This is a genomic window from Saccharothrix espanaensis DSM 44229 (genome assembly GCF_000328705.1).
Classification (GTDB): Bacteria; Actinomycetota; Actinomycetes; order Mycobacteriales; family Pseudonocardiaceae; genus Actinosynnema; species Actinosynnema espanaense.
On the sequence record NC_019673.1, the window covers coordinates 844,647 to 958,868 of the forward strand.

Consider the following 114,222-nt stretch of genomic DNA (forward strand, 5'->3'; position numbering starts at 1 on the left):
GCAACGCCAGCCGTTCGGTCTCCAGGAACACGGGTACACGATGCCCTACGCACCCCGAAATCGCCGGGGATTTTCGGCGCGCGGACGCGGCGCGGGGTGGTGCGGTGGCGGCGCGGTGCGGTGCGCGGGATGGTGCGGCGCGGTGGGTGAGTGCGGGGCGGGATGCGGGGTGGCGTGTGGGGGCGGGGGCACCGAGGGTGGTGGCGCGGTGGGGCCTGGTCGGGTGTCGACTGGGTCCTGCCGCGCCACCGGGCGGGCTGGTGGGGTGGTGGTCAGTTGTCCTTGGTGGCGATGCGCATCGCGGCCAGGGAGAGGCCGATCAGGATGTAGCAGCCGGCCAGGGCGGTGCTGTTCCACAGCTCGCCGGTGGGCAGCGGGTCGCGCATGATGTCGGTCAGGCCCTCCCACCCCGAGGTGATCAGGTAGGGGTGCAGCCAGTCCAGCGCGCTGAACAGGCCCAGGACGCCGGAGACGATCACGCCCGCCAGGGTCGCGGCCATCACGACCAGGGGGTGCTCGGTGCACGCGGATATCGCCAGCGCGATCGCCGCCACGCCCCACACCTGCACGGTCACCAGCAGGACGGTCAGCGCGATCCGGGCCAGCGCCGCACCCAGCGGCAGGGTGTTGCCGGACAGCGTCAGCAGCCCGCCGCCGCCGAACAGCACGACGCCGGTGAGGGTGCCGACCACCGCGAGCAGCGCCACCGCGAGCAACGTCATCGTGGCCACGCCGAACGTCTTGATCGCCAGCAGCCGCAGCCTGCCCACGGGGGACAGCAGCAGCCCGCGCAACGTGCCGTGCTGCGCCTCGCCGGCCAGGCCGTCCGCCGCCCAGATCGCACCGACCAGCGGCAGCAGCAGCGGCAGTGCCAGGAACAGGGTGAAGATCGGGAGCACCAGGCCGTTGCCGGCGATGATCGCGGCCAGGCCGGGCCCCGCGCGGCCGTCGCCGTCGAGGGCGAACCACAGGCCCACGCCCGCCAGGATCGGCACCAGGCACAGCGCGGACAGGCCGATCACCGTCCGCGGCCGGCGCACGATCCAGCGCAGCTCCGACCGCAGTTGACGGCTCAGCGGAGCCCGAGTCGCGACCAGGGTGGTCATCACGCCCCCTCCTCGATGGTGTCCACCGCGGACAACCCCTCTTCGGCTTCCTCGGCCTCGGTGAGCCGGGCGAACAGCTCCTCCAGACCGGTGCGCTGCCGACGCGCCTCCCACACGTTGATGCCGCCCTTGACCAGCGCCTCCAGCACGGCCGGCGGTGTGGTCCCGATCAGCTCGACGCGCAGCCCCTCGGTCGAGGCGCGGGCCGAGATCCGGGCGGAGCGCAGCACGTTGAGCGCCTGCAACCAGTCCGGGGTGGTGATCATCAGGGCGCTGGTCTCGGCCTGCAGCAGCTCGGCCAGGCTGCCCTGCGCGACCACGGTGCCCCGGTGCAGCACGGCCACGTGGGTGCACGTCGCCTCGATCTCGCTCAACAGGTGCGACGACACCACCACGGACGTGCTGTTGTTCTTCAGCTCCGCGATGACGTTGCGGACCTCGCGGGTGCCCGCCGGGTCGAGGCCGTTGGTCGGCTCGTCCAGCACGATCAGCCGGCGTTCGACCAGCAGCGCCGACGCCAGGCCCAGCCGCTGCTTCATGCCCAGCGAGTACCCCCGGTACCGCCGGTGGGCGGCGGAGGCCAGGCCGACGCGCTCCAGCGCGTCCTCCACGGCCTGCTTGAGCGAGCCGGTGGCCAGCAGCGGCTCGAACGCCGCGACCCGGCGCAGGTTCTCCCGCCCGGACAGGAACGGGTGGAACCCCGGCCCCTCGACCAGCGCGCCGACGTGCGGCAGCGCGGCGGCCGCGCCGTCGGGCAGCGGCTGCCCCAGCAGCTCGACCTCCCCCTCGGTCGGCCGCACGAGCCCGAGCATCATCCGGATGGTGGTGGTCTTGCCCGACCCGTTCGGGCCGAGCATCCCGAGCACCGCGCCCTTGGGCACGTCGAGGTCGACCCGGTCCACCGCCACGGTGCTGCCGTACACCTTGCGCAGCCCCCGGGTCCGGGCGACGAGGACCGGGGCGGGTCCGGTGTCGGCCGGCTCCGCCCGCACGCTGGTCGAGGTGGTCATGCGGTTCGTCTCCCCTGAACTAGGTCCCGCGGTGGGTGGGGCCGACGCCCGGCCGGGCGGCCGGGCGTCGACCCCGGTTCTCACTTGACCTGGGCGATGGCCTCGGTCAGCACCTGCTCGGGCACCGGGCCGAGCGCCACCCGGCCGTCGTCGGCCAGCAGCACGCCGCCGACCCGGGTGGTGATCAGCGTCCCGCTCCCCCACGGACCGCTGACCTGCTTGCCCAGCTGCTTGAGCAGGCTCTGGACGTCGACGCCCTCCGGCCGCTCGCCGTGACCAGGCCGGTCACCGGACGGCTGCCCGTTGGCCAGCGCGCTCAGCGCCGCCGCCGGGACCTTCGCGGTCAGCACCACGTCCCAGCCCTCGCCGTGGACCTGCGGAGCGGCCTCCGCGAGCAGGCCCTCGGCCAGCTTCTTCTCCTCGTCGTTCGGCCCCTTGACCTCCGGCTGCTCGACCTTCGCGCCCGCGGGCGGGGTGAAGGAGAACAGCGCGGCGTCCTGCGGGCCCACGGTCAGGTCCGCGAAGCCGACCTGCACCGCCGGGTTGTTCGTGCCGTTGGTCAGCACGGCCACCCGCAGCGGGATCCGCAGCTCGGAGTCGATCGCGACCCGGACCTCGCGCAGCACGGTGCGCTCGGTCGGCTTCGGGGTCAGCACCAGCTCGTAGGTCGGCCGGCCGGCCACGCGGGCGGTGCCGTCCACCGTGACGTCGCTGAACTCCTTGACCTTCGCGACGACCTCGCGCGAGAGCGACACCGGGTCCGGCGGGAGCTGCTGCCCCTCGCCCGGGTCGAGGTCGATCTTCGGTTCCTGCACCGAGCCGTGCGGGAGCTTCGTCACGGTCTGGTCGGCCGAGTTCCACAGCCAACCGGTCTGCCCGTCGTCCACGAACGTGCGCTCGGAGTCGCCGGCGGGCAGCTGCACCCGCACGCGGCCCTCGCCGTCGGTCCACATGCGCAGCTTCGACTCGCCGTCGGACAGCTGCGGCAGCCCGGCCAGCGCGGGAATGCCGAGGTCGTTGTTCACCTCGACCGCGCCGCCGAACGCCGCCGGTTTCGCGGTCAGGACGGACTCGACCAGGGACTCCGCGCTCACGTCCGGCAGGACGGGAGCGGGACCCGCACCGGCGGGCAGCGCGAGCACCCCCAGGCCCGCGGCTCCGGCGACGACGCCGAACGCCGCGGCGACCACCGTCACCCTCTTCCGGTTCATGTCCCCTCCTCCTCGGGCGTCGGCCGACCGGGTGCCGGTCCGACACCACAGACGTTCCTCCGGCTGGGCTGAGATCACGCTGAGAGTCGCCCCGACGCTGAGAACGGACTGAGGATCCCGCGCCGATTGTCCTCCTTTGCGGGCATCCTGTGCTGCGTGAGGCCACGGGTGCTGGTAGTTGACGACGAGGTGGGCGTGCGGCGCGCGCTCGAACGCGGCCTGTCCGCCGAGGGCATGGAGGTGGTCACCGCCGCGGACGGGCCGAACGCCCTGCGCGTGGCGCTGACCGGGGCGTTCGACGTGGTGCTGCTGGACATCATGCTGCCGGGGCTCAGCGGCTACCGGGTGCTCCAGCGGATGCGCGCGGAGGGCGTGCGCACCCCGGTGCTGATGGTCTCGGCCAAGGACGGCGAGGTCGACCAGGCCGACGGGCTGGACCTGGGGGCGGACGGCTACCTGGTCAAGCCGTTCAGCTTCGTGGTGCTGGTCGCGCAGGTCCGGGCGCTGCTGCGGCGCAACCAGGCGGACCTGGCCCGGCGCAAGCTCAAGCTCGGCGAGCTGGTGGTGGACCGCGCGGTGCGCGAGGTGAGCTGGGCGGGCGCGCCGGTCAGCCTGTCGCCCCGGGAGTACGCCGTGCTGGACGTGCTGGCCAGTCGCGCGGGCTCGGTGGTCACCAAGGACGAGCTGCTGCGCACGGTCTGGGGCGACGAGCAGGCGGCGACCCGCAACGCGGTCGAGGTGTACGTCGGCTACCTGCGGCGCAAGCTGGACGCGATGGGCGCGGGGGAGGTGGTGCGCACCGTGCGCGGTCACGGCTACCTGGCCTCGACACCCGACCTGGACGCGGCGCTGGACTCGACGGCCGCCCGCCGCAAGTGAGCCCCCGCCGCTGGTGGCTGCGGCGCACGCTGCGGTTCCGGATCACCGTCGTCGCGACCGGCGTGGCCCTGCTGTGCCTGCTGGCGCTGACCCTGCTCGCCCCGAGCCTGATCGGGATGGTGCAGGTCCACGCGGTGGACGCGGAACTGGACCGGGCCTCGGCCGTGCGGGTGCTCGACATCGCGGGCACCCCGCTGGACGGCGGCCCGCGCCCGGAGCTCACCGCGCAGGACATCCGGCAGCTCAAGGCGGGCCAGAAGGTGCTCCGGCTGGACGGCGCGAGCGCCCACCGCTGGATCGGCCGGGTGGTGTTCGCCCCCGACGGCACGCCGCGGCTGCACGTCGCCGGGGACACCCTGGTCGGCTACGGGCGGGCCAACGACCTGGGCACCAAGTGGCTCGCGGTGGCCGCGGTGCTGGTCGCGGGCCTGGTCGGGATCGCCACCTGGCTGTCGGTCCGGTCCTCGCTGCGCCCGGTCGAGCGGATGCGGATCGCCGCCGGCGAGCTGCCCGCCGGCGAACGCCTGCCGGTGCCGCCCACCCGGGACGAGCTGCAGGCGCTCGCCGAAGCCCTCAACGCCCTGCTGGCCCGGCGGGACGAGGCCAGCGAGCGGCTGCGCCGGTTCACCGGCGACGCCGCGCACGAGCTGCGCTCCCCGGTCACGTCGGTGCGCGCGCAGGCCGAGGTCGCCGTGGCGCACCCGGACCCGGACTTCTCCATCGAGGTGCTGGAGTCCGTGGTCGAGGAGTCCGAGCGGCTGTCGAACCTGGTCGACGCGCTGCTCATGCTGGCCCGCGCGGACACCGGCGACCTGCCGCGCGCCGAGCCGGTGGACGTGGTCCTGCAGGCCCAGGCCGCGGTCATGCGGGTGCCCAAGAGCGAGCTGCTGGTCACCGTGCACGCGCCGATGACCGCGTGCCTGATCCAGGTCGCGCGGTCCGAGGTCGAGCTGGTGCTGGACAACCTGATCCGCAACGCCGGCCGGTACGCCGAGACGTTCATCCGGATCTCGGTGCTGCCCGCGCCCGGCGAGATCCGGCTGGTGGTCGACGACGACGGCCACGGCATCCCGCCCGAGCACCGGGAGAAGGTGTTCGACCGGTTCTACCGGGTCGAGTCCGACCGGGGCCGGGCGACCGGCGGGTTCGGCCTGGGCCTGGCCCTGGTGGCGCACCTGGTGACCCGGCGCAAGGGCACGGTCCGGGCGATGGAGTCGCCGGAGGGTGGCGCGCGCCTGGAGGTGCGCTGGCCCGCCTACCGGTGATGGCAGGATCTTGTCCCGTGCCCGAGCTCCGAGCGACCACGCTGGTAGACGCCCCGCTGCGCACGGTCGCCGCGGCCCTGCTGGACGCCCGGCTGCTGGCCCGGTCGATCCGCGGCCTCGGCGTGCGGATCACCGCCGGCCCGGTGCTGTACGTGGGCGCCGAGCTGGCCGGCTCGGTCGGCCCGGTGGCCGGGACGCTGCTGGTCACCAGGGCGGACACCACCGGGGTGTCGGCGGAGCTGGTCGGCGGGCCGCTGCCGAGGTTCGTGCTGATCACCGACCTGCTGCACACCGGCGGCGGCACGATGGTGGTGGACTCGGTGGAGTGGACCAGCCCCGGCGGGCCGTTCGGCCGGCTGGCGGACGTGATCGTGGGCCGGGGGTTGGCGCTGAAGGTGCTCCAGGCGCGGGCCGAGGCGGTGTCGGCGCGCAGCCGTGAGCTGGTGGGCGCCAAGGTCGTGGTCGCGGCGGCGATCGTGCGCGACGGGCTGCTGCTCGCGCAGCGGCGCGGCCACCCGGAACGGCTGGCCGGCGGCTGGGAGCTGCCCGGCGGGCGGGTCGAGCCGGGGGAGGACGACCGGGCCGCCGTGGCGCGCGAGTGCGTCGAGGAGCTCGGGGCCGAGGTCGTGGCGGGGGAGCAGATCGGGCCGGACATCCCGTTGCGGGCCGACCACCTGCTGCGGGTCTACCGCGCCGAGCTGGTCGCCGGCGAGCCCCGGGCGCTGGACCACCCCGAGGTGCGCTGGATCGGGTCGGACGAGCTGGACAACCTGAACTGGCTGGCCGCGGACCGGGTCGTGCTGCCGGCGCTGCACGACCTGCTGGACCCGCCCGCCTGACCTTGGGTCGGCCAGGCTCCGGGACAGTTCCGACTTCGGAATGGCCTGACTGCGGGACGGCCCGACTCCGGAATGGCCTGACTGCGGGACGGCCCGACTCCGGGACGGCCTGGCCCCCGGGGCGCCCGCGCGGACGCCCCGGGACCGGTGGTCACCCCAGGCCGGACATCCGCAGCGCGGCGTCCAGGCGGTGCCGGCAGCGCTCCAGCGACCGCTCCGCGCCGTGCGCGCGCACCCGGTCGAGCTCGGCCGGGTCGTCGAGCAGGGCCTGCGTCCGCTCCCGCACGTCGCGCAGCTCCTCGACCACGGCCTCGGCCGCCGTCTCCTTCAGCTCGGCGTAGCCGGACAGCGAGGCCGCGATCTCGTCCGGGTCCTTCGCGGTGCACGCGGCGAGGATCTCCAGCAGGTTCGCCACGCCCGGCTGGGTCTCCGGCGCGTACTGGACGATCCCGATGTCGTCGGTCACCGCCCGCTTGATCTTCCGCCGGACGAGATCGGGCGAGTCGAGCACGAATACCGTGCCGGCCGCGTCTTTTGCGGTTTTCGCCATTTTGCGGGACGGGTCCGCCAAATCGCGGACGCGGGCGGCGGTCGGCGGGATCACCGACTTCGGCATCACGAACACCTCGCCGTAAGTCCCGTTGAACCGGCGGGCCAGCACGCGGGCGAGTTCGACGTGCTGGGCCTGGTCGTCGCCCACCGGGACCTCGTGCGCGCCCTGGAGCAGGATGTCGGCCGCCATCAGCACCGGGTAGGTGAGCAGGCTCAGCCGGACCGACGAGCGGCCCGCGGACTTCTCCTTGAACTGGATCATCCGCGCGGCCTCGCCGTACGTGCAGGTGCACTCCAGCACCCAGGTCAGCGCGCCCAGCTCGCGGACCAGGTCGGACTGCACCGACACCGAGCGCGGGTCGACCCCGGCGGCGATCAGCACCGCGAGCTGTTCCCTGGTCAGGGCGCGCAACCGGGTCGGGTTGTGCGACGAGGTCATGGCGTGCAGGTCGCTGATGAAGTAGACGTCCTCATCGGTGCCCTCGGCCGCCCACCGGCGGATGGCACCCAGGTAGTTGCCCAACTGCACCGGGCCGGACGGGGTGATCGCGGACAGCCGGATCATGGTGGCTTCCCTTCGAGGTCTGCCCGCCCGACCGACCCCCGAACGCACGAAGGCCGCCCTGGGCGGGCGGCCAGCGTTTCGTCAACGCACAGTTCTCACGGCCGCCGCGAGGCGGTCCACCAGAACGGGTAAAGAGTGCGCATAGCCGCGATCATAGCGTGTTTTACCTGTGTGTCACGGGTCTACATTTCTTCTATGTACATCGTGCTGCTGGAGTACATCAAGCCACTGGCCGAAGTCGACTACACCCTGCCGGATCACGTGGACTGGCTGAACAAGCAGTATGAAGCCGGTTACTTCCTCGCGTCCGGCCGGCAGACCCCCCGCGTCGGCGGGGTGATCATCACCCGGCCCATGCCGCGCGGCAAGCTCGACGCCCTGCTCGCCACCGATCCCTTCGCGGTGCAGAAGCTGGCCCGCCACCGGGTGGTGGAGTTCCGCGCCACCAAGACCGCCCCGGAGCTGGCCAAGGTCAACGAAGCCGCGCTGACCTGACGTGCGCCACCGACCCGCCACCCGGCCCGCCGGGTGGCGTGGCGATCAGCCGGCCTCCCGCTCCGCCTTCCGAGCAGCTTTCCGGGCCGCTTTCCGGTCGGCCTTGCTCCCCGTCCGACCTGCGGCTTCGCCCTCCGCCTCGGCCGCTTTCCGGGCCGTTTTCCGGGCCGCCTTCGCGCGGGCGTCGAGCAGGGCGGTCACCGGGCACCGCTTGCAGCGGGGCTTGGACCGGCAGCACTTCTTCTTCACCTTGGTCTTGCCCAAGTGACGTCTCCCCCTCATCCGGGTGACTTGACACTAGGTGAGGCTGACCTCACCCCGCTCTCGTGTGTGGTATTGGCTACCGGACCGGTAGGCTGTCCGGAGGCTCGCGCGTTCTCTGTCCGGCGCCTGCCAATCCTCGACAGACAGCTCTAGGAGTTCCGCGTGCCCACGGCCACCGCGTCGATCAAGGAAACGCTGGTCCGCAACGACCTGCGCAACGTCGCGATCGTCGCGCACGTTGACCACGGCAAGACCACCCTGGTGGACGCCATGCTCCGCCAGTCCGGTGCCTTCTCGGAACGGGCCGAGCTCGTCGACCGGGTCATGGACTCGGGCGAGCTGGAGCGCGAGAAGGGGATCACGATCCTCGCCAAGAACACCGCCGTGCGCCGTCGGACGGCGGACGGTGCGGTGACCATCAACGTGGTGGACACCCCCGGCCACGCCGACTTCGGCGGCGAGGTCGAGCGCGGCCTGTCCATGGTCGACGGCGTCGTGCTGCTGGTCGACGCCTCCGAGGGCCCCCTGCCGCAGACCCGGTTCGTGCTGCGCAAGACGCTGGCCGCCGGCCTGCCGGTGATCCTGGTGGTGAACAAGGTCGACCGCCCCGACGCCCGGATCTCCGAGGTCGTCGACGAGGCCCACGACCTGCTGCTGGACCTGGCCACCGAGGTCGGCGCGGACGACTCCGTGCTGGACCTGCCGGTGGTCTACGCCTCCGCGCGGGCCGGCCGGGCGAGCCTCACCCAGCCCGCCGACGGCGGCCTGCCGGACGAGGAGAACCTCGACGTCCTGTTCGAGGTCCTGTTCAAGCACATCCCCGCGCCGACCGGTGACGCCGACGCGCCGCTGCGCGCGCTGGTCACCAACCTCGACGCGTCCTCGTTCCTGGGCCGGATCGCGCTGTGCCGGATCGAGGCCGGGCGCATCCGCAAGGGCGAGACGGTCTCGTGGTGCCGCGAGGACGGCTCGGTGCAGAAGGTGCGCATCACCGAGCTGCTGATCACCGAGGCGCTGGAGCGCGTCGCGGCCGAGGAAGCGCGGGCGGGCGACCTGGTCGCCATCGCCGGCATCCCGGAGATCACCATCGGCGACACGCTGGCCGACGTGGACAACCCGGAGCCGCTGCCCCGGATCACCGTCGACGAGCCCGCCATCTCGATGACCATCGGCGTGAACACCTCGCCGCTGGCCGGTCGGGGCGGCGGCAACAAGCTGACCGCGCGCGTGCTCAAGGCCCGGCTGGACTCCGAGCTGGTCGGCAACGTGTCGGTGCGGGTGCTGCCGACCGAGCGCCCGGACACCTGGGAGGTGCAGGGCCGCGGCGAGCTGGCGCTGGCCATCCTGGTCGAGCAGATGCGCCGCGAGGGCTTCGAGCTGACCGTCGGCAAGCCGCAGGTGGTCACCAAGACCGTCGACGGCAAGCTGCACGAGCCGTTCGAGCGGCTGACCATCGACGCGCCCGAGGAGCACCTGGGCGCGATCACCCAGCTGCTGGCCAACCGCAAGGGCCGGATGGAGAACATGTCCGGCCACGGCAGCGGCCGGATCAAGCTGGACTACGTCGTGCCGTCGCGCGGCCTGATCGGCTTCCGCACCGAGTTCCTCACCGAGACGCGCGGCACCGGCATCGCCAACGCCGTGTCCGAGGGCTACGGCCCGTGGGCCGGCGAGATCCGGACCAGGCACAACGGCTCGCTGGTGGCCGACCGGTCGGGCTCGATCACCGCCTACGCGATGATCCAGCTCGCCGACCGCGGCACGTTCTTCGTGGAGCCGGGCGCGGACGCGTACGAGGGCATGGTCGTGGGCGAGAACCCGCGCGCCGAGGACCTCGACGTGAACGTCTGCCGCGAGAAGAAGCTGACGAACATGCGCACGTCCACCGCCGACGTCATGGAGACGCTGGCCCGCCCGCGCAAGCTGTCGCTGGAGGAGGCGCTGGAGTTCTGCGCCGCCGACGAGTGCGTCGAGGTCGCGCCGGAGGTCGTCCGGGTGCGCAAGGTCACCCTGGACGCCAACCTGCGCGGTCGCGAGCGCAACCGCAACAAGCTGCGCGGCTGACCGACCTTCCGCGAACGCCCCCGCACCTCGGTGCCGGGGGCGTTTTCGCTGTTCAGGGCAGGTGCGCCGGGCGAGGCCCGCAGCACACCCCATTAATAAGGTATGCGTGCGTCAGCGCACAGCGGTCAACCGGAGCGGACGCGGGTGCGTCCTGGTGGTGTGAAGCCCGGGGTCCTCGGTCAACTGTCGACACGTTCTGGCACTCTCGTGGCCATGACTCGGTCTGGGGGGACGCGCGGGCGCGCGGCCGTCGCGGTGGTGGTGCTCTTCGTGCTGTCCGCGTGCTCGGTGACGCCGCCTCCGCCGCTGGTGCCGTCCACGCCGGGGATGACGGTCGTGCCGAAGGAGAGGCTGAACGAGGTCGTCGTCGGGGTCGACGAGATCAAGGGCAGCTACAACCCGCACACGTTCGCCGGCCAGTCCACGATCACCACGGCGCTGTCGTCGCTGCTGCTCCCCAGCGCCTTCCGGGCGAACACCGACGGCAGCCCGCGGATGGACCTCGACCTGCTGGCGAGCGCCGAGGTGACCAAGGCCGAGCCGTACACGGTCACCTACACGATCCGCCGGGACGCCTCCTGGTCGGACAGCGCGCCGATCGCCGCCGAGGACTTCGTCTACCTCTGGGAGCGGATGCGCGAGGAGCCCGGCGTGCTCGACCCGGCCGGCTACCGGCTGATCACCGACATCGCCTCGCGCGAGGGCGGCAAGGTCGTCGAGGTCGTCTTCGGCTCCCCCTACCCGGGCTGGCGGAGCCTGTTCGCGAACCTGCTGCCGGCGCACCTGCTCAAGGACGCGCCCGGCGGGTGGGCCTCCGCGCTGACCGACAGCTTCCCGGCCAGCGCCGGCCCGTTCGCGGTCCGCACCCTCGACCAGCCGCGCGGCGAGATCATCCTGGAGCGCAACGACCGGTTCTGGGAGCGGCCGGCGGCGCTGGACCGGGTGGTCCTGCGCCGGGCGAGCCAGCACGACACGATCGAGGCCCTCAAGTCGGGTGACGACCAGGCCGCGCTGGTCCGCGCCGAGGCCATCGCGTTGAAAGAAATCGAGGAACTCGGCCGGACAACGCCGCTGACGACGTCGGTGGCCCCGCGCTCCGAGGTCGTGCAGGTGCTGGCCCGGCCGGCCGCGCCGCAGATGGCCGACGTCCGGGTCCGCCAGGCCGTGCTCAACGCGCTGAACCGGGACGAGCTGATCGCCATCGGCAGCCGCAACGGCCCGGGGGCCAAGCTGCGGGCGGATTCGCAGGTCGTGGCGCCCACGAAGGCCGGTTACCAGGCCACCTACCAGGCCGGCACGACCCCGGTCGGGCAGTTGCTGACCGAGGCCGGCTACACCCAGCAGAACGGGCAGTGGGTGCGGGACGGCAAAGAACTCTCGCTGACCATCGCCGCGCCCGCCGGGGTGGAGCCGTATGTGACCGTCGCGAACCAGGTGCAGCGTCAACTGTCATTGTCCGGAATCGCCGGACGCCTCCTGACAACGCCCCCCAATCAGTTGTTCGGGCGCGATCTCTCCGGACTGCCGACAAACAACGCCGAGGTGGTCGACATTGCGGTCGTGCCGCGTGTCGACACCGGTGATTCGGCTACCGCGCTCGCTTCCGCGTTCGGCTGCCGCACCTCGTCGGGGGACTCGAGTACACCCATTCCGGCGAATCCCTCCGGTTTCTGTGATCAGTCCGTCCAGACCTCGATCGACGAGGCGCTGGCCGGCCGGGCCCTGCTGTCCGACGTGCTGGCCCGGGTCGAGCCGGTGCTCTGGCAGCAGGCCGTCGCACTGCCGTTGTTCCAGGTAGCGGACCTGTTGGTGGTCCTGCAGCAGGCTCAGAACGTGACCGCCGGGGCCCCCTTCGCGGGGCCGCTGAGCGACGCCGCGACGTGGCGGCGGGAAGGCCGTTGACCGTTGACTCGGCTAATTGGGTGAGTTCACCCGGACTCCGGATGCGTTCCCCGGGCAATATTGACAGTATTCTCGTCGTCCGGTTAACGAACGCTCCCGCCCGGTAACGACGGAGTAGCTTGCTGCTACCAGCGTGTCACCCTTTGGTCACGATCGGCCGATGGGTCGTGACCCTGATCGGGACAGGTTCTTATCGTGCTGCAACGGTGTGTCGGTTCGGGGCGCGTTTGGCACATCTCGGTTATGGGTGGAGTTACCCGAACGGGTCGCTCCAACCCAGTGCTAGGAGGGCACGTGTCGATGAGGAGATCAAAGGCTGTCTCGGCGCTTGCGCTGCTGACCGGAGCCGCACTCTTGCTGAGTGCGTGCGGTGGCGGCGGTGCCGGTGAGGGCGACCAGGGTAGCCAGCATGACGCCGACCCCGGCAAGATCGGTGGTCAGGACGAGCTGTTCAAGCGTCCGAAGGTGGACGACATCGGCGAGATCTCGGTCGCCATCGAAGAAGGCTTCCACAACTACAACAACAACCTCGGCGCGACGAACAACTTCTCCAGCACCATCGCGCTGTCCAACGTGCAGCCCTCGCCGTACATCACCGACTTGGTCGACGGCAAGTTCGTCATCAAGATCGACGGCGACCTGATGGAGTCGATCAAGGTCACCTCGAACGACCCCCAGGTCATCGAGTGGAAGGTCAACAAGGCGGCGGTCTGGTCGGACGGGAAGCCGATCGACTGCGACGACTTCCACCTCAAGTGGCTGTCCGCGACGAGCAAGGCCACCACCAAGGGCGAGGACGGCTCCGAGGCCTCGATCTTCGACACCTCGCCCACGGGCTACGAGAACATCGAGAAGCTCGAGTGCTCGAACGAGGACAAGACGATCACGACCTCGTTCTTCAAGGACAAGCCGTTCGCGGACTACCGCGCGCTGTTCTCCCAGGTCGGTAGCGACAGCCTGCTCCCGGCGCACGTCCTCGAGGAGAAGTCCGGCGTGCCGGACGTCACCAAGGTGCTGCCGGCGCAGAACGACGAGACGGTCAAGAAGGTCGCCGAGTTCTACACGAAGGGCTGGCTGGGCTTCGACGCCTCGGTCGCGCTCTCCGGCGGCCCGTACCTGATCGAGTCCTCGGACCTGAAGGACCAGACGGTCCTCGTGCGCAACCCGAAGTGGTGGGGCGAGAAGCCCTCCGCCTCCAAGGTCGTGCTCAAGACCAACACCGACGCCCAGTCGTCGGCGCAGCAGCTCCAGAACAAGGAAGTCGTGGTCATCGCGCCGCAGGCCGACCCGGCCGTGGCCCAGCAGCTGCGTGGCGACAGCGCGTTCAAGGTCTACGCGGCCGGTGGCCAGACCTACGAGCACGTCGACTTCAACATGGACCGGCCGCTGTTCAAGAACAACAAGGAACTGCGCCTGGCCATCGCCCAGTGCTTCGACCGCGAGGACCTGGTCGAGAAGCTGGTCAAGGACGTGGACCAGAACGCCAAGCCGCTCGGCTCGTTCACCTTCATGCCCACCGAGGTCGGCTACGAGGACCACTACGGCGACGTCGGCAAGGGTGACGTGGCCGCGGCCAAGAAGACCCTGGACGACGCCGGCTGGAAGCAGGGCGGCGACGGCATCTACACCAAGGGCGAGTACCGGGCTTCGTTCAAGCTCGGCCACAAGATCGTCCAGCGCCGTGCGGACACCGTCCGGATCCTGCAGGACAAGTGCCGCCAGGCCGGTATCGAGGTCGTCGACGACCAGGCCGCCGACTTCAACGACAAGCGCCTCCCGGCGTCCGAGTTCGACGCCGCGCTGTTCGCGTGGGTCGGCCAGCCGCTGAAGGCCGGTGCCTACGGCAACTACGCCCAGAAGGACAAGGGCGGCACGGCCAACTACAACAACTACGACTCGGCCGTCGTGACCGAGAAGTGGAAGGCCGCCAACGGCGAGCTGGACTACCAGAAGCGCACCAAGATGATGAACGACATCGACAAGGAGATGCGCAACGACCTGCACAGCGTCCCGCTGTTCCAGCTGACCGACTTCGCCGCGCACACGGCGGACATCAGCCCGATCTCCTACATCGGTGTTGGTGGTGGCGTCACCTGGAACCTGTACGCCTGGCAGATCAAGAAGTAAGTCGAGCTGCCACCAGCTCGCGACGCAAAACTGATTGATCCGACCGGGGGGCCGGTGCCACAAGCACCGGCCCCCCGGCCGGTGTCCGCGTCGGGTAGGCTGGCCCGCTCGACGGCGGGGGCGCCTAGGGAGACTAGAGACTTGTCATGTTCCGTTACATAATCCGGCGGTTGTTGATCTCGATCCCGCTGCTGATCGTCGCTTCATTCCTTTGCTTCGGACTCGTCAACGCCATGGGTGACCCCCTGGGCGAGTGGAAGCTGCAGAAGCCCCGGACGCCGGCGGAGATCACCGCCGCCTACGAGCGGACGGGCTACAACAAGCCGTTCTTCGAGCGCTACGTCAACTGGGCGGGCGACTTCGTGACCGGCGACTGGGGCGAGTCGGTCGTCCCCGGCAACGCGGGCAAGCCGGTCAAGGAAGAGCTGATCACGGCCTTCGGCATCACCCTGCGACTGATCTTGATCGCCGAGATCGTGGCGCTGGTGCTGGGCATGGCCGTCGGCGTCATCGGCGCGGTCAGACAGTATTCGATATTCGACTACACAGCCACCGGCATAGCCTTCGCGATGTTCTCCATGCCGTTGTTCTGCGTGGCGCTCATCATCAAGGCCGGCGGTATCAAGTTCAACGACTGGCTGGAGTCGATCGGGGCCGGGCGATGGCTTACCATGGCCGGGCCGCCGGGTGACGGGTTCAAGGGCAACATCGGCGAGCAGATCTACCAGTACACCGGCGCGTTCATCCTCCCGACGATCTGCCTGGTGGCCATTCAGTTCGCGCTGTACAGCCGCTTCCAGCGGGCCTCGATGCTGGACACCCTGAACGCCGACTACGTGCGCACCGCACAGGCGAAGGGCGTCTCCGAGGGGCGCGCGATCTTCCGGCACGCCTTCCGCAACGCGCTCATCCCGATCGTCACGGTCTCCTCGTTGAACATCGGGGCCCAGTTCGGTGGCGCGGTGATCACCGAAACGGTCTTCGGCTGGTCGGGAATGGGCAAGTTCCTGATCGAGGCCATCACCAAGATCGAGCCCTACCAGGTGCTCGGATTCATGATGGTCACCGCCGTGTTCATCATCGTGTTCAACCTGATCGCGGACATCATGTACGCGGTCCTGGACCCGAGGATCCGCCTTGACTGAGATCGGTTCCCCCGTGGCGCAGGCACCCGCGCCCACCTCGGGCGAGGCGAGCCAGTTCGACAGCACCGCCGCCCGCAAGCAGTCCACGGTCATCATGCGCCGGTTCCTGCGGCACAAGGCCGCGGTGTTCGGGCTCGTGCTGTTCGTCATCCTGGCGCTGTTCGCGTTCCTCGGTGGCGCGATCTGGAAGTACTCCTACACGGACCTGAGCTTCCGCCGCTACCTGCCGCCCAGCCTGGACCACCCGTTCGGCACCGACCGGCTCGGCGGCGACATGGTCGCCCAGCTGATCCGCGGCACCCAGTTCTCGTTGCAGATCGCCCTTGTGGTCGCGGTGCTGTCCACCGTGATCGGCGTGGTGCTCGGCGCGCTGGCCGGTTACCTCAAGGGCTGGGTCGACACCGTCATCAGCCGGTTCATCGACCTGCTGCTGGTGATCCCCAGCCTGGTCATCGCGGCCGTGCTGGTCCGCAACAGCTTCGTGGTCTCGGTCGCCGGCAACGGCGGCAGCTCGAACTGGATGATCGTGGCCCTCTACCTGGGCCTCATCGGGTGGCTGTCGATCGCCCGGGTCATCCGCGGCATGGTGCTCTCGCTGCGCGAGAAGGAGTTCGTGGAGGCCGCCCGCGCACTGGGCGCGTCCACCTTCCGGATCGTGTTCCGGCACATCCTGCCCAACACCGTCGACGTGATCATCGTCAACGCGACGCTGGCCATCGCCCAGGCGGTGCTGCTGGAGGCCGCGCTGTCGTTCATCGGCCTCGGCGTGCAGTCGCCGGACACCTCGCTCGGCCTCATGATCAGCCAGAACAAGAACGAGCTCACGCTGCACCCGTGGCTGTTCCTGGCCACGTTCGTGTTCATCGTGCTGATCTCGCTGTCGGTCAACTTCATCGGCGACGGTCTGCGGGACGCCTTCGACCCGCGGCAGAAGAGGGTGAAGGCATGAGTGGGGTTGATGTCATGAACGAGCCCGAGTCCGCCACCGACGGCGGCAGCGGCAGCGGCAGCGGCGACAAGCTGATCAAGGTCGAGAACCTGTCGGTGGACTTCCCCACCGACGACGGCGTGGTGCACGCGGTGCGCGACGTGTCGTTCTCGCTCGGCGCGGGCGAGGTGCTGGGCATCGTCGGCGAGTCCGGCTCCGGCAAGTCCGTGTCCTCGATGGCGATCATGGGCCTGCTGCCCAAGACCGCGCAGGTCGGCGGCTCGATCCGGTTCAAGGGCCGCGAGCTGGTGGGCCTGAGCTACAAGCAGATGCAGCCGGTGCGCGGCAACGGCATCTCGATGATCTTCCAGGACCCGATGACGTCGCTGAACCCCGTCTACACGGTGGGGTGGCAGCTGGCCGAGGCGTACCTGGCGCACCACGACGTGTCGAAGAAGGCGGCGTTCGCGAAGGCGATCGAGTCGCTCGAACTGGTCGGCATCCCGCAGCCGGACCGCCGTGCGGCGCAGTACCCGCACGAGTTCTCCGGCGGCATGCGGCAGCGCGCGATGATCGCCATGGCGATCATCAACGACCCGGACGTGATCATCGCGGACGAGCCGACCACGGCGCTGGACGTGACCGTGCAGGCGCAGATCCTGGACACGCTGCTGCGCATCCGGGACGAGACGCGCGCGGGCATCATGATCATCACCCACGACCTCGGCGTCGTGGCGGGCATGGTGGACCGCGTGCAGGTCATGTACGGCGGCACGGTCGTCGAGCAGGGCGGCGTGGACGAGGTCTTCGAAGCCCAGCGGATGCCCTACACCGTCGGTCTGCTCGGCTCCATCCCGAACCCGCAGCTGCTCGGCAAGCGGCTCACCCCGATCAAGGGTGCGCCGCCCTCGCTGATGAACCTGCCCAAGGGGTGCTCGTTCTCGCCGCGGTGCCCGCTCGTGATCGACGAGTGCCGCGAGTCCGAGCCGCTGCTGCTGGAGACCGACCGGCACGGCCACTTCGCGCGCTGCCACCGGTCGGCGCACCTGGCCACCATCGAGCACCCGCAGCGGCTGTTCGCGACCGAGGAGATCGGCGTGGTGGAGAACCCCGCGTCGCTCACCATGGCCAACCCGGACATCCCCGTCGCCGAGGACCTCGGTGTCGTGGAGGCGCGGCTGCACGAAGGGGAGAACCCGAGCTCATGACCACCACCACACAGTCCGACCCGCGGCCCGGCGGTACTCCGGCCGGGGGCGGCGGCGCGCCGCTGCTGGAGGTCAAGGACCTGGTCAAGTCGTTCCCGGTGCGCGGCGGCGGGATCATCCCGCGCACCGTGGGCCAGGTGCAGGCGGTGTCCGGCGTGTCGTTCGACCTGCGCGAGGGCGAGACCCTGGGCCTGGTCGGCGAGTCCGGTTGCGGCAAGTCCACGACCGGCCGGGCCATCCTCCAGCTGCACAAGCCCACCTCGGGCTCGGTCAAGTTCGAGGGCAAGGAGCTGACCACGCTCGGCGGCCGGAGCCTGCGCGGCGTGCGCCGGGACATGCAGATCGTGTTCCAGGACCCGTACGCCTCGCTCAACCCGCGCTGGCAGATCAACGAGCTGATCTCGGAGCCGTTCAAGATCCACGGCACCGAGGCCGGCCAGAACGTCCAGCACCGGGTGAACGAGCTGATGGAGCTCGTGGGCCTCAACCCCGAGCACCGCAACCGCTACGCCCACGAGTTCTCCGGCGGCCAGCGGCAGCGCATCGGCATCGCCCGCGCGCTGGCGCTCAACCCGAAGCTCATCGTGCTGGACGAGCCGGTGTCGGCGCTGGACGTGTCCGTCCAGGCCGGCGTGGTCAACCTGCTCGAAGAGCTCCAGGAGCGGCTGGGCCTGGCCTACCTGTTCGTGGCGCACGACCTGTCCGTGGTGCGGCACATCTCCGACCGGGTGGCCGTGATGTACCTCGGCAAGATCATCGAGCTGGGCGAGCGCGAGGACATCTACGCCCGGCCGATGCACCCGTACACGCAGGCCCTGCTGTCCGCGGTGCCGGTGCCGGACCCCAAGCTGGAGCGCCGCCGGCAGCGGATCGTGCTCACCGGTGACGTGCCGTCCCCGGTGAACCCGCCCTCGGGCTGCCGCTTCCGCACCCGCTGCTGGAAGGCGCAGGACATCTGCGCCGTCGAGGAGCCGAAGCTGGAGGCGCGGGGCGATGGGCTGGGCACGCTGTCGGCGTGCCACTTCGCGGAGGCTCGCTCGCTGGTGGGCTGATCCGCGATGTGGGCCGGTCCGTGGTGTGGGCCGGTCCGTGGTGTGGGCCGGTCTGCGGAGTGGGTCGGTTCGCGTTGTGGGTCGAGTCGTTTTGCCAGTTGATCTGCGTTCGGCTGGGCGAGCGTCGGGGTCACCGCTTTTGGCGGTGGCCCCGACGTCGTTGTCGGACCAGGTCTCTACGCTGATCCGGTGACGCTGACTGCTCCACCACGGCTGCTGCTGGTACACGCACACCCCGACGACGAGAGCCTGTGGACCGGCGGCACCATCGCCCGGTACGCGGCGAGCGGCGTGCACGTCACCGTGGTCACCTGCACCCTCGGCGAGGAGGGCGAGATCATCCCGCCCGCACTGAGCGAACTGGCCGCCGGCGCGGCCGACCAGCTGGGTGGCTACCGGGTCGCCGAGCTCAGATCCGCGTGCGCCGCCCTGGGCGTGACCGACCACCGGTTCCTCGGCGGCATCGGCCGCTGGCGGGACTCGGGCATGGCCGGAGTGCCGGCGAACGACCACCCGCGCGCGTTCGCCCGGGGGTCGCTCGACGAGCAGGCCGCGGAACTGTCGGCGATCATCGCTTCGGTGAAACCGCAGGTGGTGGTCACGTACGACGCGTTCGGCGGCTACGGCCACCCGGACCACATCCGGGCGCACGAGATCACCACGGCGGCTGCCGGCGACGTCGACCGGGTGTTCCACGCGGTCACCTCACGGTCGGCGACGGAGACCGGCGCGGCGGCCCTGGCGACGTGGGACGACCTGCCGTGGCGGCTGCCCGAGCCCGGCGAGCTGCCGGTCACCGACGACGCGGAGATCACCACCGCGATCGACGTCTCCGAGCACCTGGTCGCGAAGTTGCGGGCGTTGCGCGCACACTCGACTCAGGTCAGCGTGTGGCAGGACGGCGCACGTGCCGCGTATGCGCTGTCGAACGGCATCGCGCAGCCGGTCGTGCAGGCCGAGTACTACGTGCTGGCCCGAGGCTCGGCCGACGGGGCCGGGGCGGACCTGTTCGGGGGTCTCGATTGAGGGAGCGGCTGGCGGTCGGGGTGCTGATGGTCGAGGCGTTCGTGCTGGCGGTGCTGGAGCTGTTCTTCCTGCCGATGCGCCTCGACGGCACGCTGCTGCCCCGGTTCTCCGACTACGAGTTCCCGGTGACGGTGCTGCTGGCGCTGGTGACGACACCGCTGCTGGTGGTGCTCGCGTCCCGGTACGCGGACCGCGCGCTGACCGCCTCGGCACCGTTGCTGGTGTGGTTCGCGACGTTGTTGTTCTTCGCCCTGTTCGGGCCGGGCGGTGACGTGGTCATGCTGAACGACTGGCGGACGTTGCTGCTGTTCGCGGCGGGTGCGCTGCCCGGAGCGGTGGCGCTCGGGGCGTTCCTGGGGAGGATGGCCCGTGCCGGCGATCACTGATCGGGACGTCGTGCGCGCCCTGCGCCCGTTCGTGCGGGCGACCGGGCCGCTGCTGGACACCCTGCGCGAGACCAACCTGCTCGGGCTGCGCGACCGGACGGCGGAGGTCGGGGCGGACCGGCAGCTCGTGGAACGGCTGTGGGACCAGCTCGCGAAGGTGAAGGTGCCGGGGACGGCGGCCTGGGCCGGGATGACCGTCGAGCAGCGCGATTCCTGGTGGCTCAACCGGGTGGGGCGGTTGTTGTCCCTGCTCGCGGCGTTGCCGGGAGTGGGCGGGGCGCTGGCCGACCGGTTGCCGATCCAGTCGACGCTGGGCGCGGCCGGGCAGGGCCTGCTGCTCTCGGCGATGGCGGGCGAGCACGGGTTCACCTCGGTCGAGGACCGGGTGCGACTGCTGGCCTGGGTGCTGTTCCAGCGGGAGGTGGACGGGCTGGCGGCGGACGGCGACGTCCGGGCGGAGGACCTGGCCACCGAGGAGCTGACGTCTGATCTGGCCGGTGCCGGTGCCGGCGGTGCTGGGGCTGGAGTTGGTGCTGGGGCTCGGGTGGGGGCCACGTTCCGGGCTATCGGGCGGACGGTGTGGAAGCTCGCGAAGGTGCTGTGGCGGCTGGAGAACGAGCTGGACAAGCGGCCTCAGGGGCGGTTCTACCACCAGGCACTGGGGATGTTGCCGCTGGTGGGAGTGGTGGGGGACTACCTGGGGGAGAGGTCGGCGCTGCGCCGGGTGCGGACGGCGGCCTACGAGTGGTTCGACGCCCAGCCCTCGCGTGCTGCTGCGACCGAGGGGGCGGGCGGGCCGGGTGAGGTGCCTGACGTGCCGGGTGTGCCCGGTGAGCCGGGTGTGCCGGGTGAGGTGCCTGACCTGCCGGGTGAGTCCTAGTCAGGCGGGGATCCAGTAGCGGTAGCGGTGGTGTTCGGTGCAGGAGAGCGTGGCGTAGAGCTTGAGGGCAGCGGTGTTGTGCTCGGCGACCTGGAGCGCGCAGCGCGTCGCCCCGTGCGCCACGCCCCACGCCGCCAGCCCGCCCATGAGGGCGCGCGCGACCCCGGCACGGCGTGCCTCGGGCCGGACCGCCAAGCGTGCGATGTGCAGCAGGTCGCCCACCACCGCCCCGCGCACCGCCGCCACGGTCCGACCGTCGCGCACCACCGTTCCGAAGCCGACTTCGGGGCCGCTACCCAGTACATGCTTCTGGGCGGGTGTGGGGTTGTCCTGGGCTGTGAGTTCCCACCATGCGGACGTCGGGGTCGGTGAGACGTCCACGCCGGCGCCCTTCGGGGTGGCGAAGGAATCCGGCCGGCCGGTCAGGACCAGCGATTCCGCACCACCTGGGTGGTCCACGTCGATCCGCCAACCGGCGGCCGCGATCGCCGCCTCCGAGCGGGAGCCGACGACCACGTGGGCGGTCGGGGCGATGGCGTTGCGGGCCGCGAAGTCACCGACCGCGGCCAGCGCCTCGGGCACCGGGCAGCCCGGGGAACCGGTGGTCAGGGCGCTGTTCGCACGTCCGGTGAAGCCGCCGGCGGCGCGCAGTCGCCACTCGCCGAGGGGCACGTCGCGCAGTGCGGGCCAGGCGTCCGCGCAGCGCTGCTCCAACTCGGTCACCCGATCCACCCCCGCATCGTCCTCCGCCCTGGTAGACGGTGTTGTGTGAGGTGGAGCACGGTGCTGATAAGGCAAGCCTGAGCGTTGGACAATCGGACTCGCCGCGTACTCTCCGGCTTGCGCGGTGTGGACCAGAACAAGAGCAGGAGAGCAGCAGTGACCTATGTGATCGCCCAGCCGTGCGTGGACGTGCTCGACAAGGCCTGCATCGAAGAGTGCCCCGTCGACTGCATCTACGAAGGCGACCGGATGCTCTACATCCACCCGGATGAGTGCGTCGACTGCGGTGCTTGTGAGCCGGTGTGTCCCGTCGAGGCCATCTACTACGAGGACGACGTCCCGGACGAGTGGAAGGACTACACGAAGGCGAACGTGGACTTCTTCGACGAGCTCGGCTCCCCCGGTGGCGCGTCCAAGGTGGGCAAGGTCAGCGCGGACCCGGCCTTCGTGAAGGCTCTCCCGCCGCAGGCGTCCCACGAGTGACCAAGCGGCTCCCGGACTTCCCCTGGGACTCCCTGGCCGACCACGCCGCCAAGGCGCGCACGCACCCCGGTGGCGTGGTCGACCTGTCCGTGGGGACCCCGGTCGACCCGGTGCCGGAGGTCATCCAGGCGGCCCTGTCGTCGGTGGCCGCCGAACCGGGCTACCCCACCACGCACGGCACGCCGGAACTCCGCGAAGCCGTCGTGGGCGCGCTCGCCCGCCGGCACGGCGTGACCGGGCTCGACCCGAAGGCCGTGCTGCCCACCATCGGCTCCAAGGAGCTCGTCGCCTGGCTGCCCAGCCTGCTCGGACTCGGTCCGGGTGACGTGGTGGCGATCCCGGCCCTGGCCTACCCGACCTACGAGGTCGGCGCGCGGCTGGCCGGGGCGACCGTGGCGCGGTTGGCCGACGGCGAGCCGCCGCCGGACGGGACGAAGCTGGTCTGGCTGAACTCGCCGTCCAACCCGACCGGGCGCGTCCAGTCGGCCGCGGCGCTGGCCCAGGCCGTGACGGACGCGCGCGCGGTCGGCGCGGTGGTCGCGTCGGACGAGTGCTACCTGGCCCTGCCGTGGGACGCGGCACCGGTGTCGGTGCTGCGGGACGAGGTGTGCGGCGGCTCGTGGGACGGGCTGCTGGCGGTCCACTCGCTGTCGAAGTCGTCCAGCCTGGCCGGTTACCGGGCCGGGTTCCTGACCGGAGACCCGCGGTTGGTGGCGACGTTGCTGGAGGTCCGCAAGCACGCGGGGATGATCGTGCCCCGGCCGGTGCAGGCGGCGATCACGACGGCGCTGGGCGATGACGAGCACGTGGCGGCACAGCGGGCCCGCTACGGGCGTCGGCGCGAAGTGCTGCTGCCGGCGTTGAAGGCGGCGGGCTTCGCGGTGGACCACTCGGAGGCAGGGCTGTACCTGTGGTCTACGCGGGACGAGGACGCGTGGGACACGGTGGGGTGGTTCGCGTCGCGCGGCATCCTGGTCGCTCCTGGGACGTTCTACGGGCCCACAGGGGATCGGCACGTGCGGATCGCGTTGACGGCGTCGGATGAGCGGGTCGCGGCTGCGGTTGAACGGCTCTCCTGAGGTCGTTGAGCTTGGGCTTGGGGCTGAGAGAGCGGAAGAGCGAAGAGCGGAAGAGCGAAAAGCGGAAGAGCTAAAAGCGACGCTCGCCGCTGGGCAGGCCTCCGGGGGAGGGGCCGCGTGGTCTCCCCGTATGGCCTGTCAAAGACCACCACCCTTGGTCAGGGAGCGCAAGCGAAGAGCGTGCTTGCGCTCCCTGACCAAGCGCGGTTGCCCTGCGGGCAGGCCATACGGGGAGACCACGCGGTGGGTGGGGTGGGAGCTGGGGGTGGCTGGTGTGTGGGGTGTGTGGTTAGTCGTTGGCGTGTAGGGCGGCGTTCAGTTCTACGCCGGTGCCCTTGCGGGGCTTGACCTTGATGGTGCCGGTGGTCGAGTCGCGGATGAAGAGCAGGTTGGGGACGCCGGAGAGGGTGGCGGCCTTCACCACCGTGCCGTCTTCTGCGGTGATCTTGGTGCCGGCGGTGATGTAGAGGCCCGCCTCCACGACCGTGTCGTCGCCCAGGGAGATGCCCACGCCGCCGTTCGCGCCGATCAGGCAGCGTTCGCCGATCTCGATGACCTGCTTGCCGCCGCCGGACAGGGTGCCCATCACGGAGGCTCCGCCGCCGATGTCCGAGCCGTCGCCGACGACCACGCCGGCCGAGATGCGGCCTTCGACCATGGACGCGCCCAGCGTGCCGGCGTTGAAGTTCACGAAGCCCTCGTGCATGACGGTCGTGCCCGGCGCCAGGTGGGCGCCCAGGCGCACGCGGTCCGCGTCGCCGATGCGGACGCCGGACGGGATGACGTAGTCCACCATGCGGGGGAACTTGTCGACCGCGTAGACGGTCACCGGGCCACGGGCGCGCAGCTTGAGGCGGGTCTCCTCGAAGCCTTCCACGGCGCACGGGCCGTGGTTGGTCCACACGACGTTGTTCAGCAGGCCGAACACGCCGTCCAGGCTCTGGCCGTGCGGGCGGACCAGGCGCGCCGACAGCAGGTGCAGGCGCAGGAAGACGTCGTAGGTGTCCGACGGGGCGTCGGTCAGCTCGGCGATGCCCACCCGGACGCCGACCACCTCCACGTCGCGGTCGGTGTCCTGGCCGAGTTGCTTGGCGGCGGCTTCGCCCAGTTCGGCGGCGACCTCGGCGGCGGACAGGCGGACCGTGCCCGCTTCCGCCTCGCCGAGCTTCGGCGACGGGAACCAGGTGTCCAGCACAGTGCCGGTGGACGTGACGGTGGCCAGGCCGACGCCGTATGCGCCGATGGGGTTTGCGGTGCTCACGGGACCAAACGGTAACGTGCCGGACGTGGCCGACACCTTGCACCTCGCTGCCGATCCCGTCGAGTTGACCGCCGAGCTGGTGGACGTGCCCAGCGTCTCCGGTGCGGAGGCCGAGCTGGCGGACCTGGTGGAGCGCTCGTTGCGCGCGCAGACGGGGCTGGAGGTGATCCGGTCTGGCAACTCGGTGCTGGCGCGCACGAACCTGGGGTTGCCCAAGCGGGTGATCCTGGCCGGCCACCTGGACACCGTCCCGGTGAACGACAACCTGCCGTCACGGCTGGAGGACGGCGTGCTGCACGGGCTCGGCACGTGCGACATGAAGGGCGGTGACGCGGTGATGCTCAACCTCGCCGCGACCGTCGACCGGCCCCGCCACGACCTCACGTTCGTGTTCTACGACTGCGAGGAGGTCGAGGCGGCGCGCAACGGCCTGGGGCGCATCGAGCGGGAGCTGCGGTCCTGGCTGGACGCGGACCTGGCGATCGTGTGCGAGCCGTCGAACGCCTCGGTCGAGGCGGGGTGCCAGGGGACCATGCGGGTCGAGTTGCGGACTTCCGGTGTCCGGGCGCACACCGCGCGGGGGTGGATGGGCGTCAACGCGATCCACGGGGTGGGCGAGGCGTTGCGGCGGCTGGAGTCGTATTCCGCGCGGACCGTGGACATCGACGGGTGCGTGTACCGCGAGGGCCTTCAGGCCGTGAGCATCTCCGGTGGGGTCGCGGGGAACGTGGTGCCGGACTTGTGCGTCCTGTCGGTCAACCACCGGTTCGCGCCGGATCGGACGCCGGAGCAGGCCGAGGCGCACCTGCGCGAGGTGTTCGCCGGGTTCGAGCTCACGGTGACCGACTCCGCCGCCGGGGCGTTGCCGGGGTTGGGCACGGAGGCGGCGCAGGAGCTGGTGCGGGCCGCCGGCGGGACGCCGGTGGCGAAGCTCGGGTGGACGGACGTGGCGCGGTTCGCGGCGTTGGGGATGCCGGCGGTGAACTTCGGGCCGGGTGACCCGACGCTGGCCCACACGCAGCAGGAGAACGTCCCGGTGAACCAGATCCGACAGTGCCGGGAAGTGTTGCACCGCTTCCTCAACGAGGACTGAACCCGGGGATAGACTCGCGCCAATGAGCGACCAGAACGGCGTCGACGAGCACCCGAGGGAAAAGCAGCGCGGACCCGTCGTGCTGCGGCGTGGGCGCCGCGACGAGCTGACCACGACCGACCAGCGGCTGCTCGACTCGCGCGGCCCGACGGACTGGGTGCACACCGACCCGTGGCGGGTGCTGCGGATCCAGGCCGAGTTCGTGGAGGGCTTCGGCGCGCTGGCCGAGGTGCCCAGCGCGGTGACCGTGTTCGGCTCCGCCCGGACCGGCCGCGACCACCCCGAGTACGAGACCGGGCGCAAGCTCGGCGGCGCGCTGGCCGAGGCCGGCTTCGCGGTGATCACCGGCGGCGGTCCGGGTGCGATGGAGGCGGTCAACCGGGGCTGTTCGGAGGCGGGCGGGTTCTCCGTCGGGCTGGGGATCGAGCTCCCGTTCGAGCAGGGCCTGAACCCGTGGGTCGACCTCGGGGTGAACTTCCGCTACTTCTTCGTCCGCAAGACCATGTTCATCAAGTACTCGCAGGCGTTCATCTGCCTGCCGGGCGGGTTCGGCACGCTGGACGAGCTGTTCGAGGCGCTCACCCTGGTGCAGACCAAGAAGGTCACCAAGTTCCCGGTGGTGCTGTTCGGCAAGTCCTACTGGCAGGGCCTGTACGACTGGGTGAAGGACTCGGTGATGGCCGGCGGCAAGGTCGGGGACAAGGACCTCGGGCTGCTGCACCTGACCGACGACATCGACGACGCGGTGCGGGTCGTCCAAGAGGCGCACCAGGCGTGGGCGGACTCGCATTGACGGCCGTCACCGTCTACTGCGGGTCGCGGCGCGGGGTGCCGGAGTCGTACCTGGCGCTGGCGTCGGAGGTGGGCGCGGAGATCGCCCGTCGTGGCTGGTCGCTGGTGTGGGGCGGCGGTCGTACGTCGATGATGGGCGCGGTCGCGGAGGCGGCGCGCAAGGGTGGCGCACGGACCGTGGGCGTCATTCCGCACGCGCTGGTGGACCGTGAGTGGGCCGACGAGGACGCGGACGACCTGCTGCGCGTGGAGACCATGCGCGACCGCAAGGCGTTGATGGAGGCGCACGGCGACGCGTTCCTGGCGTTGCCGGGCGGTATCGGCACCGCTGAGGAGCTGTTCGAGGTCTGGACGGCGCGGGTGTTGGCGATGCACACGAAGCCCGTCGTGCTGCTCGACGTGGACGGCCACTACGCGGGGTTGTTGGCGTGGCTCGCCGAGCTGCGCGAGCGTGGGTTCGTGTCGCAGTTCGCGCTTGACTCGCTGGTGGTGGCGGACGACGTGCAAGCGGCGTTGGACGCGTGTCAGTCCAACGTGTAGTCGAGGGTGATCAGCTCGTGCTCCATCTTGACCGTGCCTGAGATGCCGGTCAGCTCGCCGGTGCCCGAGTCGGGGATGATCACGCCGTAGAAGGCGGGGCCGGCGGGCGAGATGGTGGCGGCGTGCTGGAACACGAACGTGCCCTCGCGGCCGTCGAGGCGGCCCTCGAACTTCTCGATGGCCACGTAGCCGGCCGAACCCTCCACCGGTTGGCAGGTGGTGAGTTCGGCCGTGCTCGTGCCCTCCAGCACACCCGTGAACGCCTTGCCGACCTGGACGCGGTCGAACTCGCCGGTGGCCGTCTCGTCCCAGCGGGTGATGGTGAACTTCGATTCCATGCCGGTGAGACTGGCATGGATGCCTGTCGGGTGCTGTCAGCTCTGCGGGATTCTCAGGGCGGAGTCCGCGCCGAAGGTGACGGTGGAGCCGATCGTGCTCTTGCCGCCGTAGCGCAGGTCGACGGTGTCCACGACGAGGACCAGGCGGTTGCCGGCCGCGACGTCCCACACGGTCGGTTCGAGGTCGAGGTCGAGCGTGCGGGTGCCCGGGGTCAGGGTGATCGGCTTGTGGGTGACCAGTGCGCCCAGGCCCAGCGGGTTCACCTCGTACAGGTAGGCGAACAGGCTGGTCCTGGGTGCTGTCGTGGTGACGGTGAGGTGCGCGCGGGGGGTGCCGGCGACGGTCGTGCGGCTGTACTGGACGGGGCCGCGCCACACGGCGGCCGCGCCCCGGTCGATCAGCGGGGTGGCGACGCCGGTCGGGATGGTCAGGAAGCCCTGCAACGCGCCGGTCACCAGGACCGTGCCGCTCTCCGCGATGGTCGGCCACCCGGTGCCGATGCGGTCGGCGGCGAGGGCGACGGTGTCGGTCTTGCGGGTCACGGCCGGCCAGGAGGCGTAAGAGCGCCAGGTACCGCCGTTGTTGGGCTTGAGCTGCACGGGGGCTTCGCGGTCGATGCCGTTGTCGAGGCCCTTGAGGTGGCGGTCGAACCAGCGGCCGACGGAGTCCCAGATCTCGTTGGGCAGGCCGGCCGCGCCGAACGCCTCGGCGGTGGCGTGGTCGCCGGGCGAGAGCATCAGCCGCTTGGGGCCGCTCAGCCGCTGGAAGAAGTCGGTGACCTGGCCGGGCGGGAACAGGCCGTCGTTCCAGGCGTTGCCGATCAGCACGGCGGCCTTGATGCCGTCGACCTTGGCGGCGGGGGAGCGCGGCGGCGAGATCGGCAGCACGTCCTCGAACCGGTCCTGCCGGTAGGCGGCCTCGGCCTCGCGCAGCACCGGGCCGGGCCGGCCGGTCAGGTGGCCGGCGGCGAGCAGCAGTTCGACGGCCTGCGCGCTGACGGTCTCGTTCGGGTAGAGCGAGCGGGCCAGGTCGGTCCACGTGCTCAGCGCCGCCACCGCCTTGACCCGAGGGTCGGCCGCGGCGGCGAGCAGCGACTGGCCCGCGCCGTAGGAGATGCCGCCGACGCCGACCCTGGTCGCATCGCCGGCCGCGTGGGCGACGCCCCAGTCGATCACCCGGCTCACGTCGGCCACGGTGTCGGGGCCGGCCACGTCGATCTCGCCGGCGGAGTCGTGGAAGCCCCGGCTGGTGTAGCTGATCACCGAGTAGCCGGACTGGTAGGCGAGCTTCGCCGCCGCGCCGACGTACTCGATGTTGTTCACGCCCCAGCTCGACGGCAGCACGAGCAGCGGGAACGGCCCGCTGCCGCGTCCGGTCGGCTCGACGACGAACGCCTTGAGCGGCGTGCCGCCCTGGCCGGGGATGGTCTCGTAGGAGACGGTGGAACCGGGGGCCGCCTGGGCCGGTGGGGCCAGGACCAGGCCGGTTAGCGCGATGAGCAGCACGGTGAGCGTCCGGCGCACGCAGTCCTCCTGCAATCGTGACCTGGATCACGTGGTTGTTACCGGGGAGTAAAGCAGAGTTGTACTCGTGAGTAGCAACGAGCTGTGACGCAGTTCACCCGGTTGGGGGACGTGGCACGATGGGCGGCATGAGGTTCGGCGAGCGGGACGTGCCCCAGGATCGAGCCTTGGTGATGGCGATCGTCAACCGGACGCGGGATTCCTTCTACGACAAGGGAGCCACCTTCAGCGACGACGCCGCGATGGCGGCCGTCGACCGGGTGGTGGCCGAGGGCGCGGACATCGTCGACATCGGCGGCGTGAAGGCCGGCGCCAAGGGCGAACCGGTCGACGCGGTCGAGGAGGCCCGCCGGGTGGTGCCGTTCGTGGCCGCCGTGCGCGAGCGCCACCCGTCGCTGGTGATCAGCGTCGACACCTGGCGGCACGAGGTGGGGCGCGCGGTGTGCGCGGCCGGCGCGGACCTGATCAACGACACGTGGGCGGGCGCGGACCCCCGGCTGGCCGAGGTCGCGGCCGAGTTCGGCGTGGGCATCGTCTGCTCGCACACCGGCGGCCTGCCGCCGCGCACCGACCCGCACCGGGTCCGGTACGAGGACGTGGTGGCGGCCGTCGTGTCGGAGCTGGTGGCGCGCGCGGAGCGGATGGTCGCCCTGGGCGTGCCGCGCGCGGGCGTGCTGATCGACCCGACGCACGACTTCGGCAAGAACACCTGGCACGGCCTGGAGCTGCTGCGCCGGCTGGGTGAACTGGTCGACACCGGGTGGCCGGTGCTGATGGCGTTGTCCAACAAGGACTTCATCGGCGAGACCCTGGGCGCGGACCTGGCCGACCGGGTGGACGGGACGCTCGCCGCGACGTCGGTGGCGGCGTGGCAGGGCGCGAAGGTGTTCCGCGCCCACGAGGTCCGCCGGACCCGCCAGGTGGTCGACATGGTGGCCGGCATCGCGGGCACCCGGCCGCCGGCGAAGGTGCTGCGCGCGCTGGCCTGACCGGGCCGGTCGCGGTGGTGGCCGAGGTGGGGCGTCCCAGCCGAAGTCCCCCGTGCTCCCGATCCCCGACCGGTAGAGTGGCTACCTGTGAAGTCGGACGCGTTGCGCGGCCACCTCGACGCCTTGCTGCTGGCCACGTTGGACGGCGGGCACCTGCACGGCTACGCGATCATCGAGGCGCTGCAACTGCGCAGCGGCGGCGCGCTGACCCTGCCCACCGGCACCGTCTACCCGGCCCTGCGCCGGCTGGAGACGGCCGGGCTGGTGGCCGGCGAGTGGAGCACGGTCGGCGGGCGGCGGCGGCGCACCTACCGGCTGACCAAGGCCGGGCAGCGGGCGCTGGCCGCCGAGCGCACCGCGTGGCGCGAGTTCACCACCGCGATCGAAGGCGTGCTGGGAGGGGGCCCGTGGCCGGCGCAGGCGTGATCGACGAGTACCTGGCCGGGCTGGACCGCCGGCTGCGCGGGCCGGCGCCGGTCAAGCGCGACCTGCTCGCCGAAGCCCAGGACAGCCTCGTCGACGCCGCCGAGGCCCACGCCGCCGGCGGGCTGGACGTCGAGCAGGCCCAGCGCCGCGCGGTGGCCGAGTTCGGGCCGGTCCACCGGGTCGCCCGCGACTACCAGGGCCTGCTCGCCCTCGCGCACGGCGTGCGCACCCTGTGGACGGTGGCCCTGGTCCTCCCGCTCGCGCACGTGCTGTGGGAGCTCAACCGGACCTTCTGGATCGGCGCCTGGCCCGGGTTCGGGCCCTCCGGCCCACCCCCGGACTGGTACCTGGTGATCGCCCGCGCCAACGACTCAACCGGCTGGGTCGTGGCCGGCGCGGCGCTGGGTGCTTTGCCGGTCGGCCGGCTGCTGGCCCGGCGCGGGACCGGCACCGTGACGCTGGCCCGGCTGGCGGGCGCGGTCGCCGCAGCGGCGGTCGGGGTGAACGTGCTGGCCACGGTGGCCATCACGGTCGCCACCGCGCACCTGGACGTGGGCCGGCTGCCGATGTCCCCGCCGGTCGTGGCGGCCACCGCGGTGTCGCTGCTGATCATGGGCCGGCTGGCCGTGCTGGCCCGGCGCTGCCTGGTCTTCGCGCCGGTCTGAGAGCGGTTCCGCCGTTTCCCCGCGCCCACCCCACCCGGCGTGTGCCACGATCGTCCCGTGACCACCGCGCTCATCTACCTCGTCGTCATGGTCCTCGTGGCGGCCGTGGTGTTCCTGCTGGCCTCACTCGTCTTCGGGCGCGGCGAGGAACTCGCCCCGCTGCCCCCCGGCGCGTCGCCGACCCGGCTGCCCGCCGACTCGGTGTCCCCGGACGACGTGCGCGGCCTGCAGTTCCAGCAGGTCTTCCGGGGCTACAAGATGACCGAGGTCGACTGGGCCCTGGAGCGCCTGGCCGCGGAGGTGGAACGCCTCCAGGCCCGCGTCGACGAGCTGGAGACCGCCCGTGACCCGGCTTGAGCTGACCGTCCCGGTCGACGCCCCGGCCGAGACCACCTGGGCGGCGGTGACCGACTGGGCCCGGCAGGGCGAGTGGATGCTCGGCACCCGGGTCCGGGTGACCGCCGGCGACGGCCGCGGCGTGGGCACCGAGCTGTCCGCGTTCACCGGCCTGGGCCCGATCGGCTTCACCGACACCATGCGGGTCACCGAGTGGGACCCGCCGTACCGCTGCGCCGTTCAGCACACCGGGCGGTTCGTGCGCGGCACCGCGGAGTTCCGCGTCGTGCCGCACGGCGAGCGCAGCGAGTTCGTCTGGTCCGAGGACATCCCCGCGCTGCTGGGCCTGGCGTTCGCCCCCGGCGTGCGCTGGTCCCTGCGCCGCTTCGCCGAGTTCGCCCGGGAGTACCACCGATGATCCGCTGCCCGTGGGGCGACAGCACGCCGGACTACCACGACTACCACGACACCGAGTGGGGCGTGGAGCTGCACGGCGACGTGGCCCTGTTCGAGCGGATGTGCCTGGAGTCCTTCCAGTCCGGGCTGTCCTGGATCACCATCCTGCGCAAGCGGGAGAACTTCCGGACGGCGTTCGACGGGTTCGTGCCGGCCGTCGTCGCCGAGTACGGCCAGGACGACTTCGACCGGCTGATGGCCGACGCGGGCATCGTCCGCAACCGGGCCAAGATCAACGCGACCATCAACAACGCCCGCGCCGTCGGCGAGCTCGACGTCCCGCTGGACGACCTGCTCTGGTCGTTCGCGCCGGAGACCCACGAACGCCCGGCGACCTTCGCCGACGTGCCGGCCGTCACCGCCGAGTCCAAGGCGATGGCCAAGGAGCTCAAGCGCCGCGGCTTCGTGTTCCTGGGCCCCACCACGTGCTACGCGCTGATGCAGGCCACGGGCATGGTCGACGACCACATCGCGGCCTGCTTCCGCGCTCACGAGGCCGTCAGCGCCCGGTGAACTCCGCCGGGCGCTTGGCCACGAACGCCGCCACGGCCTCCTTGTGGTCGGCGGTCGCCCCGGCCTCGGCCTGGGTGCGCGCCTCGACCTCCAGCGCCGCCGCCAACTCGCCGGAGAACGCCATCGCCTCCTTGATCTTGGCGTAGGCGACGGTCGGCCCGGCGGCGAGCCTGCGGGCCAGCTCCAGTGCGGTGGACAGCGCCTCGCCGTCCGGCACGACCTGGTTGACCATGCCGATCCGCAGCGCCTCCTCGGCCCCGACCGGCTGCGCCAGCAGCATCATCTCCATCGCCCGGCCGTGCCCGATCAGCCGGGGCAGCGTCCAGGACGCGCCCGAGTCCGCGGTCAGCCCCACGTTGGCGAACGCCATCAGGAACTTCGCCGACGTCGCCGCGATCCGCAGGTCGCAGGCGTAGGCCAGGGACGCGCCCGCGCCCGCCGCCGTGCCGTTGACCGCCGCGATCACCGGCTTGGGCATCGCCACGATCGCCTTGACCAGCGGGTTGTAGTGCTGCTCCACGGTGCGCAGCGGCGCCGGGTCGCCCGCGTCGAGCAGCCCGATGTGCTCCTTGAGGTCCTGCCCCGCGCAGAACGCCCGCCCCGCCCCGGTCAGCACGACCGCCCGCACGGACCCGTCGCGGGCGGTCTCGCCGACCGCGGTCAGGAGCTGTTCCTTCAGCGCCACGGTGAACGCGTTGAACGACTCCGGCCGGTTCAGGGTGAAGGTGCGAACACCGTCAGCGTCGTCGATGAGGAGTTCGGACACGTCAAGGACCTCCGGTGTTGTCGATTCCCAGGCTGTCGTCCACGAACCGGCGCACGGCGGGCGCGAGCCGCGCGGTGTGCCGGTCGAAGAACTCCGCCGCGGCCCGTCCCGGCCAGCCGGCCGGCAGCAGCTCGCGGGGCAGGCCGGGGTCGCGGAACAGGAACTTCCGCCACGCGTGCAGGAACCGCTGGGAGGCCGCGAACGCGCCGGCCGGGTCCGAACCGTCCACAGCGGACACCACGGGCTCCCACTCGGCGACGAACCGGGCGTAGTCCGCGCCCAGCGTGTCCAGGTCCCAGGCCCGCGCGGCCAGCTCGGCGGGCGGACCCTCGTGCTCGCCGTGGAACGTGCTCGCCGCCACACCCTCGACCGCCAGCACGTCGGCCAGCTCCGACGACGGGCGCGGTGCGATCCAGGTCACCGGCCCGAGCGCGCCGTAGCCGAGCAGTTGCAGCGAGGAGGCCAACCGGTCGCGGGCCTCCCGCGCGGGCAGCTCCTCCAGCACGACCACGTGCCAGCGACCGTCCCAGGTGGAGGGCCGGGTCCGGTAGATCCGGGCGGCGGCCTCGTCCAGCCGGCGCTCCGCCCGGGGCGTCATCGCGTAGCCGGGGCCCGACGCCAGCCGCACCGGCTCCAGCCAGCCCTGCCGCACCGTCCGGGACACCGCGGTGCGCACCGCCGGCGCGGCGAAGTCGAGCGGTTCGAGCAATCGGACCAGGGCGGCGATCGTCGCGGCACCACCCCGCTCGCGGAGGTGGCCGCCGTAGACGTCGAAGAGCGCGGAACGGGCTCGCACGAGATCGGAGTCTGTCAGGGCGACCCCGCGACACGCCACAGACCGCGGAATTGGTCACGACCGGATGACGGCGAATGCGCGGCCGGAAATCGTTGGCGCACGGCGATCCTGGCCCTGAACTGCGCGGAGGTGAAGATCGTCGGCAAGTCACGGATCGGTTGGAAAGATCGGTTCGGTTTCGCCGGTGAGTCCGCATAGGGGAGAATGGGGCGAGTATCCGGCCCTGGTCGGACGGGGAAGATGTTGACGGAGGGAGCACGCGATGGCGGCCATGAAGCCCCGGACCGGCGACGGTCCCCTTGAGGTCACCAAGGAGGGGCGTGGCATCGTGATGCGCGTTCCGCTTGAGGGCGGGGGACGTCTAGTCGTCGAGATGTCGGCGGACGAGGCCAACGCCCTGGGCGACGCCCTCAAGGCAGCCGCTGGCTGAGCCGGAGCGAGAAACGTCAGGCCCCGGTTTCCACTGTGGAACCGGGGCTGCGCTTCGTCCTGAAACACCCGAGTCCCCCGAGGAGTCCCCGTGCGCCTGCCCGTGCCCGCCCCGCTCGTCGCCGTCGAGGCCGCCGGCTCCCTCCGGCGCGGCGCGGGCCGGGTGGTGCTGGCCGCGCCGGGCGAGCCGCCGCTGCTCGGACCGGGTGGCGCGGACGTCGAGGCGTCCGCCGAGGTCAGCGGCGCGGCGGGCGCCACGCACCGGCAGGACGGCCGCTGGGTGCTCGGCATCGGCGACGCGACCCCGTCCGACTGGCGCACGGCGGGTGCGTCCCTGGCCCGTGCGCTGGACGCGGACGCCGACCGGGACGGCGCCCTCACGTTCGACGTGCAGCTGACCCCGGACGCCGACGTGCGCTCGTTCGTGCTCGGTCTGGCGCTGGGCGGCTACCGGTTCAAGGTGACCGGCGAGCCCGCGCCCAAGCGCGTGAAGTCGCTGCGGCTGGTCGGCCCGGACGTGTCGGCGGATGAGGTTCGTCACGCCGTCGACCTGGCCCGCGCCACGTCGCTGGCCCGCGACCTGGCCAACGCGCCGTCCAACGTGAAGGACCCGGACTGGCTCGCGGCCACCGCGGTCAAGGCGGCGGCCGGCGTGCCCGGCCTGGACGTCGTGGTCCGGGACGAGAAGTGGCTGGCCCGGGAGGGTTTCGGCGGCGTGCTCGCGGTCGGCGGCGGCTCGGCCCGCCCGCCCCGGCTGATCCACATGACCTGGAACGGCCCGGCCGACGCGCCGCACCTGGTGCTGGTCGGCAAGGGCATCACCTTCGACACCGGCGGCATCTCGGTGAAGCCGGCCGACGGGATGCACCTGATGCGCACCGACATGGCGGGCGGCGGCGCGGTGATCGGCGCGCTGATCGCCATCGCCCGGCTCGGCCTGCCGGTCCGGGTCACCGGCCTGGTGCCGTGCGCGGAGAACCACGTGTCCGGCTCCGCCTACCGGCCCGGTGACGTGGTCCGGCACTACGGCGGCACCACCACCGAGGTCACCAACACCGACGCCGAGGGCCGGATGGTGCTGGCCGACGCCCTGGCCTACGCGGTCCACCAGCTCCAGCCGGACGCGCTGGTCGACGTGGCGACGCTGACCGGCGCGATGAAGGTCACCCTCGGCACCCGGATCGGCGGCCTGTTCGCCAGTGACGACGAGATCGCCGCGCGGGTCGCGGCGGCGGGCGAGCGCACCGGCGAGGCGTGGTGGCGGATGCCGCTGCTGGAGGAGCTCGCGGACGCGGTGAAGAGCGACATCGCCGACGTGCGGCAGATCCCGCCGGGGCCGGGCGCGATCACCGCGGCCCTGTTCCTGCGCGAGTTCACCGCCGGGCTGCCGTGGGCGCACCTGGACATCGCCGGCCCGGCCCGCGCGGACAAGAACTACGCCGAGGTCGTGGCCGGGGCGTCCGGGTTCGCCGCGCGCACGCTGGTCGAGTTCGCGGCGCACTACCGGGACTGATCGGCGGCGTACTCCCGGAACGCCCGCGCGACCGGCGGCACCGGGGCGTCGGCCAGCCACACCAGGGCGACCTCCCGCGCGGCCCGGGGGCTCAGCGGGAGTTCGACCAGCCCGGTCGACCCCTCCGCGTGCGGGAGCAGCGCGACCCCCAACCCGGCCGTGACCAGCCCGCGCACGGTCTCGGTCTCCTGGCCCTCGAACGCCAGCCGGGGCGTGAACCCGGCCGCCGCGCACAGGTCGTCGGTGATCCGGCGCAGCCCGTAGCCGGGTTCCAGACCCACGAAGTCCTCGTCGGCCAGCTCCGCGACGCGCACCGCGTCCCGGTCGGCGAGCCGGTGGCCGGGCGGCAGCACGAGCACCAGCTCCTGCTCGCGGACCACGGTGTGGGCGAAGCCGGGCAGCTCCGGCGGCGGCGCGACCAGCGCCACGTCGACCACGCCGTCCGCCAGCTGCGCCAACACCGCCTGGCGTGAGCCCTGGACCAGCCGGAACCGCACGTGCGGGTGCTCGGCCCGGAACCCCCGCACCAGCTCGGGGACCAGCGAGCGGCCCAGCAGGTGCAGGAAGCCCACGGCCACCAGGCCGCGGGACGGGTCGACCTCCTCCGCGGCGGCCCGGTGCCCGGCCTCCAGCACGCCCAGCGCCCGGTCGGCGGCGTCGGCCAGCAGCCGGCCCGCCCGGGTCAGCCGCACCCGGCGGCCGGTCCGGACCACGACGGGCGCGCCGAGCGCGTCGCCCATGGCGGACAGCCAGCGGCTCACCGTGGGCTGCGGCACCCCGACGGCCTCGGCGGCGTGCGTGACGTGCTCGTCGCGCCCAAGCGCGCGAAGCACCGCGAGTTTGGGCGCCAATTCATCCATCACAGCATTGATAATGGCTGATTCGGGTATTGGACGCATAAGTTAGCGTCGGAAACATGCCCAGTCGCCTCACCACGGCCACCGTCGCCACCGGCTTGGCGACCTTCGCACTCCTCTACGCGCCGCAGCCCGTCCTGCCGCAGATCGCCGCCGAGTTCGACCTCCAGCCCGGCTCGGCGTCGCTCGCGGTGAGCGCCGCGACCGGCGCGCTCGCCGTGGCCGTGATCCCGTGCGCGGTGCTCGCCGAACGCATCGGCAGGCGCCGGGTGATCGTGTGGTCCGTGCTCGCGGCCGCCGTCTTCGGCCTCCTGCTGCCGCTCGCGCCGACCTACCCGGCGTTCCTGGCGCTGCGCGTCCTCCAGGGCTTGGCGACGGCGGGCATCCCGGCCGTGGCGATGGCGTTCCTGGCCGACGAGGCCAAGGCGGTGGGTGCGGCGATCGGCGCGCTGATCGCCGGCAACAGCGCGGGCGGCATGATCGGCCGGCTGCTGGCCGGGATCGCCACCGACTGGGCCGGCTGGCGCGGGGCGCTCGCGCTGGTGGCGGTGTTCAGCCTGGCGTGCGCGGCGGTCACGGCGGTCTACCTGCCGACCGGCAAGCCCACCGCGCGACGGGAGCGCGGCCTGCGCTCGGCGTTCACCGACCGGGTGCTGCTCGCGCAGTACGCCGTGGCGACGTTGGGCGTGGCAGCGTTCATCTCCCTGTTCAACGTCATCGCGTTCCGGCTCGCCCTGCCGCCCGGCGTGGCGTCGTTGGTGTTCCTGGCCTACGCGGCGGGCGGGGCGTGCTCCGCGCTGGCGGGCCGGCTGGCCGACCGGCACGGCCGGGCCCGGATCGCGCTGGCGGCGCTGGCCGTCACCGCGCTGGGCGCGATCGCGACCGTGCCGGACAACCTGGCCGTGATCGCCGCGGGCCTGGTGGTGTTCACCGGCGGGTTCTTCGCGGTGCACGCGGTGGCGAGTTCGTGGGTGGGCGCTCGGGCGAAGGCCAAAGGCCCGGCGTCGGGCGTGTACCTGTTCGCGTTCTACCTGGGCTCCAGTGCCGGCGGCACGGCGGGCAGCACCGCCTACCAGGCGTGGGGCTGGTCGGGCCTGATCCTGCTGGTCCTGGCGTGGCTGGTCCTGGCCGCCCTGGCCGTGACCACCGCCGCTCACGCCACCAAACGCCAACCCGGGCCACCCACGCCCGAAACCACCGAACCACCCGCCACCACCCCGACCGCCCTCGCCACCACACCGGCCGCCACCGGATCACGCCCGCACACCACCTGACCCGCGACCCCGAACCCAGGCCCTGTCCCCAGATCCGAACCGGCTGCGCCCCTGAGCCCGCTCCCCGCCTCCCCGCCCCTTGCCCCATCCCCATCCCCGGTTCAGAAGTCGAGGGGGATGGTGGCCGGGGTGGGTGCGTCGAGGGTCGTCTCGCCCGACACCGGTAACCGGACCGGTCCCGAGGTCACCGCCACGGTCACCGACCGGACGTCGGCCGGTACCTCCACCACCACCGCCACCGGGAACGTGTCGCCGCCCAGCCGCGCCCCGACCTGCGGTGCCCTGGTCCCGTCCGGGAGGGTCACCACGACCAGGTCCTTGGTGATCGTCGCCCCCGCCGCCTGCGGCAACCCCTGCCCCTGCAACCGAAGTTCCAGCAGCGCCTTGTCCGGCGCGGACGCGGTCGCCAGCACGTAGCGGTCCTCGACGCTCACCGGCCGTTGCCGGCCCAGGCGCACCCTCGGCACCTCCAACGCCCCCGCCTGGTCGCCCACCTTGACCGGCAGCGAGGCCGGTGTCGGCGAGGCGGGCCCCGCCGCCCGCCGCAGCACGGCGGGACCCTCGCCGACCGGCTTGCCGCCCGGGATCTCCAGCCGCTGCTCCAACGACTGCGCGCCCACCGTCTCCAGCACCAGTTCCTCCGGCCCGCCCTCCTCCGGCACGGTGTAGACGACGAACACCGACCCCGTCTCCGGTAAGCGGTCCACCGCGAGCCGGTGCCGCCGGCCGGGCAGTTGCAGGAACAGCTCCGGCGGCTGGGGCGCCCAGCCCTGCCACGTCGCTCGCCCGAACGCGGTGTCGGTCTTGGTCAGTCGGTCCACCGACAGCCGCAGCACGCGCAGCCGCACGCCGTGCTCCGCGCGCAGCTCGCCCTCGTCGGTCCGCCACGACTCCGGGGTGGCGTAGCCGGTCACCCCGGTCGCGAGCTGGTCGTCGCGGAGCAGCCCGGACGCCTCCGCCAGCGGCCGGCCGTCGTCCGGCAGGACGGCCAGGAAGTCCGGCCCCGCCTCGCCGACGCCCTGGTCCGCCTCGGCCTCGCGGCCGTCCGTGCGCACCAGCTTGCCCAGCGGCGTGCTGCGGTTGCCGGGCGCGGGCACCTGCGGCGGCTGGACCTCCAGCCGGATCCCGCCGTCGCCCCGCTCCACCTCCTTGAGCGGCACCGGCACCCAGTCGGTGGTCGCGGCGGTGCCCGGCACCTGCACCGGCCCGCACCACAGCCGGGTGTCGACCTCGGCCGCCTCGCCGGCGCGGGCGAACCAGCAGCTCACCGCCTCCTGCCCGGCGCGCGCCACGTAGCCGAAGCTCAGCGTGTAGCTGAGCTCCGCCTCCGCCTCCATCTGCAGCCCCTGCGGATCCACCACCGGACTACCCCCGATGGTGAGCGCCGGAGTCTCGGCCCGCTCCGGCACAGCCGCGCCGCACCCGGCCGCGAGCACGACGACCAAGGCGAGCACCCAACGCATGTAGCCCCCAGTAGTTGATCCCCTACTGGTTAAAGGCGGTCACCACGCCGTCCGGTTGTCACGAGCACATGTGACGGGCATCACAACACGATCATCCGCCGTCGCGATGTCACTGTTGGTGGATCACTCAACGGCGTTCAAGGGTCGCCCGGTAGACCTCCACGGTCTGCGCCGCCATGTTCGCCCACGAGAACTCCCGCACCGCGCGCTCCCGCCCGGCCGCCCCGAACGCCCGCGCCCGCGCCGGATCGCCCAGCACCTCGTTCACCGCGTCCGCCAACCCGCTGCGGAACGCCGGGACGTCCTCCTCGTCGTAGTGCACCAGCAGCCCGGTCCGGCCGTGCTCCACGACCTCCGGGATGCCGCCCACGTCCGACGCCACGACGGCCGTCCCGCACGCCATCGCCTCCAGGTTCACGATGCCCAGCGGCTCGTACACCGACGGGCACACGAACACCGCCGAGTGGCTCAGGATCTGCCGGACCTCCGGGGTCGGCAGCATCTCCCGGATCCACACCACCCCCGGCCGGGCCGCCGCGAGCTCCGCCACCGCCAGCCGGGTCTCCTCGGCGATCTCCGGCGTGTCCGGCGCGCCCGCGCACAGCACCACCTGGGCGTCGTGCGAGATCCGGTGCGCCGCGGCGACCAGGTGCCCGACGCCCTTCTGCCGGGTGATCCGCCCGACGAAGGTCACGATCGGCCGGCCCGGGTCGATCCCGTGCCGCTCCAGCGCGTCCACCTCCGCCACCGGCCGGTACTGCTCGGTGTCGATGCCGTTGCGCACCACGTGCACCCGCGCCGGGTCCAGCGCCGGGTAGCAGGCCAGCACGTCGGACCGCATCCCCTCGCTCACCGCGATGATCGCGTCCGCCGCCTCGTACGCCGAGCGCTCCACCCACGACGAGATCCGGTACCCGCCGCCCAGCTGCTCGGCCTTCCACGGCCGGCGCGGCTCCAGCGAGTGCGCCGTGACCACGTGCGGCACGCCGTGCAGCAGCTTGGCCAGGTGGCCCGCCAGGTTGGCGTACCAGGTGTGCGAGTGGGCCAGGTCCACGCCGCCCAGCGCGGCGGCGATCTCCAGGTCGGCGGACAGCACGCCCAACGCCGGGTTCGCCGCCGCCAGCGCCGCGACCGGTTGGTGGGCAACGGCATCCGGGCGCGGTCCGCCGAACGCGTGCACGTCCACGTCGACCAGCTCGCGCAGTCTGGGCACCAGGAAACCGACGTGCACCCCCGCCCCGCCGTAGACCTCCGGCGGGTACTCCCGTGTCAGCAGTCCAATTCGCACGTCGCCCACCGTAACCCCGGGTGGCGGGACGACCGGGTGAACAACTCGGGTTGCCGTTCCTCCGCCGTTGGTGGGCCGGTGCCCGCACGGTTAGGGTCGTTGTCGTGAAAGGGCAACCGCACGTACTAGGAATTGTCCTCGCCGGTGGCGAGGGCAAACGGTTGTGGCCGTTGACCGCCGACCGGGCAAAGCCCGCGGTGCCCTTCGGCGGTAACTACCGGCTCGTCGACTTCGTGCTGTCCAACCTCGTCAACGCCGGCTTCGTCCGGCTCTGCGTGCTGACCCAGTACAAGTCGCATTCGCTCGACCGCCACATCTCCACCACCTGGCGGCTGTCCAACGTGCTCGGGCAGTACGTCACCCCGGTGCCCGCCCAGCAACGACTCGGCCCGCGCTGGTACACCGGCAGCGCGGACGCGATCTTCCAGAGCCTCAACCTCGTCAACGACGAGAAACCGGACCACGTGGTCATCTTCGGCGCGGACCACGTCTACCGGATGGACCCGGGAATGATGGTCGACCGGCACATCGAGACCGGCGCCGGCGTGACCGTGGCGGGCATCCGGGTGCCGCGCGCGGAGGCCAAGGCGTTCGGGTGCATCGATTCCGACGAGACCGGTCGGATCACCGGGTTCCTGGAAAAGCCTTCGGACCCGCCGCACGTGCCGGGCGACCCCGAAGTCACCTTCGCCTCGATGGGCAACTACGTGTTCACCACGGAGGCCCTCATCGAGGCGTTGCGCGCGGACGCCGGCAACCCCGACTCGGACCACGACATGGGCGGCGACATCATCCCCATGCTGGTCGGCCAGGGCCGGGCGCACGTCTACGACTTCGCCGACAACGCCGTGCCGGGGGAGACCGACCGCGACCGCGGCTACTGGCGCGACGTGGGGACCATCGACGCCTACTACGAGGCGCACATGGACCTGGTCTCGGTGAACCCGGTGTTCAACCTCTACAACCAGACCTGGCCGATCCGCACCGCCACCCCGCCGCTGCCGCCGGCGAAGTTCATCGCGGGCGGCAGCGCCGAGGACTCCATGGTCGGGCCGGGCTCGATCATCTCCGGCACCGTCCACGGCTCGGTGGTCTCCTCCGACGTCGTGGTCGAGTCCGGCTCGGTGGTGCAGGGCAGCGTCCTGCTGCCCGGCGTCCGGATCGGCCGGGGCGCCGTCGTCCGGCGGGCCATCCTGGACAAGAACGTGGTGGTCCCGGACGGCGCGCTGATCGGCGTCGACCCGGCCACCGACCGGCAGCGCTACACCGTCTCGGCCGCCGGCGTGACCGTGCTGGGCAAGGGCGTCACGGCAGCCTGAGGGCGTGGCCGGTGGTCGCGTCGACGTGGTCGGGGACCTCTTCGAGGGGGTCCCCGACGGTCGACGTGCCGGACGGCTCGACCAGCAGGATCTGCGCGCCGTGCGCGGAGGACGGCTTGTGCTCGACCCCGCGCGGCACCACGAACACGTCACCCGGCCCGAGGTGGACCGTCCGGTCGCGCAGCGCGATGTCCAGCTCGCCCTCGACGACCATGAAGAACTCGTCGGTCTCCGGGTGCGAGTGCCACAGGTGCTCGCCCTTCACCTTCGTCACGCGGATGTCGTAGTCGTTGACCGTCGCCACGATCCGCGGGCTCCACAACGCGTCGAAGCTCGCCAGCGCCTTGGTGATGTTCACCGGTTCCATGCCACCATGCTCGCCGCAACGCCCGTGCTATGAATCGCACATGCCGCCTGATTCCTCGCACCGGGTCGTCATGATCGTCGACAACGGCTCGAACCCGTTCGAGATGGGCGTGGCGACCGAGCTGTTCGGCCTGCGCCGCCCGGAGCTCGGCGACCGCCCGTGGTACGACTTCACGCTCTGCGCGCCCGGTCCGATCACCATGAACAGCGGTTTCTTCACGCTCTCCGGCGTGCCGGACCTGTCGGCCACCGACGACGCCGACACGCTGATCGTGTCCAACCGCCCGGACGCCCCGACCCGCCCGCCCGAAGACCTGCTGGCCGCCATCCGCCGGGCCCGCGCCCGGGGCGCCCGCCTGGTCAGCTTCTGCACCGGCGCCTTCACCCTCGCCCACGCGGGCGTGCTGGACGGCCGGCAGGCCACCACCCACTGGCAGTGGGCCGACACGTTCCACGCCCTCTTCCCCGCCGTGGACCTCGTCCCGGACGTCCTCTACGTGGACGACGACGACATCCACACCGCTGCGGGCAGCGCCGCCGCCCTGGACCTGGGCCTGCACCTGATCCGCCAGGACCACGGCTCGGAGGTCGCCAACACCGTCTCCCGCCGGCTGGTCTTCGCCGCCCACCGCGACGGCGGCCAGCGCCAGTTCGTGAAACGCCCCGTGCCCCCGGTCCGGGACGACACCCTGGCCCCGCTGCTGACCTGGATCCGCGACCACCTGGCCGACCCGCTGACCATCACCGCGATCGCGACCAGGTCGGCCCTGAGCCCCGCCACCCTGCACCGCCGCTTCCAGCGCGAGCTGGGAACGACTCCACTCGCCTGGCTGACCGCCGAACGAGTAGACCTGGCCCGTTCCCTGATCGAACGCGGCGAGAACCGCCTGGACGTCGTGGCCCGCCGCTCCGGCCTGGGCTCCCCGTCCAACCTCAGGTCCCAACTACGCCGCCGAACCGGCCTGACCCCCACCGCCTACCGCCAACGCTTCGGCCCAGCCGCCTAGCTCCGACGCCCCAGCCCCACCAACGACACCTCCCCGACCACCCACGGGCTCCCTCCTCAACGCGAGGGATCACGCCATTCGCCCGAGGTCCGCGGCTCAGTCCAACTTGGCGGCGACCAGCAGTCCGTCCCCCAGGGGCAGGATGACCGGCGCGAGGCGCTCGTCCTCGCGCACCGACCGGGCCACCTCGCGCAACGCCGAGGTCTCCGGATCCCGGTGCGAGGCGTCCACGACCCGCCCCTCCCACAGCACGTTGTCGAAGGCGATCACGCCGCCCGGCCGCAGCAGCCGCACGCCTTCTTCCAGGTACTTGGGGTACTCCGTCTTGGCCGCGTCCACGAACACCAGGTCGTACGCGCCGTCGGTCAGCCGGGGCAGTACGTCCAGCGCCTGGCCCATGATCAACCGCGTCCGGGACACCGCGACGCCCGCCTCGGCGAACGCCACCCGGGCCGCCCGCTGGTGCTCCGGCTCGGCGTCGATAGAGGTCAGCACCCCCGCCGCGGGCATCCCACCGAGCAGGTACAGCGAGCCGACGCCCGCGCCCGTGCCCACCTCCACCACGGCTTTGGCCTGCAACGCGGCGGTGAGGAACCGCAGGGCCGCGCCACCACCGGACCCGATCGGCACGCAGCCCAAGTCGGCTCCCCGTGCCCGAGCGGCCGTGATCACGGCGTCCTCGGGCAGGTAGCCCTCCACGTACTCGCGCAGCGGCGCATCCACAGCGAGAGGTTAACGCCGGACGCGGCGAATCGGGTGAACCTCCCGGGCACCGGAATTCTCAGCGTGCTCTCAGCCGACTCTCACCATGGTTATAAGAGAGCCGGTCAGGCTGGTCCCAGCACGGGACCGAGGGGAACAGGTTCCGGCGCAGGACCCACGGGGAACACGTGAGCCGCAGCGAACGTTGATCCGTGCAGCAGGGCAGCCAGCCCACTGGAGGTGCTTCACCGCCCGATGCCAACGCAGCCGTATACCGCCACCGCTCCCATCGACGACACGGAATGGATCGTGCCGACGTGGGACCAGGTCGTCCGCGACCACGCCGACCGGGTGTACCGGCTGGCCTACCGCCTGACCGGCAACCAGCACGACGCCGAGGACCTCACCCAGGAAACCTTCATCCGGGTGTTCCGCTCCCTCGCGTCCTACCAGCCGGGCACGTTCGAAGGCTGGCTGCACCGCATCACCACGAACCTGTTCCTCGACATGGTCCGCCGGCGCTCCAAGTTCCGCATGGAGGGCCTGCCGGACGACGCCGACCGCGTCGCGGGCGACGACCCGTCACCCGAACAGGTATACACCGACACCCACTTGGACCCGGATCTCCAGGCGGCGCTCGACGAGTTGCCCCCGGACTTCCGCGCCGCAGTAGTGTTGTGTGACGTCGAAGGGCTGTCGTACGAAGAGATCGGCGCCACCCTCGGTGTGAAGCTGGGTACCGTGAGGAGCAGGATCCACCGGGGCCGCCAGGCCCTGCGCGCCTCACTGGAACGCCGACGGGGTCTTGTTCGGGAGGACTCTGCATGACCGATCTGCGAGGTTGGGGACTGAGCGAGCAGCACCTGCTGCCCGACGCGGTCGTCGCCTTCGTCGACGGCGAGCTGTCGGCGTCGGCGCACGGCCGGGCGTCGGCGCACCTGGCGCGCTGCCCGTTCTGCGCGGCGGAGGCCTACTCGCAGCAACAGGCGAGGTCGGCGGTCCGCACCGCCGAGACCCCGTGCGCCCCGGCGGGCCTGCTGGCCAAACTGGGCGCGATCCCGCAAGAGGTCGACCTGCCCAGCGCGCCCGACGGCCTGGCGGTCACCGAGGACGGCCAGCTGGTCACCGTCCAACGCCCGGACCGGGTGACCTTCGGCACCGGCCCGGTACTGGGCCAGAGCCGCCCCTTCGGCACCGGCAGCCGCTTCGGCAGCCGAGCCCGCCAAGGAGCGGGCGTAGTCGTGTCGGGCCTCATGCTCGGCGCCCTGGCCCTGGTCGTGCCCGGCAGTGAAGACCCGGCCACCACCCCGGCCCAAGGCACCACCCTGCCCCCGAACCCGGCAGTAGCGCCTGCCCTGGTCGGCGACGGCGCACGCCGAGGCGACGTCCTGCGCCCCGTCTCCACAGACACGGGCCCCCGAGCCCACACCCCCAGGCCCGCCGGCAACGCCCTACTGGACCGCTGACCAAGCCCCAGCCCCGGCCACCACCCGGCAACAGCCCCCCGGCGCCCCCCGAAACCCGGCCCCACCCCGCGCGCCCAAATGCACAACCCCGCCCCCCAAAACCGGGCGCTACGCCCCACCTCGGCCGCCACCCTCACCTCGGCCGCCACCGGCACCTCTGCCGCCACTGCCCTCTCGGCCGCCATCGCCAGGTCCGTGGCGTGGCCCGGCCGGTGGCGTAGCCAGGTCTATGTCGTAGCCGCCCCCACCACCACGCCGCCATTCCCGCTGACGACAACTTCACCGATCACCGGGCACGATTGACCCGGCATCACGGGTGCGGGTGCTGTTGAACCGGCAGGGCAGGCGACACTTCTTCGGCCGACCGGTCCACACTCCGTGCCAGAACCGGGCAACACCGACGTGCGGGGAGCGATGAGCGAGCCACAGCAGGGCAACGGAACCCCCAGGTCCGGCGTGGACGACGGGGCCCACCGCAGGCTGGCTCCGCGCCCCCTCAACCGTCCCGCCGTGGACCCGGGCCAGACGGCCGTCTTCGGCCGACCGCACGGCGTGCCGGGCGCGTTCGCCGACCGCCACCCCCCGTCCCCGAACGGCAATGGCGCAGCGCCCGCGACCCACCTCGCGCCGCCGCCGCCCGAGGCCCTGACCACGGCGTTCGGCCGTCCGCAGGGCACCTCCGAACTGCTCCAGCGCCCGCCGCTGGACCTCAACGGCGAACCCGAGGTCGAGCCGGTCTTCTGGGAGGGCAAGCCGGCGGGCGACTCGTGGCGGGACCCGAGCGCCAGCGCCGTCATCGGCCCCCCGGCGGTGACCGAGGAGCCGGAAAAGGTCTCGACGGCCGCCTCCACCACCCCGGGCCCGCAACTGAGCGTCCCCGAACTCCTCTTCGGCCGGCGGGTCAAGCCCACCGCCCTGATCCTGCTGATGGTCGCGGCCCTGGTCGTCGGCGCGGCGGGCGGTTTCGTCGGCTGGCTGGTCGGCAAGGTCGGCAACCCCCTGACCGACGGCGGCGTCACGCTCGCCGACGTGCAGCCCGGCAAGGAGCGGCCGGTCGGCTCGGTCTCCGACATCGCCAAGCGGGTGACGCCGAGCGTCGTGTCCATCGAGTTCAAGGGTGCGAACGTGGCCGGCGTCGGCTCGGGCGTGGTCATCGAGGGCGGCGGCTACATCCTCACCAACGACCACGTCGTCGCCCCGGCCGTGCAGGACACGTCCGCGAAGCTCACCGTCGTGTTCACCGACGGCAAGCGCGCGGTCGCCCAGGTGGTCGGCCGTGACCCGAAGACCGACCTGGCCGTGATCAAGGTCCAGGTCGAGAACCCCACGGTCCTCCAGTTCGGCAACTCCGACGACCTGGCGGTCGGCGACGCGGTACTGGCCATCGGCTCCCCGCTGTCGCTGTCGAACACCGTCACCGAGGGCATCGTGAGCGCCCTGCACCGCCCCGTCACGGCGGCGGGGGAGAACGGCGGGCCCCAGGTCACCTACGACGCGATCCAGACCGACGCCGCCATCAACCCGGGCAACTCGGGCGGCGCGCTGGTCGACTCGTCCGGCACGCTGGTCGGCATCAACTCGTCCATCCGCACCGAAACCGGTGGCTCGGTGGGTCTCGGCTTCGCGATCTCCGGCAACTACGCCCGCAAGGTCTCCCAGGCCCTCATCCGCGACGGCCAGGTGAAGCACGCGGACATGAACCTCAACGTCCGCTCCGTCTCGGCGGAGACGGCGGAGGGTGCGAAGGTCCAGAACGTCCTGGAAGGCGGAGCGGCAGCCGCCGCCGGCATCCAGGAGGAGGACGTGATCACCAAGGTCGGCGACCGCATGGTCCGCAACGCCGCAGAGCTGACGGTAGCGGTGCGGAACCGTGAAATCGGGGAAACGATCCCGGTCGTACTGGCCAGGCAGGGCCGGGAGCTCACCGTGCAGGTGACGCTCAGGTCGGACTGACGGCTACTCTGGCTCTGGGCGGCAGTCGGCGGAGGTGACAGGCGAGTGTTCGACAGCATCGGCTGGATAGAGATCCTCATCATCGTGGTCGCGGGCCTGTTCATCCTGGGCCCGGAGCGCCTACCCTCAGCCGCCGCGTGGGTGGGCAAGACCATCCGCCAGGTACGCGAGTACGCGACGGGCGCACGTGATCAACTGAAGCAGGAGATGGGTCCCGAGTTCGACCAGTTGCGCAAGCCCCTCGAAGACCTCAGGGAACTACGCAACTTCGACCCGAAACGGGCCATCACCAAACACCTGTGGGACGACGTCCCGACAAACGGGAACAGCACGAAGCCGAACGGCTTCTCAGCACCCCACACCACAACTCCACAAGGCCCGACAGGAGCCCGGGAACGGGAACGCGAACGCCCGCTGCAACAAGGCGAACGCCCCCCATACGACCCGGACGCCACGTAAACAGAAAAGGCGCGCACCCACCCAGGTGCGCGCCTTTTCTGTGCGCCAGCACAGACCACCCAAAGAGTCGTGTCATCCCCGTATGGCCCGCGCGCCAGCGAACCGCGCTTGAGTAGGTAGTGCAAGCACGCCCTTCGCTTGCACTACCTACTCAAGGGTGGTTGTCTTTGACCGGGCCATACGGGGATGACACGACGTCCCACGCTCTTAGTCATCCTTGGCGGCTCGCCCGTCCGGCGAGGACGCTCTTCTTCTCGCCGCCCGGCTCGACCGTGCACTCGGCTCGACCAGCGCGCCCGGTAACGACCGCTCATTGGCGAGTCCAAGGCAAAAGCACTGGTCAGAGCGCCGCAGAAAGCTCAGGCGCGGCCGCCGGCCCCCGACACCATTATCGCACGAGGCACCGACAATCAGCCCGCAGTGACGGTTCGCCCCGTCACGCCGTGCCTGCCTCGCCGTGCCTGCCTCGCCACTTCGCCTGAGCGCGCTCAAGCAAGCACCTGCAGTTCGTGCTTCGATCCCGTGAGCAATCGCCCACCACGTTCGGTCACGTGATCAGAGATCCCGCCTGCACGTCCGACTTGCCTCAGTCTGGTAATCGGCGCCACCAGAGCCGATCGGAAGTGCCGACGGGAAAAGAATCAACGTCCGGCAGGAGAAACGTTCAGCAGGCGTCCGGCCAGTCCGCGCGATCGGACCGACAACTTGGCGGCCACCGAAGTCAGTACCTGTGCCGCAGTCGACGTCGGTGAAGCCAGCACGATCGGCGTTCCCTCGTCGCCCTGTTCGCGTACCCGCGGATCCAGCGGCACCTGTCCCAGCAAAGGCACATCGGCACCCACGGCCTTGGTGAGCGAGGCCGCTACCGCCTCTCCGCCTCCGCTGCCGAACACGTCCATCCGCGAGCCGTCCGGCAGTTCGAGCCACGACATGTTCTCGATCACGCCGGCCACCCGCTGGCGCGTCTGCAACGCGATCGACCCGGCGCGCTCGGCCACTTCCGCCGCCGCCTGCTGGGGCGTGGTCACGACCAGGATCTCCGCGTTCGGCACCAGCTGGGCCACCGAGATCGCCACGTCGCCGGTCCCCGGCGGCAGGTCCATCAGCAGCACGTCCAGGTCGCCCCAGAACACGTCCGCCAGGAACTGCTGCAACGCGCGGTGCAGCATCGGGCCGCGCCACACCACCGGGGTGTTGCCCGAGGTGAACATCCCGATCGAGATCAGCTTCACCCCGTGCGACTGGGGCGGCATGATCATTTTCTCGACCTGGGTGGGACGCGCGTCAGTGCCCAGCATTCGGGGGATCGAGTGCCCGTAGATGTCCGCGTCCACCACGCCGACCGACAGGCCGCGAGCCGCCATCGCCACGGCCAGGTTGACCGTCACGCTCGACTTGCCCACCCCGCCCTTGCCGGACGCGACGCAGAACACCCGCGTCAGCGATCCCGGCTGGGCGAACGGGATGACCGGCTCCTCCACGCCGCCGCGCAGCGACTTGCGGAGCTCGGTCCGCTGGGCGTCGCTCATCACGTCCAGCGCCACCCGGACCGACGACACGCCCTCCAGCGCCGACACCGCGCTCGTCACGTCGGCGGTGATCTTGTCGCGCATCGGGCAGCCGGCGACGGTCAGGTACACCTCGACGTCCACGACCCCGTCGGCCACCGACACCGACTTGACCATGCCGAGGTCCGTGATGGGTCGCCGGATTTCGGGGTCCTGCACCGCTGCCAGCGCCTTGTGCACGTCGTCAACGGTGGGAAGGGTCTGCGTCACTGGATCGCCTTCGATCGCCTTCAGAGGAGAACGCCATGCTACGGCGGCGCGGCGCACCTCCAAGCTACCGGTAGGTCACTTCGATTTCGGGGCCAGCGCGAAGCCGGTCGCGTGCTTTCCGTAACATTGCTATCCGTGCCGGAAACCGGAAGTGCCCGGTTGCCCACCCGAACCGAGCTCGGTGTGTGGCGATCCTTCCTCCGGGCCCATGCGCGGCTCACTCGGATCCTGGAAGCCGAACTGATCGCCGAGCAGCGCCTGTCGCTCGCGGCCTACGACGTCCTCGTGCAGCTCGCCGAGGCTCCGCAGTACCGACTGCGGATGACCGAACTGGCGGATGCCGTCCTGCTGTCGCGCTCCGGCGTGACCCGATTGGTCGACCGGCTGGAGCGCGCCGGCCTCGTGCTCCGGGAACGTGCCGACGGCGACGGCCGGGGCGTGGTCGCTGTGCTGACACCGCTGGGCCTGGACCGGCTGCGCATCGCGTCAGGCACCCACCTGACCGGTGTGGCGCGGCACTTCGCCGAGGTGTTCAGCCGGGCCGAACTGGAGGGCTTCGGCCGGTCCTGCGACCGGCTTGCCTCGGAAGACCCCTGATCTGGACCCACGCCCTCCAACCACCGACCCGACCACCGACCCAACCGACGAACCGACCACCGACCACCGACCAACAACCGACCGACAGACGGACAGACCGACAGACGGACAGACCAGCTAGGACGGCACGTCGTCCCACCGCGGATCGTCCTTCAACGCCTTGCGCCGCTGCTCCCGGAACACCCGGTCCAACTCGCCGCGCAGGAAGTCGCGCGTCGCGACCTCCCCCAGGGCCAGTCGCAACGCGGCGAGTTCCCGCGCCATGTACTCGGTGTCGGCCTTGGTCTGGGCGGCCCGCGCCCGGTCCTCCTCCAACGACACCCGGTCCCGGTCGTCCTGCCGGTTCTGGGCCAGCAGGATCAGCGGCGCGGCGTACGCGGCCTGCGTGGAGAACGCCAGGTTGAGCAGGATGAACGGGTACGGGTCCCACTGGAGGGACACCGCGACCAGGTTCAGCGTGATCCACACGATGACGAGCAGCGTCTGCCAGAACAGGAACTTCCCGGTGCCGAGGAACCGGGCGAGGCGCTCGGAGAACCTGCCGAACGCCTCCGGGTCGAGCTCGAACCGGAACCGCCCCGGCTGACGCGGTTGGTCCAGTCGGCGGCGTGGCAGCTCAGGCATGGGTCAGCCCCGTTTCCCGCCAGTTGTCCGGCAGCAGGTGGTCCAGCACGTCGTCGACGGTGACCGCGCCCACCAGGTGGTCCGACTCGTCCAAGACCGGCCCGCACACCAGGTTGTACGCGGCGAAGTACCTGGTCACGTCACTGAGCGACGCGTCCGGCGTCAACGTCGCCAGGTCGGTGTCCAGCACTCCGGCCACCAGGTCGGACGGCGGTTCGCGGAGCAGCCGTTGGATGTGCACGCACCCGAGGTACCGCCCGGTGGGCGTGGCGGTCGGCGGTCGGCACACGAACACCATGCTGGCCAACGCCGGCGTGAGGTCCGGGTTGCGCACGTGCGCCAGCGCCTCGGCCACCGTCGCGTCCGGCGCCAGCACCACCGGTTCCGGGGTCATCAACCCGCCCGCGGTGTCGAAGTTGTACTCCAGCAGGCGTTTCACCGGGGCCGACTCCTCCGGTTCCATCAGGTCCAGCAGCCGGTCCTTGTCCCGCTCGGGCAGTTCGGCCAGCAGGTCGGCGGCGTCGTCGGGGTTCATCGCCTCCAGCACGTCCGCGGCGCGCTCCTCGTCCAGGTGCGCCAGCAGGTCCTTCTGGTCGTCCTCGGGCAGTTCCTCGATGACGTCGGCCAGCCGCTCGTCGTCCAGCGCCTCGGCCACCTCGTACCGCCGCTTCACCGGCAGGCTGTGCAGCGCCAGCGCCACGTCCGCCGCGCGCATGGTCTCGAAGATCGCCACCAGGTGCTGCGCGCCCTGGGGCTGCCCGGCGATCTCGGTCACCGACAGCCCGGTCAGCTCCTCCCACCGCAGCACCTGCACCGGACCGCGCCGCGCGAGCCGGCCGGTGCGCTCCCGCACCGCGACCCGCGTCATCCGCCAGTCCCTGGTCCGGGTCGGTTCCATGGCCGCGTCGACCAGCACCGCGTCCTTCCCGCCGTCAACCCCACCTGCCCCACCTGCCCCACCGGCCCCGCCGCCCACCGCGCTGTCCACGCGCACGCGGGCGTCGAGCAGTTCGCCGACGACGAGGACCTCGTTGGTGCGCTGGTGGAAGTGCCGCAGGTTGACCGACCCGGTGGCGAGCGTCACGGCGTTCGGCTCGATCGAGGTGACGCGCAGCATCGGCACGAAGATCCGCCGCCGGGTGGCCAGTTCCAGCACCAGACCCAGCACGCGCGGCGGCTGCCGGTCGACGCGCAACCCGATCACCAAGTCGCGAACCTTGCCGATGGATTCCCCGTCGGGCCCGAACACGGGCAGTCCGGCGAGCTGAGCGGCGAAAACCCTGTTCACGGCGACCACCGGGCCAGGCTAACCAAGGTCGCGCCCGGCCGCTCCACGCCTCGCTCGCGCCGCAGCTCGGATCACCGCTCGGACCGCGGCTTGCACCGCGCTCGGACCGCGCTCGGACCGTGGCCTGACCGCGGCGTAGATCACCCGGTGCCGGGCACGGCCTGGAGCAGGAGCGGCGACGAGGAGAAGCCGTGCCGTTCGTAAACCGACACCGCCCGCACGCTGGAGTGCACGGTCACCCGCTCGGCCCCGGACTCCGACGCGGCCACCAGCACCGCGTCGATCAACTGCCCCCCGATCCCGTTGGACCTCTCCTCCGGCACCACGTACACGCACTGCACGTCCGCCGACACCCGCTCCACCGCACCGGGGTACGGCACCCGCGGAGTCAGCGCCAACCAGGCCATCCCCCGCACCCCTCCGCCCCGCAAAGCCACCCAGCACCGGTGCGATCCAAGGTGCTCCGCGGCCCACGCCGTGAAGCTCGTCACGAACTCGGCCAACCCCGTCGAAGGCGTCCCGTGCACCTCCTCCGCCCAGCGCCACCGCAGTTCGGCCACGGCGCTCATCCGATCCGGCCCGGCAGTCACGATCTCGACGGAATCCACGAACCCGATGATCCCGGCGAACCAGGTCTAGGGTCGAACCCGTGCTGAACTACGACGTCTTGGACGTGTTCACCGACCGCCCCTTCGCCGGCAACCAGCTCGCGGTCGTGCACAACGCCGAGGAACTGTCCGACCGCCAGATGCAGGCCGTCGCGCAGGAGTTCGGCTACTCCGAGACGGCGTTCCCGCTGCCGCCCACCGATCCCGCCGCCGACTACCGGCTGCGCATCTTCACGCCGATCACCGAACTCCCGTTCGCGGGCCACCCCAGCATCGGCACGGCCTGGCTGCTGGGGTCCACCGGCGGCCTGCCGCACGGCCCGGCGACCCAGCAGACCGCGCGCGGCCTGCACCGCGTGGTGCTCGACGCGGAACGGGCGACGCTGACCGGGGACGCCCCGGTCGTCGGCGACTACCTCGACGCGGGGCCGCTGGCCGGCGCGCTCGGCCTGTTCCGGTCGGACGTCTATCCGCACGCCGAGGCCGGGGTGGCGGGCGCGGGCCTGGACTTCACGTTCCTCCCGGTCCGCGCCGACGCCGTGACCCGGGCCGTGCCGCGCGCCGACCTCGCCGAGCACGTCGTCGGACGTGGCCTGGTGGCGGTGTCGTTCGTCGACGGCGCGGCGCACGTCCGGATGTTCCGGCGGACCGGGGGAGAAGACCCGGCCACCGGGTCCGCCGCCCTCGCGCTCGGCGTGTGGTTGGCCGACCGTGGGCTCCTGCACGGCGACGGCGAGCACAACATCACGGTGCGCCAAGGCGAAGAGCTGAGACGTCCCTCCACTTTGGACTGCACGGTGACGACGGTCGGCGGCGTCGCGACGCACGTGGCGGTCGGTGGCCGGGTCGTTCCGGTGGCGCACGGGCAGATCAGGGTGCCTTGAGCCCTCCTGATCAAGAGGTCTGCTGGATCAGAGCCCGCGCGATCACTTCGCTGAGCCCGGCCAGCTCGTGCTCACCGGCTTCCGTGCACCACAACCAGTTGTCGACGGCCCGGTACAGCGTCCACAACCGGGTGCGTTCGGCGTCCAGCTCGCCGAGGTCGCACAGCGCGGCCATCCGGTCCAGCACGCCGCGCTCGCCCGCCACCTCGTCGGCCCGGTTCCACAGCAACGGGACCACGCCGAACTCCCGGTCCCCGGCGACCGGCTTCGGGTCGATCATCAGCCACGGCTCGCGGTCGGCGCGCAGCACGTTCTCGTAGTGCAGGTCCTGGTTGACCAGCGTGTTCCCGGCGGTGGCGGTCAGCTCGCGGCCCAGTTCGTCGGCCAGCCCGACGAACCGGTCGGGCACGATCCCGCCCAGGTTCGCGTTCTCCTCCGCCAGCCCGTCGACCGAGACGCGGCGGAACTGCGGCCCGGCGGGCAGGCGCAACCGGCGCAGCAGGCCGCCGGTGACCTCCAGGGCTTCCTCGATGGACGTGTCGAGCAGCGTCTGGGTGTGGTCGAGGCGTTCCAGCAGCAGCGCGCCGCGCTCGTCGTCGCTGTCCAGCAGGCGCACGACGCCGTCGCCGTTCCACGCCCTGAGCGCCAACGGTTCCTGCCGCGTCTCCTTGTCCAGCCAGGTCAGCTTGAGCACGGCTGCGGTGCCGTCCGCACGTCGCACCGGGAGCACCACGGCGACGTAGCCGTTCATCAGGTCGCCGTCCGGGGTCAGCTCCCAGCGGGCGCAGAACTCGGTGGCCAGTGCGGGCAGGGTGTCCCGCCACGCCAGTACGTCGTCGCCGTGGTCGATGGCGAAGTCCGGCGGAACGATGATCACGCGGCCTCCTCTGTGTTCCGTAGGCGTGCGGATTCTTGGGCGCGTGCGGCTGTGGGGGTGGAGGTAAAGGGTCAGAGTTCCAAGCGGTAGACGGAATCCCACACGGGAGTGGTGTTCAGCCGCGCGGTCCGCAGAGCGGTCGAGGTCTCGTCGTCGGGGGTGATCAGACGCGCGGTAGCGGAAACGGTGACCAGGTGGGAGTGCGTCGACGGCGAGCGCACGGTGAGCGTGCACGTCACGCCGTCTGACAGTCCGGGCACCCGTTGCTCGGACCCACCGACCGCGACCAGGACGGTGTCGTCCCGCCACAGCGCCCACACCAGGCGCGCGTCGTGCCCGGCGGGTGCGACCCACACCGCAGCGGCCTTGCGGAGGGCGTTGTCCAGCACTCGGGTGATCTCCACCGGTTCAGCCTGCCACGGCCTGTGAGCCGGGACTCACGAAATAGCGGCCGACCACCCCGCGTGCCACCCTTCGCAGAACGAGAGTTACCGGCCGGTACGAGGAGGTACCCCAGTGGTCGACCAGCAGCGTCCCCGTCGCTCGTGTCTGGCCGTGCCCGGATCGAGCCAGAAGATGATCGACAAGGCCCGCACGCTGCCCGCGGACCAGGTGTTCCTCGACTTGGAGGACGCCTGCGCGCCACTGGCCAAGCCCGGTGCCCGCAAGACGATCGTCGCGTCGCTGAACGAGGGCGACTGGGGTTCGCGGGCCAGGGTCGTCCGGGTCAACGACTGGACCACCGAGTGGACCTACCGGGACGTGACCGAGGTCGTGGAGGGCGCGGGCGCGAACCTGGACTGCATCATGCTGCCCAAGGTGCAGACCGCGGAGCAGGTGCACGCGCTGGACCTGCTGCTCACCCAGATCGAGAAGACCATGGGCTACGAGGTCGGCCGGATCGGCATCGAGGCGCAGATCGAGAACGCGCTGGGCCTGATCAACGTCAACGCGATCGCCACCGCGTCACCGCGGGTCGAGACGATCATCTTCGGCCCGGCCGACTTCATGGCGTCGATCAACATGAAGTCCCTGGTGGTCGGTGAGCAGCCGCCGGGCTACGACGTCGGCGACGCCTACCACTACATCCTGATGCAGATCCTGATGGCGGCGCGCGCCCACGACAAGCAGGCCATCGACGGGCCGTACCTGCAGATCCGCGACGTCGACGGCTTCAAGCGGGTCGCCGGCCGGTCGGCCGCGCTGGGCTTCGACGGCAAGTGGGTGCTGCACCCCGGCCAGATCGACGCGGCGAACGAGGTGTTCAGCCCGAAGCAGGAGGACTACGACCACGCCGAGAACATCCTCGACGCGTACGACTACTACACGTCGGAGGCCGGCGGTCGGCGCGGCGCGGTCATGCTCGGTGACGAGATGATCGACGAGGCGTCGCGGAAGATGGCGCTGGTGATCTCGTCCAAGGGCCGTGCGGCGGGCATGTCCCGGACCGACGTGTGGGCTCCTCCGGCGGAGTAGGTGGAGCAGGCGGAGTAGGCCGGGGAAGCGGAGTGAGCGGAGTAGGTGGAGCAGGTCGGGGAAGACGAGAAGTGGGAAAGCCGGGAAGGCGAGCCGGGAAAGAGTGACGGTAGGTGCCGGGGAGGCCGACACAAAGTGGCCTCCCCGGTGAGCATTCCCACAAATCGCCGGAGAAATTGGCGATCAAGGGGTGGGGCCTGTGCATGGTGATTCCCATGTCACGTTCCCGTAATGCGAGGCCCCGGATACGGCTGTTCCGCCGGCGGCCCGCTGACGACCTGCTGGAGCGCAGTTTCCGCACCTGTCCCAGGTGCTCGACGGACGTCCACGTGTTCGCGGACGTCTGCCGGCACTGCGGTGGAGCGCTGGAACTCGGCGCGTAGATCTCCGCGCGTTCGAACCCTCGCCACGACCCTCGCCACGGGCCTCGCGGGCGGTGGCGGAGAGCCTGTCTGGATCAGGTGGTGAACGTGTAGGTCGTGTAGATGTCGTTGCCGTTCTTCACGATCCAGTAGACGGCCACGATCCACAGGATCACCGCGATCAGACCGAGCAGCGTGAACACGACCCCGAGGACCAGTCCCGCGGTGGCCAGCCCCCGCCCGTCCTCGCCGGTGCGCTTGATCTGGTTGCGGGCGATGATCCCGAGCACGATCCCGGCGGGGGCGAAGACGAATGCGCAGATCAGCGCGGCGATCGCCATCCCGTTGGTGCGCTTGGGCGGCGGGTAGTAGCCACCCTGCGGGTAGTAGGCCATGGAGCTTCCCCTCTAGGCGGTGGGGGCACAAGGTAACCCGCTGTTTCGGTTCAGCGGGTGGCGCGGAGCACCTTCGTGACGCGAACGGGCGTTAACCCGGCCATACTCGCCGGTAACCTCGGGAGCTACGAAGGGATACCTGCGATGGCGCGCCTGGCCCAGACCGCTGGACTCACCGACATCCAGGAGGAGATCCTCTCCACGGTCCGCACGTTCGTGGACAAGGAGATCATCCCGCACGCGCAGGCGCTCGAACACGGCGACACGTACCCGGCGGACATCGTCGAGGGCATGAAGGAGATGGGCCTGTTCGGGCTCACCATCCCGGAGGAGTTCGGCGGCCTCGGCGAGTCGCTGCTGACCTACGCGCTGGTGGTCGAGCAGATCGCCCGCGGCTGGATGTCGGTGTCAGGCGTGATCAACACGCACTTCATCGTCGCGCACATGCTCAAGCAGCACGGGACCCCCGAGCAGAAGCAGAAGTACCTGCCGCGCATGGCCACCGGCGAGGTGCGCGGCTCGTTCTCGATGTCCGAGCCGGAACTGGGGTCCGACGTGGCGGCCATCCGGACGCGCGCGACTCGGGCCGGGGGTGAAGCCGGCGCGGGTTCGTACGTGATCGACGGTCAGAAGATGTGGCTGACGAACGGCGGCACGTCGAACCTGACCGCGGTGCTGGTGAAGACGGACGAAGGCGCGGAGAAGGCCCACCAGAACCTGACGGCGTTCCTGGTCGAGAAGCCCGAGGGGTACGGGGAGGTCCTGCCCGGCCTGACCATCCCGGGGAAGATCGACAAGATGGGGTACAAGGGCGTCGACACCACGGAGATGGTGTTCGACGGCTTCGCCATCGGTGCCGACCAGGTGCTGGGCGGGACGCCGGGCCAAGGCTTCCGGCACATGATGGACGGCGTCGAGGTCGGCCGGGTCAACGTGGCGGCGCGGGCGTGCGGGATCGCGCTGCGGTCGTTCGAGCTGGCGATCGAGTACGCCCAGCAGCGCAAGACGTTCGGGAAGCCGATCGTGGAGCACCAGGCGATCGCGTTCAAGCTCGCCGAAATGGCCACGAAGGTCGAAGCGGCCCATTTGATGATGGTCAACGCGGCACGCTTGAAGGACTCCGGAGCGCGGAACGACGTCGAAGCGGGCATGGCGAAGTTGATCGCCTCGGAGTACTGCGCCGAAGTGACGCAGGAAGCGTTCCGCATTCACGGCGGGTACGGGTACTCGAAGGAGTACGAGATCGAGCGCCTGATGCGCGAAGCACCGTTCCTGTTGATCGGCGAGGGTACTAGCGAGATCCAGAAGACCATCATCAGCCGCGGCCTGCTGCGCGACTACCGGTCCCGAGGCTGACCTGGCTCGGTCGCGTGCGACTGGCCCTGCGGGTTGCGCTCGGTTCGGCGCGTTCCGCCAGGTCGTACGGCTGAGGGCGTTTCGCAGGTCGTACGGCTGAGGGCGTTTCGCAGGGCGTGCGGCTTGGGATGTTCCGTAGGTCGTGCTCGGCTTGGGGCGTTGCGCGGGTTGTACGGCGTGGGGGCGTTTCGCGGGTTGTACGGCGTGGGGCGTTTCGCAGGTCGTGCGAGGCGCGAGCGCGGGAGTCGCGTCGGCTGGATTGTCGGTGGGGCGTGGGATAATGGTGATCGGGGGCCGGCGGCCGCGCCTGGGTGGCGTTGCGGGTGGGTTGACCTGGGGGAACAAGCTAAAAGAGTCCTCGCCGGACGGGCGAGCCGCCAAGGATGACGGGCAGTGCGGTGGGCGTCGTGTCATCCCCGTATGGCCCGGTCGGAGACAACCACCCTTGGGCAGTGAGGGCAAGCGAAGGGCGTGCTTGCCCTCACTGCCCAAGCGCGGTTCGCTGGCGCGCGGGCCATACGGGGATGACACGACGCGGCAGGTGGATTGTGCGCTGCGCGCACTGGTGGGTGCGTGTGTGTGGTTCGGCTGAATGGGCGAAGGGGTGGGAGGGTCTGGGTCCGAAGTTTTGCCGTCGGGCTGACTTCGGGTGGTCCCTGCTGCTGGTCGTTGCGCAAACGGTCGTGTGTGTTCGGCTGTGGGGATGGCCGGGGTGGTCCGCGCTCGGGTGGGGTGGACTTGGGTGTTCGGGCTGGTCACGGTGGGTGGGTCGTGATATGCGGCGGGGGCTTCAGGTCACGGAAGCGTTGAGTTCCGGGTCACCCGTTTCGCGCTGTTCGCCCGCCCTTGGCAGGATGGGGGTGATCAGCAGAAGAGGTGGTCTCCGTGACGAGTTCCTTCTCCGGTCAGAGCCGGCCAGGTGTGCCGCCGCGACTGCCCACGCCACCTACCGGGTGGCCGATCGGCTCCTACGGCACCTACGAGGAGGCCCAGCGGGCGGTCGACCATCTTGCCGATGGTGATTTTCCCGTTCAGGAGGTGACCATCGTGGGTGTCGACCTGATGCTCGTCGAACGGGTCACCGGCCGCCTCACGTGGGGGCGGGTGCTGGGGACCGGTGCTGCTTCCGGGGCTTGGTTCGGGTTGTTCGTCGGTGTGCTGTTGTCCTTGTTCAACACGAACGCCGGCGCCAGTTTCGGGCCGATCCTCGTCGGGTTGATCGTCGGCATCGGGTTCGGGTTGATCTTCGCGGCGGTCGGGTACGGGTCGGCTCGCGGCAAGCGGGACTTCCAGTCCGCCAGCCAGCTCGTCGCCGGGCGCTACGACGTGCTGTGCCAGCCGCGCAACGCCGAGCGCGGGCGCGACCTGCTGGCCAAGCTCGCGATGCGGCCAGTCGACGCGCCGAAGGACTGAGGGTTTCACGATGGTGATCACCGGGTAGAGCCCTTCCGGGCTCCGGTGGTTGCGGCACCTGATCACCGGGCCTACGTTCGTTCCACCGGTCGGCCTCGCGGCCGCTCGGTGGGGCACGACGAGGTGCCGGGCGCTGCGGTCTGGCTCCTCCGCTGTCGGGAAGGAGGCTGGGCCGATGACACCTCATCGGTTGGCCGCCGTCGGGTGTGCCGCGCTGGTCGCGGCGTCCGGGCTGGCGGGGTGTGGCTCGGGTGACGGCGGGATCACCATCAACGTCTACAAGTACCCGCAGGAGAACTTCCAGAAGATCGTCGACCGGTGCAACGAGGCCGCGGACGGCTACCGGATCGTCTACCACAAGCTGCCTCGCGAGGCCGACGGGCAGCGGGAGCAGCTGGTCCGCCGGCTCGCCGCCGAGGACGACGGGATGGACGTCCTCGCGCTCGACGTGACCTGGACCGCCGAGCTGGCCAAGGCCGGTTGGATCAAGGAGTTCACCGGCTCGGCCAAGTCCGCGGTGGAGGACGGCACGCTGTCCACCCCGCTGGAGACCGCCCGCTACGAGGGCAAGCTGTACGGCGCTCCGGACAACACGAATGTCCAGCTCCTCTGGTACCGCAGTGACCTCGTCCCCACTCCGCCCAAGACCTGGGACGAGATGATCGAGATGGGCTCCCGGCTCAAGGCCGAGGGCAAGCCCGGCCTGGTCGAGGCGCAGGGCAAGCAGTACGAGGGCCTGGTCGTCCTGTTCAACACGCTGGTCAACTCCGCGGGCGGCGAGATCCTGGACGACAACGGCACCAAGGCCGTCGTGGACGACGGTGCCGTCAAGGCGCTCGAAGTGCTCAAGAAGTTCGCCACCTCGGACGTGGTGGACCCGTCGTTCTCGAACTTCGCCGAGGACGACGCGCGGCTGGCGATGGAGGGCGGCAAGGCCGCGTTCATGCTGAACTGGCCCTTCGTCTACGCCGCCGCGCAGAAGAAGCCCGAGTTCGCGGCGAACTTCAAGTGGGCGCCCTACCCGTCGATCGACGGTTCCGGCGCCAAGGTCACGGTCGGCGGGATCAACTACGCCGTCAGCGCGTTCACCCGGCAGTCCGAGAAGTCGTTCGACGCGGTGTCGTGCCTGCGGGGCGCGGAGAGCCAGAAGTTCGCGGCCATCAACGACGGTGTGCCGCCGACCATCGAATCGGTCTACGACGACCCGGAGATGGCCAAGCCCTACCCGATGAAGGAAGCCATCCTGGAGACGCTGAAGAACGCGAGCGTCCGCCCGCGCACCCCGGCGTACCAGAACGTCTCGACGGTGATCTCCACGATCTTGTCGCCGCCCGGGTCGATCGACCCGGAGGCCACCGCGGAGCGGTTGCGCACCGAGTTGCAGAACGCGCTCGACTCCAAGGGGGTGCTGCCATGAGCCACGCGTTGTCCGAGGAGAAGGGCGAGCGGGCGCCCGTCGAGGGGCGCAAGCCGGGCAGAGCCGCGCTGAGCGAGGGGAAGAAGGCCGAGCGGCGGCTGGGGCTGCTGCTGTGCGCGCCGGCCGTGCTGGTGATGGCGGCGGTCGCGGGCTGGCCGATCCTCTACTCGCTGTGGCTGTCCCTCCAGCGGTACGACCTGAAGTTCCCGGACCGCCAGGAGTTCGTCTGGTTCGACAACTACGTCACCGTGCTGTCCAACTCGTACTGGTGGAACGCGGTGTGGATCACGGTCGTGATCACCGTCGTGTCCGTGATCATCGAGTTGGTGCTGGGCATGGTGCTGGCGCTGATCATGCACCGCACGCTGGTCGGGCGGGGCATCGTGCGCACGTCGACGCTGATCCCGTACGGCATCGTGACGGTGGTGGCCGCGTTCTCGTGGCGCTACGCGTGGACGCCGGGCACCGGCTACCTGTCGGAGTTGGTGGCGGGCGGCGAACCCGTGCTGACGCAGAAGATCCCGGCGCTGATGGTGGTCATCCTGGCCGAGATCTGGAAGACCACGCCGTTCATGGCGCTGCTGCTGATGGCGGGCCTGGCCCTGGTGCCCGACGACCTGCTCAAGGCGGCGGCGATGGACGGCGCGAACGCGTGGCAGCGGTTCACCAAGGTGATGGTGCCGGTGATGAAACCGGCGATCCTGGTGGCGCTGCTGTTCCGCACGCTCGACGCGTTCCGGGTGTTCGACAACCTGTTCGTGCTGACCGGAGGGTCGCAGGGCACGACATCGGTCTCGATGATCGCCTACAACAACCTGATCAAGGGCCTGAACCTGGGCATCGGCTCGACGATGTCGGTGCTGATCTTCCTGATGGTGGCGTTGATCGCGTTCATCTTCATCAAGTTGTTCGGTACGGCGGCACCGGGCAGTGACGGCGGGGGGAGGCGCTGATGGCGGGTATCGGTGGTGCCGAGACCTCCGGGCGCAAGGCTCGGTGGGCGGTCCTCAACGTCCTGGTCGTGGCGTACGCGCTGTTCCCCGTGCTGTGGATCGTCTCGTTGTCCTTCAAGACGAAGGAGACGTTGGCGGACGGCAACTTCATCCCGCGCGAGTGGACGCTGGAGAACTACACGTCCATCTTCGCCACCACGGAGTTCGTGCGGGCGCTGGTGAACTCGATCGGCATCGCGATCATCGCCACCGCCGTCGCGGTGGTGTTCGGCACGATGGCCGCGTACGCGATCGCCCGGCTGGACTTCCCCGGCAAGCGGGTGCTGGTCGGGATCTCCCTGCTGGTGTCGATGTTCCCGCAGATCTCGCTGATCTCGCCGCTGTTCGAGATCGAGCGGACGCTCGGGCTGTTCGACACCTGGCCGGGCCTGATCCTGCCCTACATCACGTTCGGGCTGCCGCTGGCGATCTACACGCTGTCGGCGTTCTTCCGGGAGATCCCGTGGGAGCTGGAAAAAGCGGCCAAGATGGACGGCGCCACGCCCGGTCAGGCGTTCCGCCGGGTGATCGCGCCGCTGGCCGCGCCGGGCGTGTTCACCACGGCCATCCTGGTGTTCATCTTCTGCTGGAACGACTTCCTGTTCGCGATCTCGCTGACCTCCACCGAGAACTCGCGCACGGTCCCGGTGGCGCTGTCGTTCTTCACCGGCAGTTCCCAGTTCGAGGACCCGACCGGGTCGATCGCGGCGGCCGCCGTGGTGATCACGATCCCGATCATCCTGTTCGTGTTGTTCTTCCAGCGTCGGATCGTCGCCGGGTTGACCTCCGGCGCCGTCAAGGGGTGAAGCAATGGCCGAGATCGTGCTGGACAAGGTGAGCAAGCAGTACCCCGACGGCGCAGTGGCCGTGCGGGACGTGGACATCGAGATCGCCGACGGCGAGTTCATCATCCTGGTGGGCCCGTCCGGGTGCGGGAAGTCCACGACCCTGAACATGATCGCGGGGCTGGAGGACATCACCTCCGGCGAGCTGCGCATCGGCGGCGAGCGGGTCAACGAGCGCGCGCCCAAGGACCGTGACATCGCGATGGTGTTCCAGTCCTACGCGCTGTACCCGCACATGACGGTGAAGGAGAACATGGCCTTCCCGCTGCGGCTGGCGAAGGTCGACAACGCCACCGTGGAGAAGAAGGTCAAGGACGCGGCCGAGATCCTCGACCTCACCCAGCACCTGGACCGCAAACCGTCCAACCTCTCCGGCGGCCAGCGCCAGCGGGTGGCGATGGGGCGGGCGATCGTGCGCAGCCCCAAGGCGTTCCTGATGGACGAGCCGCTGTCCAACCTGGACGCCAAGCTGCGGGTGCAGATGCGGACCTCGGTGTCGCGCCTGCAGAAGCAGCTCGGCACCACGATGGTCTACGTGACGCACGACCAGACCGAGGCGATGACCCTCGGCGACCGGGTGGTGGTGATGCGGGGCGGCTCGGTGCAGCAGATCGGCGCGCCGCAGTACCTCTACGACCACCCGGCCAACCTGTTCGTGGCGGGGTTCATCGGCTCGCCGTCGATGAACTTCGTGCCCGCCGCGCTGGAGGGCGGGACGGTCCGCTCGCCGCTGGGCGACGTGCCGCTGACCGACCGGGTGCACGGGCTGCTCTCCGCCGCCGACGCGCCGCGCGAGGTGATCATGGGGCTGCGGCCCGAGCACTTCGAGGACTCCCGGCTGGTGGACGACGCGGTGCGCGCGCACGGCGTGACGTTCACCAGTCACGTGGACGTGCTGGAATCGATGGGCTCCGACAAGTACGCCTATTTCAGCCTGTCGGGTGAACAGGCCACGTCGGCGGAGCTGGCCGAGCTGGCCGCCGACGCGGGCTCGTCGGACGTGCCCGGTGGCGGCGTCTCGCTGGTCACCCGGCTCTCCGCCGCGTCGACGGCCACCGAGGGTGAGCAGGCCGACATCTGGTTCGACGCCGACAAGGTGCAGCTGTTCGACCCCGGCACCGGCCGCAACCTGACCTATTCCGGCGATTGATCGGCTCCGGGGGCCATCCGACTCGCTCGGGTGGCCCCCATTTGTCACAGGTCACGGGGAGTTACTGACCAGCCGGGACCATCGGCAGGGACGAACTCCATAGGCCATTCAGCGCAGCAAACGCACATCTCGCCGCTTTCGTGGCGCATTCGCTGCTGTCCGTCCGCACGCTGGTCGAAGGCGGGGATAACCCCGATCAACGGCGTCGGGGCAGGGGAGACCGCCGAGCACAGAAGAGAGCGCGCGATGGGGATTCTTGACGGAAAAGCGGTCGTGATCACCGGTGCGGGGCGCGGGCTGGGTGAGGCCTACGCGATGCACGCGGCGCAGTCGGGCGCCGCGGTCGTGGTCAACGATGTCGATGCTGACCTCGCCGAACAGGTGGCGGAGCACATCCGGGGGTACGGCGGGCGGGCGGTCGCCAGCACGCACACGGTGGCCGATCCGACCGAGGCGGAGAAGATCGTCGGAATGTGCCTGACCGAGTTCGGCCGGCTGGACGGCTTGGTGAACAACGCCGGGCTGAACTACGAGACCCTGCCGTGGGAGGACGACCCCGAATCGGTGCGTCGCACGGTCGAGGTCAACCTGCTGGGTGTCATATACACCGGAATGGCCGCGATGCGCGTGATGCGCGAACAGGGCGGTGGTTCCATCGTCAACATTTCGTCGGGGGCGTTCTTCGGGCAGCGCAAACTGTCCACCTATGCGGCGACCAAGGGCGCGGTGGCGTCCTTGAGCACGTCCTGGGCGCTGGACCTGGAGGGCGAGGGGATCCGCGTCAACGCGGTGTGCCCGGTCGCCCACACCCGCATGGTCTGGCGGTCCGAACGGTCACTGCGGGCGATCCCCGCCGACCGCACCCCCGGCAAGGTCGCGCCGCTGGTGCTGTTCCTGCTCAGCGACGCCGCCGAGGGGATCACCGGCCAGATCGTCCGGTGCAACGGCCGGCAGCTCCACCTCGTGGGGCACCCGTTCTTCAAGCAGCCGATCCTGGAGAGCGACACCTGGGACACCTCGTCGGTGAAACGGGCGTTCGACGGCGTGCTCCAGGCCCACCTGGAACCGTTCGGGCTGGAGAAGCGGATGCCGCCGCGACTGCGCGAGCTGGTGGAGCAGCCCGGCCAGACAGCGGTGTGAGGGGCGGGGCCTCGGGCGGCCCGTCCGAGGCGTGGAAGTGCCGCCCCCGCGCGGTGGCACTTCCCAGGAGGAGCGGCGTGCGTCCGGTGCCGACCGCCTGAGGGGTGCGGTCGGAACCTGACGCATGCCGCGCCGACGTCGTCCGAGAGGCGTTGGGGCGTGCGCGTCCACGACCATCTACCGGCACGGATGCCGGGCCCCGACGGGTTCGCCGACCAGGGTTCCGCCGAGGAGTGGAGCGGGTGCCGGCCGTCCACGTCCGCGGGACTGGTCGCCGGTGGGGAGGAGGCGGGCCGGGCAGTCGGGTGAAATTCGGCCGTGGGGCGGGAAATCGTGCTCGATCACCCGGTCAGGTGATTCTGGCGGGGCCGTACTCCGGTGCCACCATCGGGTCATGCCCGCGCGCAGGCCGAGGGTCACCGATTGGCGGCTGGTGGTCCAGTCGCGGTTGGACCGCGTCCGGGCCGACCTGGCCGCGCTGGGGCCGCCGGACCCGCTCGACCCGGAGAGCGCGCAGTGGCGGCTGGTCGCCGAGCAGGAGGCGGCCGTCGTGGAGGACATGGTCACCCGGCACGAGCCGCGCTGGCGGACGGTGGCCTCGTGGTGGTCGGGGTGGCACATCGAGCGGGCCTGGCGGTCGCTGCACGAGGCGGAGATCGCGGTCGTCGCGGCCGGCAGCGGGTTCCTGGGGCGGTTACCGGGGTTGCGGGCGCGGGTCGCGGAGAACCTGGAGGACGACGACCCGCGGCGGATCGCGCTGGAGGAGCTGCGGCCGGGCGAGTTCCCGCTGGTGGTGGAGCGGGAGCTGGTGGTCGACGCGTTGCGGGCGTCGTTCGACAAGTCGGATTTCGCGCACGTCGGGTCGCGGGCGCTGCGCAACAAGCTGATCGCCGCGTCGGTGGTGCTGCTCGCGGTGAACACGCTGCTGGGCGTCATCGGGCTGGTGAGCCCGGGGATGATCCCGATGTGCGTGGGGTCCGAGCGGCTGCCGACGGTGTGCCCGTCGGGGAAGAACGCGGCCGGCGTCGACGTGTGGCTGATCCAGGTGCTGGGCGCGTTCGGGGCGATCCTGTCGGCGGTGGTGCTGCTGCTGCGCCGGCGGCCGAGCTTGTCGCCGTACGTGATGATCGGCTACCAGGCCACCATCAAGATCCTGCTCGGGTCGGCGCTGGCGGTGATCGGGATCCTGGCGCTGGGCGCGGGCGTGACGACGGGGCTGATCGGCGTGGCCTCGCAGGCGGCGCTGCTGCTGTGGGCGGTGATCCTGGGGTACTCGCAGCAGGTGGCGACCCGCCTGCTGGACAGCTACGCCGACCGGGTGATGGACCAGGCCCGCCCGCTGCCCCGGCTGGAGGGGCCGAGGTAGGTCAGGGGCGGTGGCGGCTGGACCGGATGGTGTCGATGACGTCCTGGTCCCAGCGGTGGGTGCGGATGAGGCGGTAGCGCTCGGCGGCCACCCACATGTAGGCCTCGGTCTCCGTGCGGTCGCCGACCAGGCCGGCCTGGCGCAGCATCCCGACCACCGGCACGTACTCCTCGGTGTACCAGCGCAGGGCGATGGTCGGGCGGTCCAGGAACGCGCCCTCGTCCTGCATCAGGCGGAAGCCCCAGGCCTCGACGTGCTCGCCGAGCTCGGCGTACTCCCACGGGTCGGACAGCAGCACGGCCGTGCGGGCCTGCCCGGCCAGCGGCACGCGTTCCAGGAACAGCCGGCGGTAGTCCTTGACGATCAGGTCGCCCCGGTGCCGGATGCCGTGGGCCGCCACCCGGGTCACGACCTCCGTCACGTACGCGTCGATCACGGTCAGGCCGAGCGCGTGCGCGACCGACACCCGGTGGTGGCCGTCCTGGACGAAGTGCAGGTCACCCACCCGGTAGACCTCGATCGGCGGCACCGCCTCGCCCCGGCGGGCGGCCAGCGCCAGGCGCTGCCAGCGCTCCCGCACCCGCGCGGAGGTCGGCCGGAACCGGCGGTCGAAGTCGCGGGTGCGGTCGACGCTGCCCACGATCGAGTCCAGCCGGATGGTCCGCAGGCCGAGCCGGCGCTCGCCGAGCATCCCGAGCGCCTCCACCACCTCGTGGAACGGCAGCATGATGTTGACGTCGTCGGGCTCGCGCCGCAGCCACGCCGCCAGGCGGGACATCACCTGGCCGCGCCGGGCGCGCAGGAAGTCGTTCTCCGCGTCGGCGGCGGGGAACCCGGTGTCGCGGCGCATCAGCCGCCCTCCTCTCCGGCCGGCCCGCTCACGGGCACGTCCAGCACCTTGTACCCCACCACGTTGACCACGCGCGTGCGGTCGAGCAAGCGGTCCGGCCGGGGTGTGCCGTGCGGGTGGATGTGGCCGTGCAGCATCAGCGGCGGGTGCAGCCGGTGCACGGCGTCGTGCAGGCAGGCGAAGCCACGGTGCGGCGGGTCCGGCTCGTCGCCGCAGCCCAGCGGCGGCGAGTGGGTGAGCAGGACGTCCACGGCCCGTCCGTCGCGCAGGCCGCGCCACGCCGCCAGCCGGGCCACCCGGCGCACCCGCCGGGCCTGCTGCCGCTCGGTCCACTGGTTGGGGCCGTCGTTGTAGCGGATCGAGCCGCCCAGGCCGGCGATCCGCAGCCCGGCCACGTCGACCACCCGGCCGTCCGCGTTCACCGCGCCCGCCGGGCCGGGCCAGCGGGACGGGAGGCCGGCCCGCGTCCACAGGCCGCGCACGTTCGAGTAGCCGCTCAGGTCGACGTCGTGGTTGCCGGGGACGAACACGCACGGCCGGTCCAGCGCCGAGGTGAGGAACTCCAGGTAGTCGAACGGCAGGTCGCCCGCCGCGACGACCAGGTCGACGTCGTGCCGGCGCACCTGTTCGGTCCACAGCTGCTCGACCACCTCGTCCGCCACCGCGAGCACCTTCGGCATCCGTCGAGCCTAAGGCCGGTGACCGCGCGCGACACCTCGTCGGTGAAAGGGTGAAATGCACGTTTCGCCTGCTGCCGCCCGGCGCGATTCGGACTAGCGTCCGGGGTGTGCTCGCCGAGATGTTCCTCGACGCGGCTCGCGGCTGTCGGGACCACAGTCCGCTCACCCACACCCTGCTGGTGTCGGCGGCGGACGATCTGGCGCGCGGCGGCATCACCGCGCAGGTGATGGCGGGTGCGGAGTGCGACCGCAAGGGCACCGTCCCCGGGCTGAGGTTCGCGAGCGCCCTGCACCGGACGGTGCTGGAGGGCCGCGCGCCGTGCCTGGCCAAGCACTACCCGACCGCGGGCGGCGAGCCGCACCTGGACACGCTGTGGGACGACGCCCTGCCGGTGCTGCACGAGCACGTGGACGAGCTGCGCGCGCTGGTCAACGCGACCGTCGTGCAGACCAACGAACCCGGCCGCAACGCTCCGTTGTTCGGCGGCCTGCAGACCGCGACGCACCTGGTCGCCGACGCGGTCGGCCGGCGCACCACGTTCCCGGTGCGGCTGCTGGAGGTGGGCGCGTCCGGCGGCCTGAACCTGCGCCCGCACCGGATCGCCTACCGGGTGGGCGAGGAGGTCTTCGGCGACGTCGGCAGCCCGTTCGTGCTCGACACCGGGTGGACCGGCCGCCCCGAGGTGGACCTGTCGCACAACCTGCGGGTGGTGCGCCGGGCGGGCTGCGACCTGAACCCGGTCGACGTGTGCACCGACGACGGCCGGCTGCACCTGTCGTCGTTCGTGTGGGCGGACCAGCGGTGGCGGTGGGAACGCCTGCAAGCCGCCGTCGGCCTGGCCCAGCTCGACCCGGTGCCGGTGCGGCGGGCGACCGGGCCGGAGTGGCTGGCCGAGCAGTTGGCGCGGCCGGAGCGGGACGTGCTCACCGTGGTGTGGCACTCGGTGGTGTGGCAGTACGTGTCGCCGGCGGACCGCGCCATGGGGCGGTCGATCCTGGCCGACGCGGCGGCCCGCGCGACCCCGATGGCACCGCTGGCCCTGCTGGTGTTCGAGCCCAGGCGCACGCACGAGCGGACCCGGTACGACTTCCAGCTGCTGCTGAAGCTGTGGCCCAGCGGGATCTCGCTGCGGTTGGGCGCGGGCGCGGGGCACGGCATCCCGTTCGTCTGGCAGACCCGGCCCTGGAGCTGAGGGGTCAGGTGGTGCGGCTCGGGCGCAGGGCAGTGGGCGGGACGTGAACCCACGCGGGTTCATCGACTTCCTTGCACACCACGCGCACCGGGCGGTAGTCGGTCGTTCGGATTCCCCGGTAGCCGTGGCGCACGACCGCCCGGTGCACCACGTCGGACACCATCACCACCAGGTCCGCTTCCGGGGTCGCGTGCTGCGCCTCGTACAGGGGAGCGCTGTCCACCAGGCGGCACGCGGTGTTGAGGTCCGCGCCCACCCAGCCGTACGGGTCGCGCACGAGCTCGCCCGCGTGCACCGCCATCCGCAGCCGGATCCGCTCCGCGACGCCGAGCAGTTCCGCGCCCAGCAACGGGACCAGCGGCTCCAGAACGTCTACTTTGGACACTGTGGGCGGCACGAGCACGATGAGCCCGTCGCCCCGGTCCTCGGTGACGAGCCGCCGCCGGGGCACCCCGGCGGCCCGGAAAGCCCGTCGCACCACGGTGTGCAGCGCCGCCCGCGCCCGTACCTGCGCGCGGTTGTCACGTCTGCCGTAGCCGGCGATGTCGAACACGACGACCGTCCGGTGCAGCGGACGGCTCGGCGCCAGTCTGGTGTTCATCGGTCCCCACCTCCGCACTGGAGGTGGGGCGCGGGGGAGTGATCTCCCCTAGTTCCCGGTGGCGATCAGCAGGGTGACCGTGGTCAGCCAGCCGATCAGGAAGGCGAGGATCCAGAACCGGAGGTTGGTCAGCATTCTGGTCATGGTCGGGACGTCCCGTCGGGTCGGGGTGGACTGGGGGCTACAGCCAGCGGTTCCGACGGAATATTCGGTACAGGGTGAGGCAGGCGACCAGGATTATGGTGATCACCATGGGGTAGCCGTAGCGCCAGTGCAGCTCCGGCATGAAGTCGAAGTTCATCCCGTACACGCCGACGACCATGGTCGGCACGGAGATGATCGCCACCCAGGACGAGATCTTGCGCATGTCCGAGTTCTGCTGGAGCGTGATCTTGGCGAGCGTCGCGTCGACCAGCGTGGTCAGCAGCTCGTCGAAGTTCATCACCCGCTCGGAGACCTCGGTGAGGTGGTCGTCGACGTCGCGGAAGTACGACCGGACCTGCTCCGGGATCAGCGGCGTGTAGCCCTCGGCGAGCCGGCGCAGCGGCACGGCCAGCGGCATCACCGCCCGGCGCAGCTCCAGCACCTCGCGCTTCATCAGGTAGATCTGGTCGGCGCTGATCCGGCTGCGCGGCGCGAACACCAGCGCTTCCATCTGGTCGATGTCGTCCTCGATGTGGTCGGTCACCTCGAGGTAGTTGTCCACGACGTGGTCGGCGATCGAGTACAGCACCGCGGCCGGGCCGACCCGCAGCTTCTCGGCGTCCGACTCCAGTTCGCGGCGCACCGCGGCGAGCCCGGAGTGGTTGCCGTGCCGGACCGTGACCACGAAGTCGCGGCCCAGGAAGACCATGATCTCGCCGCTCTCCACGATCTCGTTGGCCGTGTCGGGGGACGCGTTCTGCACGTACCGCACGGTCTTGAGCACCATGAACAGCGTGTTGTCGTACCGCTCCAGCTTCGGCCGCTGGTGGGCGTGCACCGCGTCCTCGACGGCCAGCTCGTGCAGCCCGAACGTCTCCGCGACGCCCTGGATCTGCTCCTCGTCCGGCTCGTGCAGGCCGATCCAGACGAACCCGTCGCCACGCCGGCGCACCTCGTCCACGGCGTCGGTGTGCGACCACCGGCCGGACAGGCGCTCGCCGTCGACGTAGACGCCGCAGTCCACCACGTACGCCGACAGCGGCACCGGGATCGGGACCGAAGGGCGGTCGCGGTCGGGCACGCGGGCTCTCCGGCCGCCGAGCGAGGGCAAGCTGGGCACGGGTCCTCCAGACAGGGAGCGTCGACTCGCGGAACAAGATGACGACGGCACGTCCCCGACCGGACAGCACTGGGCCTAGCTGTGGGAAGCCGACCCTCCGCGGAGGACGCGCGAGGTACTCGCAGGATGGGGATCGTTGCTCATCGGCAGCCCTCACCTCCTCGGGTCGGTCGTCCGCGGCGGTGGAGTCGCTCACAGACCAGTTGCCGAGGGTACTCCTCCCGAGTTCACACTGTCGTCCCGGTCGTGGGGTGCTCGATCACAGACCCCCACCACGAGCCAACGGAGGCGTGCGGTGCAGTTCGGGCGTTATTACGAGGAGTTCGAGGTCGGCGCGGTCTACAAGCACTGGCCCGGGAAGACGGTCACCGAGTACGACGACCACCTGTTCTGCCTGCTGACGATGAACCACCACCCGCTGCACCTGGACGCGCACTACGCGGCGGAGACCACCGACTTCGGCAAGAACGTGGTGGTCGGCAACTACGTCTACTCGCTGCTGCTGGGCATGTCGGTGCCGGACGTGTCGGGCAAGGCCATCGCGAACCTGGAGGTGGAGTCGCTCAAGCACATCAAGCCCACCTTCCACGGCGACACCATCTACGGTGAGACCGAGGTGCTCGACAAGACCCCGTCGAAGTCGAAGGACGACCGGGGTGTGGTCTACGTCGAGACCCGCGGGTACAAGCAGGACGGCACGGTCGTCTGCGTGTTCCGCCGCAAGGTGATGGTGCCCAAGCGCTCGTACGGCGACAGCCGCGGCGGCGAGCAGCCGGGCCGACCCGAGCCGGTCACCGGCTGAGCCGGGGGAGGATGGCGGTCGACCGGTCCGCGCGAACGGCCGCCGGGGGTCCGACGAAGGACGAAGGAGTGACGTGACTGCCCTGGACCTGGTGCGGCGGCGACTGTCCCGGTTCGCCGAGCTGGAGGCGCCGGGCGTCTCGCCGCTCTACGAACACCTGGCCGGGCACGCCGCCGCCGACCCGGAGGTCGCCGGGCTGCTGACCGCCGCCCCGGAGCGCTTCGCGCACGCGACGCTGTTCCTGGCGGCGGCGCACCGGCTGGTGCAGGCCGAGCCGTTCCACGAGCTGTCGAACTACTACCCGTCGCTGGGCGGCACCTTCGGCGCGGACGAGCGCACCTGGCCGTTGTTCCGGGAGTTCGTGCTGGAGCGGGCCGACCGGATGCGGGCGCTGATCGCGGCCCGGTCGACCCAGACCAACGAGGTGCGCCGGGCGGCGCTGCTGTACCCGGCGGTGGCCATGGTGAAGGGCCCGGTCGGGCTGCTGGAGGTCGGCTGCTCCGCGGGCCTGCTGCTCGGGCTCGACCAGTACGGCTACCGGTACCAGACCGAGCAGGCCGGGCAGGTGGCCGCGGGCCCGGCGAAGGCCGCGCTCGGGCTGCACTGCGCGCTCGAACTCGCGCCCGGCGCGGAACTGCCCAAGATCCCCAAGGCGGTCAAGGTGGCGGCGAAGGTCGGGTTGGACCGCGCGCCCGCCGACCTCACCGACGAGGACAGCTACGCGTGGCTGGAGGCGTGCGTGTGGGCCGACCAGCCCGAACGGCTCCGGCTGTTCGGCGTGGCCGCCACCGTGCAGCGCAAGTCGCCGCCGACGTTCGTGGCCGGCGACGCCGTGGACGACCTCGCCGCGGCCGCCGCGCAGGTGCCCGCCGACCTGCCGCTGGTGGTCGTGACCAGCAACGTGCTGCCGTACGTGCCGGGCGGGGAGTTCGTGCGCGCGCTGCGGGCGCTGGACCGGCCGGCCTGGTGGGTCAGCCACGAGAGCTACGCGGCCGGGCTGGAGCACGTGCTGCCCGGCCGGGAGGACCTCGAGCAGGGCGACACCGCGTTCGGCGTGCTCGGGCTGGTCCGGTTCGAGGGCGGCGAGGTGGTGTCGGCCAAGGCCCTCGCCAAGACCGCCCTGCACGGCCAGCGGCTGGTCTGGCTGCCCTGACCCCGGACCGCGACGGGCGGGCCGGCCGTGGCCCGGACGGGTGATCTCTCCGCTTGAATGCGGTTCCGCGCCGTGGGGCGGGGAGTCCGGGCGGCCGGTGCGGCATGGCGGTGGGTGATCGTTCCGGGGCGGCCCGCACGTTCGGGGAGCGCCCGGTCGGGGCTGCCGCCGGCGGACCGGTCGCACGCGGCGTCACCTGCCCCGATCGGACGAAGTCGAGCGCGTGCGCGGGTGCTGTTCCGGGCCCCGGAAGGCCATCCGGGGCCGCGGACGAGCGGAAGTGTGTCCAAGATCGCAGCCCGCTCCAAGTGGGGTCCCGCGGTGCCGTCCCCCGCTCGGAGCGCACCCGATCGCACCAGGCAGGCCTGGTCGCGGACCCCCTGTGCCGCCGGTTGGGTGACGTTCCCTATCGACGTAGCGATGGTCACGGAGAGTCGGGTTCCGGCCCGAAATCGGCGGCCGCCGGCCCGGACCTCCCCCGCTCCGGGCCCGACTCGTCCACCCGGTACCAGGCACCGTCCCTCACCTGGGGGATTCGTCCTCCGCACGAGTAGTAGTCGCCCGATCGAGTCAGGGGCGACACCGCCAACACAGCGGATCAAGCGGTCACGTTCGGCCGTCACAGTCACCCGCTGTAGTCACACCGGAACGGCGGTGCTGGTCGCTACCCCAGGTGCGGTACAAAACTCCCAAGGTGCCGCGCCGTGCGGTACAACGGTTTTCACTGGCGCCACAAGGGTGCGGGTAGCGAACGGGGTTGATCACCGTGAATCTGAAGAAGATTCTCACTTTCGCCGGGGTCGGCTTGGTCCTGTTCTTCCTGATCGCGGAACCCCAGCAGGCGGCTCAGCTCGTCCAGAACGTGCTGAACACGCTGAAGGGAGCCGCTGAGGCGCTCATCACCTTCGTGAAACAATTGTTCTGAGTCGCCCGGCTCCTCTCCCCCGGCGAAGGGTCAGGTCTGAGGCATGTTCGCACCACGAGACCCCGACGAGTACCTGCTCCCCACGGAGCGTCGGGTCATCCGGGTCCGCAGGCACTGGAGCAGTCTGCTCTGGGATCTCCTGGAGGCGGCGGCCCTGCTGGCCGGCGCCATGATGATCTCCTACCTGCTGCCCGACAACGCCGGCGTGGTCCAGAACATCCTCTGGTACGCGGCGCTGTTCGTGCTGCTCAGGCTGGCGTACTTCGTCATGGAGTGGTGGGTGGAGCGGATCGTCGTCACCGACAAGAGGTTCATGATCTCGTCGGGGGTCTTCGAGACCAAGGTGGCCATGATGCCGATCAGCAAGGTCACCGACCTCACCTACGAGCGGACGGTGCTGGGGCGCATGTTCGGCTTCGGCACCCTGGTCGTGGAGTCGGCGGGGCAGATCCAGGCGCTCAACCGGATCGAGTTCCTGCCGAACCCCGAAGAGGTGTACGACGCCATCTCGGAGTTGACCTTCGGCGACAAGAAGGCGCAGGCCGAGCGGTTCTCGATGATCAAGGCGCAGCGGGCGGCGCGCGGGAAGAAGATGGTGCCGTAGGTCAGACTGGGCGGGTGCGCATCGACCTGCACACCCACTCGACCGAGTCCGACGGCACGGACACGCCCGCGGAACTGGTGGCCGCCGCGGCGGCCACCGGTCTGTCCGCCGTCGCGCTGACCGACCACGACACCGCCGCCGGCTGGGCGGAGGCGGCCGACGCGCTGCCCCCGGGCCTGCGGCTGGTGCGCGGCGCGGAGCTGTCCTGCGCGTCGGACGACGGTCGAGGCAGGGTCATCACCGTCCACCTGCTCGCCTACCTCTACGACCCCACCTCGCCCGCCCTGGTCGAGGAGCAGCTGCGGCTGCGCTCCGAACGACGGCACCGGCTGCGCCGGATGGCGGTGCGGATGGTCGAGGACGGCTTCCCCATCGACCCCGACGAGCTGATGGCGGCGATGCCCGCCGACGCGCCCGCCGGCCGCCCGCACCTGGCCATGGCGCTGATCAGGGCCGGTGTGGTGACCAGCGTGGACGAGGCGTTCGCCCGGTACCTGACCGGCGGGCGGTACTACGTGCCGCGCACCGACACCCCGGTCGCGCGGGCCATCGAGATGATCACCGAGGCGGGCGGGGTCACCGTGCTCGCCCACCCGTTCGCCTCCTCGCGCGGACCGATCGTGTCCGACGGGGTGGTGGCCGACCTCGCGGACCTCGGGCTGGCCGGCGTCGAGGTCGACCACCCCGACCACGACCCGGCGACCCGGGCGCGGCTGCGCGGGCTCGCGGGCGAGCTGGGACTGCTCACGACGGGCTCCTCGGACTACCACGGCACCAACAAAACCGTGCGGATCGGTGCCGAGACCACATCACCCGACGTGCTGGACGCGATCGCCGACCGGGCGACCGGGTGCAAGGTGCTGGTCGGTTAGGCCGACCGTGCCGGAGCGCTGCGCCGACCGTGTGAAGGGCCGCTGCGCCGTGCGCGGGCAGTGCCGGGACTGTCGGTCCACCTCGGTAGTTTGGTGTCGTGCAGGAACAGCTGGGGTTCGATTTCGGCGCGATGCCGAAGAAGCTCGTGCGGGTCACCCCGTCGAAGCTCTCGACGTGGGCGGACTGCCCGCGCCGGTTCCGCATGGCCTACGTGGACCGGCCGACACCGCCGCGCGGCGGCGCGTGGGCGCACAACACGCTCGGCGCGGTCGTGCACAACGCGCTCAAGGCGCTGTTCGACCTGCCGGCCGAGCGCCGCACCCCGGAGCAGGCGGTGGCCCAGCTGCACCGCCAGTGGAAGAACGACGGGTTCCGCGACGCCGAGCAGGCCGCCGTGTACCGGGGCCGCGCCGAGGGCTGGGTGCGCGACTACGTCGGCGGGCTCGACACGTCGATCGAGCCGCTGGGCATCGAGCGCTGGGTGTCCACGCCGACCGCCCGGATCGTCGCGGAGGGCCGGGTCGACCGGATCGACCTGCGCGAGGGCGAGCTGGTCATCGTCGACTACAAGACCGGGCGGCACGCGCTGAGCGCGGACGACGCGCGCGGCTCCCAGGCGCTGGCGCTGTACGCCCTGGCGGCCCGGCGGACCCTGCGCAAGCCGTGCCGGCGGGTGGAGCTGCACCACCTGCCCACCGGGGCGGTCGCGGTGTGGGAGCACACCGACGAGAGCCTCGCGCGGCACGTCTCGCGGGCCGAGGAGGCCGCCGACGAGATCGGCTTGGCCGCCGACACCCTCGCCGCCGGCGGCGACCCGGAGATCCTCTACCCGCCCCGCACCGGCAACCAGTGCACCTGGTGCGACTTCCGCCGGAGCTGCCCGGAGGGGCAGCAGGCGGCACCGACACTCGACCCGTGGGCTCTGCTCGCGCCGTAGGGAGAGCCGTGACGATGGTGGAGACCGAGCCGCGCGTGCTGCGGACGTGGCGCGGGGTCGGCGGCAGCGTGGCCGTGGGCCTCGTGCTGCTGGCGCTGGCGCTGATCGGCGTGCAGGTCTACGCGGGCCTGCACGACCTGCCCGGACCGGGCGTGGGCGTGGTGCTGGGCCACTTGCTGGCCGCCGCGGTGGCCGTGGTGGCGCAGGTCGTCGCCGACCGGCGCACCGGCTGGGTCGCCGGGCTGTGCGGCCTGGCGGTGCTGGTGGCCGGCGCTACGACGCTGTGGGTGTTCTGGTGGGCGTGAGCCAGGCCCGGGTGGTCAGGCGCTGAGCCAGGCCCGCCAGGTCGGCAGGAGGGTGGCCAGCAGCGCCTCGGGGGCCTCGGTGTTCGGCGAGTGCAGGACGCCCTTGAGGACGGCGAAGTCGGCGTCGAGGCGTTCGGCCATGTCCCGCTGCGCGGCCGCCGACCAGGCGTCGTCCAGCTCGCCGCAGACCACCAGGCACGGCGTGCCCGACGAGCGCAGCGACCGCGCCAGCTTCGCCACCAGGTCCGGCTCGGTGCGCAGCGCGTCGCCCATGCCGAGCAGGCCCGCGGCCGTGGAGCGGCCGAACCGGGACCGGTAGAAGTCCTTGAGCCCCTCCGGGAGCAGCGCCCACTGCGGGTTCAGCGCGGCGCGGACGAGGGTGAACTCGTACAACGCCGCGACGCCCTGCTCGCGCAGCAGCGGTTCGCCCTGCTCCAGCGCGAGCCGGCGCTCGCCCGGCGGCAGCTCCGAGGGCCCCGACGACAGCAGCGTCAACCCGGTGATCGGGGCCTGCGCGAGCACCGCGCCCCGGCACACCAGCCCGCCGTAGGAGTGGCCGAGCAGCAGCACCCGCCGGCCGTCCGCGGTGAGCTTGCCGACCAGCTCGGCCACCGCCGCGCCCAGCGGACCGGGGTGGTAGTCGGCCTCGGCGACCGGGCCCGCCGACTCGTACTGGCCGGGCAGGTCGATCGCCACGACCTCCAGACCGGCGTCCGCGATCGGGTCGAGCAGCGGCGCGAAGTCCTCTTTGGACCCGGTGTAGCCGGGCACCAGCAACGCCGTCGCGCCGATGTCGACACCGGCCGCGGGCGCGCGCAGGGCGGCGACCGGACCGTACCGGCCGGGCAGGTCGACGCGGTGCGCGCGGTGCGGGCTGAGCTGCGAGTGCACGTCTCGAAGTGTGCCGCACTCCGCCCGTGCGCGCGTGGGTGAACGAGCGCGGCGCTACCGCAGGGCGACCAGCGTGTCGCCGCGCTGCTCCAGCACGACCGGCCCCTCGGTGCCCATCAGGACCGGGCCGGTGTAGCCGCCCCGGTCGACCGGCACGCGGCCGATCTCCTGGCCGGAGACCTGGTCGACCACCTTCAACCCGTCCGGCACCGGGATCAGCGCGCGGCCCGCCAGCGTCGTGCCGGGGCCCTGCGACGGGGTCGTCCACAGCGGGTTCAGGTCGGCCAGGGTCAGCGCGATCGTGCGCGACCCGGTGAACCAGTAGACGTTCGCGGTGCTGGTCATCGTGGACACCACCCGGCCCGGGGGGTCGCCCGCCAGCTCCTGCTCGGACACCTCGACCGGGTACTCCTGGATCAGCCCGCCGGTCTCCGCGTCGAACACGATCAGCTTGCCCGGCACGGCCACCGCGACCCGGTTGGCGGTCACCGCGACCACCCGCGCGCCCTTGACGCCGACCAGCGCGGTGCTGAGCACCTGCGGCTCGTCGGACTTCTCCGGGTTGGGCTTGAGCACCGTGATCCGGTCGGACGGGTCCTGGTTGTAGCACCGCTCGATCACCGCGGCCTTGCCGCCGCTGACCGCGAACGAGCCGTACTCGCAGCCCGGCCGGGGTTGCTTCCCCGCGTTCACGATCGCGCGCAGCGTGCCGTACTCCAGCGACCGCACCAGGTCGTCGCGCCGGTACACCTCGAAGTACGTCCCGCCGGTGGCCAGCACGTGCGAGCCCTCGTTGAGCAGGCGGGTGTCCAGCGCGGCGTCGCCGTTGCGCTGCGGGCCGCGCTTGCCCGACGCGGCGTCCAACGTGGTCAGCTCGGAGCAGTTGGTGTCCTTGCGGTAGAGCGCGAACACCTTGCCCCAGGCGGTGCTCACCGTGCACAGCGGCAGGTCCCGGCTGTAGCGCCAGCGGACCTCGCCGGTCAGCGCGTCCCGGCCGACGACCTCGCCGTTGTCCCCGGTCGCCACCACCGAGTCCAGGTGCACCGGCACCTGGGTGGCGGCGCTCGGGGCCCGCCACAGCTCACCCAGTGACGGCGGCAGCACCGTCACCGGTTCGAGCGGCGTGATCTGGCTGGGTCCGGTCTGCGAGGTGGTGTTGCGGGCATCGCTGAACACCCACACCAGCCCGGCCGCGACCAGGATCCCGACCACGACCAGGGCCAGGGCCACGTAGTCGCCCCTGGTCCGCCACGTCCGCACGGGACCCACCGGCCCGTCGTCGGTGCTGCCGGGGGAGGGGTCCGCCAAGACGTCCTCGGTGGTCGGCTGGTCGGCGTCGTCGTCGGCGGAGCGCTGCGCGCCCGTCGAACGCCCGGCGCTCGCGCCCGTCGACTGCTCGGCGGCCGTGCCCGTCGACTGCTCGGCCACGGCGTCCGTTGAACGCTCCGCGACAGCACCCGTCGACTGCTCCGCGACAGCACCCGTTGAACGCTCCGCGTTCGCGTCCACCACGACCTGCCCGTTCGACTCCGCCTGTTCCGGCTGGCCCACTGCCCGGCTCCCGATGGTTCGGTGATCTGTCCGGCCACATGCTGCCGCACGTGGCCGGAGATCCGTGTGAGGAGTCAGTCTGCCGACGGCGGGGCGTCCGCGGAACCTTCCGTCTCGGTTCGCGTGGCGCGGCGACGGGTGCGGGGGCGCTCGGTCTCCTCCGCGTCCGCCGGTTCCGCCTTGCGCCTGGTCCGGGAGCGGGTGTCCGCTTCCTCGGGCTGCGCTTCGGCGGTGGCCTCGGCCGTCTTGCGGGTCCGCGTCCGCTTGGGCGCGGCCTCGGCCGGCTGGTCGGACGTCTCCGCGACCTCGGCGGGTGCCGCGGCCTTGCGGGTACGGGCCCGCTTCGGGGCCGCCGGTTCGACCGCCGTCTCGACCGCGGGCTCGGCGTCGGCCGGGGTGGCCTCCGCCGGGGCTTCGACGGCCTTCTTCCGCGTCCGGGTGCGCTTGGGCGCGGCCTCTGCGACCGGCTCTGCGACCGGCTCTGCGACCGGCTCTGCGACCGGCTCCGCGGCCGGCTCGGTGACGGCCTCGGCGGGCGCGGGCTCGGCCTTCTTGCGGGTGCGGGTGCGCCTGGGCGTGACCGCTTCGGCCGGGGCCTCTGCGGGCGCTTCGGCGACCGGCGCGGCCACCGGCTCCGCTACCGGCGCGGCAACCGCGTCGGCGGCGGGTGCCTGCGGCGCGGCGTCGGCGGGGGCGTCGGTCGACGCTCCAGCCCGGCTGCGCCGACGGCTGCGGGTGGGCGCGGCGTCGGCCGGTGCTTCGGCCTTCGGCGCGTCCGGGATCGCGACCGCTTCGGCCGGGGTGGCGGCCTCGACCGGCGCGTGCTCGACGGCCGTGCCGTTGACCGCGACGGCCTCGGGCGCGGAGCCGTCGGCCACCGCGGCGGCCTCGCCGGCCGAACTGCCACGACGACGGCGGCGGCGCGACCGGGTGTGCTCGGTGGAGCCCGCCTCGCCGTTCGGCGACCCGCCCTCGGCCTGGCCGTTCGGCGACCCGCCCTCGGCCGTGACGCCCTCCGCCGGGACACCGCCCCGGCTGCGCCGGCGACGCCGGGTCCGGCCGCCGCCGTTCTCGGTGCCGTCCTCGGTGGCCGCCGGCTCGCCGCTCGTGGTCGGCGACCCCGGCGAACCGGGCGCGCCGCGCTTGCGACCGCGCTTGCGGGGCTTGCGCTCGCCCTTGAGGTTCTCCTCCGGCTCGGCGTCCAGGCCCGCGCGGGTGCGCAGGCCCAGCGGCAGCCGGCCGGTCGAGCCCGCCGGGATGTGCAGCTCGGCGAACAGGTGGTCCGACGTCGAGTACGTCTCCACCGGCTCCGGCTTGCCCAGGTTGAGCGCGTCGCTGATCGACTTCCAGCGCGGCATCTCGTCCCAGTCGACCAGCGTGACGGCGACGCCCGTGCGGCCCGCGCGGCCCGTCCGGCCGATGCGGTGCACGTAGGTCTTCTCGTCCTCCGGGCACTGGTAGTTGATGACGTGCGTGACGCCCTCGACGTCGATGCCGCGCGCGGCCACGTCCGTCGCCACCAGCACGTCGATCTTGCCGCTGCGGAACGCCCGCAGCGCCTGCTCGCGCGCGCCCTGGCCCAGGTCGCCGTGCACGGCCGCCGCGGCGAACCCGCGCTCGACCATCTCGTCCGCGACCTTCTGCGCCGTGCGCTTGGTGCGGGTGAAGATCATGCACAGGCCGCGGTCGCGGGCCTGCAACGCGCGCGCTAGCAGCTCGGTCTTGTCCAGCGCGTGCGCCCGGTAGACGAACTGCTCGGTGCGCTCGTGGATCGCGCCCGCGTCGTTCTCCTCGGCGCGCACGTGCGTGGGCTGGTTGAGGAACGTGCGGGCCAGCGTGATGATCGGCCCCGGCATGGTCGCCGAGAACAGCATGGTCTGCCGCTCGTCGGGCACCATGCGCAGGATGCGCTCGATGTCGGGCAGGAAGCCCAGGTCGAGCATCTCGTCGGCCTCGTCCAGCACCAGCCCGCGGACCTTGCCCAGCACCAGGTGGCGCTGCTCGGCCAGGTCGAGCAGCCGGCCCGGGGTGCCCACGACCAGGTCCACGCCCTTGCGCAGGGCGTTGATCTGCGGCTCGTACGGCCGGCCGCCGTAGATGGCCATCACCCGCACGCCCAGGTGCTTGGCGGCGTCGGTGAGGTCGTGGGTGACCTGCAGGCACAGCTCGCGGGTCGGCACCACGACCAGCGCCTGCGGCGTGCCGTCACCCGGCACGGTGATCCGCTGGAGCAGCGGGATGCCGAAACCCAGGGTCTTGCCGGTGCCCGTGCGGGCCTGCCCGATGACGTCGTCGCCGGCCAGCGCCAGCGGCAGCGTCAGCTCCTGGATGGCGAACGCCCGCTCGATGCCGGCCTCGGCCAGCGCGCGGACGATCTCGGCGTGCACGCCCAGCTCGGCGAACGTGGGGGAGTCGGTCCGGACCGGGGCGTTGGCGACCAGCGGGTGGGAGGTGTCCACGTCGGGGACTCCCAGCTCGCTGTGCTCCAAGGCCACCGGGTCCAGCTGGGTCTGTTCGTTTGTCGCGGTCAGGATGATCGCCTCTCTCGTACCAGCGCGCACGGCCTGTACGGGCCACTCGACCGCGCCTACCGCCTCGCGGCCGCGCGAAGCGGCCGGGCGTGTGGCGCGGGAGGGCCTGCGAGGTATGCGCGCACCCTCTCCTGGCGGCACGGTGCCGCCGTAGTCGGCTCTCGGCACCGCTGCGAGCCCCTGCTGGGCCGCGCCGCGCCGGGCGTCGGGTAGTCACTCTACCTGCCGACTAGGCCGTTCGGGGTGGAACGCCCGTGGTGGCTGCGGAGTCGCGTGCCTGGGGTGTTGTGAAGACCACCCGACTAGGCTCGCGGCCATGGGTGACGCAGCGGTGGTGTCCGGCCAGGTGGCCGAAGGTGTGGTCGACCTGCTCGGCGCACTGGCCTACGGCGAGCTGTCGGCGTTCGACCGGATGGCGGAGGACGCGCGGACCGCGCCGACGCTGGCCGGGCGCGCCGACCTGTCCGCGATGGCGGCGGCCGAGATCGGGCACTTCACCCTGATCGAGCGGTACCTGGCCGACCACGGGCACGTCCTGGAGGACGCGATGAGCCCGTTCGTGGCGGGTTTCGACGCGTTCCACGCCTCGACGGCGCCCAAGTCGTGGCACGAGTCGCTGGTCAAGGCCTACGTCGGCGACGGCCTGGCGGCGGACTTCTACCGCGAGGTCGCCCAGTGGCTCGACCAGCCGACCAAGGAGCTGGTGCTCGCGGTGCTGGCCGACACGGGCCACTCGGCGTTCGCCGAGCGCGAAGTCCGGGCGGCCTGCGGCGCGGACCCGAAGATCAAGGACCGGCTCACGCTGTGGGGTCGCCGGCTGCTCGGCGAGGCGTTGACGCAGGCCCAGTACGTGGTGGCGGAGCGGGACCCGCTCGCCGAGCTGATCGTGCGGGGCTCCGGCGACCTCGCCGGCATCGCCGCGCTGTTCCGGCGGCTCCAGCAGAGCCACACGCGGCGCATGACGGCGCTCGGGCTCGGCTAGGGTTGATTTCGACAGTTGTCTGACCGCCGAGTTGGGCGGTCAACGCGTGTACGGAGGTCAGCGTGGAGGTCAGGGTCGGCGTCGCGGACAGTCCGCGTGAGCTCGTGGTGTCGAGCTCTCTGTCCCCCGATGAGGTCGAATCGCAGGTCGCGGACGCGCTGAGGGCGGGCAGCGGCCACCTGACGCTGGTCGACCAGAAGGGTGCCCGCTACGTGGTGCCCGCGAGCCGCATCGCGTACGTGGAGATCGGTCCGAGCGACTCGCGCAAGGTCGGCTTCACGGCGTAAGGACCTCGGGTCCCGTCGAGGGATCGGCAGAGCTGACGAAGGGGCGTCCCGTTCGGGACGCTCCTTCGTCGTGCCCGGTCCGCGGGCGCCAAAACCCGCCGCCAAAACCCGCCGTCGGATGTCGCCGTCAGATGTCGGCGGAGGGCTCCGGCGCGGGCGGGATCACGAACGGCGGCGTGCTCGTCCCGGCGACCCGGTAGCGCCGCCACGGGTCGGGGTCGGTCAGCGCGCCGGTCGCCGAGCCGTCCGGGGTGCGCAGCAGCGCGGTCCGCGCGCCGGCCTCCACCAGCTCGGTGACCTGGTCGTTCGCCGCGACGCGGCCGTACCAGTGGTAGCGGCCGTCGATCGGCTGGAAGTACCCGCGCAGCTCGACGTCCACGGCCACCTCGCGCTGGTCGAACACCAGCACCGCCGCGCCGGTGTAGCCGTCCTCGTCGTGGTCGTGCTCTTCGGACATCAGGTCTCCTCGCCGTTGACGAGCCGCAGCCGGGCGGGCTCCTCGGTGAAATCGGTGACCAGCGGCGCGTCCGGGTCGAGCGCGACGCCCGCGGACCGGAGCAGGCCGTCGATGGCGTGCCAGATGATGGTGGCCAGGTAGTCGCTCAGGCTCGCCCGGGTCATCGACTGGCGGTCCAGCCACCAGTCGCCGGCGTTCTGCACCATGCCGACCAGGGCGTGCGCCCACGGCTCGGCCCCGCCGGAGTCCATGTCGAACGCGCGCAGGTAGTCGCCCAGCAGGCGGGCCAGCGCGGCGGCGATGAGCTGCTTGTCCTCCTGCACCACGTCCTGCTCGACGGGGCGGTCGGTGAACGACTTGCGCACCACGAACCGGTAGAGGTTCGGGTTCTCCTCGATCACCGACAGGTAGGCGTCGACGATGCCGCGGATCCGGGCGCGGATCGGGCCCTCGTGGCTGATCGCCGGGACCATCTTGTCCATCAGCATCTCGGTGCCGCGCTGCCCGACCGCCAGGTACAGGTCCGACTTGTCGGTGAAGTGCCGGTACAGCACGGGTTTGCTGACGCCCGCCGCGGCCGCGATCTCGTCCATGCCGACCTCGGGGCCGTGCGCGGCCACGGCGCGGATCGTCGCTTCGACGAACTCCGCCCGGCGCGCCTCCCGGTGCCCCTTCCAGCGCTCCCGGCGTGCGTCCGTTCCGCCCTTGACAGTTCGAGCCATGTGACGCACGCTACCAGAAGTAACTGTTACCTCAAGTCGCAGATAACCCCGCTCGCCAGGAACACCCAACCGGGAGGGACCCGATGACGAGGGCCTTGAAGGTCGCCGATCGCGAGAAGACCGCCGAGCGGCTGCTCAACTCCTCGGCTGACAAGTTCTACGACCCGGAGGTGGACATCGACTGGTCCGCGCCGCTGGTCGAGGGCCTGCGGTACACCCCGGAGCACCGGTGCTCCCTCTACGGCACCGAGCTGTGGGACCGGATGACGCCCGAGCAGCGGATCGACCTGTCCCGGCACGAGGTCGCCAGCGTGGCCAGCGTCGGCCTCTGGTTCGAGATCCTGCTGATGCAGATGCTGCTCAAGGAGGTCTACCGGTCCGATCCGACGACCAAGCACGCGCAGTACGCGCTGACCGAGGTCGCCGACGAGTGCCGGCACTCCACGATGTTCGCGCGCATGGTCGAGCGCATCGGCTGCCCGCCCTACGGACCCCGCAGGCACGTCTACCACCTGGGCAAGCTGCTCCCGGTGATCGGCTACGGCCCGGCCCTGTACGGCTCGATCCTGGTCGCGGAGGAGATCCTCGACCGGATGCAGCGCGAGACCATGGCCGACGAGAGCGTGCAGCCGCTGGTCCGCATGGTCAACCGGATCCACGTGCTGGAGGAGGCGCGGCACGTCCGGTTCGCCCGCGAGGAGGTCGTGCGCGGCATGGCGACCATCACCAAGAAGGAACTGCCCTACCAGCGCTGGCTGATCGCGACCACGTCGATGTTCATCACCCGGTCGATCATCAACCCCGAGGTGTACGCGGCCGTCGGCCTGGACAGGGACGAGGCGCACAAGGCCGCGCTGGGCAACCCGAAGTGGCACGAGACGATCCAGTGGTCCGGCGAGCGGATCATGAAGTTCCTCGACGAGCAGGGCCTGGTCGGGAAGCCGGGGATGCGGGCATGGCGCCGGTCGTTCCTGCTCGGATGAGCGCCCCCTGGGAACCGGACCACCGGTTCGTGACCTCGGACGGGACCGCGCTGCACGTCGTGGACAACGGGCCGCGGGACGCGGACGTGACCACCGTGCTGGTGCACGGCTGGACGCTGGACCACACGTCGTGGGACCACGTGGCTCCGGCACTGCCCGGTCGGGTGCTCCGCTACGACCACCGCGGCCATGGCGGGTCCGCGGCGTCGTCGGCGGAGGCGGCCACGATCGAGCGGTGCGCGGACGACCTGGCCGAGTTGATCGCGGCACGGGTGCCCACCGGGCGCATCGTGCTCGCGGGTCACTCGATGGGCGGAATGACGATCATGGCGCTGGCCGAGCAGCACCCCGCGCTGCTCGACCGCGTCGCCGGGATCGTCCTGGTGAACACGTCGTCGGGCGGCCTGTCCGGCACGAGGCTCGGCCTGCCGGGCGTGTGGGGCCGGGCGTTCGTGGCCGGCGAGCGCGCCTCGAACCGGCAGATCGCCCGGCTGCGCCGGCCGCAGCTGCTCCAGCGGACCCGGGTCCTGCGCCCCGGTCTGCGGTGGCTGCTGTTCGGCAAGCAGCCGCTGTGGCGGGACGTGGCGTCGTCGGCGGTCATGGTGGGCCGGTGCAACCCGGTGGCCATGGTGGCGTTCCGGAGCTCCCTGGACGCACACGACCGGGTGAAATCGCTCAAGCAGTTCGGCGGCATCCCGGCAGTAGTCCTCGCCGGCGGCGCGGACCGCCTCACCCCGGCCCGGCACGCACGGATCATCGCGGACGAGGTGACGCACGCCGAGTTGGTGATCTACCCAGGAGCGGGTCACATGCTCCCGATGGAGCGATCACGAGAGGTCACAGCACACATCACCGCGCTGCTGTGACGACCCGCCGGACCACCACGCGAGGCCGCGTCGGTAGGTCGAGACTCATTTCCCGGCGATCACGCTTTTCGATCGTCGGGAAATCAGGCTCGACCTACCGACTTCCCGGCGGCCGAGCCCGCCGCGACGGAGTCGCGGCAATCCAACTCAGTGCTGGAGGGGGAAGCCGCCGCCGATGCCGCGCCACGCGAGGTTGGAGATCAGGGCGACCGCGTCTTCCTTCGGGACCTGGCGGTCGTCGGCCAGCCACGCACGTGCCGTGACCTGCGACAAGCCGACAAGGCCGACCGCGAGCAGCCGGGCGCGGTGCTCGTCCAGGCCGGTGTCGGCGGTGATGGTGCCGGTGATCGCCTTCACGCTCTCCGTCGTCGCCCGCTCCACGGCCTGCGCCACGGCCGGCTCGCTGCGCAGGTCGGACTCGAAGACCATGCGGAACGCCTGGCCCTCGCCGTCCACGAAGTCGTAGAACGCGCCGACCGTCGCCTTCACCCGCTGCTTGTTGTCCGTGGTGGACTCCAGCGCACCGCGCACGCGGTTCACCAGCTCGTCCACGTGGGATTCCAGCAGCGCCATGTACAGCTCCAGCTTGCCGGGGAAGTGCTGGTACAGCACCGGCTTGCTGACGCCCGCGCGCTCGGCGATCTCGTCCATCGCGGCGGCGTGGTAGCCGTTGGACACGAACACGTCCTGCGCCGCGGCCAGCAACTGGGCACGCCGGGCGGTGCGTGGGAGTCGGACCCCTCGTCCCGCGCCGCCGTTGTGCCCGACCGTGGTCTGGGCCGTCTCCGTCATGGTGCCTCCAGCCAACCTGTCCATCGCGAAACCGGCAAGGGGTGGCCCTGCCGGCTCGTCGGCAACCTTACTCGCTGGTAGCAGCGTTGCGGGAAAGCTTCTCGTTTCGTAGGACGCCCGAGCAGGCATCCTGGAGGAATGACCGAGGCCCTGGAGGCGAGCAGACCCGCCCTCACCCACGTGCCCCTGTCCGCCGCGCCGCTACCCCCGCTGGACTCAACGAGCGCGCCGTGGCCAGGTGACTACCTCGACATCGACGGCCACACCGTGCACGTCCGGCGCACCCCCGGCCCGGCCGACTCGACCGCCGTCTACGTGCACGGCCTGGGCGGTTCGGCCACGAACTGGACCGACCTGGCCGGGCAGCTCTCCGGCCACGTCGACGGGCACGCGCTGGACCTGCCCGGGTTCGGCCGCTCCGAGCCGATCCCCGGCTACACGTTCAGCATGGCCACCCACGCCGAGGTGGTCGTCGCCTACATCGAGTCGCTCGGCGTCGGCCCGGTGCACCTGTTCGGCAACTCAATGGGCGGCGCGATCTCGCTGATCGCCGCGGCCGCCCGGCCCGACCTGGTGCGCACGCTGACCCTGATCTCGCCCGCCGTGCCGGACCTGCGTCCCAGCCTGCGCCGGGTGTCCGACCCGCGGCTGCCGCTGGCGTTCCTGCCGGTCCTGGGCTCGCGGATGCGCCGGCAGCTCGCCCTGGTCACGCCCGAGCAGCGGACCCAGCAGATGCTGCGGCTGTGCTTCGCCGACCCGTCGCAGGTCCCGGAAGTGCGGATCGAGCAGTCCGCGGCGGAGTACGCGGAGCGGACCGCGCAGCCGTGGTCGGGCACCGCGCTCGGCCGCAGCACGGTGGAGCTGATCAGGACGTGGCTGGTGCCGCGCTCGCGGTCGATGTGGCTGCTGCCGCCCCGGATCACCGCGCCCTCGCTGGTCGTCTGGGGCACCGAGGACCGGCTGGTCAGCGCCCGCAAGGCGCCCCGGGTGGCCCGGCTGCTGCCGCGCGGCCGGCTGCTGGTGCTGCCGCGCACCGGGCACGTCGCCCAGATGGAGCGGCCGGAGTCGGTGGCGCGGGCCGTGCTCGGGATGTGGGAGTCCGGTGCGGCCTGGTAGCCCGGTCCAGCGCGGTGACCTGGGCCGTCCGCCCGGCTCGGGCACCGGAGTCCGCTGGGCGGGCGCCGCTGTGGCACCCTGGTCGCCGTGAACCGGACATCGCAGGACGGGCGCGACACCGCGCCTGCCTCGGATGCCCGGCCGTCCCCTCCGGACGACCGCTACCGCCGGGGTTCCCGGCGGACCGGGGCCGAGCCGCTGACCGCCTCCTGGGAGCCCGCCGGCTCCCGGCCCGGCCCGCGCCGGCGCGGGCTCAAGGGCCTGGTCGCGAACTACGGCTGGCGGATCTACGCGGTGCCCGTGCTGTTGGTGCTGACCGCGCTGGTGGTGCTGGACACGGCCACGCCCACCGGGATCGGTTCGGCCGGCGAGACGTCCGCCGCCGCGTCGGCCACGACGACCACGCCCGGCCCGCCCGCGGCCAGCGAGACGCCGCCCGCGAAGGTCGACCTGGTGACCATCCCGACCGCGGTGCTGCCCGACGGCCCCAAGTTCTCCGAGCAGGGCGCGGGCACCTGGCAGGTCATCGCGGGCTCGGCACCGCAGGTGGGGCAGGGCAAGCTCTACAGGTACACGATCGCCGTGGAGGACGGCGTGGACGCGGCCGACTACGGCGGCGACCGCGAGGCGTTCGCGCGGACGATCGACGGCATCCTAGCCGACAGCCGGAGCTGGATCGGCACCGGCGAGGTCTCGATGCAGCGCGTCGAGCCGAACCAGCCGGTGGACTTCACCGTGAGCCTCAGCACCACGGGGACCACGCACAGCATGTGCGGCTTCCAGATCCAGTACGAGTCGTCGTGCTGGCACCCGCCGACGAAGCGCGTGGTCATCAACGTGGCCCGGTGGGTGCGCGGCGCGAAGGCGTACAGCAACGACTTGTCGACTTATCGCGCGTACGCGATCAACCACGAGGTCGGCCACGCGCTGGGCAACGGCCACGAGGGCTGCCAGGAGAACGGGCACGCCGCGCCGGTGATGATGCAGCAGTCCTTCGGGGTCGCCAACGACTACGTGGCCCAGTTGAACGAGGTGGACTACTCCAACCGCGGCGTCGTGCCGGCGGACGGCAAGGTCTGCACGCCCAACGCGTTCCCGGTGGCACCTCGCTAGCCCCTTCGGCGCAGCGGTCGGGCATCCTGGGACGAGCGGTCCGACACGTGTCCACGCGCTGGGACGGCTTCCCATCCGGGAAGACGGTGGGCCAGGCTGGTGTTGTCCGTCGGTAGAGGACATGTTTCGTCGAGGAGGATCAGATGGCGCTTCCGCCGCTCGTGGAGCCCGCAGCGGAGCTGACCAAGGAAGAAGTCGCGCGGTACAGCCGGCACCTGATCATCCCGGACGTCGGGGTTGCCGGGCAGAAGCGGCTGAAGAACGCGAAGGTCCTGGTCGTGGGGGCGGGCGGGCTGGGTTCGCCGGCGCTGCTCTACCTGGCCGCGGCCGGGGTCGGCACGCTGGGCGTCGTGGACTTCGACATCGTCGACGAGTCGAACCTCCAGCGCCAGGTCATCCACGGCCAGTCCGACGTCGGCAAGCCCAAGGCGGAGTCCGCGCGGGACTCGGTGGCCGAGATCAACCCGTTCGTGAAGGTGATCCTGCACCAGGTGCACCTGAACTCGGAGAACGTGCTCGACATCTTCCGGGACTACGACCTGATCCTGGACGGCACGGACAACTTCGCCACCCGGTACCTGGTCAACGACGCCGCCGTGCTGCTGGGCAAGCCGTACGTGTGGGGCTCGATCTTCCGGTTCGAGGGCCAGGTCAGCGTCTTCTGGGAGGACGCGCCGGACGGCCAGGGCCTCAACTACCGCGACCTCTACCCGGAGCCGCCGCCGCCCGGCATGGTCCCGTCGTGCGCCGAGGGCGGCGTGCTGGGCGTGCTGTGCGCGTCGATCGGCTCGATCATGGTGACCGAGGCGATCAAGCTGCTGACCGGCATCGGCGACCCGCTGCTCGGCCGGCTCATGGTCTACGACGCCCTGGAGATGTCCTACCGGACGATCAAGATCCGCAAGGACCCGGAGAGCATCAAGATCACCGAGCTGATCGACTACGAGGCGTTCTGCGGCGTGGTCTCCGACGACGCGCAGCAGGCCGCGGCGGGCAACACGATCACCCCGCTGGAGCTCAAGCAGAAGCAGGACGGCGGCGAGGACTTCCTGCTGGTCGACGTCCGCGAGCCGCACGAGTTCGAGATCGTGCGCATCCCGGGCTCGGTGCTGATCCCCAAGGACCGCATCCTGTCCGGCGAGGCGTTCGCCGAACTGCCGCAGGACAAGCAGGTCGTCCTGCACTGCAAGTCGGGCGCCCGCTCGGCCGAAGCTCTGGCCGCACTGCACCGCGCCGGCTTCAGGGACGCCGTGCACGTGGGCGGCGGCGTGCTCGCCTGGGCCCGCGAAGTGGACCCCAGTCTGCCCACGTACTGACGGCCCCGCCTCCGGCGATCGCGGTGAGGCCGCCGGCAAGTCGGCCCATCGCGTCGTCTTTCACCCCGATCGAAAAGCGTGATCGGGTGAAAGGCGACGCGACAGGCCGACGCGGCCTCGCGTGGTGTGACGTTCGCGATGGCCTCAACCCGCATTAGTGCGGTTGGGCCGGATGGGTGTGTGGCGCGCGACTAGCGGCGCGAGGTCCACCACACGTGAGGGTTTGACGGGTAGCGTGCCGGCGTGACCCCATCCCCGGAGCCGCCACCGTCGCACGTGCGCGCCGCGTTCGGCGCGCGCGACGCCGAGCCGGAGCTGATCGACGCCGGTCCGGTGTGGCGCTGTGGCGACGCGGCGATCCGGCCGGCGGGCAACCCCGCCGAGGCGACGTGGGTCGCCAGGACGCTCGACACGCTGACCGTGGACAAGCTGCGCGTCGGCAGACCCCTGCGGTCGACCGACGGCCGGTACGTCGTCGGCGGGTGGGCCGCCACCAAGTACCTGTCCGGCCGGGCCGAGCCGCGGCACGACGAGATCGTGGAAGTCGCCGTCAAGCTGCACGAGGCGACCAAGGACCTCACCAAGCCCCGCTTCCTCGACGCCCGCGCGGACGTGTTCGCGGTCGCCGACCGGTGCGCGTGGGAAGAAGGCCCCGCCGAGCTGGACGCCGCGCTCGGCGGCCGGCTGTACGAGCTGCTCACCGCCTACCGCAAGCCGTTGACGCTCAAGCCGCAGGTCGTGCACGGCGACCTGTTCGGCAACGTGCTGTTCGCGGGCGACGCGGCACCGGCCGTCATCGACTTCAAGGCGTTCTGGCGGCCCGCCGAGTACGGCGCGGCGATCGTCGTGGTGGACGCGACGTCGTGGGGTGGCGCGGATCATGGGCTGATCCAGCGGTGGGCGCACCTCGCGGAGTGGCCGCAGATCCTGCTGAGGGCGACCCTGTTCCGCCTCGCGGTGCACGCCCTGCACCCGCTGTCCGGCCCGAAGTCGCTGGTGGGGCTGGAGCGCACGGCCACCAAGGTGCTCGAACTCCTCTGACCTCCTCCCGTCCCGGCGGCGGTGGGCGGGCAAGTTCGCCTGGCCGGAACACCGCGCGGCGTGGAGTCGACAGCACGTTCCTGCGGTCGTCCCTGACCGACACCCACCGCCCGTACCGCGCGTGGCAGTGCGCGATGTCCGTGACCGATGTCGTGCGACGCGGCGCTGAACCGCGAAGTCCTCCTGTTCGGGCGGAATAGTTGAAGTCTCAACTAGGTTGGACGGGGTGAGACCGAACGTCCGAGCGGAGAAGGAGGCAGCCATGCCCGCCGTGACCGCGGACACCCTGACCCTGCCGAGGCTGCCCGACCTCCCGGAGACCACGACCGACTGGCGTCCGGTCCGCAAGGTCGTCGCGGCGCGCAAGTCCTACGAGGGTGAGGGCTTCCAGGTGCGCCGCCCGTTCCCCGGCGTCGACCTGCCATCGGCCGACCCGTTCCTCCTGCTCGACCACATGGGCGCGGTGGAGTACGGGCCGGGCGAGGCGAAGGGCGCGCCGTGGCACCCGCACCGGGGCTTCGAAACCGTCACCTACATGATCGACGGCGCTTTCGAGCACCTCGACTCCACCGGTGGCGGCGGCCTGATCAAGGACGGCGCGACCCAGTGGATGACCGCCGGCAGCGGTGTCCTGCACAGCGAACTGCCGCCGCCGGACATGGTCGCCAAGGGCGGGCTGTTCCACGGCGTGCAGCTCTGGGTGAACCTGCCCAGGGCCGCGAAGTGGACCCCGCCCCGCTACCAGGACATCAAGGCGCACGACATCCGCCTGCTGGCCAGTGACGACGGAGGCGCGCTGGTCCGGGTGATCGCCGGCGACCTCGCGGGCCACCGGGGACCCGGGACGACCCACACCCCGATCACCTACCTGCACGCGACCGCCGCGCCCGGAGCCCGGCTGGCCTTCCCGTGGCCGGCGGACTTCAACGCGATGGTCTACGTGTTGTCCGGCAAGGGTTTCGTGGGCCACGAGCGCCGCCCGCTGGAGGAGGGCGAGCTGGCCGTCCTCGGCAACGGCGAGGCGCTCACCCTGCGGGCGGCCACCGAGTGGGACGTGCTGGTGCTCGGTGGGCTGCCGCTCGACGAGCCCGTCGCGCGCTACGGGCCGTTCGTGATGAACACCCGCCAAGAGATCCTCGACGCGATCGAGGACTTCCAGGCCGGGCGACTCGGCGGGACGCACGTCCCGCACGTCGGCCCGGCGGACGAGGAGCTGGAGAAGTGACCGACATCCGCGAACTGCTGGACCGCGGCCGGGAGTTCCGCGCCGCGGGTGACCCGAGCAGCGCCGCGCGGTTCCTGGCGGAGGCCGCGACGCACGCCCCGGGCGACCGCACCGTGCTCACCGAGCTGGCGCTGGCGCACTTCCAGTCGGCGGCGCTGGGCCGGGCCGAGGGCGTGCTGCGCGACCTGGTCGAACTCGACCCGGCCGACGGCTACACCCGGCTGCTGCTGGGCCGCACGCTCAGCCGGCAGAGCCGGTACGCGGAGGCGTTGCCGCAGTTGCGACTCGCCGTCGCGCTCACCCGCGACCCGGACGTCGAGGCCGAGCTGGCCCGCGTGGAGAAGCGGGTCACCACAGACCGGGCGGCTCCTCCGCCTTCTCCGTGACCGCGTCCTCCCAGCGGTACGTGCGCAGGTCGATCTTCCCGTCGGCCACCGCCACGCCTTCCTCGCGCAGCAGCTGGTGCTGCGTGTCGGCGATGTGCGGCGCGCACGTGCCGTTGGCGCGCAGCACCCGGTGCCACGGCAGGTCGTGCCCGTCCTGGTTCAGGACGTGGCCGACCAGCCGCGGCGACGGGGCGCGCGACAGGTCGGCGACGTCGCCGTAGGTGGCGACCCGGCCGCGCGGGATGGACCGCACGACCTCGCGGATCATTTCGTGCAACTCTTCATCCACCGAACCAGTTTTCCACGGTCGGTGCGCGTCCCGATCAGCCGGTGTAGCCGGCCACGAGCTTGGTGAAGTCGTACGTGCCCTGGTTGGTGCCGCTGCAATCGCTGCCGGACGCGCCGCAGTTGCCCTTGTCGCGGTTGGTGGCCCAGAACGTGAAGCGGGACAGGTGCTTGCTCGTCGCCCAGTCGCGGATCGCGCGGAACTGGGCGGTGGTCACCGTCTCGCCGGTGTCGGTGATCCCGTTCATCGAGGACAGCCCGCTGCGCCGGTACGCGGCGTCGTCGGTGAGCCCGAACGTGGCCTTCACGTGGTTCTTCAGCCCGTCCACAGCGGACTTCGTGCCCGCGACCAGGTCGCTGGGCCCGCCGAAGTTGAACGGCATCACCGCCCACACGTCGACCGGGACCGCGAGCTCCTTGGACTTGGTGACCAGCCGGGTGCCCCACGAGTTCAGCCCGGCCCGGTTGGTCGGCATCGTGACCACGGTCCTGATCGCCGGGTTGCGCTGCTTCACGATCTTCAGCGCGCCGAGGATCCGGTCCTGCACGGTCGCGTTCTCGAACTCGTCGGTGTTCTCGATGTCGATGTCGATCGCCTTGAGCTGGTAGGCGTCGATCACCTTCTGGTAGGCCGCCGCGAGCGCCGTCGCCGACGAACAGCGCGGGCCGAGCTTGGTGCCCGACCAGCCGCCGAACGACGGGATGACGTCGCCGCCGGCCGCACGGATGTTGCGGATCAGGGTGGCGTCCGCGCCGGTCAGGGGACGTTGGCCGTCCCAGGCCGGGTTGCACCCGCCATCCGAGAGGATGAAGGCGAGCGTGAACGCCTTCACGCCCGTCTGGTTCATCACGGTCACCGGGTTGGGTTTCGCGCCCCACTGGTACAGGTACGGGGACGCCAGGACGGGGTCCGGCGCGGCCTGGGCGGCGGGCGTCAGGGACATCGCCGCGAGGCCGGCCGTGAGGGTGATCATCAACCGCCGCAGGGGTTTCATCGTTCCTCCGGGACGCAGGGGAGCACGCTGCGGCGGCGGGGTGACGCGTGCGCGGGTCGTCCCCAACGTGGCCTGGACCACTCGGATTTGTCAAGAGCCCATACGAAACGGCCGGTCACCCGGGCCCTCCCCGGCTCTGTCGTACCCCCGTGGTTCCATCGGGGCATGGCAGTGAACAGGGCACCGTTGCTGGTGCGCCGGGTGCGGCAGGAGCGCCCCCGGCGTGACTGGAGCGCGCCCGCGCGGGCGGTGTTCGACCACCCGGGCGGGCCGCTGCGCGTGCTCGGCGGCCCCGGCACCGGCAAGACCACCCTGCTGGCCGAGGTCGCGGCCGACCGCATCCGACGCGGCGGGGCCGACCCGGAGAGCGTGCTCGTGCTCACCGCGAACCGGCGGGCCGCGGTCGCCATGCGCGCCCACATCACCCGCCTGCTGACCGACGAGGCCGAGGGCGAGGTGCTGCCCACCACCCAGGAGCCGCTGGTCCGCACCGTGCACTCGTACGCGTTCGCCGTGCTGCGCACCCGCGCCGTGCGGGAGGGCGAGCCGACACCCCGGCTGCTGGCCGGCCCCGAGCAGGACGCGATGGTCCGCGAACTGCTCCTGGGCGACGTGGCCATGGGCGCGCCGAAGTGGCCGCAGCGGCTGCGCCCGGCCCTCCCGCTGCCCGGGTTCGCCCAAGAGCTGCGCGACCTGCTGCTGCGCGCCACCGAACGCGGCCTGGCCCCCGAAGACCTGGTCGAGCTCGGCCGCGCGCACGGCCGTGACGAGTGGGTGGCGGCGGGCCTGTTCGGCACCCAGTACGAGCAGGTCAACCTGCTGTCCGCGGCGGGCCAGGGCGCGGCCTCGTCCTACGACGCGGCCGAACTGGTCGGCAGCGCGCTGCTGGCGTTCGAGACCGAGGCCGACCTGCTGCACGCCGAACGCGTCCGGGTCCGCCACCTGCTCGTGGACGACGCCCAGCACCTCGACCCGTTGCAGCACGCGCTGCTGTCCGTCCTCGGGAGCGCGGCGCAGGAGTTCGTCCTGGCGGGCGACCCGGACCAGGCCGTGTTCTCCTTCCGCGGCGCGGACCCGGTCCTGCTGTCGGACACCGAAGGGCCGACGGTCGTGCTGCGCGAGGGCCACCGGATGACACCGGAGATCCGGGCCGCGGTCGCCCGGCTGGCCGGTCGGCTGCCCGGCGCGTCGCCGACCCGTGAACCCACCCCGGCCGACGGCACCGGCTCCGTGCAGGTCCGGCTGTTCGCATCGGGCGCGCAGGAGGCGAGCTGGGTCGCCGACCAGCTGCGCCGCGCCCACCTGATCGACGAGGTGCCCTGGTCGGAGATGGCCGTGGTCGCCCGCTCGGCCAGCCGCTCGCTGCCCGTGCTGCAACGGGCGCTGCTCGCGGCGGGCGTGCCGGTCGCCGTCCCGCGTGACGAGCTGCCGCTGGCCCGACAACCCGCCGTGGCCCCGTTCCTGGCCCTGCTGCGCTGCGCCGCCACCCCCGGCAGCCTGGACGAGGACACCGCCGCGATGCTGTTGGCGTCCCCGCTGGGCGGCGCCGACCCGCTGGCGCTGCGCCGGCTGCGGCGCGGCCTGCGCCGGCTGGAGATGGCCGCCGGCGGCGACCGGCCCAGCGGCGAGCTGCTGGTCGAGGTGATCGAGTCGGACGACCGGCTGGCCGCGCTGGAGGACGCCGAGGCCCAACCCGCCCGGCGGATCGCCGGCCTGCTGCGCAAGGCCCGGCGCGGCATCACCGACGGGCACAGCGTCGAGCAGGTGCTGTGGGAGCTGTGGCAGAGCACCGGGCTGCAGAACCGCTGGGTCGCCCAGTCGTCGCGGCACGGCACGTCCGGGATGCAGGCCGACCGCGACCTGGACGCGATCGTCGGGCTGTTCGAGTCGGCGGCGAAGTACGTCGACCGGCTGCCCGGCGCGGGCGCGGACGGCTTCGCCGACTACCTGGCCGCCCAGCAGATCGTCGGCGACACGCTCGCCGCGTCCGCCCCGGTCGGCGAGGCCGTGGCGGTGCTGACCGCGCACTCCGCGGCCGGCCGCGAGTGGACCGTGGTGGCCGTGCCCGGCGTGCAGGAGGGCAGCTGGCCCGACCTGCGGCTGCGCGGGTCGCTGCTGGGCGTGGAGCGGCTGGTCGACGTGGTGGCCGGCGTCGGCGAGCAGGTCTCGGCCATCGCCCCGCTGCTCGCCGAGGAACGCCGGCTGCTCTTGGTCGCGGCCAGCCGGGCCCGGCGCTCCCTGCTGGTCAGCGCGGTGCGCGGCGAGGACGAGCAGCCGTCCCGGTTCCTCGACGAGCTGGAGGAACTCGCCACCGACCAGCCCGAGCGCCCCACCTACACCCCCGAACGCGGCCTGGTGCTGGCCGAGCTGGTCGGCGAGCTGCGCCGGGTGGTGTGCGACGGGGAGGAGACCGAGGACCGCCGGAACAGGGCCGCCGCCCAGCTCGCCCGGCTCGCCGCCCAGGGCGTGCCGGGGGCGCACCCCGACTCCTGGTACGGCCTGGCCGACGTGACCTCGCAGGACCCGCTGTGGACCGAGGAGCACACGGTCAGCGTGTCGCCGTCCACGGTCGAGGTGCTGGCCAAGTGCCCGGTGCGCTGGGTGGTCGAGCGGCACGGCGGCCAGGACCCGGCCGAACTCGCCTCCATCACCGGCACCCTCGTGCACGCCCTCGCCCAGGCCGCCGCGTCCGGCGCCGACGAGAAGGAACTGCGCACCAAGCTCGCCGAGGCGTGGTCCGCCGTCGACGCCGGCGCGCCGTGGTTCTCCCGCCGCGAGCGGATCCGGGTGGAGCGGATGCTCGACACGTTCCTGAACTGGCTGACCGCCAGCCGCGACCAGCTCACCCAGGTCGCGGTCGAGGAGGAGATCTCGGTCGAGGTGCCCAAGCAGGAGGGCGGCCCCTGGCTGCGGGTCAAGGGCCGCGTCGACCGGCTGGAGACCGACCGCGACGGCCGCCCGGTCGTGATCGACCTCAAGACCGGCAAGTCCCCGGTGACCAAGGAAGAGGCCCGCCAACACCCGCAGCTCGCGGTCTACCAGCTGGCGTCCGCGCTCGGCGGCTTCACCCACCTGGGCCTGGGCACCGACCCGGGCGGCGCGCGGCTGCTGTACGTGGCCAAGGAGAACAAGAAGACCGGCGCGACCGAACTCGAACAGGCCCCGCTGGACGAGCAGGGCGTCCGGGCGTGGCTGGAAGCCGTCCAGGCCGCCGCGAACTCCAGCGTGGGCCCGACCTACACCGCCACCGAAACCCCGGACTGCGACCGCTGCCCGGCCCGCACCTCGTGCCCCGTCCACGCCTCCGGCCGGCAGGTGAGCCAATAACCCCGCCCCCTCCCGCGCCCGTGCCCGCCACCCACCCGGCAGCCACCGCACCGCGCCACCCACACCCGGCCACGCACCTGCGCCTGTCCACGCGCCCACGCTTGGCCGCGTGCGTGGTCGCGCACCCGCGCTTAGCCGCGTCCCTGGTTGCGCGCCCGTTCGTGTGCCGCCCGAGCTTGGCCGAGTGCCCGCGATTGGTCGCGCGCCCCTGCCTGGCCGAACACCCGTACCTGGCCGCGTACCCGCGTGTTCCCGAGACGTCGTGTCGGGCCGTGATCCCGCGCCTCGGCGCCCGGCCGCACTGTGTCCGTCGTCTCGTGTCGGACCGCGAACGTGGTCCGGAGGCCGGTTCGGGCAGCACCGCGTCACCCGGCGGTGGCGCACGGTGGGCGTTACCGACGTGGCGTTTGGAGATGCCCGCTCGCGTCTGACACAGTCGTGGGCCGCTGAGACCAGGGCAGCGCCGCTGCCCGCACCGCGTCCTCGACCGATCCGGCCGCGCTGCTGCGGGTCGCCGAAGCTTCGCGCGGCCGGAATCGGAGAATGCGAGTCGTGGCAGTGCCGGGTGGTGATCGGGAACGAGCGGGCGAGGCGGAGCACCTGGCCGGCCCGTTCGAAGTCGCCGAAGCCCTCGGCCTGCCCAAACCGACGCCCGAGCAGGCCGCCGTCGTCGCCGCCCCGACCGCCCCGGCGCTGGTGGTGGCCGGTGCGGGCGCCGGCAAGACCGAGACCATGGCCGCCCGCGTCGTCTACCTGGTCGCGAACGGCTTCGTCACCCCCGACCGCGTCCTGGGCCTGACGTTCACCCGCAAAGCCGCCCGCCAGCTCTCCGAACGCGTCCGGACCCGGCTCCGCCGGCTCGGCGGGTCGCCGCTGCTCGACCGCCTCGACCCGAGCGGTGAACGCCGCGCCGCCGTCCTCACCACCGAGCCGGTCATCCTGACCTACCACGCCTACGCGGGCCGCCTGGTCGGCGAGCACGGCCTGCGCCTGCCGGTCGAGCCGGGCGTCCGGCTGCTCACCGAGACCGCGTCCTGGCAGCTCGCGCACCGGGTCGTCTCGACGTGGGCGGAGGACATCGACACCGACAAGGTCCCGGCCACCGTCACCGGCTACCTGCTGGCACTGGCCGGCGAACTCGGCGAGCACCTCGTCGAACCCACCGACCTGCGCAAGAACGCCGAGTGGCTGACCACCGTGATCGAGTCCGCCCCCAAGACCGCGCGCCAGCGCGACGCCCTGCCCGAGAAGCTGAAGGACATCGTCAACGCCCAGCGCCTGCGGGTGAACCTGCTGCCGCTGCTGGAGGCATACCAGGCCCGCAAACGGCGTGAGGCGGCGATGGACTTCGCCGACCAGATGTCCCTGGCCGCCCGGCTGGCCAGCGAGTACCCGGAGGTCGTGCGCGGCGAGCGGGAGCGCTACGGCGCGGTCCTGCTCGACGAGTACCAGGACACCGGCCACGCCCAGCGCGTGCTGCTGCGGTCCCTGTTCGGCCAGGGCGAGCCGATGGCCGTCACGTCCGTCGGCGACCCGGCCCAGGCCATCTACGGCTGGCGCGGCGCGTCGGCGGCCAACCTGCCGCGCTTCGTCCACGACTTTCCGCCCGCCCGCAAGTACGGTTTGCTGACCAGCTTCCGCAACCCGCCGGAGGTGCTCGCGCTGGCCAACGCCGTGTCCGAGCCGCTGCGCGCGTCCGGCCTGGACGTGGAGGAGCTGCGGGCCCGTCCCGGCGCGGGCCCCGGTGACGTCCGCATCGGCCTGTTCCCCGACGTCCGCGCCGAACTCGGGTGGATGGCGGACACCGTCGCCGCCCAGTGGGCCGCGCACCTGGACTCCAGCGACGAGCCGCCCACCGCCGCCGTGCTGGTCCGCCGCCGCGCCGACATGGCCGCCATCGCCGCCGCCCTGCGCGAACGCGACCTGCCGGTCGAAGTGGTCGGGCTCGGTGGCCTGCTGGACGAGCCCGAGGTCCGCGACCTGACCAGCGCCCTGCGCGTCCTGGTCGACCCGCTGGCCGGCACCGCCGCCGCCCGCCTGCTCACCGGCTCCCGCTGGCGGGTGGCGGCCGTCGACCTGGCCGCGCTGTGGCAGCGCGCCCGCGAACTCGCCGGGGCACCCAGCCGGCAGTCGGTGGTGGACGACCCGCTGGCCGTCCTCGCCGACGCGCTGCCGGGCGAACACGCCGAACAAGCCGGCCTGGCCGACGCCCTGGACGACCCGGGCGACCCGACCGCGTACTCCGCCGAGGGCTACCGCCGGGTCCGCCGGCTCGGCGCGGAACTGTCGTCCCTGCGCCGGCGGCTGGAGCAGCCGCTGCCCGAACTCGTCGCCGACGTCGAGCGGACCCTGCTGCTCGACATCGAGGCGATGGCCCGGCCGGGCGGCGTGGGCCGGTCACACCTGGACGCGTTCGCCGACGTCGTCGCCGACTTCGCGGCGGCCAGCCCGTCGGCCACCCTGCCCGCGCTGCTGGACTACCTGTACACCGCCGAGCACGCCGAGGACGGCCTGGAACCGGGCGAGGTCGAGGTGGCCGAGAACCGGGTGCAGGTGCTCACCATGCACTCGGCGAAGGGCCTCGAATGGCACATCGTCGCCGTGCCGCACGTGGTGAAGGACGTGTTCCCGGGCCGGAAGAAGACGTCGTGCTGGCTGAAGGCGGTCGCCGAACTGCCCGCCGAACTGCGCGGTGACGCCGCCGACCTGCCGAAGCTGCGCATCCCCGGCGGCAGCAACCGCAAGGAGGTCGAGGAAGCGCTGGACCGCCACGCCGACGACTTCGAGGACCGCCGCCTGGTCGAGGAGCGCCGGCTGCTCTACGTCGCACTGACCCGGTCCGAGCACAGCCTGCTGGTGTCCGGCCACTGGTGGGCCGAGACCGGCGACAAGCCCAAGGGCCCCTCCACGTTCCTCGCCGAACTGCGCGAGTCCGTCCTGGCCGCCGACCACCCGCCCGCCGACATCGCCCACTGGGCACCCCCGCCGGCCGAGGACGAGCCCAACCCCCTCGCGTCCCAGGTGAAGTCGGCCGACTGGCCCGCCGACCCGCTGGGCAAGCGCCGCGCCGCCGTGGCCGAAGGCGCCGCCCTGGTCCGCGCCGCCCTGGACCGCCACCTGTCAGCCCCACCCCCGCCCACCCCGACGCCCACCCCGCCCCACCCCGTCACACCTGCCGCTCAGCCCCCCGACGACCTCCCCCCGGACGACCTCCCGCCAGAGCCCCCGGACGGCCTCCCGCCAGAACCCCCGGACGACTACGACCTCCCCCCCGAACCGGACGACCACGACCCCGGCGGCGAGTTCGACCTACCCGCAGACCCCACCCCCGACCTCGAAGCCCCGACGGACCTCGAAGAGTCGCGGGAACCCGGTGCACCGGAGCAGCTCGGCGAATCGGCCGACGACCCGGAAGGCTGGGCGCGGGACGTCGACGTGCTGCTGGCCGAACGCGCCGCCGCCGCGGACCGCCGCGAACGGGTCGTGCTGCCCGACCACCTCTCGGTGAGCCAGCTGGTCGAACTCGCCGCCGACCCGGACCAGCTGGCCCGCCGGCTGCGCCGCCCGCTGCCGTTCCCGCCGAACCCGCTGGCCCGGCGCGGCACGGCCTTCCACACCTGGTTGGAACAGCGGTTCGGCGCGACCCGGCTGCTCGACCTGGACGAGCTGCCCGGCGCGGCGGACGAGGGCGCGTCCCCCGACTCCGACCTGGGCCGGCTCCAAGAGGCGTTCCTGACCAGCGCCTGGGCCGACCGCACCCCGCACGACGTGGAGGTGCCGTTCGAGGCCGAGATCGACGGGATGTCGGTGCGCGGGCGGATGGACGCGGTGTTCGCCGACCCGGACGGCGGCTGGACCGTCGTGGACTGGAAGACCGGCGCGGTGCCCGAGGAGGAACGGCTGCCGGCGCTGTCAGTGCAGCTGGCGGCCTACCGGCTGGCCTGGGCCGCGCTGTCGGACACCCCGGTCGAGCGGGTGCGGGCGGCGTTCCACTACGTCCGGCACGACCACACGCTCCGCCCTGCCGACCTGCTCGACGCCGCCGGCCTGCGCGCCCTGATCCGCTCGGTACCGACCTGACCAGCCCGACCGGCCCTGGCCGCTCGGCTGGTCACTCCGGTGGTCGATCAGCTGTTCACGCGGGCGTTCGCCGGGACTTCCTTCAGCACCCGGTCGTAGAGCACTTCGAGCAGCCAACGGCCGAACAGCGACGGCCCGAACTCGGTCGACCGGTCCTCCGGCGGCACCAGCAGCTCGGCCGTGCCGGCCTCGTCCACGGCCACCACGCCGATCCCGTAGTAGTCCAGCTCCATCAACGGCCACGACCGCTCGCCCTGCGGCGCGGGCAGCACCACGGAACACGGCGCGAGCGTCATCAACGTGCCGCACGACTGCAACGCGCGATCCACCGTGGACTCACCGACCAGGACACCGACCAGCTCCACCGCGGGCACCGGCAACTGGTCGTGCGCGGTGGGCTCGAACCAGGAGCGGAACCACGACGGGTCCGCCTGAGGCGGCCAGCCGTTCGCGCTGCGCCACTCGTGCACATCGGCACGAACCCGCACGACGGCCGACACCTGGTGACCCAGCACGGCGACGTCGGGAACGACGATGCCGCGCCAACCGAGTGCCGACGCGGCATGGTGGAGGAGCGGTTGCACTCGGGCATCCTAGGGCTGGTTGCGGGTTCGATGACAGATCTCGGCCGCGCTGAGTATCGCACCCAGCGCCGAGAGTGATCAGTGCGCTGAACGGCGGACGCGCAGCGCCCACAGGATCAACGGCACCTGGAGCGGTAGCCGGCCGAAGGCGATGGCCTTTGCCCTGGGCGACTTCGTCCGGTAGTCGTAGGCCATCTTCACGTTCGCCGGGAACACCGCGGCGAAGAACCCCGCCGTCAGCAGGCCACCGAGGCCGCGCGTGCGGGGCACGGCCACTGCGGCGGCCAACGCCACCTCCGTAACCCCCGAGACATAAGTCCAGGTCCAGGGCTTGCCCGGGAGCGATCGCGGCACGATCGCGTCGTACGGCCTCGGCCGGGTGAAGTGCGTGACGCCGGCCGCGCCGAGCAACCCGGCCAGCGCGATCGCCGACCAGGAACGGGAACGAGTGGGTTCCATGAGGCTCACCCTGTCATGCCACCCGCCGGCCGGCCCGCCCAGGGTTATCCTCCGGCACCGTGAGTGGTGATCCGGAAAATCCCGAACATCCCGAGCGCGCCGCGGTGGCCGCTTTCGCCGACGACTTCGTCGCGGACCTGCGGGAGTGGCTGTCCATCCCGTCGATCGGCACCGACCCGGCGCACCACGAGGACGTGGCGCGCTCCGCCCGGTGGCTCGCCGACGCGCTGCGCCGCGACGGCTGGCCCGACGTCCAGGTGTGGTCCGGCTCCGGCGCGCTGCCCGCCGTGTACGCGTGCCTGCCCGCCGCCGACCCCGACGCGCCGGTCGTGCTGGTCTACGGCCACCACGACGTGCAGCCCGTCGACCCGGTCGAGCAGTGGCACTACCCGCCGTTCGAGGGAACCCTGGTCGGCGAGGAGCTGTTCGGCCGCGGCGCCAGCGACGACAAGGGCCAGGTCGCCATGCACCTGCTCGGCGTCAAAGCGCACCTCGCCGCCCTGCGCGCCGACCACCCGTCGGTGACGATCAAGCTGTTCGTGGAAGGCGAAGAGGAGTCAGGGTCCCCGAACCTGACCCGCCTGCTCGACGACCACGTCGACGACCTCGCGTGCGACCTCGTCGTCTTCACCGACACACCGCTCTACGCGCGTGACGCACCGACGATCTGCACCGGCCAGCGCGGCCTCTACGGAGCAGAGGTCGTGTTCACCGGCGGCACCGCGGACGTCCACTCCGGCCGCGCGGGCGGCAGCGTGCCGAACCCGGCCACCGCCATCGCCCGCCTGGTCGCCGCACTGCACGACGACCAGGGCAGGGTGCGACTGCCCGGCTTCTACGCGGACGTCATCGAGCCGACCGCCGCCGAACGCGCCGACTACGCCACCCTCCCGTTCGACCAGGACGTGTGGCTCGCCAACTCCGGCGGCGCCCAGGCCGAAGCGGGCGAGGAAGGCTGGTCGACCCTCGAACGCGTGTGGGTGCGCCCGACCGCCGAGGTCAACGGCATCCTCGGCGGCTACGCCGGACCGGGCCTCAAGACCATCGTCCCGTCCCGGGCCGCGGTGAAGCTGTCGTTCCGCCTGGTGCCCGACCAGCGGCCGGAGCGCATCGCCGACGCACTCCGCGAGTTCGTCGACGCCCACACCCCGCCCGGCCTGAGCGCCGAGATCATCCCGCGCGGCGACGGCACACCGCCGTACGCGATGCCCGTCGACCACCCGGCCGTGCGCGCGGTCAAGGAGGCGCTGGAAGCCGCGTTCGAGCAGCCGGTCCGGTTCAGCCGCACCGGCGGCAGCGGCCCCGCGGCACTGCTGCGGCAACGGATCGGCGTGCCGGTCGTGTACCTGGGCGCGACGTTGCCGGATGATCGCATCCACGCGCCCAACGAGCGCGTCGTCGTGCCGCTGCTGCTTCGCGGCGCGGAAGCAGCAGCCCGCCTCTGGCGGCTACTCCCGGAGAGGCTGTCATGATCCGCCGGTTCCACCAGGGCGAGCCGCTCAGCGAACGGCCCGGACACACCCTGGTGGGTGTGGTCCGCATGCCGGACACGGTGCAGAGCCCGGTCCAGGCGATCGCGAAACGCGTCATCGGCGCGCTGGCCGCGCTCATGGCCGCAGTGCTGATCGTGTACTTCGACCGCGACGGCTACCGCGACGTCAACGACGACGGCCTGTCGTTCCTCGACGCGGTGTACTACGCGACGGTGTCGCTCTCCACCACCGGCTACGGCGACATCACGCCCGCGAGTTCGTCGGCGCGGTTGGTCAACGTCCTGGTCATCACCCCTCTCCGTGTGTTGTTCCTGATCGTCCTGGTCGGCACCACACTCGAAGTGCTCACCGAACGTTCGCGGCAGGCGCTGCGGATCCAGAAGTGGAGGACGAAGGTGCGGGACCACGTGGTCGTCGTCGGGTACGGGACGAAGGGACGTTCCGCCGTCAGCGCGTTGATGGGCGACGGCATGGAGCCGGGCTCCATCGTCGTGGTGGACACGTCGCAGGAAGCCCTCGACGCGGCCTCCGCCATCGGCCTGGTCACCGTGCACGGCACGGGTACCAGCAACGACGTCCTGCGGGTCGCCGGCGTGCCCAAGGCGCGGGCGGTGGTCGTGGCCGCGAACCGCGACGACACGTCGGTCCTGGTCACCCTCACCGCCCGCGAACTCGCCCCGAAGGCGCAGGTGGTCGCCTCGGTCCGGGAACGCGAGAACGAACACCTCCTGCGCCAGTCCGGTGCCGACTCGGTGGTCGTCTCCAGCGAGACGGCCGGCCGCCTGCTGGGCATGGCCACCGCCACCCCGTCCGTGGTCGACATGGTCGAGGACCTGCTCACCCCGGACGCGGGCCTGGCGATCGCGGAACGCGACGTCGAACCGTCCGAGATCGGCGGCTCACCCCGCCACCTGCCCGACATCGTGCTGGGCGTCGTGCGCGCCGGAACCCTGTACCGCGTAGACGCCCCGGAAGCCGACGCCGTAGAAGCCGGCGACCGCCTCCTGTACGTCAAGAAGGTCACCCCACCCAAGGAAGCAGACCCCCGCTAGCCCCCCACCCGCCCCAAGCCGTCGCACCCCCGGCGCGACGGCCAGACCCCGCCTGCGGGCCCTGTCCGCCGGCCTGAGCCCGGCAGGCGCCGTCCGAGCCCGACTGGCGCGGTCCAGCAGGCGCGGTCCAGCAAGTCGGGTCCACCCGGCGGGCGCTGCCGGGGCCTGATCCAGCTGGGGCGGCCGGGTCAACGGCAGGGCTGGATGAGCGGCAGGGCAGGATCAGCGGCAGGGCAGGGCCTGGCCGGTGCGGGCGAGGTTGGCGCGGTCCGGCAGGACCGTGGTGGCGGACTGTCGTGGCAGGCAGAGGTTCGGCAGCCGGCGCTTCGGCGGCGTGGGTTCGGCGGCGGGATTCGGTAGGCCGCGCCTGGCGGCGGGGTGTGGCTAGTCGGCCAGCGGGATGCGGACCTGGAAGGCTGCGCCGGGGCCGTCCGGGTCGATGCAGGACAGTTCGCCGCCGTGGGCTCGGACCACGCCGCGAGCGATGGAGAGGCCGAGGCCGGAACCACCGGAGCGGCGGTCGCGGGCCTCGTCCAAGCGGACCAGGCGGTCGAAGATGCGGTCGCGTTCGTCCGGGGGAACGCCCGGCCCGTTGTCGGACACCACCAGCCACGCGTAGCTGCCCACGGTCGACACGCGCACCCGCACCCGACCGGACGGCCCGGTGGCCTGTCGGGCGTTGTCGGCCAGGTTCGCCAGGACCTGCGCCAGGCGCTGCGGATCGCCTGACACGTAGGCCGACTCGCCCTCGGCCGCGATGTCGAACTCGGGAGCCAGGAGCCGGGCACGTCCGACCTCGGCTTCCGCCAACGCCAACAGGTCCACCCGTTCCCGGTGCAGTTCCAGGCCGGCGTCGATGCGGGCCAACGCCAGCAGGTCGTCCACCAGGCGTCCGGCCCGGCGGGACTCCCGCACCAGGAGCAGGTTGAGGCGTTCGCGCTCCTCGGCGCTGCCGGTCTGCATCAACGCCTCGGACACGGCCTGCACGCCCGCGATCGGTGTCCTCAGTTCATGCGCCGCGTCCGCGACGAATCTCTTGGTTCGTTCCTCTGATCCCTCCAGTGAGTCGAGCATGTCGTCGAACGCGGCCGCCGTCCGACCGAGCTCGTTGTCCGTTCGTGCGGGGTTCAGCCGGTGCCCCCGGTCGCCTCGCGCGATCGACCGGGCCAGCGTGGTCATCGAGTCCAACGGAGCCAACGCCCGCCGCACCACCCACACCAGCGCCACCGCCGTCACCGCCAGCGAGCCGAAGCCGACCAGCAGCAGCAACCGGCGCAGGCGGGTCTGTGCGACGGTGATCACCGACGACTCGACGTAGAGCGTGATGGTCGACCCGTCCGGCAGGTCACGGGTGACCTTGTTGGTCACCTCGTCGGCCGGCAGGTGGCCGTGCTCCGTGCCGTCCGGCATCACCAGCCGAGCCTGCACGCCCCGACCTTCCAGCCGGTTCACCAGCTCCGCCCCGCGCACCCGCTGCTGCTTCACCAGCGTCTGCGCGTTGCGGGACTTGTCCAGCAGAGTGGTCTCCACGTCCTGCACCGACTGCGACATGAACATGGCGTCCACCACCAGCACCAGCGCGACCAGGACGATGCCCAGCACGGCGATCGCCGAGACCGTGACCCGACGCCGCAGCGACACCGTGCGGAGGTTCACGAGTCTTCCGCTCGCAACACGTACCCCAACCCCCGCACGGTGTGCAGCAAGCGGGGCCCGTGCTCCTCCAGCTTCCGTCGCAGCGCGCTGACGTGCACCTCGACCAGGTTGGGGTCGTAGTCCTCGTAACCCCACACCGCGGTCAGGATCTGCGTCTTGCCGACCACCCGCCCGCGCTGGGCGGCCAGGTAGCGCAGCAGCCGCAGCTCGGTCGCTGTCAGCTCCACGGGGGCGCCCCCGCGCAGCACCACGGCCGAGTCGGCGTCCACCACCAGGTCGCCGATCTGCACGGTCGACGGCGTGCGGCCCAGCCTCCGCAGCACCGCACTGACCCTGGCCACCAGTTCGGCCAGCACGAACGGCTTCACCACGTAGTCGTCCGCGCCCCGGTCGAGCCCGCGCAACCGGTCCACCACACCGTCCCGGGCCGTCAGCATGACCACGCCCGCCCCGCTGGTGCGCCGGATGACCTCCAGCAGCATGAACCCGTCCCGGCCCGGCAGCATCACGTCCAGCACCACCAGGTCGGGCCGGAACCGGGTGAGCTCGCCCTCCAAGTCCCGGCCGTCCGGACGGACCTGGACCTGGTAGCCCGCATCGCGCAGGGCCGAGCTCACCGCGGCGCCGATGGCCTCCGCGTCTTCGATCACCAACACCCTGGCAGCAGTCGACACCTCCTCATTCTGCGCGGTGGGAGCAGGGCCCCGCCCGCGTCTTCAGCCTGCGTTCAGGCAAATGGCCGGACAGTCGGTCTGGAGAAGTGGGAACGGCACGCGCGGTGTGCGGACCGGGCCGGGCAGGACCCGGACCGCCGAGCGCCCCGAACGAGAGGGGCACCCAGGCGTGCGGTCATGGGTCGGCGGCCGGGTCGGAGCTGCGTCTGGTGTGGACGGTGGGCGCGATCGAGGCAGGCGGCCGGCGACCGATCGCGTGGTCGGGTGTCGATTTGTGCATGGATTCATCTTCGAACAAGTGTTCGACAATGGTCAAGATCACTTTCGGGTGATGTGGCGGGCGGTGGAACACCGGCCCGGCCCCACGACAAGACGACACCCGGTCTGCGACCATCCACCCTGTGGCGGTTCGGCTCGGCCCAGTCAGAGGGGCGCTGATCCTGCTGGTCATCGGACTGGCGGGGGTCGCGACGGCGGTCGCGCTCTGGTGGCCGGGTGGCGCATCGGCCGAGGTCCGGCGAGCCCAGGCGACCGTGGTGACACCGGCACCCTGCGGCGGCTCCGACACCTACGACCGCATCGAGGTCGAGGTCGGCGACCAGAACCGCACCGCCAAGCTCGACGGCTGCGGCCACCGCCAAGGAGAAGTGGTCGAGGTCGTGCTCCCCGAGGACACCAACGGCGACTTCACCGTCCAGATGGCCGGCAGCGCCCCGGTCTCAGCGCCGTTCGACTCGAGATTGGCCGCGATGCTCGTCTGCCTCAGCGGCCTCGCCGGCGGCCTGTACTCCTACCTGCTCGGCAGACCCGGTCAGGCGCCCGGTCAGGCGCCCGGTCAGGCGACAGCCTCCGGCGAAGCCGTGAACGTGTTGCACGACGTCGTGACGCCCCCGGTGAAGCCGTAAGACGCCCACTCCGCCTGGTTGGCCGGACTGCCGTGCGCGTTCTTGTCCGCCGGCTCCTCGACGGCGTACTGGAAATCGTCCGTCGCCTCCTGCGCCAGTTCCGCGCCGATCGACCCGGACACCGCGGTCAGGAACATCCCGGCGAAGCAGTTGGCCTGCAACTCGATCCGGCGGGACATCTCCAGCCCGGCCGGAGTCTCCTCGCCCGCGTCGACGATCTTGCTGTCCGCAGCGCGCAGCATGCCGGTCAGCGCCTGTACGTGGTGCCCGTACTCGTGAGCCAACGTCGCGAGGTGCGTCGCCGGATGGTCACCGCCGCCGTTGTCACGCAGCCGTGACGTGGGCATGTAGATGGTCCGGTTGCGTCCGCAGTAGTACGCGACCGCCTCGGTCTCCGCCGGAGCGGAACCGCATGGACCGTCCTTAAGGTCCGGCGAGGCGTCCAGCTTCGGTGTGTCGAACGGCAGGTTCCCCTGCTCCAACGCGGGCCGCCATGCCAGGTCCAGACACGCCACACCGGCCGTGTAGTAGGCGGAGAGTTCCGCGTCCGACACCCCGAACGCGGGCATCGCGCACGTCGCGCCCGCCACGCGCACCGGAGTGGTCAGGAACGGGTGGTCGGCGAGTCGGTGCACCGCACGGGGCCGCGGCTGCTCGGTCGTGGTCGGCGAGCCCGGCGCCTGGGGTGCCGCGACCGGCCTGCCGCTGATCCGCCGGTTGGTGTCCACCTGGGTGAGCAGGCCGAGGCCGAGCACACACGAAACGATCAACGAGAACACGCCGATGAGGACGATCGGGTTGTTCTTGGGCTCCTCGGGCGTGTGCACGGTCCTCCAGTCGGGTCAGCTGACGTCCGCCGCGCTCGCGAGCCAAGTGTTGCACGCGCTCGTTTCGTTGTTCTCGAACCCGTGGTTGACCCAAGCGGCGTTACGTTCCGGCGCGCCGTGATCACGGTTGGGGTAGATGGGGTAGTCGCCGCGGTTGCCCGCGTCCGTCAGCGCCACTGAGATCACGTCACCGGGCACCGCGCCGTGCGAGAGCGGAGCCAGCGTCATACCGCCGAAGCAGGTCGCTTGGAGCTCCTTGCGCCGGTTGAGGTCGAGGCCGGCATCGGTGTCCCACCCGCCCTTCTCGTACTGCGCCTGACTGGAGGCGCGCAGGATGCCGGACAACCACTGGATGTGGTGCCCGTACTCGTGCGCCAATTGCCCGAGGTACTTACCGGGGTGGTTCGGGTTCGAAGAACCCTGCTCGCTCGCGTAGTGGTTAGGCGTCCAATAGATCGTGCCGTCGCAGTACATCGCGGTGCGATCCGGACCCATCGAGCCGCACGTGTTCGTGATCTGCGAGGTCACCATGACCAGTTCGACCGGCTGGTAGGGCAGGTTCGCCTTCTGGAACGACGGCTTCCACATCGCCTCGATGCACGGCAGCGCGGCGCGCAGGAACTGGTCCTGGCCGGCGGGCGAGTAGTTCATCCCCGGCAGCGCGCAACCGTCGATGTTGAACGCGCCCAGGCCGCCGGCGTGAATCGGGTTGTCGCCCAGTGCGATCACGGCTTTGGGGCCGGCTTTGGTGGAACTGGTCGACGTCGACTTGGTGGACGACGTCGTAGTGGTCGTCGTGGTGGTCTCGGTCGTTGTGGTCGTTTCGTACGTGTACGAGTAGCTGGAGTAACCCGAATAGGCAGAGTCGTTCACGCTTTTGCGTTTGCTGGTCGCGATGGCGATCCCGACCGCCGCAATACCCAGCACGACGACCGCGATCACCACGCCCGCGACGAGCGGTCCTTTGCTCTTCTTCCGCGGCGGCGGCATGTATGGCCCGCCGGGGCCCCAGCCGGGCTGCGGGCCCCAGTTCACCGGCGGCGGCTGCGGCGCGGCCATCGGCGGTGGCATCACCTGATGGGGTGGTTGTTGCGGCCACTGCTGGGTGGGCGGCACCTGCTGCGGCGGGGGCATCTGCTGCGGCTGCTGGGGCGGGGGCTGCTGCGGCTGCTGGGTCGGCCACGGACGAGTCGGTTGGGGGGTCAGCGGAGCGGGCATGGGCGGCGGCCCGACCGGTCGTGGCGGCGGCCAGCCACCCGGCGGCGGTGGTTGCGTCATCGCTGGTCGTCCCCCATATCGCGGATGCCCGAATCAGCACTGAAGCATAGGCGGACTCCGCTATTCTCCGCGGCCGTGTTGAAAAACTGGGGAGCGGCGGTCATCTGCGCCGCCGCGCTGTGCACGGTCACCGGCACGGCGACGGCGCAGCCGGGCAGCCAGGTGGGGCTGCCCGGCACGGTCGGCGCCGACGTGCGCCTCAAGTTGGAGCGCGACGGCAAGCTGTCCGTGACGGAGGTCGTCACCGTCCCCGAAGGCAGGACCGCCAAACGGGTGGTCCCACTGCGGATCGCGGTCAGCGACACGCGTGACCGGGTGTTCGAGGTCGAAGGCGCGGCCGTCAACGGCAAGGGCGCCGCGACGACGACTGCTGACGACCTCACCATCGCGTTGGAGGCGGGCACTTCCACCGTCACGTACTCCGTGGTGGGCGCGGTCGCCCAGATCGGCGACTCCCTGGAGCTGCGGTGGCAGCCGGCGAGCGGCTGGGACACCGCGCTGGACTCGGTGAAGGTCTCGGTCATCACGCCGGATGCCCCCAAGTCGGTGAACTGCCTGGCCGGCACGCCCGGTACGGCCAAGCCGTGCACGACCGCCGAACTCGGCGACGGACGTGGCGTGCGGGCCACCGAAATCGGCCTTCCCGCAGGTGAGCGTATCGACGTGGCGGTCGGGCTGCAGGACGGCGCGGCGCCACCGAACGCCCGGATCGAGGAGACGTCGGGGCTCGCCGCGGCCTTCGCGCTGACCCCGTTGAGCGCCGCCGTGCTGGGCGGCCTGGCGCTGCTGCTGCTCGGCGGCGTGCTGCTGCTGTGGTACCTGCGCGGCCGGGACTCGCGGGCGTTGGCGGGCGAGGTCGGACCGGTGAACGTGCTGGTGTCCGACCCGTCCGGGCACATGGCCTTCGCCTCCCCGGACGGCGTGCTGCCGGGCCAGGTCGGGACCGTGGTGGACGAGCACGTCGACGTCGTGGACGTGACGGCGACGATCGTCGACCTCGCCGTGCGCAACTACCTGTGGATCGAGGAGGTCGACGGGATCGACTGGCGGTTCGTGCGCCGCAATCCCGCCGACACGTCGCTGTCCGGGTACGAGCGCGCCGTGTACGCCGCGATCCTCCCGGACGGTGTGGACGTCGTGCTGCTGTCGGAGTTGCGCAGCCGTCGGATCGACCTCGCGAAGGTGCGCGACGAGCTGTACGCCGACGTCGTCGCCAAGAACTGGTTCGTACGGCGGCCGGACGCCGAGCGCAGCCTGTGGTGGTGGGTCGGGATCGCGCTGACCGTCCTGGGCGTCGGTGTCACCGTGCTGCTCGTGTTGATCACCGGACCCGCATTGTTCGGGTTGGTGGTGGCGGTCGCCGGCATCGCTTTGGCGTTGGGCGCGCGGTCGATGCCCGCGCGTACCAAGCGGGGCAGTGTGCTGTTGGAGCACGTGCGCGGCTTGCGCGGATATCTGGTCTCTGCGACGCCCAATGACATCCCCGAGGCGGATCGGGAGATGGTGTTCTCGCGGTCGTTGCCTTACGCGGTCGTGTTGGGCGAGACGGAGCGGTGGCTCGGCGCTTTCGCCGGCACCCGGTCCGGGCTGTACTGGTTCGGCGAGGCCGAGCAGGCCGGTGACCTGCGGCGATTCGCCCAGCGGTTCCCGGCTTTCCTGGGCGCGGTGGACGGGGTGCTGGCCCAGGCCGGGCACCTGAGGTCGCTCCGCGGCTGACGTTCACCCGATGGTGATCTTGCCTTCATTCGAACCCTTGTTCGACAATTGACCCGTCCCACCAGACGGCTCCGACGGGCAGCGGAGTCGGCCGGCCGGGACGGTCGTCGGTGTCCCGGGGTGTGGGAACGCGCCCGGTTCGCCACGGGCGGACACGGGCGTTGGTCCGGGCAGGCCACCTGTGGGCCTCATCGGGTCGGTAGCCCGTAGGCTGCTTCCATGGCGCTACCCGAACTGCACAGGTTCACGCTTCCCAACGGCCTGCGGGTGGTGCTCGCCCCAGACCCGAGCGCCCCGGTCGTCGGGGTGAGCGTGCATTACGACGTGGGATTCCGCTCGGAGCCGGAAGGCCGGACAGGGTTCGCGCACCTGTTCGAGCACCTGATGTTCCAGGGCAGTGAGAGCTTGGAGAAGCTCGCTCACTTCCGTCACGTGCAGTCCTCGGGCGGCACGTTCAACGGGTCGACCCACCCCGACTACACCGACTACTACCAGGTGCTGCCGTCCGCCGCTTTGGAGCGGGCGTTGTTCCTGGAGGCGGACCGCATGCGTGCGCCGAAGCTCACCGAAGAGAACCTGCGGAATCAAATCGACGTGGTGAAGGAGGAAATCCGACTCAACGTGCTCAACCGGCCGTACGGCGGGTTCCCCTGGATCCTGCTGCCGCCGGTCCTGTTCCAGACCTTCCCGAACGCCCACAACGGCTACGGAGACTTCACCGACCTGGAGAACGCGACGGTCGACGACTGCGCCGCGTTCTTCGACACCTACTACGCGCCGGGCAACGCGGTGTTGACCGTCGCGGGCGATTTCCGACCCGAGATCGCCAAGGAGTTGGTGGAGAAGCACTTCGGGGACGTGCCCGCGCGTCCCGTGCCGGAGCGGCCGTCGTTCGCGGAAGCGCCGCCGAAGGGTGAGCTGCGCGCCGAGCACTCGGACAAGCACGCACCGATGCCCGCCATCGCGTTGGGGTACCGCATCCCCGACCCGGTGAACGACGTCGAGGGCTACCTGTCCTACCTGGTGCTCGCGGGCGTGCTCACCGACGGCGACGGGTCCCGGCTCCAGCAGCGGCTGGTCCACCAGGACGCGATCGTGGTCGACGTCGGTGCCGGGTGCGGGCTCTTCGGTCCGCTGGAGGCGCGCGACCCGGACACGTTCAACGTCACCGCGATCCACCCGCCGGACATCACGTCCGACCAGGTCGTCGCGGCGGTGGACGAGGAGCTGCTGAAGCTGGCCGAGGAAGGGCCGACGGAGCAGGAGCTGGCGAAGGTCACCGCCCGCTGGGTGTCGACCATGCACCGCGAGCACGACCGGCTGACCAGCCGCACGCTCGGCCTGGGCTCGGCGGAGCTGCTGTTCGGCCGCGCCGAACTGCTCTACGAGCTGCCGGACAAGCTGGCCGCGATCACCACCGACGAGGTCGCCGCGGCGGCCAAGGCGTTGCGGCCGGACTCGCGGGCCGTGCTGATCCTCAACCCCGCCGTCGCCGAGGCCGGCACGGCTGCTGACAACGGAGGTACCGAGTGAGCGCCCCGACGACGCACCGCAGCGCCGAGGAGATCGGTCGCACGGAGCAGGGGCCGCGTCCGCTCCCGGAGCTGGGCGACCAGCGGGCCGCCGCGGACCTGTCCTCGGTGGACACCGTGCTGGCCAACGGGCTGCGGGTGATCGCGGTGCGCCGGTCGTCGGTGCCGCTGGTGGAGGTGCGGCTGCGGATCCCGTTCGGGGACCCGGCGTCCTCCAGCGTGGGCTCGACGCACGCGGCGCGGGCCGAGGTGCTGGCCAACACCGTGCTCACCGGCACCGCGACGCGCAGCCGGGTGGCCGTGGACACCGAGCTGGCGCTGGTCGGCGGCGAGCTGGACGCGGTGGTCGACCCGGAGCGCCTGGCGTTCTCCGGCAACGCCCTGGTGTCCGGGCTGGACACCGTGCTGGACGTGCTGCGGGACGCGCTGACCGGTGCGACCTACCCGGTCGAGGAGGTCGAGCGGGAGCGGGCGCGGCTGGTCGAGCGGATCCGGCTGGCGCGGTCGCAGCCGAACGTGATCGCGCGGGAGGCGTTGCAGCGCCACCTGTACGGCGACCACCCGT

The 114,222-nt window shown here is 71.6% G+C and carries 112 protein-coding genes and 1 pseudogene (2 of these 113 running past the window's edge); 71 read left to right on the forward strand and 42 right to left on the reverse strand.

Features of this window, described 5'->3' with window-relative positions; genetic code table 11:
• The 4 genes from BN6_RS04110 to BN6_RS04125 form a co-directional block, all read right to left on the reverse strand.
• On the reverse strand, positions 1–31 hold the beginning of the coding sequence (locus BN6_RS04110) for a GNAT family N-acetyltransferase (protein WP_015098277.1). Its footprint begins 509 nt before the window's first position; 31 of the gene's 540 nt are visible here — the first part of the coding sequence; the start codon lies at positions 29–31; its stop codon lies beyond the left edge, outside the window.
• 241 nt (positions 32–272) lie between these two features.
• Positions 273–1,106, reverse strand: coding sequence for an ABC transporter permease subunit (locus BN6_RS04115; protein ID WP_015098278.1), 834 nt, complete (start codon positions 1,104–1,106; stop codon positions 273–275).
• Entirely contained in the window at positions 1,106–2,116 is a 1,011-nt protein-coding gene (locus BN6_RS04120; protein ID WP_015098279.1) for an ABC transporter ATP-binding protein, read from the reverse strand. Before BN6_RS04120 ends, BN6_RS04115 begins: the two co-directional genes overlap by 1 nt.
• A gap of 80 nt (positions 2,117–2,196) precedes the next feature.
• On the reverse strand, positions 2,197–3,327 hold the full coding sequence (locus tag BN6_RS04125; RefSeq protein ID WP_015098280.1) for a LolA family protein: 1,131 nt from the start codon (positions 3,325–3,327) through the stop codon (positions 2,197–2,199).
• 156 nt (positions 3,328–3,483) lie between these two features.
• Between BN6_RS04125 and BN6_RS04130 the strand changes: the two genes are divergently transcribed.
• The 3 genes from BN6_RS04130 to BN6_RS43225 are packed head-to-tail and all read left to right on the forward strand — an operon-like array spanning position 3,484 to position 6,310.
• Positions 3,484–4,206, forward strand: coding sequence for a response regulator transcription factor (locus BN6_RS04130; protein WP_231904984.1), 723 nt, complete (start codon positions 3,484–3,486; stop codon positions 4,204–4,206).
• Entirely contained in the window at positions 4,203–5,471 is a 1,269-nt protein-coding gene (locus tag BN6_RS04135; RefSeq protein WP_015098282.1) for a sensor histidine kinase, read from the forward strand. Before BN6_RS04130 ends, BN6_RS04135 begins: the two co-directional genes overlap by 4 nt.
• 17 nt (positions 5,472–5,488) lie before the next feature.
• On the forward strand, positions 5,489–6,310 hold the full coding sequence (locus BN6_RS43225; RefSeq protein WP_015098283.1) for an NUDIX domain-containing protein: 822 nt from the start codon (positions 5,489–5,491) through the stop codon (positions 6,308–6,310).
• 151 nt (positions 6,311–6,461) lie between these two features.
• Here the strand turns inward: BN6_RS43225 and trpS are convergent, their stop codons facing one another.
• Positions 6,462–7,427 (reverse strand): tryptophan--tRNA ligase, encoded by a 966-nt coding sequence (trpS, locus tag BN6_RS04145; protein WP_041311882.1) that lies wholly within the window; start codon positions 7,425–7,427, stop codon positions 6,462–6,464.
• Between the two features lie 195 nt (positions 7,428–7,622).
• Here trpS and BN6_RS04150 point away from each other — a divergent pair, with 195 nt between their 5' ends.
• Entirely contained in the window at positions 7,623–7,922 is a 300-nt protein-coding gene (locus BN6_RS04150) for a YciI family protein (RefSeq protein ID WP_041311885.1), read from the forward strand.
• Between the two features lie 45 nt (positions 7,923–7,967).
• On the opposite strand, the gene BN6_RS45280 is transcribed toward BN6_RS04150, so the two are convergent.
• Positions 7,968–8,186 (reverse strand): hypothetical protein, encoded by a 219-nt coding sequence (locus BN6_RS45280; protein WP_162164591.1) that lies wholly within the window; start codon positions 8,184–8,186, stop codon positions 7,968–7,970.
• Between the two features lie 162 nt (positions 8,187–8,348).
• Here BN6_RS45280 and typA point away from each other — a divergent pair, with 162 nt between their 5' ends.
• From typA to BN6_RS04205, 10 genes are all read left to right on the forward strand, one after another.
• A complete protein-coding gene (gene typA / locus BN6_RS04160; RefSeq protein ID WP_015098287.1) occupies positions 8,349–10,250 on the forward strand; it encodes a translational GTPase TypA in 1,902 nt (633 codons plus the stop codon).
• Between the two features lie 213 nt (positions 10,251–10,463).
• Positions 10,464–12,152, forward strand: a complete 1,689-nt coding sequence (locus tag BN6_RS04165) for an ABC transporter family substrate-binding protein (RefSeq protein ID WP_041311890.1) — start codon at positions 10,464–10,466, stop codon at positions 12,150–12,152.
• A 300-nt stretch (positions 12,153–12,452) separates the two neighbouring features.
• Positions 12,453–14,279 carry an ABC transporter family substrate-binding protein gene (locus tag BN6_RS04170; RefSeq protein WP_015098289.1) on the forward strand — a complete coding sequence of 609 codons (1,827 nt, stop codon included), beginning with the start codon at positions 12,453–12,455 and terminating at the stop codon, positions 14,277–14,279.
• 146 nt (positions 14,280–14,425) lie between these two features.
• On the forward strand, positions 14,426–15,424 hold the full coding sequence (locus BN6_RS04175) for an ABC transporter permease (protein ID WP_015098290.1): 999 nt from the start codon (positions 14,426–14,428) through the stop codon (positions 15,422–15,424).
• Positions 15,417–16,373 (forward strand): ABC transporter permease, encoded by a 957-nt coding sequence (locus tag BN6_RS04180; protein WP_015098291.1) that lies wholly within the window; start codon positions 15,417–15,419, stop codon positions 16,371–16,373. Before BN6_RS04175 ends, BN6_RS04180 begins: the two co-directional genes overlap by 8 nt.
• Before the next feature lie 14 nt (positions 16,374–16,387).
• Positions 16,388–17,560 carry an ABC transporter ATP-binding protein gene (locus BN6_RS04185; protein WP_051075435.1) on the forward strand — a complete coding sequence of 391 codons (1,173 nt, stop codon included), beginning with the start codon at positions 16,388–16,390 and terminating at the stop codon, positions 17,558–17,560.
• On the forward strand, positions 17,557–18,612 hold the full coding sequence (locus BN6_RS04190) for an ABC transporter ATP-binding protein (protein WP_015098293.1): 1,056 nt from the start codon (positions 17,557–17,559) through the stop codon (positions 18,610–18,612). Before BN6_RS04185 ends, BN6_RS04190 begins: the two co-directional genes overlap by 4 nt.
• A gap of 189 nt (positions 18,613–18,801) precedes the next feature.
• Positions 18,802–19,638, forward strand: a complete 837-nt coding sequence (gene mshB / locus BN6_RS04195) for an N-acetyl-1-D-myo-inositol-2-amino-2-deoxy-alpha-D-glucopyranoside deacetylase (protein ID WP_015098294.1) — start codon at positions 18,802–18,804, stop codon at positions 19,636–19,638.
• On the forward strand, positions 19,635–20,024 hold the full coding sequence (locus BN6_RS04200) for a hypothetical protein (RefSeq protein ID WP_015098295.1): 390 nt from the start codon (positions 19,635–19,637) through the stop codon (positions 20,022–20,024). Before mshB ends, BN6_RS04200 begins: the two co-directional genes overlap by 4 nt.
• Positions 20,008–20,904 carry a hypothetical protein gene (locus BN6_RS04205; RefSeq protein ID WP_015098296.1) on the forward strand — a complete coding sequence of 299 codons (897 nt, stop codon included), beginning with the start codon at positions 20,008–20,010 and terminating at the stop codon, positions 20,902–20,904. Before BN6_RS04200 ends, BN6_RS04205 begins: the two co-directional genes overlap by 17 nt.
• On the opposite strand, the gene BN6_RS04210 is transcribed toward BN6_RS04205, so the two are convergent.
• Positions 20,905–21,636, reverse strand: a complete 732-nt coding sequence (locus BN6_RS04210; protein ID WP_015098297.1) for a GNAT family N-acetyltransferase — start codon at positions 21,634–21,636, stop codon at positions 20,905–20,907.
• 147 nt (positions 21,637–21,783) lie between these two features.
• Here BN6_RS04210 and fdxA point away from each other — a divergent pair, with 147 nt between their 5' ends.
• Together fdxA and dapC are read left to right on the forward strand one after the other, a co-directional pair.
• Positions 21,784–22,110 (forward strand): ferredoxin, encoded by a 327-nt coding sequence (fdxA, locus tag BN6_RS04215; RefSeq protein WP_015098298.1) that lies wholly within the window; start codon positions 21,784–21,786, stop codon positions 22,108–22,110.
• Positions 22,107–23,189 (forward strand): succinyldiaminopimelate transaminase, encoded by a 1,083-nt coding sequence (dapC, locus tag BN6_RS04220; RefSeq protein ID WP_015098299.1) that lies wholly within the window; start codon positions 22,107–22,109, stop codon positions 23,187–23,189. Before fdxA ends, dapC begins: the two co-directional genes overlap by 4 nt.
• A 289-nt stretch (positions 23,190–23,478) precedes the next feature.
• On the opposite strand, the gene dapD is transcribed toward dapC, so the two are convergent.
• Entirely contained in the window at positions 23,479–24,450 is a 972-nt protein-coding gene (gene dapD / locus BN6_RS04225) for a 2,3,4,5-tetrahydropyridine-2,6-dicarboxylate N-succinyltransferase (protein WP_015098300.1), read from the reverse strand.
• Here dapD and dapE point away from each other — a divergent pair.
• From dapE to BN6_RS04240, 3 genes are read left to right on the forward strand one after another with little or no spacing between them, the layout of a single operon-like run.
• Complete coding sequence (gene dapE, locus BN6_RS04230) at positions 24,431–25,543, forward strand: succinyl-diaminopimelate desuccinylase (protein ID WP_051075931.1); 1,113 nt, start codon at positions 24,431–24,433, stop codon at positions 25,541–25,543. The two genes, dapD and dapE, sit on opposite strands and share 20 nt — an antisense overlap.
• Before the next feature lie 22 nt (positions 25,544–25,565).
• The gene (locus BN6_RS04235; protein ID WP_015098302.1) at positions 25,566–26,336 is read left to right on the forward strand and encodes an LOG family protein; all 771 of its coding nucleotides are present in this window, start codon (positions 25,566–25,568) and stop codon (positions 26,334–26,336) included.
• Positions 26,318–26,875 (forward strand): LOG family protein, encoded by a 558-nt coding sequence (locus tag BN6_RS04240; RefSeq protein ID WP_041311893.1) that lies wholly within the window; start codon positions 26,318–26,320, stop codon positions 26,873–26,875. Before BN6_RS04235 ends, BN6_RS04240 begins: the two co-directional genes overlap by 19 nt.
• Here the strand turns inward: BN6_RS04240 and BN6_RS04245 are convergent.
• On the reverse strand, positions 26,860–27,213 hold the full coding sequence (locus BN6_RS04245) for a DUF3224 domain-containing protein (protein WP_015098304.1): 354 nt from the start codon (positions 27,211–27,213) through the stop codon (positions 26,860–26,862). The two genes, BN6_RS04240 and BN6_RS04245, sit on opposite strands and share 16 nt — an antisense overlap.
• A gap of 36 nt (positions 27,214–27,249) precedes the next feature.
• Positions 27,250–28,737: a CocE/NonD family hydrolase gene (locus BN6_RS04250; RefSeq protein WP_041311896.1), complete on the reverse strand. Its 1,488-nt coding sequence runs from the start codon at positions 28,735–28,737 to the stop codon at positions 27,250–27,252.
• Between the two features lie 119 nt (positions 28,738–28,856).
• On the opposite strand from BN6_RS04250, the gene folP reads away from it, so the two are divergent.
• From folP to BN6_RS04280, 6 genes are all read left to right on the forward strand, one after another.
• Complete coding sequence (gene folP / locus BN6_RS04255; RefSeq protein ID WP_015098306.1) at positions 28,857–29,726, forward strand: dihydropteroate synthase; 870 nt, start codon at positions 28,857–28,859, stop codon at positions 29,724–29,726.
• A gap of 87 nt (positions 29,727–29,813) precedes the next feature.
• Positions 29,814–30,152, forward strand: coding sequence for a helix-turn-helix transcriptional regulator (locus tag BN6_RS04260; RefSeq protein ID WP_015098307.1), 339 nt, complete (start codon positions 29,814–29,816; stop codon positions 30,150–30,152).
• On the forward strand, positions 30,134–30,817 hold the full coding sequence (locus BN6_RS04265) for a permease prefix domain 1-containing protein (protein WP_015098308.1): 684 nt from the start codon (positions 30,134–30,136) through the stop codon (positions 30,815–30,817). The genes BN6_RS04260 and BN6_RS04265 overlap by 19 nt, the downstream gene beginning before the upstream one ends.
• A gap of 57 nt (positions 30,818–30,874) precedes the next feature.
• On the forward strand, positions 30,875–31,174 hold the full coding sequence (locus tag BN6_RS04270; protein WP_041311899.1) for a DivIVA domain-containing protein: 300 nt from the start codon (positions 30,875–30,877) through the stop codon (positions 31,172–31,174).
• Positions 31,161–31,571, forward strand: a complete 411-nt coding sequence (locus BN6_RS04275; RefSeq protein WP_015098310.1) for an SRPBCC family protein — start codon at positions 31,161–31,163, stop codon at positions 31,569–31,571. The genes BN6_RS04270 and BN6_RS04275 overlap by 14 nt, the downstream gene beginning before the upstream one ends.
• Positions 31,568–32,122, forward strand: a complete 555-nt coding sequence (locus BN6_RS04280; protein WP_015098311.1) for a DNA-3-methyladenine glycosylase I — start codon at positions 31,568–31,570, stop codon at positions 32,120–32,122. The genes BN6_RS04275 and BN6_RS04280 overlap by 4 nt, the downstream gene beginning before the upstream one ends.
• Here BN6_RS04280 and BN6_RS04285 read toward each other — a convergent pair.
• Entirely contained in the window at positions 32,109–32,888 is a 780-nt protein-coding gene (locus tag BN6_RS04285) for an enoyl-CoA hydratase-related protein (protein ID WP_015098312.1), read from the reverse strand. The genes BN6_RS04280 and BN6_RS04285 overlap by 14 nt on opposite strands.
• Before the next feature lies 1 nt (position 32,889).
• The gene (locus tag BN6_RS04290) at positions 32,890–33,684 is read right to left on the reverse strand and encodes a PaaX family transcriptional regulator (RefSeq protein WP_041311901.1); all 795 of its coding nucleotides are present in this window, start codon (positions 33,682–33,684) and stop codon (positions 32,890–32,892) included.
• Between the two features lie 262 nt (positions 33,685–33,946).
• On the opposite strand from BN6_RS04290, the gene BN6_RS43235 reads away from it, so the two are divergent.
• Together BN6_RS43235 and BN6_RS04295 are read left to right on the forward strand one after the other, a co-directional pair.
• Positions 33,947–34,114 carry a DUF3117 domain-containing protein gene (locus BN6_RS43235; protein WP_012783412.1) on the forward strand — a complete coding sequence of 56 codons (168 nt, stop codon included), beginning with the start codon at positions 33,947–33,949 and terminating at the stop codon, positions 34,112–34,114.
• Between the two features lie 90 nt (positions 34,115–34,204).
• On the forward strand, positions 34,205–35,626 hold the full coding sequence (locus tag BN6_RS04295) for a leucyl aminopeptidase family protein (protein WP_015098314.1): 1,422 nt from the start codon (positions 34,205–34,207) through the stop codon (positions 35,624–35,626).
• Here BN6_RS04295 and BN6_RS04300 read toward each other — a convergent pair.
• Positions 35,614–36,486: a LysR family transcriptional regulator gene (locus BN6_RS04300; RefSeq protein ID WP_041311903.1), complete on the reverse strand. Its 873-nt coding sequence runs from the start codon at positions 36,484–36,486 to the stop codon at positions 35,614–35,616. The two genes, BN6_RS04295 and BN6_RS04300, sit on opposite strands and share 13 nt — an antisense overlap.
• Before the next feature lie 56 nt (positions 36,487–36,542).
• Here BN6_RS04300 and BN6_RS04305 point away from each other — a divergent pair, with 56 nt between their 5' ends.
• Positions 36,543–37,757 (forward strand): MFS transporter, encoded by a 1,215-nt coding sequence (locus BN6_RS04305; protein ID WP_015098316.1) that lies wholly within the window; start codon positions 36,543–36,545, stop codon positions 37,755–37,757.
• Positions 37,758–37,858: 101 nt separating this feature from the next.
• On the opposite strand, the gene BN6_RS04310 is transcribed toward BN6_RS04305, so the two are convergent.
• Together BN6_RS04310 and glgA are read right to left on the reverse strand one after the other, a co-directional pair.
• Positions 37,859–39,220, reverse strand: a complete 1,362-nt coding sequence (locus tag BN6_RS04310) for a hypothetical protein (protein ID WP_015098317.1) — start codon at positions 39,218–39,220, stop codon at positions 37,859–37,861.
• Between the two features lie 127 nt (positions 39,221–39,347).
• Entirely contained in the window at positions 39,348–40,508 is a 1,161-nt protein-coding gene (glgA, locus tag BN6_RS04315; RefSeq protein ID WP_015098318.1) for a glycogen synthase, read from the reverse strand.
• Positions 40,509–40,612: 104 nt separating this feature from the next.
• On the opposite strand from glgA, the gene glgC reads away from it, so the two are divergent.
• On the forward strand, positions 40,613–41,827 hold the full coding sequence (gene glgC / locus BN6_RS04320) for a glucose-1-phosphate adenylyltransferase (RefSeq protein WP_015098319.1): 1,215 nt from the start codon (positions 40,613–40,615) through the stop codon (positions 41,825–41,827).
• Here glgC and BN6_RS04325 read toward each other — a convergent pair.
• A complete protein-coding gene (locus tag BN6_RS04325; RefSeq protein ID WP_041311908.1) occupies positions 41,814–42,194 on the reverse strand; it encodes a cupin domain-containing protein in 381 nt (126 codons plus the stop codon). The two genes, glgC and BN6_RS04325, sit on opposite strands and share 14 nt — an antisense overlap.
• Positions 42,195–42,234: 40 nt before the next feature.
• On the opposite strand from BN6_RS04325, the gene BN6_RS04330 reads away from it, so the two are divergent.
• A complete protein-coding gene (locus tag BN6_RS04330; RefSeq protein WP_015098321.1) occupies positions 42,235–43,200 on the forward strand; it encodes a helix-turn-helix domain-containing protein in 966 nt (321 codons plus the stop codon).
• A gap of 96 nt (positions 43,201–43,296) precedes the next feature.
• Here BN6_RS04330 and BN6_RS04335 read toward each other — a convergent pair whose 3' ends face one another.
• Positions 43,297–43,923: an O-methyltransferase gene (locus BN6_RS04335; RefSeq protein WP_015098322.1), complete on the reverse strand. Its 627-nt coding sequence runs from the start codon at positions 43,921–43,923 to the stop codon at positions 43,297–43,299.
• Positions 43,924–44,157: 234 nt separating this feature from the next.
• Here BN6_RS04335 and sigE point away from each other — a divergent pair, with 234 nt between their 5' ends.
• The 4 genes from sigE (at position 44,158) to tatB (ending at position 47,780) form a co-directional block, all read left to right on the forward strand.
• A complete protein-coding gene (gene sigE, locus BN6_RS04340) occupies positions 44,158–44,730 on the forward strand; it encodes an RNA polymerase sigma factor SigE (protein WP_015098323.1) in 573 nt (190 codons plus the stop codon).
• Positions 44,727–45,368 carry an anti-sigma factor family protein gene (locus tag BN6_RS04345; RefSeq protein ID WP_015098324.1) on the forward strand — a complete coding sequence of 214 codons (642 nt, stop codon included), beginning with the start codon at positions 44,727–44,729 and terminating at the stop codon, positions 45,366–45,368. Before sigE ends, BN6_RS04345 begins: the two co-directional genes overlap by 4 nt.
• A gap of 414 nt (positions 45,369–45,782) precedes the next feature.
• Positions 45,783–47,321 (forward strand): S1C family serine protease, encoded by a 1,539-nt coding sequence (locus BN6_RS04350; protein ID WP_015098325.1) that lies wholly within the window; start codon positions 45,783–45,785, stop codon positions 47,319–47,321.
• A 45-nt stretch (positions 47,322–47,366) separates the two neighbouring features.
• Complete coding sequence (gene tatB / locus BN6_RS04355; RefSeq protein ID WP_015098326.1) at positions 47,367–47,780, forward strand: Sec-independent protein translocase protein TatB; 414 nt, start codon at positions 47,367–47,369, stop codon at positions 47,778–47,780.
• Positions 47,781–48,421: 641 nt separating this feature from the next.
• Here the strand turns inward: tatB and BN6_RS04360 are convergent.
• On the reverse strand, positions 48,422–49,558 hold the full coding sequence (locus BN6_RS04360) for an Mrp/NBP35 family ATP-binding protein (RefSeq protein WP_015098327.1): 1,137 nt from the start codon (positions 49,556–49,558) through the stop codon (positions 48,422–48,424).
• A 135-nt stretch (positions 49,559–49,693) separates the two neighbouring features.
• Here BN6_RS04360 and BN6_RS04365 point away from each other — a divergent pair, with 135 nt between their 5' ends.
• Positions 49,694–50,155 carry a MarR family winged helix-turn-helix transcriptional regulator gene (locus BN6_RS04365; RefSeq protein ID WP_041311911.1) on the forward strand — a complete coding sequence of 154 codons (462 nt, stop codon included), beginning with the start codon at positions 49,694–49,696 and terminating at the stop codon, positions 50,153–50,155.
• Positions 50,156–50,272: 117 nt separating this feature from the next.
• On the opposite strand, the gene BN6_RS04370 is transcribed toward BN6_RS04365, so the two are convergent.
• The 3 genes from BN6_RS04370 to BN6_RS04380 form a co-directional block, all read right to left on the reverse strand.
• Positions 50,273–50,779, reverse strand: a complete 507-nt coding sequence (locus BN6_RS04370) for a DUF1003 domain-containing protein (protein WP_015098329.1) — start codon at positions 50,777–50,779, stop codon at positions 50,273–50,275.
• Entirely contained in the window at positions 50,772–52,076 is a 1,305-nt protein-coding gene (locus BN6_RS04375; protein WP_085983478.1) for a magnesium transporter MgtE N-terminal domain-containing protein, read from the reverse strand. The genes BN6_RS04370 and BN6_RS04375 overlap by 8 nt, the downstream gene beginning before the upstream one ends.
• Before the next feature lie 131 nt (positions 52,077–52,207).
• Positions 52,208–52,675, reverse strand: coding sequence for a GNAT family N-acetyltransferase (locus tag BN6_RS04380; RefSeq protein ID WP_015098331.1), 468 nt, complete (start codon positions 52,673–52,675; stop codon positions 52,208–52,210).
• Positions 52,676–52,716: 41 nt separating this feature from the next.
• Here BN6_RS04380 and BN6_RS04385 point away from each other — a divergent pair, with 41 nt between their 5' ends.
• Positions 52,717–53,559, forward strand: coding sequence for a PhzF family phenazine biosynthesis protein (locus BN6_RS04385; RefSeq protein ID WP_015098332.1), 843 nt, complete (start codon positions 52,717–52,719; stop codon positions 53,557–53,559).
• 10 nt (positions 53,560–53,569) lie between these two features.
• On the opposite strand, the gene BN6_RS04390 is transcribed toward BN6_RS04385, so the two are convergent.
• A complete protein-coding gene (locus BN6_RS04390) occupies positions 53,570–54,436 on the reverse strand; it encodes an aminoglycoside phosphotransferase family protein (RefSeq protein ID WP_015098333.1) in 867 nt (288 codons plus the stop codon).
• Between the two features lie 71 nt (positions 54,437–54,507).
• On the reverse strand, positions 54,508–54,840 hold the full coding sequence (locus tag BN6_RS04395; protein WP_231904996.1) for a hypothetical protein: 333 nt from the start codon (positions 54,838–54,840) through the stop codon (positions 54,508–54,510).
• Positions 54,841–54,952: 112 nt separating this feature from the next.
• Here BN6_RS04395 and BN6_RS04400 point away from each other — a divergent pair, with 112 nt between their 5' ends.
• Positions 54,953–55,912, forward strand: a complete 960-nt coding sequence (locus BN6_RS04400; protein WP_015098335.1) for an HpcH/HpaI aldolase/citrate lyase family protein — start codon at positions 54,953–54,955, stop codon at positions 55,910–55,912.
• Positions 55,913–56,369: 457 nt separating this feature from the next.
• Here BN6_RS04400 and BN6_RS04405 read toward each other — a convergent pair whose 3' ends face one another.
• Entirely contained in the window at positions 56,370–56,669 is a 300-nt protein-coding gene (locus BN6_RS04405; protein WP_015098336.1) for a DUF4190 domain-containing protein, read from the reverse strand.
• Positions 56,670–56,813: 144 nt separating this feature from the next.
• On the opposite strand from BN6_RS04405, the gene BN6_RS04410 reads away from it, so the two are divergent.
• From BN6_RS04410 to BN6_RS04445, 8 genes are all read left to right on the forward strand, one after another.
• Positions 56,814–58,025: an acyl-CoA dehydrogenase family protein gene (locus tag BN6_RS04410; RefSeq protein ID WP_041311914.1), complete on the forward strand. Its 1,212-nt coding sequence runs from the start codon at positions 56,814–56,816 to the stop codon at positions 58,023–58,025.
• An 885-nt stretch (positions 58,026–58,910) separates the two neighbouring features.
• A complete protein-coding gene (locus BN6_RS04415; RefSeq protein WP_041316022.1) occupies positions 58,911–59,438 on the forward strand; it encodes a general stress protein in 528 nt (175 codons plus the stop codon).
• Positions 59,439–59,613: 175 nt separating this feature from the next.
• Entirely contained in the window at positions 59,614–60,855 is a 1,242-nt protein-coding gene (locus BN6_RS04420) for an ABC transporter substrate-binding protein (RefSeq protein ID WP_015098340.1), read from the forward strand.
• Positions 60,852–61,808 (forward strand): carbohydrate ABC transporter permease, encoded by a 957-nt coding sequence (locus tag BN6_RS04425; RefSeq protein ID WP_015098341.1) that lies wholly within the window; start codon positions 60,852–60,854, stop codon positions 61,806–61,808. The genes BN6_RS04420 and BN6_RS04425 overlap by 4 nt, the downstream gene beginning before the upstream one ends.
• A complete protein-coding gene (locus BN6_RS04430; RefSeq protein WP_015098342.1) occupies positions 61,808–62,653 on the forward strand; it encodes a carbohydrate ABC transporter permease in 846 nt (281 codons plus the stop codon). Before BN6_RS04425 ends, BN6_RS04430 begins: the two co-directional genes overlap by 1 nt.
• Positions 62,654–62,657: 4 nt before the next feature.
• Positions 62,658–63,842: an ABC transporter ATP-binding protein gene (locus tag BN6_RS04435; protein WP_015098343.1), complete on the forward strand. Its 1,185-nt coding sequence runs from the start codon at positions 62,658–62,660 to the stop codon at positions 63,840–63,842.
• A 246-nt stretch (positions 63,843–64,088) separates the two neighbouring features.
• Positions 64,089–64,982: an SDR family NAD(P)-dependent oxidoreductase gene (locus BN6_RS04440; RefSeq protein ID WP_041311917.1), complete on the forward strand. Its 894-nt coding sequence runs from the start codon at positions 64,089–64,091 to the stop codon at positions 64,980–64,982.
• 394 nt (positions 64,983–65,376) lie between these two features.
• Complete coding sequence (locus BN6_RS04445; protein WP_148302726.1) at positions 65,377–66,348, forward strand: hypothetical protein; 972 nt, start codon at positions 65,377–65,379, stop codon at positions 66,346–66,348.
• Position 66,349: 1 nt separating this feature from the next.
• Here BN6_RS04445 and BN6_RS04450 read toward each other — a convergent pair whose 3' ends face one another.
• A complete protein-coding gene (locus BN6_RS04450; protein ID WP_015098346.1) occupies positions 66,350–67,198 on the reverse strand; it encodes a ParB N-terminal domain-containing protein in 849 nt (282 codons plus the stop codon).
• Positions 67,198–67,878 (reverse strand): metallophosphoesterase family protein, encoded by a 681-nt coding sequence (locus BN6_RS04455; protein WP_015098347.1) that lies wholly within the window; start codon positions 67,876–67,878, stop codon positions 67,198–67,200. Before BN6_RS04455 ends, BN6_RS04450 begins: the two co-directional genes overlap by 1 nt.
• Before the next feature lie 107 nt (positions 67,879–67,985).
• On the opposite strand from BN6_RS04455, the gene BN6_RS04460 reads away from it, so the two are divergent.
• Positions 67,986–69,071, forward strand: a complete 1,086-nt coding sequence (locus BN6_RS04460; RefSeq protein WP_015098348.1) for a DUF2332 domain-containing protein — start codon at positions 67,986–67,988, stop codon at positions 69,069–69,071.
• A 4-nt stretch (positions 69,072–69,075) separates the two neighbouring features.
• Here BN6_RS04460 and BN6_RS04465 read toward each other — a convergent pair whose 3' ends face one another.
• Entirely contained in the window at positions 69,076–69,672 is a 597-nt protein-coding gene (locus tag BN6_RS04465; RefSeq protein WP_015098349.1) for a hypothetical protein, read from the reverse strand.
• Between the two features lie 181 nt (positions 69,673–69,853).
• On the reverse strand, positions 69,854–70,936 hold the full coding sequence (gene corA / locus BN6_RS04470) for a magnesium/cobalt transporter CorA (RefSeq protein ID WP_015098351.1): 1,083 nt from the start codon (positions 70,934–70,936) through the stop codon (positions 69,854–69,856).
• 232 nt (positions 70,937–71,168) lie between these two features.
• On the opposite strand from corA, the gene BN6_RS04475 reads away from it, so the two are divergent.
• The 7 genes from BN6_RS04475 (at position 71,169) to BN6_RS04500 (ending at position 76,535) form a co-directional block, all read left to right on the forward strand.
• Positions 71,169–71,738 carry a MaoC family dehydratase gene (locus BN6_RS04475; RefSeq protein ID WP_408005330.1) on the forward strand — a complete coding sequence of 190 codons (570 nt, stop codon included), beginning with the start codon at positions 71,169–71,171 and terminating at the stop codon, positions 71,736–71,738.
• 73 nt (positions 71,739–71,811) lie between these two features.
• On the forward strand, positions 71,812–72,891 hold the full coding sequence (locus BN6_RS04480) for a DUF2332 domain-containing protein (RefSeq protein WP_015098353.1): 1,080 nt from the start codon (positions 71,812–71,814) through the stop codon (positions 72,889–72,891).
• Positions 72,892–73,657: 766 nt separating this feature from the next.
• Positions 73,658–73,816 (forward strand): hypothetical protein, encoded by a 159-nt coding sequence (locus BN6_RS47365; protein ID WP_015098354.1) that lies wholly within the window; start codon positions 73,658–73,660, stop codon positions 73,814–73,816.
• 43 nt (positions 73,817–73,859) lie between these two features.
• Complete coding sequence (locus BN6_RS04485; RefSeq protein WP_015098355.1) at positions 73,860–74,420, forward strand: PH domain-containing protein; 561 nt, start codon at positions 73,860–73,862, stop codon at positions 74,418–74,420.
• Between the two features lie 14 nt (positions 74,421–74,434).
• Entirely contained in the window at positions 74,435–75,292 is an 858-nt protein-coding gene (locus BN6_RS04490) for a PHP domain-containing protein (protein ID WP_015098356.1), read from the forward strand.
• A 98-nt stretch (positions 75,293–75,390) separates the two neighbouring features.
• Positions 75,391–76,230 carry a RecB family exonuclease gene (locus BN6_RS04495; protein ID WP_015098357.1) on the forward strand — a complete coding sequence of 280 codons (840 nt, stop codon included), beginning with the start codon at positions 75,391–75,393 and terminating at the stop codon, positions 76,228–76,230.
• A gap of 8 nt (positions 76,231–76,238) precedes the next feature.
• Positions 76,239–76,535 carry a hypothetical protein gene (locus BN6_RS04500; RefSeq protein WP_051075437.1) on the forward strand — a complete coding sequence of 99 codons (297 nt, stop codon included), beginning with the start codon at positions 76,239–76,241 and terminating at the stop codon, positions 76,533–76,535.
• Between the two features lie 15 nt (positions 76,536–76,550).
• On the opposite strand, the gene BN6_RS04505 is transcribed toward BN6_RS04500, so the two are convergent.
• The 3 genes and pseudogenes from BN6_RS04505 to BN6_RS04515 form a co-directional block, all read right to left on the reverse strand.
• Positions 76,551–77,426: an alpha/beta fold hydrolase gene (locus BN6_RS04505; RefSeq protein WP_015098359.1), complete on the reverse strand. Its 876-nt coding sequence runs from the start codon at positions 77,424–77,426 to the stop codon at positions 76,551–76,553.
• 54 nt (positions 77,427–77,480) lie between these two features.
• The gene (locus BN6_RS04510) at positions 77,481–78,977 is read right to left on the reverse strand and encodes an Rv3212 family protein (protein ID WP_015098360.1); all 1,497 of its coding nucleotides are present in this window, start codon (positions 78,975–78,977) and stop codon (positions 77,481–77,483) included.
• Positions 78,978–79,657: 680 nt separating this feature from the next.
• Positions 79,658–81,538, reverse strand: a pseudogene (locus BN6_RS04515) (DEAD/DEAH box helicase); the annotation flags it as partial.
• Positions 81,539–81,824: 286 nt separating this feature from the next.
• Between BN6_RS04515 and BN6_RS04520 the strand changes: the two are divergent.
• Together BN6_RS04520 and BN6_RS04525 are read left to right on the forward strand one after the other, a co-directional pair.
• Positions 81,825–82,490: a ferritin-like fold-containing protein gene (locus BN6_RS04520; RefSeq protein ID WP_041311922.1), complete on the forward strand. Its 666-nt coding sequence runs from the start codon at positions 81,825–81,827 to the stop codon at positions 82,488–82,490.
• Positions 82,491–82,552: 62 nt separating this feature from the next.
• A complete protein-coding gene (locus tag BN6_RS04525) occupies positions 82,553–82,777 on the forward strand; it encodes a DUF3107 domain-containing protein (protein ID WP_015098363.1) in 225 nt (74 codons plus the stop codon).
• Between the two features lie 127 nt (positions 82,778–82,904).
• Here the strand turns inward: BN6_RS04525 and BN6_RS04530 are convergent, their stop codons facing one another.
• Positions 82,905–83,234 carry a DUF4873 domain-containing protein gene (locus BN6_RS04530; RefSeq protein ID WP_015098364.1) on the reverse strand — a complete coding sequence of 110 codons (330 nt, stop codon included), beginning with the start codon at positions 83,232–83,234 and terminating at the stop codon, positions 82,905–82,907.
• The gene (locus BN6_RS04535) at positions 83,234–83,956 is read right to left on the reverse strand and encodes a TetR/AcrR family transcriptional regulator (protein WP_173430481.1); all 723 of its coding nucleotides are present in this window, start codon (positions 83,954–83,956) and stop codon (positions 83,234–83,236) included. The genes BN6_RS04530 and BN6_RS04535 overlap by 1 nt, the downstream gene beginning before the upstream one ends.
• Positions 83,957–84,039: 83 nt before the next feature.
• On the opposite strand from BN6_RS04535, the gene BN6_RS04540 reads away from it, so the two are divergent.
• Complete coding sequence (locus BN6_RS04540) at positions 84,040–84,939, forward strand: AurF N-oxygenase family protein (protein ID WP_015098366.1); 900 nt, start codon at positions 84,040–84,042, stop codon at positions 84,937–84,939.
• Positions 84,936–85,805, forward strand: a complete 870-nt coding sequence (locus BN6_RS04545) for an alpha/beta fold hydrolase (protein WP_148302727.1) — start codon at positions 84,936–84,938, stop codon at positions 85,803–85,805. The genes BN6_RS04540 and BN6_RS04545 overlap by 4 nt, the downstream gene beginning before the upstream one ends.
• Positions 85,806–85,952: 147 nt before the next feature.
• Here BN6_RS04545 and BN6_RS04550 read toward each other — a convergent pair whose 3' ends face one another.
• Positions 85,953–86,597, reverse strand: coding sequence for a TetR/AcrR family transcriptional regulator (locus BN6_RS04550; protein ID WP_015098368.1), 645 nt, complete (start codon positions 86,595–86,597; stop codon positions 85,953–85,955).
• A gap of 138 nt (positions 86,598–86,735) precedes the next feature.
• Here BN6_RS04550 and BN6_RS04555 point away from each other — a divergent pair, with 138 nt between their 5' ends.
• The 6 genes from BN6_RS04555 (at position 86,736) to BN6_RS04580 (ending at position 92,794) form a co-directional block, all read left to right on the forward strand.
• Entirely contained in the window at positions 86,736–87,713 is a 978-nt protein-coding gene (locus tag BN6_RS04555; RefSeq protein ID WP_015098369.1) for an alpha/beta fold hydrolase, read from the forward strand.
• Between the two features lie 87 nt (positions 87,714–87,800).
• Positions 87,801–88,826: a DUF3152 domain-containing protein gene (locus BN6_RS04560; RefSeq protein ID WP_015098370.1), complete on the forward strand. Its 1,026-nt coding sequence runs from the start codon at positions 87,801–87,803 to the stop codon at positions 88,824–88,826.
• Between the two features lie 143 nt (positions 88,827–88,969).
• Entirely contained in the window at positions 88,970–90,142 is a 1,173-nt protein-coding gene (gene moeZ, locus BN6_RS04565; protein ID WP_015098371.1) for an adenylyltransferase/sulfurtransferase MoeZ, read from the forward strand.
• 243 nt (positions 90,143–90,385) lie between these two features.
• Complete coding sequence (locus tag BN6_RS04570) at positions 90,386–91,183, forward strand: TIGR02569 family protein (protein ID WP_015098372.1); 798 nt, start codon at positions 90,386–90,388, stop codon at positions 91,181–91,183.
• 262 nt (positions 91,184–91,445) lie between these two features.
• Positions 91,446–92,408: a pirin family protein gene (locus BN6_RS04575; protein WP_015098373.1), complete on the forward strand. Its 963-nt coding sequence runs from the start codon at positions 91,446–91,448 to the stop codon at positions 92,406–92,408.
• Positions 92,405–92,794, forward strand: coding sequence for a tetratricopeptide repeat protein (locus tag BN6_RS04580; RefSeq protein WP_015098374.1), 390 nt, complete (start codon positions 92,405–92,407; stop codon positions 92,792–92,794). Before BN6_RS04575 ends, BN6_RS04580 begins: the two co-directional genes overlap by 4 nt.
• Here BN6_RS04580 and BN6_RS04585 read toward each other — a convergent pair.
• Positions 92,757–93,083, reverse strand: coding sequence for an MGMT family protein (locus BN6_RS04585; protein WP_015098375.1), 327 nt, complete (start codon positions 93,081–93,083; stop codon positions 92,757–92,759). The genes BN6_RS04580 and BN6_RS04585 overlap by 38 nt on opposite strands.
• Before the next feature lie 34 nt (positions 93,084–93,117).
• Positions 93,118–94,074 (reverse strand): chitinase, encoded by a 957-nt coding sequence (locus BN6_RS04590; protein ID WP_015098376.1) that lies wholly within the window; start codon positions 94,072–94,074, stop codon positions 93,118–93,120.
• A 165-nt stretch (positions 94,075–94,239) separates the two neighbouring features.
• Here BN6_RS04590 and BN6_RS04595 point away from each other — a divergent pair, with 165 nt between their 5' ends.
• Complete coding sequence (locus BN6_RS04595; protein WP_041311931.1) at positions 94,240–97,401, forward strand: ATP-dependent helicase; 3,162 nt, start codon at positions 94,240–94,242, stop codon at positions 97,399–97,401.
• Between the two features lie 543 nt (positions 97,402–97,944).
• Complete coding sequence (locus tag BN6_RS04600) at positions 97,945–101,481, forward strand: ATP-dependent helicase (protein ID WP_051075438.1); 3,537 nt, start codon at positions 97,945–97,947, stop codon at positions 101,479–101,481.
• Positions 101,482–101,528: 47 nt separating this feature from the next.
• On the opposite strand, the gene BN6_RS04605 is transcribed toward BN6_RS04600, so the two are convergent.
• Positions 101,529–102,065 (reverse strand): hypothetical protein, encoded by a 537-nt coding sequence (locus tag BN6_RS04605; RefSeq protein WP_015098379.1) that lies wholly within the window; start codon positions 102,063–102,065, stop codon positions 101,529–101,531.
• Positions 102,066–102,143: 78 nt separating this feature from the next.
• Entirely contained in the window at positions 102,144–102,524 is a 381-nt protein-coding gene (locus BN6_RS04610) for a DoxX family protein (RefSeq protein ID WP_015098380.1), read from the reverse strand.
• A 59-nt stretch (positions 102,525–102,583) separates the two neighbouring features.
• Here BN6_RS04610 and BN6_RS04615 point away from each other — a divergent pair, with 59 nt between their 5' ends.
• Positions 102,584–103,996, forward strand: a complete 1,413-nt coding sequence (locus BN6_RS04615; protein WP_015098381.1) for a M20/M25/M40 family metallo-hydrolase — start codon at positions 102,584–102,586, stop codon at positions 103,994–103,996.
• Complete coding sequence (locus BN6_RS04620; RefSeq protein WP_015098382.1) at positions 103,993–105,069, forward strand: potassium channel family protein; 1,077 nt, start codon at positions 103,993–103,995, stop codon at positions 105,067–105,069. The genes BN6_RS04615 and BN6_RS04620 overlap by 4 nt, the downstream gene beginning before the upstream one ends.
• A gap of 384 nt (positions 105,070–105,453) precedes the next feature.
• Here BN6_RS04620 and BN6_RS04625 read toward each other — a convergent pair whose 3' ends face one another.
• Positions 105,454–106,725 carry a sensor histidine kinase gene (locus tag BN6_RS04625; RefSeq protein ID WP_015098383.1) on the reverse strand — a complete coding sequence of 424 codons (1,272 nt, stop codon included), beginning with the start codon at positions 106,723–106,725 and terminating at the stop codon, positions 105,454–105,456.
• Positions 106,722–107,399: a response regulator transcription factor gene (locus BN6_RS04630; RefSeq protein ID WP_015098384.1), complete on the reverse strand. Its 678-nt coding sequence runs from the start codon at positions 107,397–107,399 to the stop codon at positions 106,722–106,724. Before BN6_RS04630 ends, BN6_RS04625 begins: the two co-directional genes overlap by 4 nt.
• Positions 107,400–107,800: 401 nt before the next feature.
• Here BN6_RS04630 and BN6_RS04635 point away from each other — a divergent pair, with 401 nt between their 5' ends.
• A complete protein-coding gene (locus BN6_RS04635; RefSeq protein WP_015098385.1) occupies positions 107,801–108,304 on the forward strand; it encodes a hypothetical protein in 504 nt (167 codons plus the stop codon).
• Here the strand turns inward: BN6_RS04635 and BN6_RS04640 are convergent.
• Both BN6_RS04640 and BN6_RS04645 read right to left on the reverse strand, forming a co-directional pair.
• Positions 108,235–109,131, reverse strand: a complete 897-nt coding sequence (locus BN6_RS04640; protein WP_015098386.1) for a neutral zinc metallopeptidase — start codon at positions 109,129–109,131, stop codon at positions 108,235–108,237. The genes BN6_RS04635 and BN6_RS04640 overlap by 70 nt on opposite strands.
• A gap of 15 nt (positions 109,132–109,146) precedes the next feature.
• Positions 109,147–110,190: a neutral zinc metallopeptidase gene (locus BN6_RS04645; RefSeq protein WP_148302728.1), complete on the reverse strand. Its 1,044-nt coding sequence runs from the start codon at positions 110,188–110,190 to the stop codon at positions 109,147–109,149.
• Positions 110,191–110,484: 294 nt separating this feature from the next.
• Here BN6_RS04645 and BN6_RS04655 point away from each other — a divergent pair, with 294 nt between their 5' ends.
• The 3 genes from BN6_RS04655 to BN6_RS04665 all read left to right on the forward strand — a co-directional run.
• Positions 110,485–112,125: a DUF2207 domain-containing protein gene (locus tag BN6_RS04655; protein ID WP_015098388.1), complete on the forward strand. Its 1,641-nt coding sequence runs from the start codon at positions 110,485–110,487 to the stop codon at positions 112,123–112,125.
• Positions 112,126–112,344: 219 nt separating this feature from the next.
• The gene (locus BN6_RS04660; protein ID WP_015098389.1) at positions 112,345–113,658 is read left to right on the forward strand and encodes a M16 family metallopeptidase; all 1,314 of its coding nucleotides are present in this window, start codon (positions 112,345–112,347) and stop codon (positions 113,656–113,658) included.
• Positions 113,655–114,222, forward strand: the beginning of a protein-coding gene (locus tag BN6_RS04665; RefSeq protein WP_015098390.1) for a M16 family metallopeptidase. Its footprint extends 821 nt past the window's final position; 568 of the gene's 1,389 nt are visible here — the first part of the coding sequence; its start codon is at positions 113,655–113,657; its stop codon lies off the right edge, out of view. Before BN6_RS04660 ends, BN6_RS04665 begins: the two co-directional genes overlap by 4 nt.

Coding starts and splice junctions, on each gene's coding strand:
- BN6_RS04485 (WP_015098355.1), top strand. CDS start 73,860: ATGTTCGCACCACGAGACCCCGACGAGTACCTGCTCCCCACGGAGCGT.
- BN6_RS04350 (WP_015098325.1), top strand. CDS start 45,783: ATGAGCGAGCCACAGCAGGGCAACGGAACCCCCAGGTCCGGCGTGGAC.
- BN6_RS04660 (WP_015098389.1), top strand. CDS start 112,345: ATGGCGCTACCCGAACTGCACAGGTTCACGCTTCCCAACGGCCTGCGG.
- BN6_RS04300 (WP_041311903.1), bottom strand. CDS start 36,486: ATGGATGAATTGGCGCCCAAACTCGCGGTGCTTCGCGCGCTTGGGCGC.
- BN6_RS04540 (WP_015098366.1), top strand. CDS start 84,040: ATGACGAGGGCCTTGAAGGTCGCCGATCGCGAGAAGACCGCCGAGCGG.
- BN6_RS04430 (WP_015098342.1), top strand. CDS start 61,808: ATGGCGGGTATCGGTGGTGCCGAGACCTCCGGGCGCAAGGCTCGGTGG.
- BN6_RS04410 (WP_041311914.1), top strand. CDS start 56,814: ATGGCGCGCCTGGCCCAGACCGCTGGACTCACCGACATCCAGGAGGAG.
- dapE (WP_051075931.1), top strand. CDS start 24,431: ATGGGGTTTGCGGTGCTCACGGGACCAAACGGTAACGTGCCGGACGTG.
- BN6_RS04550 (WP_015098368.1), bottom strand. CDS start 86,597: ATGACGGAGACGGCCCAGACCACGGTCGGGCACAACGGCGGCGCGGGA.
- BN6_RS04445 (WP_148302726.1), top strand. CDS start 65,377: ATGCCCGCGCGCAGGCCGAGGGTCACCGATTGGCGGCTGGTGGTCCAG.
- BN6_RS04185 (WP_051075435.1), top strand. CDS start 16,388: ATGAACGAGCCCGAGTCCGCCACCGACGGCGGCAGCGGCAGCGGCAGC.
- BN6_RS04190 (WP_015098293.1), top strand. CDS start 17,557: ATGACCACCACCACACAGTCCGACCCGCGGCCCGGCGGTACTCCGGCC.
- BN6_RS04330 (WP_015098321.1), top strand. CDS start 42,235: ATGCCGCCTGATTCCTCGCACCGGGTCGTCATGATCGTCGACAACGGC.
- BN6_RS04450 (WP_015098346.1), bottom strand. CDS start 67,198: ATGCGCCGCGACACCGGGTTCCCCGCCGCCGACGCGGAGAACGACTTC.
- BN6_RS04555 (WP_015098369.1), top strand. CDS start 86,736: ATGACCGAGGCCCTGGAGGCGAGCAGACCCGCCCTCACCCACGTGCCC.
- BN6_RS04535 (WP_173430481.1), bottom strand. CDS start 83,956: ATGGCTCGAACTGTCAAGGGCGGAACGGACGCACGCCGGGAGCGCTGG.
- BN6_RS04165 (WP_041311890.1), top strand. CDS start 10,464: ATGACTCGGTCTGGGGGGACGCGCGGGCGCGCGGCCGTCGCGGTGGTG.
- BN6_RS04170 (WP_015098289.1), top strand. CDS start 12,453: ATGAGGAGATCAAAGGCTGTCTCGGCGCTTGCGCTGCTGACCGGAGCC.
- BN6_RS04530 (WP_015098364.1), bottom strand. CDS start 83,234: ATGTCCGAAGAGCACGACCACGACGAGGACGGCTACACCGGCGCGGCG.
- BN6_RS04545 (WP_148302727.1), top strand. CDS start 84,936: ATGAGCGCCCCCTGGGAACCGGACCACCGGTTCGTGACCTCGGACGGG.
- BN6_RS04440 (WP_041311917.1), top strand. CDS start 64,089: ATGGGGATTCTTGACGGAAAAGCGGTCGTGATCACCGGTGCGGGGCGC.
- BN6_RS04420 (WP_015098340.1), top strand. CDS start 59,614: ATGACACCTCATCGGTTGGCCGCCGTCGGGTGTGCCGCGCTGGTCGCG.
- BN6_RS04435 (WP_015098343.1), top strand. CDS start 62,658: ATGGCCGAGATCGTGCTGGACAAGGTGAGCAAGCAGTACCCCGACGGC.
- BN6_RS04235 (WP_015098302.1), top strand. CDS start 25,566: ATGAGCGACCAGAACGGCGTCGACGAGCACCCGAGGGAAAAGCAGCGC.
- BN6_RS04575 (WP_015098373.1), top strand. CDS start 91,446: ATGCCCGCCGTGACCGCGGACACCCTGACCCTGCCGAGGCTGCCCGAC.
- BN6_RS04610 (WP_015098380.1), bottom strand. CDS start 102,524: ATGGAACCCACTCGTTCCCGTTCCTGGTCGGCGATCGCGCTGGCCGGG.
- BN6_RS04245 (WP_015098304.1), bottom strand. CDS start 27,213: ATGGAATCGAAGTTCACCATCACCCGCTGGGACGAGACGGCCACCGGC.
- BN6_RS04370 (WP_015098329.1), bottom strand. CDS start 50,779: ATGCCTGAGCTGCCACGCCGCCGACTGGACCAACCGCGTCAGCCGGGG.
- BN6_RS04520 (WP_041311922.1), top strand. CDS start 81,825: ATGGGTGACGCAGCGGTGGTGTCCGGCCAGGTGGCCGAAGGTGTGGTC.
- BN6_RS04325 (WP_041311908.1), bottom strand. CDS start 42,194: ATGGAACCGGTGAACATCACCAAGGCGCTGGCGAGCTTCGACGCGTTG.
- BN6_RS04620 (WP_015098382.1), top strand. CDS start 103,993: ATGATCCGCCGGTTCCACCAGGGCGAGCCGCTCAGCGAACGGCCCGGA.
- BN6_RS04305 (WP_015098316.1), top strand. CDS start 36,543: ATGCCCAGTCGCCTCACCACGGCCACCGTCGCCACCGGCTTGGCGACC.
- BN6_RS43235 (WP_012783412.1), top strand. CDS start 33,947: ATGGCGGCCATGAAGCCCCGGACCGGCGACGGTCCCCTTGAGGTCACC.
- trpS (WP_041311882.1), bottom strand. CDS start 7,427: ATGATCCGGCTGTCCGCGATCACCCCGTCCGGCCCGGTGCAGTTGGGC.
- BN6_RS04345 (WP_015098324.1), top strand. CDS start 44,727: ATGACCGATCTGCGAGGTTGGGGACTGAGCGAGCAGCACCTGCTGCCC.
- BN6_RS04150 (WP_041311885.1), top strand. CDS start 7,623: ATGTACATCGTGCTGCTGGAGTACATCAAGCCACTGGCCGAAGTCGAC.
- BN6_RS04280 (WP_015098311.1), top strand. CDS start 31,568: ATGATCCGCTGCCCGTGGGGCGACAGCACGCCGGACTACCACGACTAC.
- moeZ (WP_015098371.1), top strand. CDS start 88,970: ATGGCGCTTCCGCCGCTCGTGGAGCCCGCAGCGGAGCTGACCAAGGAA.
- BN6_RS04425 (WP_015098341.1), top strand. CDS start 60,852: ATGAGCCACGCGTTGTCCGAGGAGAAGGGCGAGCGGGCGCCCGTCGAG.
- BN6_RS04405 (WP_015098336.1), bottom strand. CDS start 56,669: ATGGCCTACTACCCGCAGGGTGGCTACTACCCGCCGCCCAAGCGCACC.
- BN6_RS04455 (WP_015098347.1), bottom strand. CDS start 67,878: ATGCCGAAGGTGCTCGCGGTGGCGGACGAGGTGGTCGAGCAGCTGTGG.
- BN6_RS04465 (WP_015098349.1), bottom strand. CDS start 69,672: ATGAACACCAGACTGGCGCCGAGCCGTCCGCTGCACCGGACGGTCGTC.
- BN6_RS04645 (WP_148302728.1), bottom strand. CDS start 110,190: ATGGCCGCGCCGCAGCCGCCGCCGGTGAACTGGGGCCCGCAGCCCGGC.
- BN6_RS04115 (WP_015098278.1), bottom strand. CDS start 1,106: ATGACCACCCTGGTCGCGACTCGGGCTCCGCTGAGCCGTCAACTGCGG.
- BN6_RS04595 (WP_041311931.1), top strand. CDS start 94,240: ATGGCAGTGAACAGGGCACCGTTGCTGGTGCGCCGGGTGCGGCAGGAG.
- sigE (WP_015098323.1), top strand. CDS start 44,158: ATGCCAACGCAGCCGTATACCGCCACCGCTCCCATCGACGACACGGAA.
- BN6_RS04120 (WP_015098279.1), bottom strand. CDS start 2,116: ATGACCACCTCGACCAGCGTGCGGGCGGAGCCGGCCGACACCGGACCC.
- BN6_RS04125 (WP_015098280.1), bottom strand. CDS start 3,327: ATGAACCGGAAGAGGGTGACGGTGGTCGCCGCGGCGTTCGGCGTCGTC.
- BN6_RS04590 (WP_015098376.1), bottom strand. CDS start 94,074: ATGAAACCCCTGCGGCGGTTGATGATCACCCTCACGGCCGGCCTCGCG.
- BN6_RS04175 (WP_015098290.1), top strand. CDS start 14,426: ATGTTCCGTTACATAATCCGGCGGTTGTTGATCTCGATCCCGCTGCTG.
- BN6_RS04600 (WP_051075438.1), top strand. CDS start 97,945: ATGCGAGTCGTGGCAGTGCCGGGTGGTGATCGGGAACGAGCGGGCGAG.
- BN6_RS04310 (WP_015098317.1), bottom strand. CDS start 39,220: ATGCGTTGGGTGCTCGCCTTGGTCGTCGTGCTCGCGGCCGGGTGCGGC.
- folP (WP_015098306.1), top strand. CDS start 28,857: ATGGGCGGCATGAGGTTCGGCGAGCGGGACGTGCCCCAGGATCGAGCC.